Consider the following 110,483-nt stretch of genomic DNA (forward strand, 5'->3'; position numbering starts at 1 on the left):
CGCCCCCCAGCTCCCACCAGTCCCTGGGGGTGAAGAGCTTGAGCGGCAGGTCGAAGTAGGGGATGTAGTGGTTGGCCAGCAGGGACCAGACCAGCACACAGGCCAGGAAGGAGATCACCGCTCCGCCGAGCAGTGACCGGTCCTCGACGGGCTCCGCGCGCTCGCCGCGCCGCGGCACGTACCCGGAGCGCCAGACGCCCGGTTCCGCCTGTGGCCGGGGTGCGCGGACCCACTCCGCCAGGGAGGGGCCGGCTGTCGGGGCGTGGGACGGTTTCGGGGGGAGCGGGGGGGCGGGGAGGGCCGGAGGCGGGAGTGGTGGGGGGGAGGGGCGGGGGATGTGGCCGGTGCGGGCCGGGTCCTTCTCGTACGTGCCGTCGGTGTCCATGAAACCCCTGCCCCCTGACCGTGCCTGCGCTGCGCCGCTCAATGTAGTTGTCCGGGGGCGGCCGTGGGCCTGTTGCGGCGCACCGTGTCACGGGTCCGGGGCGATCGAGGGGGACGGCCGCCGGGCCGCCCGCGCCCGCCCCGCTCCCCCGCGCCTATGTCCGTGGCGGACAAGGACACGCGGGGACCACTCCCGAACGGCGCATGCCGTACCCCCGCCCCCGGGCCTAGCCTGCGGACAAAGAGACACGTGCGTCCGAAAACACCCCCCAGGAGCCCCCTATGACCGCTGTCCCGCAGGAGCGTCGCCTCGTCACCGCGATCCCCGGCCCCAAGTCGCGGGAGTTGCAGGCCCGCCGCCTGGAGACGGTGGCCGGTGGCGTGGGCTCCGTGCTCCCCGTCTTCACGGCCCGCGCGGGCGGCGGCATCATCGAGGACGTCGACGGCAACCGTCTGATCGACTTCGGTTCCGGCATCGCCGTGACCTCGGTCGGCGCCTCCGCCGAGGCCGTGGTCCGCCGCGCCGCCGCGCAGCTCGCCGACTTCACGCACACCTGTTTCATGGTCACGCCGTACGAGGGTTACGTCGAGGTCTGCGAGGCCCTGGCCGAGCTGACCCCGGGCGACCACGCCAAGAAGTCGGCCCTGTTCAACTCCGGCGCCGAGGCCGTCGAGAACGCCGTCAAGATCGCCCGTTCGTACACCAAGCGCCAGGCGGTCGTCGTCTTCGACCACGGCTACCACGGCCGCACCAACCTGACGATGGCGCTGACCTCGAAGAACATGCCCTACAAGCAGGGCTTCGGGCCGTTCGCCCCCGAGGTGTACCGCGTGCCGGTGGCCTACGGCTACCGCTGGCCGACCGGCGCCGAGAACTGCGGCCCCGAGGCCGCCGCCCAGGCGATCGACCAGATCACCAAGCAGATCGGCGCCGAGAACGTCGCCGCGATCATCATCGAGCCGGTCCTCGGCGAGGGCGGCTTCATCGAGCCGGCCAAGGGGTTCCTGCCCGCGATCGCGCGGTTCGCCGGTGACCACGGCATCGTCTTCGTCGCCGACGAGATCCAGTCCGGCTTCTGCCGCACCGGCCAGTGGTTCGCGTGCGAGGACGAGGGCATCGTCCCGGACCTGATCACCACCGCCAAGGGCATCGCGGGCGGCCTGCCGCTCGCCGCGGTGACCGGCCGCGCCGAGATCATGGACGCCGCCCACGCGGGCGGCCTGGGCGGTACGTACGGCGGCAACCCGGTGGCCTGCGCGGGCGCGCTCGGTTCGATCGAGACGATGAAGGAGCTGGACCTCAACGCCGCGGCGAAGAGGATCGAGTCCGTCATGAAGGCCCGTCTGGCAGTCATGCAGGAGAAGTACGACATCATCGGTGACATCCGCGGTCGCGGTGCGATGATCGCCGTCGAGCTGGTGAAGGACCCGGTCTCGAAGACCCCGTTCCCCGAGGCGGCCTCCGCGCTCGCCAAGGCGTGCCACGCCGAGGGTCTGCTCGTCCTCACCTGTGGCACCTACGGCAACGTGCTCCGTTTCCTCCCGCCGCTCGTCATCGGCGAGGACCTCCTGAACGAGGGCCTGGACATCATCGAGGCCGCGTTCGCGGGCATCTGAGCGAATTCCGAACATACGGCCTGATCGCTACCGACGGTAACGGGCGGGCGCTGTGAAGAAGGTGTGGGGGGCCGATGGCGGGAGCACGTTCCCGCTGTCGGTCCCCCTTCCGCTGGCGTACGGTTTCTGCAGATGAGTGAGACACCCCGCTCCCGGGAAACCGTGGGCGACACCGGTACCGGGCTTCCCCAGCGCCGCACCGGGCGTGCGTTCGCGCACACTCCTCACCGATCGGACGGCCGTCCGCCCCAGACCCCCCGGGGCGTACGGCGACCCGGTCCGGCCGGCCGCCCCGGAACCATCCCCCCTGTTCCGGGGCGGCCGGCCCTTCGCTCCCCCCTCGTACGGGGGTTCCTGCCGGCGGGGCTCTGCCTGGTGGCACTCGCCCTGATCACCTGGCAGGTCCTGACCGCCGGTCCGCTGCTCTCCCCGGACGTCCGGCTCGGCCGGGCCCTGGTCCGTACGGTCCCCGACGCGGTCACCGAACCCCTCGCCGACCTCGGCGGCCTTCCGGTCGCGCTGCCCGTCCTGCTCCTGGCCATGGCGTACGCCGCGTGGCGCGGCGACCGGCGCGGGGCCCTGGCCGCGGGGCTGGCCATGGCGCTGGTCCCGGCCCTGGTCGTCCCGCTGAAGGAGTGGACGGCCCGCCCGGGGCCGCTGGAACCCTGGGCCGCGGGGTACTTCCCCTCGGGGCACACGGCCACCTCGGCCGTCGCCTACCTCGGCGCGGCCCTGCTCGTACGCCCGTACACCCGGCGGGCCTGGCCGGTGCCCGTCGCCCTCGTGCTGACGGGGGCGACGGGCGCCGGGCTGGTCCTGCGCGGTTTCCACTGGCCCCTGGACGTGCTGGCCAGCTGGCTGCTCTGCGTACCGCTCCTGCTGGTGGCGGGGTGGTTCAGCGGCCGAAGTAGGCGTCGAAGTTCCGGCTGAACTCCCCTCCGCCGAAGCGGTCCCAGTTGATCGACCAGGTCATCAGGCCGCGCAGGTCGGGCCAGGTGCCGTGGGTCTGGTAGCTGCCGCAGTTGGTCTTCGTCCGCAGGCAGTCCAGCGCCTTGTTCACCTCGGCGGGCGTGGTGTGGCCGTTGCCCGCGTTCGGGGTGGCCGGGAGGCCGATGGCGATCTGCTGGGCGCGCAGCGGCGGGAAGAAGCGGGCGGCGTTGCCCGCGACCGGGAAGCCGGTGAGCAGCATGTCGTTCATGGCGATGTGGAAGTCCGCGCCGCCCATGGAGTGGTACTGGTTGTCGAGGCCCATGATCGGGCCGGAGTTGTAGTCCTGGACGTGGAGCAGGGTGAGGTCGTCGCGCAGGGCGTGGATGACCGGGAGGTAGGACCCGGCGCGCGGGTCCTGGCCGCCCCAGGGGCCGGAGCCGTAGAACTGGTAGCCGAGCTGGACGAAGAAGGTCTCCGGGGCCATGGTCAGGACGAAGGCCGGGCCGTAGCGGGCCTTGAGGGTCTTGACGGCCGTGATCAGGTTGACGATCACCGGGGTGGTGGGGGCGCGGAAGTCGGTGTCGCCGGTGGCCAGGGAGAGGGAGTGGCCCTCGAAGTCGATGTCCAGGCCGTTGAGACCGTACTCGTCGATGATCTTGCTGACGGAGGAGACGAAGGCGTCACGGGCGGCCGTGGTCCCGAGCTGGACCTGGCCGTTCTGGCCGCCGATCGAGATCAGGACCTTCTTGCCCGCCGCCTGCTTGGCCTTGATCGCCGCCTTGAACTCGGCGGGCGACTCCACGTTGGGGCACTGGCTCACCGGGCAGAGCGAGAAGCGGATGTCGCCCGAGGTGACCGAGGTCGGTTCGCCGAAGGCGAGGTTGATGACGTCCCAGGAGGCGGGCACGTCGGCCATCCGCAGGTAGCCGGAGCCGTTGGCGAAGCTCGCGTGCAGGTAGCCGACGAGCGCGCGGGAGGGGATGCCCGGGTTGCCGGGGTTGCCGTCGCTCGTCGTGGTGACGGAGACGGGGGCGCTGCGCGGGGACTCGCCCGCCGCGTTCACGGCGGTGACCTGGAAGGCGTACGTCGTGGACGCGGCGAGTCCGGTGACCGCGGCCGAGGCGGTGGTCACGGCCAGGGGCAGGGCTCCGTCGCGGTGGACCTGGTACGAGGTCGCGCCCGGCACGGCCGCCCAGGAGAGGGCGACCGAGGTCGGGGAGGCCGCGGACCCGGTCAGGCCGGTGGGGGCGGCCGGGATCTGGGGCCCGCCGGGGCCGCCGGGGTCGGGGCCGACGACCGTCACGTCGTCCGTGAAGTGGGCGGGCTGGCCGAACCAGCCGTGGGTGTAGACGGTCACCGAGGTGGTCGCCGGGCCGGTGCGGAAGGTGGTGCTCAGCTGCTTCCAGGCGCCCGGGGTCTGCGTCCAGGCCGACACGTCGGTGGTGCCGGTCCCGGCCGCGCCGAGGTAGACGTACGCGCCCTGCACCCAGGCGGCGAGAGTGTACGTCGAGTCGGGCTTGACCGTGACGCTCTGGGAGCAGCGGGCGTTGTCCTGCCCGGCCGGGGTGGCCCTGAGGGCGGAGGCGCCGCCGTGGACGGGCGTGGTGACGGTGGCCGCGGTACCCGGGGAGCAGCTCCAGCCGGTGAGGCCGGCTTCGAAACCGCCGTTGCGGGCGAGGTCGGCGTCCGCGGCCGTGGCCGGCGGGCCCGCGGCGAGGAGACCGGCCACCGCGAGGGCGGCGGCCGTGAGGAGGGACATGGCTCTGCGCACAACTGCCTCCGGAACATGGGGGGATGGAGGGTTCCAGCGGCGCCCAAGATGGTCCAGACCAATGGCCCTGTCAAGGCTTCCGGCCCTCCTCCGTCCGCTCGGTCCGCCCGGGGGGTTCCGGATCACGTGACGGTTCACGTGACGGATCGTGTGACGGTTCACGTGTCACCCCCCATGCCCCGGTCCGCGCCGGGCCCTGGGTGGCACCCCGCGTCGCCTCACCCTGGGTGACCGCCGTCGCCGTCGTCGCCGCCGACGCCGCGGCCTCGTGCAGCGCGAGCTCCAGCACGGCCGGGTCGGTCAGCGTCCCCCGGCCGTCCGGGAGGACCAGCCAGCGCACCCCGCCCGTCGCCCGGCCGGGGTACGGGACCACGATCCAGGTCCCGGTCCCGGCTCCCCGTACGCCCGTACCGACCCAGCGGGACGCCGTGCCCGGGGGGACGAAGAAGCCCAGCCGGGCGCCGCCGAAGTCGGCGAGGACCGGGCCGGGCCGGTCCACGAGCCGGCTGAGCACGTCGAGGGCGGGCCACCCCAGCTCCCCCGGCACGATCAGTACGTCCCAGCCCCGGCCGGCGGGCAGCAGGGCGACCCCGAGGGGGTTGCGCTCCCACTCCCACCGGCAGGCGCCCGGGTCCGGCGCCACCGATACCAGCCATTCCACTGCCGCCCTGGCCTCCGGGATCGTCATCGCCCGGCCTCCGTTCGCTGTCGGGGTGAAGGGTTCTCACCCGCAGAGAGCGGGGCCGGGCGTGGCTATGACGCGGGTTGTGCCGTCCCGTGGTGGTGAAGCCGGTCACACCCCGGCGGCGGGAGCCGCCGGAGAGCCGGTCCGGTGCCGGGGCCGGTGCCGGGGCTCAGCTGTCGAAGCCGAGGCCGAAGCGGTCCAGCGTCCTGAGCCACAGGTTCCGGTGGCCGCCGCGGCGGTCCGCGCGGGCCAGCGACCACTTGGTGAGCGCGATCCCGGTCCAGGCGAGGGGCTCCGGCGGGAACGGCAGGGGCTTGGAGCGGACCATCTCCAGCTCCGTGCGCGCGGTCCGCTCCCCGGAGAGGAGGTCCAGCATCACGTCCGCGCCGAACCGGGTGGCGCCGACGCCGAGCCCGGTGTACCCGGCCGCGTAGGCCACCTTCCCGGCGTACGCGGTGCCGAAGAAGGCCGAGAAGCGCGAGCAGGTGTCGATCGCCCCGCCCCACGCATGGCTGAAACTCACCCCCTCCAGCTGGGGGAAGCAGGTGAAGAAGTGCTCCGCGAGCGTCAGGTACGTCTCGGGGCGGTGGTCGTGGGCGGAGTCGAGCCTGCCGCCGTACGGGTAGACCGCGTCGTAGCCGCCCCACAGGATGCGGCGCTCGGGGGTGATCCGGAAGTAGTGGAACTGGTTGGCGCTGTCGCCGAGCCCCTGGCGGCCCCGCCAGCCGACGGAGTCGAGCTGGGCCTCGGTGAGCGGCTCGGTCATCAGCGCGTAGTCGTAGACCGGGACGGTCAGCGGGCGCACCCGCTTGACCAGCGAGGGGAAGATGTTGGTGCCCAGGGCCACCCGGCGGGCGAAGACCCGGCCGTAGGGGGTGCGGACGGCCGTGCCGGCCCCGGACGCGGCCAGTTCCAGGCCGCGCGTGTGCTCGTAGATCCGCACCCCGAGGCCGAGGCAGGCCCGCTTGAGGCCCCAGGCGAGCTTCGCCGGGTGGAGCATGGCGACGCCCTCGCGGTCCCAGAGGCCGCCGAGGAAGGTGGGTGAGTCGACCTCGGCGCGCAGGGCGTCGCGATCCAGCCATTCGGTGCCGCCGGCCAGGCCGAGCCGGGTGGCCTCGGCGTGGAGTGCGCGCAACTCCCCGACCTGGTGGGGTGCGGTGGCCACGTCGATCTCGCCGGTGCGTTCGAAGTCGCAGTCGATGCCGTAGCGGGCGACGGCCGCCTCGATGGCGTCGAGGTTGCGCGCGCCGAGCTCCTCCAGCGCGGCCAGTTCACCGGGCCAGCGGGCGAGGCCGTTGGCGAGGCCGTGGGTGAGGGAGGCGGCGCAGAAGCCGCCGTTGCGGCCCGAGGCGGCCCAGCCCACCTCGTGGCCCTCGATCAGGACGACGTCCCGGGCGGGGTCGCGCTCCTTGGCGAGCAGCGCGGTCCACAGGCCGCTGTAGCCGCCGCCGACGACGAGCAGGTCGCACCGCTCGTCACCGGTGAGGGCCGGCCGCGGGGCGGGCTTGCCGGGGTCGTCCAGCCAGTACGGGACCGGCAGTGCTTCGGAAAGGGATCGTGCGGCGGTGCGCATGGCGACTGGGGCCATGTCTTCCAACTCCCTACGGGAAAGACGGTCAACGGTTATGCGGGTCGTGCCTTCTTGCGACGGTTGCCGACGAACTGGCCGGCGAGGACCACCAGGACCGCGATGACGAACATCGCCGTACCGATGACGTTGATCTGGACGGGTGTACCGCGCTGGGCCGATCCCCAGACGAACATGGGGAAGGTCACGGTGTTGCCCGAGTTGAAGTTGGTGATGATGAAGTCGTCGAAGGAGAGCGCGAAGGAGAGCAGCGCGCCCGCCGCGATCCCGGGGGCCGCGATCGGCAGCGTCACCCGGACGAAGGTCTGCACCGGGCCCGCGTAGAGGTCGCGGGCGGCCTCCTCCAGCCGGGGGTCCATGGACAGGACCCTCGCCTTGACGGCGGCGACGACGAAGCTGAGGCAGAACATGATGTGGGCGATCAGGATCGTCCAGAAGCCCAGCCGGACGCCCATGTTGAGGAAGAGGGCGAGCAGCGAGGCGGCCATCACGATCTCGGGCATGGCCATCGGCAGGAAGATCAGCGAGTTGACCGCGCCACGCGCCCGGAAGCGGTAGCGCACCAGCGCGAAGGCGATGGCCGTGCCGAGGGCGGTCGCGGCGAGCGTGGCCCACAGGGCGATCTGGAGCGAGAGGGCGAGCGAGGAGCACAGGTCGGCGACGCCGCAGGGGTCCTTCCACGCGTCGAGCGAGAACTCCCGCCAGGCGTAGTTGAAGCGCCCGGCGGGGTCGTTGAAGGAGAAGACGGTCACGACGACGTTGGGCAGGATCAGGTACGCGAGGGTGGCGAGGCCGGCGAGCACGACCAGGTTGCGCCGCAGCCAGGCGAGGGGTGTACGCATCAGACCAGGTCCTCCGTCCCCGCGCGGCGGATGTAGAAGGTGACCATGACCAGGACGACGGCCATGAGGATGAAGGAGAGCGCGGCGGCCGTCGGGTAGTCCAGGACGCGCAGGTACTGCGACTGGATGACGTTGCCGATCATGCGGGTGTCGGTGGAGCCGAGCAGTTCGGCGTTGACGTAGTCGCCGCTGGCCGGGATGAAGGTGAGCAGGGTCCCGGAGACCACGCCCGGCAGGGAGAGCGGGAAGGTCACCTTCCGGAAGACCGTGGCGGGGCGGGCGTACAGGTCCCCTGCGGCCTCGTGCAGGCGGGTGTCGACGCGCTCCAGCGAGGTGTAGAGCGGCAGGATCATGAAGGGGAGGAAGTTGTACGTCAGGCCGCAGACCACCGCGAGCGGCGTGGCCAGGACCCGGTCCCCCTCGGTCATGCCGAGCCAGCTGGTGACGTCGAGGACGTGCAAGGTGTTCAGGGCGCCGACCACCGGCCCGCCGTCCGCCAGGATCGTCTTCCAGGCCAGGGTGCGGATGAGGAAGCTGGTGAAGAACGGGGCGATGACCAGGACCAGCAGGACGTGGCGCCAGCGGCCCGCCCGGAAGGCGATCAGGTAGGCCAGCGGGTAGCCGAGCAGCAGGCACAGCGCGGTCGCGGTGCCCGCGTAGAGCAGGGAGCGCAGGAACTGCGGGAGGTAGCCGGTCAGGGCGTCCCAGTAGGTCGCGAAGTGCCAGGTGACCGTGAACCCCTCTTCGAGGGAGCCGGTCTGGACCGAGGTGGACGCCTGGTAGGCCATCGGCAGGACGAAGAAGACCAGCAGCCACAGGATGCCGGGGAGCAGCAGCCAGTACGGGACCAGCCGCTTGCGGGCCGAGGCCCGGTGGACCGGGGGCCCGGCGGGGGCGGGTGCGGGTGCCTGGGCCGGCGGCGCGGTGGTGCTCACGCGCCCTCCCCGGCCGTCCCGGCGTCCGTCCCGGTGCCCGCGCCCGCCTGGTGGCCCGCGTCGAGGCCGAAGGTGTGTGCGGGGTTCCAGTGCAGGACGACCTCGGCGCCGGGGGTGAGGCGGGTGTCGCGTTCGATGTTCTGGGCGTAGACCTCCAGCCCGGGGCAGGCCGGGCCGTCGACGACGTACTGGGTGCAGACCCCGGTGAAGGAGGAGGAGGTGATCCGGCCGGTGATCTTGTTCCGGCCCTCCGCGACGGTGTGCCCTTCCGCCGCCGGGAGCAGGGATATCTTCTCCGGGCGCACCCCGACCAGCAGTGTCCCGCCGGCCTGGGGGGTGCCCGGACATCGGGCCGCGGGCAGCCTCAGCCGCGTTCCGCGGGCGCGGACGAGGACCTCCGTCCCGGCCGACTCCACCGCTGCCTCGATGAGGTTGGAGGTGCCGAGGAAGTTGGCGACGAAGGTGGTGCGCGGGTTCTCGTACAGCTCGGCCGGGTCGCCCAGCTGCTCGACCCGGCCCCCGTTCATCACGGCGACCGTGTCGGCCATGGTCATGGCCTCCTCCTGGTCGTGGGTGACGTGGACGAAGGTGATGCCGACCTCGGTCTGGATGCGCTTGAGCTCCAGCTGCATCCGGCGGCGGAGCTTGAGGTCGAGGGCGCCGAGCGGCTCGTCGAGGAGGAGCACCTGCGGGCGGTTGATCAGGGCCCGGGCGACGGCGACGCGCTGTTGCTGGCCGCCGGAGAGCTGGTGCGGCTTGCGCCGGGCGAAGGCGCCGAGCTGGACCAGCTCCAGCATCTCCTCGACCTGCTTGCGGACGGACGTGACGCCCCGGCGGCGGAGCCCGAAGGCGATGTTCTCGAAGATGTCCAGGTGCGGGAAGAGGGCGTAGCTCTGGAAGACCGTGTTGACCGGGCGCTTGTACGGCGGCAGGTGGGTGACCTCCCGTTCGCCGAGGTGGACCGTGCCGGTGGAAGGGTCCTCCAGACCGGCGATCATGCGCAGGGTGGTGGTCTTCCCGCAGCCCGAGGCGCCGAGCAGGGCGAAGAAGGAGCCCTGGGGGACGGTGAGGTCCAGCGGGTGCACGGCGGTGAAGGAGCCGTAGTGCTTGCTGATCCCGGTGAGGCGGACATCGCCGCCCGCGGTCTTGTCAGTCATGGATGGGTCCCGGGGTTGGGTGGGGAAGGGTCGGTGGCCCGCCGGAGCCGTCCGGCCGGGACGCGCCGCCGCCGGAGCCGTCCGGCCGGGCGGTGCCCGGGTCCTCCGGGGCCCGCCGTGAGGCGCGGGGTGCGGGGGTTGCGGGTGTGCCGTACGGGGCGGGGCACGGGACGGTGGGAAGGTGACAGGGGCCCGGCGTGGCAGGGGGGTCAGGCGCCGATGAGTCCGGCGAACTTCTCCTCGTACGCCGTCTCCTCCTCGCCGCTCAGGGAGCGGAAGGCGTGGGACGTGGCGGTCATCGCCTTGTCCGGGACGATCAGGGTGTTGCCCGCCAGCGCGGGGTCGATCTTGGCGAGTTCCTCCGCGACGCCCTCGACCGGGCAGACGTAGCTGATGTACGCGGCCAGCCGGGCGGCGACCGGCAGCTCGTAGTAGTAGTCCACGAGCCTCTCGGCGTTGGCCTTGTGCCGGGCCCCGGCGGGGACCAGCAGGTTGTCGCTGGAGGTGATGTACCCGGCGGCGGGGATCGCGTACTTGATGTCCGGGTTCCCGGCCTGGAGCTGGATGACGTCCCCGGCCCAGGCGAGACAGGCGGCGAGGTCGCCCTTGTCGAGGTCCGCGGTGTAGTCGTTGCCGGTGAAGCGGCGGATCTGCTTCTTGTCCACGCCCTTCTGGAGGCGCCCGACGGCCTCGTCGAAATCGGCGGTGGTGAAGGACGCCGGGTCCTTGCCCTGGTCGAGCAGGGTCATGCCGACGGTGTCGCGCATCTCGGTGAGGAGACCGACCCGGCCCTTGAGGGTGGGATCGTCGAGCAGCTGGGTGACGGAGTCGACCCGCCGGCCTTCGGTGGCCCTGGCGTTGTAGGCGATGACGGTCGATATCCCGGTCCAGGGGTAGCTGTACGCGCGGCCCGGGTCCCAGTCGGGGCTGCGGAACTGCGGGGAGAGGTGGGCGAAGGCGTGCGGGAGGCGGGAGGCGTCCAGCTTCTGCGCCCAGCCGAGCCGGATCATGCGGGCGGCGAGCCAGTCGGTGACGACGATCAGGTCACGGCCGGTCTCCTGGCCGGCCGCGAGCTGCGGGCGGATCTTGCCGAAGAACTCGACGTTGTCGTTGACGTCCTCGGTGTACGTGACCCCGATCCCGGTCCGGCGGGTGAACTCCTCCAGGGTCGGACGGGACTTCTCGTCCTCACCGGTGTCCATGTACTCGGTCCAGTTGGAGAAGACGACCTCCTTCTCCTGTTCCGAGCGGTCGTCGGAGGCCGCCGCCGTGGACTCGCGCCGGGCGGGCGGGATGCCGCAGGCGGTGAGGACGGACAGGCCGCCGAGGGTGAGTGCCCCGGCCCCGCCGGCCCGCAGCAGCGAGCGGCGGGTGAGGGCGCCCCGGCCGCCGGTGAGGCTGCGCCGCATCGCGGCGCGTCGCGCCCCCGAGAGGCGGTCGGGCTCGAACTGCTCCATGCGCTGTGCCCTTTCGGAGATGGGTGCGCCACCGGTGAGGCGGCCTGATGCCACGCGGCAGAGGCCGCGCGCCGTCAGGCGCGGTCCCCGAAGACCGTGCGGTGCCAGTCCTTCGCGGCGACTGCGGTGTTGTCGAACATCACATGCTTGACCTGCGTGTATTCCTCGAAGGAATAGGTGCTCATGTCCTTGCCGAAGCCGCTCGCCTTGTAGCCCCCGTGGGGCATCTCGCTGATGATCGGGACGTGGTCGTTGACCCAGACGCAGCCCGCCTTCAGCTCGCGGGTGGCGCGGTTCGCCCGGTAGACGTCACGGCTCCAGGCGGAGGCGGCGAGTCCGTACGGGGTGTCGTTGGCCAGCGCGATGCCCTCGTCGTCGGTGTCGAAGGGCAGGACGGCGAGGACCGGGCCGAAGATCTCGCACTGGACGACCTCGCTGTCCTGGGCCGCCCCGGTGATGAGGGTGGGCCGGTAGTAGGCGCCCGCCTCCAGCTCGCCGCCGGGGGCCTCGCCGCCGGTGACGACGGTGGCGTACGCGCGGGCCCGCTCGACGAAGGCGGCGACCCGGTCGCGGTGGGCGTGGGAGACGAGCGGGCCGAGGTCGGTGCCGGGGGCGAAGGGGTCGCCCACGCGGACGGTCTCCATCAGCTCGGCGACGCGGGCGACGAAGGCGTCGTGCAGGGGCCGCTGGACGTAGGCGCGGGTGGCGGCGGTGCAGTCCTGGCCGCTGTTGATGAGGCAGGCGGCGACGGCCCCGTGCGCGGCGGCCTCCAGGTCGGCGTCGTCGAAGACGAGGAAGGGCGCCTTGCCGCCGAGCTCCAGGTGGAGCCGTTTGACGGTGGCGGTGGCGATCTCGGCGACCCGCCTGCCGACGGCGGTGGAGCCGGTGAAGGAGGTCATCACCACGTCCGGGTGGCCCACCAGGTGCTCGCCCGCGTCCCGCCCGGCGCCGGTGACGATGTTGACCACGCCGTCGGGCAGCCCCGCCTCCGTGGCCGCCCGCGCGAACATCAGGGAGGTCAGCGGGGTGAGTTCGGCGGGCTTGAGGACGATCGTGTTGCCCGCGGCGATCGCCGGGAGGATCTTCCAGGCGGCCATCTGGAGCGGATAGTTCCAGGGTGCGATCGAGCCGATCACCCCGATGGCCTCGCGGCGTACGTAGGAGGTGTGGTCGCCGGAGTACTCGGCCGCCGCCTGCCCCTGGAGGTGGCGCGCGGCCCCGGCGAAGAAGGCGGTGTTGTCGACGGTCCCCGGCACGTCGAACTCCGTGGACAGTTTCAGCGGCTTCCCGCACTGGAGGGACTCGGCGTACGCGAAGTCCCCGGCCTGCCCGGCCAGTACGGCGGCCAGCCGGTGCAGGGCGTCCGACCGCTCCCCGGGGGTGGCGGCCGACCAGGCCGGGAAGGCGCGGACGGCGGCGGCGACGGCTTCGTCGACGTCCGCGGTGCCCGCGAGTTCGTAGGTGAGCACCTCGCGGCCGGTCGCGGGATCGACGACGGTGTGCGACCGCCCCGAGGTGCCGGACCGGAGCCGGCCGTCGATGTACTGCGCGCCGTCCGCGAAGCGGTCCCTGACCTGGAAGCGGTTGCCCATCACGCTCTCACGTTCTCCGTAGCCACAGTTCGAGCTACCGCTCGAATTGAGTGCCGATCCTGACAGAGGTGTCCTCCCCCGCCAAGGGATTCCGTTGTTGCCTTTTGATTACGCGACGAAATCGGTCGACCATATGTCGAGGCACATGCGAAATCCCGTACGAAGTGTCCGTGGCGACTGCCAGACTCGCGTGCATGGAGACGATCGACGAGCTGATCAAGCAGGTCAACCGGGGTGAGCGAGTGAAGTTCCTGCCGTTCTGGGGTCACCGTCCACGGGCGGACGGCGCGCTGGGCACGGGCTGTCTGAGCCAGTGGTGGCCATCCGCCTTCACTGTGGGTGAGGTGCGTTATGCCACGGCGGAGCACTGGATGATGGCCGCCAAGGCCCGGCTGTTCGGGGACGCCGAGGCGGAGCGCGCGGCGCTGGGGGCGGGGAATCCGGGGGCGGCGAAGGCTGCCGGGCGGCGGGTGCGCGGCTTCGACGAGGCGATATGGGTGCGGGAGCGGTCCGCGATCGTGGTGGCGGGCAGTGTCCACAAGTTCGGCTCCGACCCGGCGCTGCGCGCCTACCTGCTGGCCACCGGGGACCGGGTGCTGGTCGAGGCGAGCCCGCTGGACCGCGTCTGGGGCATCGGCCTGGCGGCCGACGACGAGCGCGTCCGGGACCCGGCCCGCTGGCGCGGGCCGAACCTGCTGGGCTTCGCGCTGATGGAGGCCCGCGCACGGCTGCGGGCGGACCCCGCCTGAGCCTGCGGCGGGCACACGGGCACACGGGCACGCTGGACACCGGCACGGGCGCGGGCGCGGACCCGGCGTCACGTCACGGGCGCGGTCCGGCCACCGCTCCCCGGGCCCTTGCCCGCCGCGCCCGCTCCCCCGCCGGTGTCAGCGTCCCGTCACCTCACGTCCCGGAGGGTATCTGCAGGACCGAGGACGGGGCGTCGTACCCGGAGTCGTCCAGCGGGCCGCGGTCCATGAGACCGATGAGGACGACCACGGTCATCAGGGCGCCCAGCACGATGCCGACCGCACCCAGGATGATGCCGGCCAGCGCCATCCCGCCGTTGGTGGACTCGCCCCGGTTCGCCTTGCCCTTGCCGAGCGCCCCGAAGACCACCGCCCCGATGCCGAGCGCCGTCGCGAAGACGGCGGCGGAGCACCCGACGACGGCGAGGATGCCGAGGACGAGCGAGGTGACCCCGAAGCCGTTGCTCGGCCGGTCGTGGACCGGATAGGGGGCCTGGCCCGGGTACCCCGGATATCCGTACCCCTGCGGGACGGACGGCCCGCCCGGATGCCCGTACGCGGTCACGGGCGGCGGCGGTACGGGCCCGGGGGGCGCCGGGTGCGGCAGCGGCGCGGGCGGGACCGGGGCCCCACCGGGCCCGGGTACCGGCGGCGGCCCGGACACCGGCGGGACGCCTCCCGCCGGCCCCGGAGCGGGCACGGGCGGCCCGTAACCCGGCGGCGGGGACGGAACGGCGGGTATGCCCGGCGCACCCGGGGTGCCCGGCGCGCCCTGCTGTTTGCCCTGATCCACCGGCGGCGCCCACGGATCGGTCGGCTCGGGGCTGTGATCGGTCATGAGGCGCCCCCCTCTCGTACAGCCATGCTATGCGCTGCCACCGACCGTCACGGGGCTGCCTACGATGAGGCCCCGACCGACCGCACCCGCGCCCCCCGGAGGCACTGACATGACCGACCTGCACCCCTTCATCGCGGGGCTGCCCAAGGCCGAACTCCACGTCCACCACGTCGGCTCGGCCTCCCCGCGCATCGTGGCCGAACTGGCCTCCCGCCACCCCGACTCGAAGGTCCCCACCGACCCCGAGGCGCTCGCCGACTACTTCACCTTCACCGACTTCGCGCACTTCATCGAGGTCTACCTCTCCGTCGTGGACCTGGTCCGCACCCCCGACGACGTCCGCCACCTCACCTTCGAGGTGGCCCGCGACATGGCCCGGCAGAACATCCGCTACGCCGAGCTGACCGTCACCCCGTACTCCTCCACCAGCCGCGGGATCGAGGAGAAGGCGTTCATGGCGGCCATCGAGGACGCCCGCAAGGCCGCCGAGAGCGAGCTCGGCGTCATCCTGCGCTGGTGCTTCGACATCCCGGGCGAGGCCGGTCTGGAGGCCGCCGCCGAGACGGCCCGGCTCGCCGTCGACCTGCGCCCCGAGGGCCTGGTCTCCTTCGGTCTCGGCGGCCCCGAGATCGGGGTCCCGCGCCCGCAGTTCAAGCCGTACTTCGACCGGGCGCGCGCCGCCGGACTGCACAGCGTCCCGCACGCCGGGGAGACCACCGGCCCGGAGACCGTCTGGGACGCCGTCCGCGAGCTGGGCGCCGAGCGCATCGGCCACGGCACCAGCGCCGTACGCGACCCGGAGCTGCTGGCGTACCTGGCCGAGCACCGCATCGCGCTGGAGGTCTGCCCGACCTCCAACCTCGCCACCCGCGCGGTCGCCGACCTCGACGAGCACCCGGTCAAGGAGATGGTCGCGGCGGGCGTGCTCGTCACCATCAACAGCGACGACCCGCCGATGTTCGGCTCCGACCTCAACAACGAGTACGCGGTCGCCGCCCGTCTCCTCGGCCTGGACGAGCGCGGTCTCGCGCGGCTCGCGAAGAACGCCGTCGAGGCGTCCTTCCTGGACCCGGCGGGCAAGGCGGCGCTCGCCGCGGAGATCGACGCGTACACCGACACGTGGCTCGCGCGCTGAATTCCCTTGATCCCTCCGGCCCCTGAGAATGGGGGCCATGCGCACCCTGACTGCCGTCGGCCACCGCGGCGATCCCTACCGTGTCCGTGAGAACACCCTGCCCTCGATCCGCTCCGCCTTCGCCCGGGGGGCGGACGCGGTCGAGATCGACGTCCGGCTGACCCGGGACGGGGTGCCGGTCCTCCTCCACGACGAGACGCTCCAGCGGCTGTGGGGCCATGACGTGCGGCTCGACGCCGTCACTGCCCCGCAGCTCAGGGAGATGACGGGCGGCGGGGTCCCGGAGCTGCGCGAGGCGCTGGCGGCGGGCGGCGGGGGCCGGCTGATGATCGACCTGCCGGGCGCCACGCCCGGGGCGGTGCGGGCCGTCGTCGGCGTGGTCCGCGAGTGCGGGGCGCGCGAGCGCGTGTACTACTGCGCGGGCCCCGCCACCGTGCTGGCGGTCCGCGCCGCCGATCCGGGCGCGGAGATCGCGCTGACCTGGACCACGCTGTCGCCGCCGCGCCGGGTGCTGACCGACGCGGTGGCCCCGCGCTGGCTCAACTACCGCTTCGGCCTGGTCGGCCGGGAGCTGACGGACGCCCTGCACCGGGACGGCCTGCTGGTCTCGGCCTGGACGGCGGACACCAAGCGGACGATGCGGGCCCTCGTCGCGGCCGGGGTGGACTCGATCACCACGAACCGGGTGGACGCGCTGATCGCCGTCCGGTCCCGGCCCGCCAGGTGATACGCGCCCTCGGGGCCGCCCCGGGGGGCTCCCTGAGGGCCTCCCTGGGGGAGCGGTTCCGGCGGGCCCGGCCGCGGGCCGTGGACCTGGGGCTCACGGCGCTCGTCCAGGCCGCCTCCACCATGCCTTTCGTGCTCCCCCGGGCGGCGGGCGCGTCGGACCCGAGCTGGACGGCGTACGGGGTGACCGCGCTCGGGGTGCTGCCGCTGCTGTGGCGCACGCGGGCACCGGTCGCGGTGCTGACGGCGGTCGTACTGGCGGGCTTCGCCTACAACCTGGGGCTCGACGGGCCGGGGCAGCCGCTGCCGTACGCGGCACTGGTCGCCTTCTACACGGTGGCGGTGCGGTGCCCGGGCCGGGTGCGGGCGGTGGTGTCGGTGTGCGGGAGCGTGGCCGCCGTGCCGGCCGTCGTCTGGAACACCGGGACGGCGCGGGAGCTGTTCTTCACGCTCTTCGTCCTGGGCGCGGCGTACGTGTTCGGGCGGTTGCAGTACACCCGGCAGGCGTACACGGCGGCGGTGGAGGACCGGGCGGCGCAGCTGGAGCGCGCCAACCGGGTCGAGGCGGAGCAGGCGGCGGCGCGGGAACGGGCCCGGATCGCGCGGGAGATGCACGACATCCTCTCGCACGCGGTCAGCCTCATGATCGTGCAGGCCGAGGCCGGTCCGGTGGCGGTGCGGCGGGCACCGGACCGGGCCGAGGCGGCCTTCGAGGCCATCTCGGAGACCGGCCGGGACGCGATGGCCCAGTTGCGCACGATGCTCGGGGTGCTGCGGGACGACGGCCCGGCCCCGGGCGGCGGCGCGGGAACGGGCCCGGCGGATACGGGCGCGGGTCCGGCGGACGCGGGGGCGGCGGGCGCGGGTCCGGGTCCGGCGGCGCCTGGGCGGCCGGGCTCCGCGCCGCGCGCGCCGCAGCCGGGCGTGGCGGCGCTGCCCGCGCTCCTGGACCGGGTGCGGCGGGGCGGGCCCGGGGTCTCGTACGAGCGGCGGGGCACGGTGCGTCCGCTGGCGGCGACGGCCGACACGACGGCCTACCGGGTGGTGCAGGAGGCCCTGACCAATGTGGTCCGGCACGCGCGGGCCCGGGAGGTCGCGGTGGTGCTCGACTACGGGCCGGACACGCTCACGGTGACGGTCACGGACGACGGAAGGGGACCTTCCGCGCACGACGGCGCCACGGGCGGACGCCGGGGCGGGGGCGGGGGACACGGGCTGGCCGGCATCCGGGAACGGGCCGCCGCGCACGGCGGTACGGCGGAGGCCGGACCGGGGCCGGACGGCCGCGGCTTCCGGGTGCGGGCGGTCCTTGTAACCTCGCCGCTGGAGGTGGGCAATTGACGATCCGTGTGGTGGTCGCCGACGACCAGGAGCTGGTCCGCAGCGGCTTCGCGATGATCCTGGACGCGCAGGAGGACATCGAGGTCGTGGCGGAGGCCGGGGACGGCGCGGCGGCCGTGGCGGCGGTCCGCCGCCTCGCGCCCGATGTGGCCCTGCTGGACATCCGGATGCCGGTCCTGGACGGGATCGAGGCGTGCCGGACGATCTTCGGCCGGGAGCGCGTGCCGCACGGTCATGCTGACCACCTTCGACTCGGACGCGTACGTGTACGAGGCGCTGCACGCGGGCGCGAGCGGGTTCCTGCTGAAGGACGTGCGGCGCGACGACCTGGTCCACGCGGTACGGGTGGTGGCGGCGGGCGAGTCGCTGCTGGCGCCCTCGGTGGCGCGACGGCTGATCGAGGAGTACACGGCGGCGACGGCGCGGCCCCCGGCGGGGGAGGCAGCGGCGACGGCGGCGCGGGCGGAGGCGGAGGCAGCGGCGGCGCGGCGGCTGGGGTCGCTGACCGCGCGGGAGCGGGAGACGCTGCTGCACCTGGGCCGGGGGCTGTCGAACGCGGAGATCGCCGCCGCGCTGGTGGTGAGCGGGCACACGGTCAAGTCGCATGTGGGCCAGGTGCTGGCGAAGCTGGGGCTGCGGGACCGGGTCCAGGCGGTGATCTGCGCGTACGAGACGGGTCTGATCGCGGCCGGGGTGGGGCCGGGTGCGGTAGTGGGGGCGGGTACTCCCTCCCGGGAGTGAGGTGCGGCGTGTCGCCTCCCTCGCGGGAGGGAGTTGTCGTACCGCTGAAGACCCCTCTTCCCGGGGATTCGCGAGTACCCCGGCGCCCAGCAGCATGGAGATCACCGGGCGGTGGTCGTCCGGAGCTCGCACAGGGGGTCCCGTCATGAACGCTCGCACGCGCACGCTGATCGCCGCCGCTCTGGTCCTGGGCCTCGTGTCCGGGCCGGCCGCGGCGGCCCGCGCCGCCCCGTCGTCCGGGCCGGGCCCGGCGGGCGCCACGGCCGGTACCGCCCCGCCTGTCTTCTCCTCCCCGCCCGACGCGCAGGCCCTGGGGGCGGCGATCGCGGGGCTCGGCGCGGGGCACCGGGACGCGACGGCCGCCCTGGTCCGGGTGGGGGGCACGAGCGGCGGCTGGCAGGGCCGTTCCGGTGTCGCGGACGTGCGTACCGGGCGCGGGGCCGTCGCGGACGCCCGGTTCCGGGCGGGTTCGGTGACCAAGACCTTCACCTCGGCGGTGGTGCTCCAGCTGGCGGCCGAGGGCAAGGTCGCTCTGGACCGGCCGGTGCAGGAGTACCTGCCGGGGCTGCTGCCGGGCGGCCCTGCGGGGTTCGGACCCGTCAGTGTCCGGCAGCTGCTGAACTACACGAGCGGCATCCGGCCGGCCGACGGCCTGGGCCCCACCTTCGCGGACGAGTACGCGCACCGGTTCGAGGCGGTCGACCCGCACGCGCTGATCGCCTCGGCCGTCGCCAAGGGGCCCGCGTTCCGGCCGGGCGAGAAGCAGCGCTACCAGAACATCGACTACACGATCCTGGGCGTGCTGATCGAGAAGGTGACGGGCACGACGTACGACAGGGCCGTGACCGAACGGATCATCAGGCCGCTGGGCCTGTGCGACACCTCGTTGCCGTCCCGTACGCAGACCCGGATACCGGGGCCGCACCACCGCGGCTACCAGACGGTGGAGAAGCCCGGCGGAGGCACCGCGCTGGTCGATGTGACCGAGTGGAACTCCTCGCCCAGCTGGGCCGCCGGGGACCTCATATCGACCACGGCGGACCTGGAGCGCTTCACCGTGGCCCTGTTCGGCGGCCGGGTCGTGCCGCGGCCGCAGCTGGAGGAGATGTTCACGGTGCCCGCGGTCGCCGACTTCGAGACCGGGAAGGCGGCCGAGCACACGGCGGGGATGAAGCGGTTCGTCCTGCCGGGCGGCGCCGTGGCCTACGGCAAGACGGGCGCCCGGCACGGCTACAGCACCGTGATCGGCTCCACCCGCGACCTCTCCCGCACCCTGGTCCACTCGGTCAACGCCACGGACGCGAAGGGCCGGGAGGCGAACCCGGTGACGTCCGGCATCCTCATGGCGGCCTTCACCAGGTGACCACTCCGGCCGGGGTGGCGGGTCCGGGGCGGGCCGGGGGTGGGGCCGGGGGGGTCAGAGCCCGACGAGGGTGTTCCAGCGCCCGGCGAAGGAACGGCGTTCGGCCGAGGAGATGTCCCGGGCGACGGCGAGCCGTTCGCGCATCGCGTCGTCGGGGAAGATCAGCGGGTTCTCGGCGAGGGCGGCGGTCTCCGCGTCGCCGGAGCCGGCCAGGATCTCGCGGGCGGCCGGTACGGGGCAGACGTAGTTGACGGAGGCGGCGAGCTGCGCGGCCACCTCCGGGGCGTAGTAGTGGTCGATCAGTGCCTCGGCGTTGCTCTTGTGCCGGGCCAGGTTGGGGACGAGGAGGCTCTCGGCCCAGAGTTCGGCCCCTTCCTCGGGGACCACGAACCGGATGCCGGGGTTGTCGGCCTGGAGCTGGACGACGTCGCCGGAGTACGCCTGGCAGGCCAGGACGTCGCCCTTGCTGAGATCGGAGGTGTAGTCGTTGCCGGTGAAGCGGCGGATGTGCTTCCTGCGCACCAGGTCCTCGACCTGGTCGCACATCCGGTGGAAGTCGGACCCGGTCCACCGGGTGACGTCCACGCCGTTGCCCTGCATCAGCAGGGCGAAGGACTCGTCGAGGCCGGAGAAGAGGGTGACCCTGCCCGCCAGGTCCGGTTGCCACAGGTCCTGGACGGATCTGATCTCCCGGCCCAGGGCGTCGTGGTCGTAGGCGATGCCGGTGATCCCGCACTGCCAGGGGACGGTGTGCAGCCGTCCCTCGTCGAAGGCGGGGGAGCGCAGTTGCGGATCGAGGTGTCTGGCGACGTTGGACTGCGCCGAGCGGTCCATCCGCTGGGCCCAGCCCAGGTGCACGAAGCGGGCGGCCATCCAGTCGCTGACCACCACCAGGTCGTGGCCGGTCTCCTGGCCGTTCATCAGGGCCGGGCTGATCTTGCCGAAGAACTCGTCGTTGTCGTTGATCTCCTCGGTGTAGCGGACCCGGATGCCGGTCGCCTCCGAGAAGGCGTCCAGCGTCGGCCTGCGCTCCTCGCCGTCGTCCCCGTCGTCGGTGCTGGTGTCGATGTACAGCGGCCAGTTGGAGAAGGAGACGGTCCGGTCCCGGCCGGAGTGGTCGGGGCCTTCCCTCCGGTCCTCGGGGACGTAGGCGGCGGGCACGCCACAGCCGGCGAGGGCGGCCGTCAGGCCTGCGGCACCGAGGCCGCGCAGCGCCGCACGGCGGGAGAGGGCGAGTTCAGGCATGGGCACAGCCTCGGGGAACGCGAGGGGGCGGGCAATAGACATGTTGTCTACTGCCCGCCCCTTCGGCACCCTGCTGTGAACGGTCGGCGGCCGGGCGCCGTCAACCGTCGGACGCCGTAAGCCGTCAGCCGTCAGCCGTCAGCCGTCAGCCGTCAGCCGTCGAGCGAGGTCATCACGTGCTTGATGCGCGTGTAGTCCTCGAAGCCGTACGCGGAGAGGTCCTTGCCGTAGCCGGACTTCTTGAAGCCGCCGTGCGGCATCTCGGCGACGAGCGGGATGTGGGTGTTGATCCACACGCAGCCGAAGTCGAGGTTCTTGGACATCCGCATCGCGCGGCCGTGGTCCTTGGTCCACACGGAGGAGGCCAGGGCGAAGTCGACGCCGTTCGCGTACTCCAGGGCCTGGGCCTCGTCGGTGAAGGACTGGACGGTGATGACGGGGCCGAAGACCTCGTTCTGGATGATCTCGTCGTCCTGCTTGAGGCCGGAGACCACGGTCGGGGCGTAGAAGTAGCCCTTCTCGCCGACCCGGTGGCCGCCCGCCTCGACCTTGGCGTGGGCGGGGAGCCGCTCGATGAAGCCCGCGACCTGCTGGAGCTGGTTCGGGTTGTTCAGCGGGCCGTAGAGCACGTCCTCGTCGTCCGGCTGCCCGGTCTTCGTGTCGGCGGCGGCCTTGGCGAGGGCGGTCACGAACTCGTCGTGGACCGACTCGTGGACGAGCACGCGGGTGGCGGCGGTGCAGTCCTGTCCGGCGTTGAAGTACCCGGCGACCGCGATGTCCTCCACGGCCTTGGCCAGGTCGGCGTCCTCGAAGACCACGACCGGGGCCTTGCCGCCGAGCTCCAGGTGGACGCGCTTGACGTCCTTCGACGCGCTCTCGGCGACCTGCATGCCCGCGCGGACCGAGCCGGTGATGGAGGCCATCGCCGGGGTGGGGTGCTCGACCATGGCCCGGCCGGTCTCGCGGTCACCGCAGAGGACGTTGAAGACGCCCTTGGGCAGGACCGAGTCGATGATCTCCGCCATCAGGACGGTGGAGGCGGGGGTGGTGTCCGAGGGCTTGAGGACGACGGTGTTGCCCGCGGCGATGGCGGGCGCGAACTTCCACACGGCCATCATCATCGGGTAGTTCCACGGCGCGACCTGGGCGCAGACGCCGACCGGCTCGCGGCGGACGATGGAGGTCATGCCCTCCATGTACTCGCCGGCCGAGCGGCCCTCCAGCAGCCGGGCGGCGCCCGCGAAGAACCGGATCTGGTCCACCATCGGCGGCAGCTCCTCGCTGGCCGTGAGGCCCAGCGGCTTGCCGGTGTTCTGCGACTCGGTGGCGACGAGTTCGTCGGCGCGCGCCTCGAAGGCGTCCGCGATCTTCAGCAGGGCCCGCTGCCGCTCGGCGGGGGTGGTGTCGCGCCAGCCCGGGAAGGCGGCAGCGGCGGCGGCCATGGCGGCGTCGACGTCCGCCTGGCCGGACAGCGGGGCGGTGGCGTACGCCTCGCCGGTGGCCGGGTTGACCACCTCGGTGGTCCGCCCGTCGGCGGCGTCCTTGAACTCCCCGCCGATGTAGTTGCGCAGACGACGCAGTTCGGTGGTCACTACAGCCACTCTCCTGATCACATGTCCAAGGGTTGAGACAATTCCCCACCCTATCGCCTCGGCAGAGGCTTTCGGCAGAGCCATGACCCACGAACTACGAAATCAGTGAGATCAGAGTCCCCAGACAACGGATTTCATCGATTCAGCCTTGCGGAACAGACGACTCCTCGTGCACAGTGAGGGTGTGGTCAGTCGAAGCGCAGATTCCAGGAACAGACAACCGTCCCCTCCGGTCGACGCCGTGTCCCTGGCGATCATCGAACAACTGCAGGAGGACGGCCGCCGCCCCTACGCGGCGATCGGCAAGGCCGTCGGCCTCTCCGAAGCAGCGGTGCGCCAGCGGGTGCAGAAACTGCTCGACCAGGGCGTCATGCAGATCGTCGCCGTCACCGACCCCCTCACCGTGGGGCTGCGGCGCCAGGCGATGGTCGGGATCAACGTCGAGGGAGACCTCGACCCCGTGGCCGACGCGCTGACCGCGATGGCCGAGTGCGAGTACGTGGTGATGACCGCGGGCTCGTTCGACCTGATGGTGGAGATCGTCTGCGAGGACGACGACCACCTGCTCGAAACGATCAACAAGAAGATCCGCGCGCTCCCCGGCGTGCGATCAACCGAAAGCTTCGTCTACCTGAAGCTGAAGAAACAGACCTACATGTGGGGAACTCGATAGCCCGTGAGCCAGGACCTCTCCAAGACCGCGTACGACCACCTGTGGATGCACTTCACCCGCATGTCCTCGTACGAGAACTCCCCCGTCCCCACCATCGTCCGGGGTGAGGGCACCTACATCTGGGACGACAAGGGCAAGCGCTACCTGGACGGTCTCGCCGGACTGTTCGTGGTCAACGCGGGTCACGGCCGCAAGGAACTGGCCGAGGTCGCCTACAAGCAGGCCCAGGAACTCGCGTTCTTCCCCATCTGGTCGTACGCCCACCCCAAGGCCGTCGAGCTCGCCGAGCGCCTGGCCGGCTACGCCCCGGGCGACCTGAACAAGGTCTTCTTCACCACCGGCGGCGGCGAGGCCGTCGAGACCGCCTGGAAGCTCGCCAAGCAGTACTTCAAGCTCCAGGGCAAGCACACCAAGTACAAGGTCATCTCGCGTGCGGTCGCCTACCACGGCACCCCGCAGGGCGCCCTGTCCATCACCGGCCTGCCCGCCCTCAAGGCCCCCTTCGAGCCGCTGGTCCCCGGCGCGCGCAAGGTGGTGAACACCAACATCTACCGCGCCCCGATCTACGGCGACGACCCCGAGGCGTTCGGCCGCTGGTGCGCCGACCAGATCGAGCAGGAGATCCTCTTCGAGGGCGCCGACACCGTCGCCGCCGTCTTCCTGGAGCCGGTGCAGAACGCGGGCGGCTGCTTCCCGCCGCCGCCCGGGTACTTCCGGCGCGTCCGCGAGATCTGCGACCAGTACGACGTCCTGCTCGTCTCCGACGAGACGATCTGCGCCTTCGGCCGCCTCGGCACGATGTTCGCCTGCGACAAGTTCGACTACGTGCCGGACATGATCACCTGCGCCAAGGGCATGACCTCGGGCTACTCCCCGATCGGCGCCTGCATCATCTCGGACCGTCTCGCGGAGCCCTTCTACAAGGGCGACAACACCTTCCTGCACGGCTACACCTTCGGCGGCCACCCGGTCTCCTCGGCCGTCGCGCTGGCCAACCTCGACCTCTTCGACAAGGAGGGCCTCAACCAGCACGTGCTGGACCACGAGGACGCCTTCTTCTCGACGCTGAAGAAGCTGCACGACCTGCCGATCGTCGGCGACGTCCGCGGCAACGGCTTCTTCTACGGCATCGAGCTCGTCAAGGACAAGACCACCAAGGAGTCCTTCACGGACGAGGAGACCGAGCGCGTCCTGTACGGCTTCCTGTCCAAGGCGCTCTTCGACAACGGCCTGTACTGCCGGGCCGACGACCGCGGCGACCCGGTCATCCAGCTCGCGCCCCCGCTCATCGCGGACCAGGGCACCTTCGACGAGATCGAGGGCATCCTGCGCTCGGTGCTCACCGAGGCGTGGACCAAGCTCTGACCCCGCCCGGCCCCGCCTGATCCCGCCAGGCCCGGCCCCGTCCGGCCCCGTCGCACGGCCCGTGTCCCCCCGTTCGAGTGAGAACGCGGGGGCACGGGCCGTGTGCTGTCGGCAGACAAGACGTTCATCTCTTTTCATCTCTTTACGACACCAGTGACCGATCGGCCTCCGCCTTCGTTCCCCCGCACGGGGGAGCCGGGCTGGTCGAGTCGCGATCCGCAGTCGAACCGAAGAGGTGTACGCCATGGTGGCCCCGCCGGACAACGATGTGCTCCGGGCACGCTCCCTGCACTACTCCCACAGCGGCTCGCCCGGCCTCATCGGCGTCTGCGTCGAAGTCCGCGAGGGCGAGATCCTGGCGCTGACCGGCCCGCGCGGCAGCGGCAAGACCACCCTGCTGCGCTGCCTGTCCGGGCGGCTGCTGCCCGAGCAGGGCGAGGTCTGGTTCGACGGCGTGCCCGTCCACACCCTGGGCGCCGCCGCCCGCGAACGGCTGCGCCGCGACCGGTTCGGCTGGCTCGGCCCCGATCCGCAGCTCCTGCCCGAGCTCAAGGTCTGGGAGAACGCGGCCCTGCCGATGCTCCTCGCCGGCGCCCCGCACCGCAGCGCCAAGCGCGCCGCCTGCGCCTGGCTGGACCGCCTCGACATCGGCGCCTTCGCCCGCAAACGCCCCCGCGCCCTCAACCGGGCCGAGTGCCAGCGGGTCGCCCTGGCCCGCGCCCTGGTCAACGAGCCCGCCGTGATCTTCGCCGACGAGCCCACCGCCCCGCTGCACCGCGCCGAGCGGAGCCTGCTGCTGCGCACCCTGACCACCGCGGCCCGCTCCCACGGGATCACCGTGCTGCTCGCCACCCACGACGAGGAGACCGCCGCCGCGGCCGACCGCCGGGTCGCCCTGCTCGACGGACGGCCCGACCCGGCCGCCTCCTCCCCCGCTCCCTCCCCCGCCTCCGAGACCCAGGAGGGCCAGGCCGCGTGCTCGCTCTCCGCCTAGCCCGCGGCTCCCGGCCGCTGGTCCAGCTGCGCCGGCTGCTGGTCGCCGTCGCCGCGGCCGGCACCGGGTTCCTGCTGCTGTACGTGCTCCTGGAGGCCGTGGACCGGCCCGCCGGATCGTTCCCGAGACTGCTGTGGGCCCTGGTCCCGCTGGCCGTCACCGTCCAGTTCGCCGTCGCCGTCGCCCGGTCCGACCCCGCGACCCGGCCCCGCGAGGGGCTCGACGCCGCCGGGCTGGGACCCGTACGCCTCGCCCTGGCCGCGGCGGTCTCCACCGCCGTCGCCTGCGCCCTCGGCAGCGCCCTGGCCCTGGCCGTCTTCCTCCACCTGCGCGGAGACCTCAGCGGCCTGCCCTTCGACGGGGCCGGGGCCGCCCTGCTCCACGCGGGCCGGCCGCTGCCGGTGGCCGCCGCCCTCACCCTGCTGGCCCTGGTCCCGCTGACGGCCGCCACCGCCACCGCCCTCGCGCTGCGCCCGCGCGCACCCCTGGCCCCGCAGACCGGCCTGCCCTGGGGCATCGCGCTCACCGCGTCCGGGCTGGCCGTCGAGGCGTCCGCGGGCCGGGGCGGCGCCGGGATGCCGGCCGGCTGGGCGCTGACCGCGGTCGGACTCGCCCTCGCCGGACCGAGCCTGGCCTACGCGTGCGGAGCACTGGTCCAGGCCGTACGGCCGGGCGCGCTGCGGCTGCTGGCCGGACGGGCCCTCCAGGAGGAGGCGCCCCGGCTCGGCCCGCCGCTCGGCGTGCTGTGCGCCGTCGGCGCCGGGACCCTGGCCGCCGTGCTCCTGGGCGACCGGGACGGCCTGCGCGTCCCGCTGGGCCCGCTGACCGGGATGGCCGTCGCCCTGGTGGCGCTCTGCGCCGCCGCGACCCTGCTCGTCTCCTCCTCCGGGGTGCACCCGGCCCGCTCCGCCGCCCGCCGGGCCCTGCTCGACCTGGGCGCCCCGGCCAGGACCCTGCGGTCCGCGGCGGGTCTGCGGATCACCGCCCTGACGGCCGTGTGCGTCCCCCTCAGCTGGGCCGTGGCGCAGCTGACCTCGCTCGCGCTGACCCGCTGACCCCGCCGGCCCCGGCCCGGCCGGAAGCCTCCCGGCGACGGCGGCGACGGATCGGGCTCCGGAGGCAACTTCGCGGCCGGTTCACACGTCTGGCAGAGGTACGCACACCTGCCGGACGTGAACGGAGCCCTTGGTGCTCATTGGCCTGCTGACCGCTGTCGCGGCATCCATCTGCTACGGGACGGGGTCCGTGCTGCAAGCCGTGGGCTCGCGCCGCGCGGCCCGGATGTCCCCACCCTCCGCCGGGGTGACCGCGCACGGCGGCCCCAACCTGTCGTCCACCGCCAAGGCGGCGATGACCTGGGAGTTCATCGTCGGCACGATCCTGGACTTCGTGGGCTTCGGGCTGGGCGCGCTGGCCGCCCGGATGCTGCCGCTCTTCCTCTCCCAGACCGTGATCAGCGCCAACCTGGTGGTCACCGCCGTGCTGAGCGTGAAGATGCTGGGCATCCGGCTGACGCGCAAGGAGTGGACCTCGATCGGGGTCGTCTGCGCGGCTCTGGTGCTGCTGGCGACGGCCGCGGGCCACGAGGGCGGCCACCACGCCCCGATGTCCACGCACTGGTGGCTGCTGGGCATCACCGTCCTGCTGATCGTGGGCGGCACCGTGGCCGTCCGTCTCCTCGGCGGCCGGGCCGCGATCCTGGCGGGCCTGCTCTCGGGCCTGGGCTTCGGCGCGCTGGGTGTCGGCGTCCGCATCCTGGACGGCGTCGAACCCTTCCACCTCCCCACCCTCCTCGCCGACCCGGCGCTCTACGCCATCCTGCTGGCCGGGAGCGGCGGCATGTACCTCCACACCGTCGCCCTCCAGATCGGCTCGGTGAACGGCGCGACCGCCGCCCTGGTCGTCGGCGAGACGGTCCTGCCGGGCGCGATCGGTGTCCTGCTGCTGGGCGACGCCTCCCGCCCGGGGCTGGCCTGGCTGGCGGTGCTGGGCTTCGTCCTGGCGGTGGCGGGCGCCGTCGCCGTGGCCTGGTACGGCAAGCACGAGGCCGCCGGACCACCCGGACCCGACCCCGGCCCGGACCCCGACCCGGTTCCGGCGGACGGGGCGGCCCTGTCCTCGACGTAGGCCCGGCCGGGCCCGGTGCTGACACCGGTGCCGGTGCCACGACCGGAAAGGTCCACCGGCCGCGGCACCGGGCGGCTCAGGCCGCCGGGAGGACGACCACCTCGGCCGGGGCGAAGGCCACCGCGACGCGGTCCCCCCGGGAGGGGGCCCCGGCCGGGGCGCACTCCGCCTCCAGCACCGGCCCCGACTCCGGGCGCAGCCGCAGCGCGACATGGCTGCCGCGGAAGGTGCGGGCCACCACCTCGCAGGCCAGGCCGGCCGTCCCGAGCACCACCCCGGCGGGCCGGATCAGGACCCGCTGCTCCCCCTCGGGGGAGCCGGCCGGCACCGGGACCCCGCCCCACGGGGTGACCGCGACGCCCCTCGACACCCGCGCCGGGACCACGTTCTCGAAGCCCAGGAACCGCGCCACGAACTCCGAGGCCGGCCGCTGCCACACCTCCAGCGGGGTGCCGGCCTGCGCGATCCGCCCGCCGCGCATCACCACCACCCGGTCGGCCAGCGCGAACGCCTCGCCCTGGTCGTGGGTGACGGCCAGCACCGTGGTGCCCAGCCGGGAGAACAGCTCCCGCAACTCCACCACCAGCCGCTCCCGCAGCCTCCGGTCCAGTTGCCCCAGCGGTTCGTCCAGCATCAGCAGCCGCGGCGAGGGCGCCAGCGCCCGGGCCAGCGCCACCCGCTGCTGCTCGCCGCCGGAGAGCGAGGCCACCGCCCGGCCCCCGGCCCCGGGAAGCCCGACCAGCTCCAGCAGCTCCGCGACCCGGTCCCTGTACGACGCCCGCGCGGAGCCCCGCATCCGCAGTCCGAAGGCGACGTTCCCGGCCACGTCCCCGTGCGGGAAGAGCTGGTGGTCCTGGAACATCAGGCCCACCCCGCGCCGGTGCACGGGCACGCGCGCCTGGTCCACGCCGTCCAGCAGCACCCGGCCGTCCGAGACGGGCTGGAGCCCGGCGACGACCCGCAGCAGCGTGGACTTCCCGCTGCCGCTCGGCCCCAGGACGCACACGGTCTCGTGCGCGGCGACCGTGAGGTCCACACGGTCCAGGACGTCCACGCCCTCGCCCGCGCGCCCGCCGAAGCGGACCGAGACCCCTTCCAGCCGGAGCAGTGTCATCAGAATTCTCCCGAGGTCTTGTCGGGTCGCAGCCGCTCCAGCACCAGCAGGGACACCGCGCACACCAGCATCAGAATCGTGCTCAGGGCCATCGCCTGCCCGTAGTTCAGCTCACCGGCCCGCCCCAGCAGCCGTGCCACGGCCACCGGCAGCGTCGGCTCGTCCGGCCGCGCGATGAAGACGGTCGCGCCGAACTCCCCCAGCGAGACCGCGAAGGCGAACCCGGCCGCGACCAGCAGGGCCCGCCGCACCAGCGGCAGGTCCACCTCCCGCCACGCCCGCAGCGGGGACGCGCCGAGCACGGCCGCCGCCTCCCGCAGCCGCCCGTCCACGGCCCGCAGCACCGGCAGCATGGTCCGGACGACGAACGGCACGCCCACCAGCGCCTGCGCCAGCGGGACCAGGACCCACGAGGTCCGCAGGTCCAGCGGCGGCTCGTCCAGGGTGATCAGGAAGCCGAAGCCCACGGTGACGGCGGACACCCCGAGCGGGAGCATCAGCAGCGCGTCGAACCCGCGCGCGAAGCGGCCCCCGCGCCGGGTCAGCGCCGCCGCCGCGAGCCCTCCGATCACCAGGGCGAGGGCGGTCGCGACCAGCGCGTACCGCAGGGAGTTCCCGATCGCCTCCAGCGGCGGCACCAGGAACGTCCCGCCGCCGGCGCCCGCGTCCTGCAGTGCCCGGTAGAAGCCGAGGCCGTATCCGCCGGGGGCGTCGAAGGACCGTTCCACCAGCACCCCCAGCGGCAGGACGATCAGCAGCGCCACCGACAGCAGCACCGCGCCGAGCAGCGTGCGCTGTCCGGCGCCGCGCGGCGCGTGCGCCGTGCGCGCCGGGTCCACGAGCCGTAGCGCGGTCTCCCGTTTGCGCACGGTCCAGGCGTGCACGCCGAGGATCGCGCCGACCGCCGCGAACTGCACCATCGTCAGCACGGCGGCCGTCGGCAGGTCCAGGAACTGCGCGGTCTGCCGGTAGACCTCCACCTCCAGGGTGGAGTACGCCGGTCCGCCCAGGATCTGCACGACGCCGAAGGAGGTGAAGGTGAAGAGGAAGACCATCAGGGTGGCGGCGGCCACCGCCGGGGCCAGCGCGGGCAGCGTCACCCGGCGCCAGGCCGCGAACCGCCCCGCGCCCAGGACCCGGGCGGCCTCCTCCTGGCGCGGGTCCAGCTGTGCCCACAGCCCGCCGACCGTCCGTACGACGACCGCGTAGTTGAAGAAGACGTGCGCGAGCAGGATCGCCCAGACGGTGGTGTCCAGCCGGACCCCCCACAGGTCGTCCAGCAGCCCGCCCCGCCCGACCAGGGCCAGGAAGGCCGTGCCGACGACCACGGTGGGCAGGACGAACGGGACGGTCACCACCGCCCGCAGCACCTGTCTGCCGGGGAACTCCAAGCGCGCGAAGACGTACGCGCCGGGGAGTGCGACCAGGAGCGTGAGCGCCGTGGAGGCGAGCGCCTGCCAGGTGGTGAACCAGAGCACGCCGGCGATGTCGGGCCGGGCCAGCACCTCGCCGATCCGGCCGAACCGCCAGCCGCTCTCCGTCGTGAGCCCGCGGCCGACGATCGCGGCGACGGGGTAGGCGAAGAACAGCCCGAAGAAGGCGAGGGGCACGGCCATCAGGGCGAGCCGCACCGCGGTCGCCCGCCGCCCGCCGCCCGCCGCACCAAAACCTCCGCCGAAGCCGAAGCCGAAACCGGACCGGGAGCCGGGGCCGGGGCGGGAGCCGGGGCAGGCGCGGGGCCGGGGACCGGACGCGGGGCCCTCCGCCGCCGCGTCCGGTCCCCCCGTACCGCTCACTTCACGACGAGCGAGGTCCATGCCTTGACCCACTGCTCGCGGTTCTCGGCGATGGTCTGCGGAGCGACGTTCTCCGGCTTCTCCACGACCACGCCGTGCTGGGTGAAGAGTTCCGGCAGGACGGCGTTCTTGACCACCGGGTTCACGAACATCTTGAGCGGCAGGTCCTCCTGGAACTTCTTGCCGATCAGGAAGTCGAGGAGCGCCTTGCCGCCCTCCTCGTTCTTCGCGCCCTTCAGCAGGCCCGCGAACTCGATCTGGCGGAAGCAGGTGCCGGTGGCGACCCCGGTCGGCGCCTCGGCCGGCTGCGGGTCCGCGTACAGCACCTCGACCGGCGGGCTGGAGGCGTAGGAGACGACCAGCGGACGGTCCCCCTTGGCCTTCTTGCCGCCCGCGGAACCGGAGAAGCGCCCGTTGTACGCCTGCTCCCAGCCGTCGACGACCTCGACGCCGTTGGCCCTGAGCTTGCCCCAGTACTCCTTCCATCCCTCCTCGCCGTACTTGCCGACCGAGGCGAGCAGGAAGCCGAGGCCGGGCGAGGAGGTCGCCGGGTTCTCGGTGACCAGCAGGTTCTTGTACTCGGGCTTGATCAGGTCGTCCAGCGTCTGCGGCGGGGCGAGCTTCTTGTCGGCGAAGTACTGCTTGTCGTAGTTGACGCAGACGTCACCGGAGTCGACCGGGGTGACGCGGTGCTGCTGGTCGAGCACGTACTCCGGCTTCACCTCGCCCAGGCCCTTGGCCTCGTAGGGGACGAAGACACCGTTGTCGAGGGCGCGCGAGAGCAGCGTGTTGTCCACGCCGAAGAAGACGTCGCCGCGCGGGGAGCCCTTGGTGAGGATCTCCTGGTTCAGCGCCGTGCCGGCGTCACCGGACTTCAGCACCTTCACGGTGTAGCCGCTCTGCTGCTCGAACTCCTTGAGGACCGTGTCGCTCACGTCGAAGGAGTCGTGGGAGACGAGCGTGACGGCCTCGGGCTTCGCCGCCCCGCCGGTCTCCGCGGCCTTCTTCTCCCCGCTCCCGCAGGCGCCGAGCGTGGTGACACCCAGCGCGGTCGCGAGCAGCGCGCCCGTGAACTTCTTGGTGGTGCTCACTGTGAATTCCTCCTGGGCTGACCAGGAGAAGACGCGGCCCCGCCCCGCGCTCCGCGCGAACGGAGGCAGGGCAGGGCGCAACAACAGCTTGAGTGGTGACCGAACTTCCTACCCCGCATGACCGGGGCGAGGTTCAGAGGGTCTGCGGATGACTTACCGCACTCTCAGCGCTGTGGCGCTCCCCTGTCGGAATATGAAATTTGTTCGGGCACAGCGTACCGTGCGGCCGAATCCGATCGGTCCGGACCGGAATTACCGCTCAGACGCCGCCAGCTGACCGCAAGCGCCGTCGATCTCCTGCCCCCGGGTGTCACGGACGGTCACCGGCACGCCGTGGCGGGCGATGGCCTCGACGAACGCCTTCTCGTCCTCGGGCCGCGAGGCGGTCCACTTCGAGCCGGGCGTCGGGTTCAGCGGGATCAGGTTGACGTGCACCCGCTTGCCCTTGAGGAGCTTGCCGAGCAGGTCGCCGCGCCACGCCTGGTCGTTGATGTCGCGGATCAGGGCGTACTCGATGGAGATCCGGCGGCCGGACTTCTCGGCGTACTCCCAGGCCGCGTCGAGGACCTCGCGGACGTTCCAGCGGGTGTTGACGGGCACGAGGGTGTCGCGCAGCTCGTCGTCCGGGGCGTGCAGGGAGACGGCGAGACGGCACTTGAAGCCCTCGTCCGCGAAGCGGAGCATGGCCGGGACCAGGCCGACGGTGGAGACGGTGATGCCGCGCTGGGAGAGGCCCAGGCCGTCGGGGGCCGGGTCGGTCAGCCGGCGGATGGCGCCGACGACCCGCTTGTAGTTGGCCAGCGGCTCGCCCATGCCCATGAAGACGATGTTGGAGAGCCGGGCCGGGCCGCCGGGGACCTCGCCGTCGCGCAGCGCGCGCATGCCGTCGACGATCTGGTGCACGATCTCGGCGGTGGACAGGTTGCGGTCCAGACCCGCCTGGCCGGTGGCGCAGAAGGGACAGTTCATCCCGCAGCCCGCCTGCGAGGAGATGCACATGGTGACCCGGTCGGGGTAGCGCATCAGCACGGACTCGACGAGCGTGCCGTCGTGCAGCTTCCACAGGGTCTTGCGCGTGGTGTCGTTGTCGCAGCTGATGTGCCGCAGGACGTTCATCAGGTCCGGCAGCAGCTCCTGCTGGAGCTTCTCCCGGGAACCTGCGGGGATGTCGGTCCACTCGGCCGGGTCGTGCGTGTACCGGGCGAAGTAGTGCTGCGAGAGCTGCTTGGCCCGGAACGGCTTCTCACCGATCGCCGCGACGGCCTCACGGCGCTCCTCGGGGGTGAGGTCGGCGAGGTGCCGCGGGGGCTTCTTGGCTCCGCGGGGGGCGACGAAGGTGAGCTCTCCCGGAACGGGGGCCATGAGCGGTACTCCTCAGTATTACGAGCCCGGTGCGGGCGGGCTCCGCATCGGCGGAGCGTTGTCGACGGCACGAGCGGTGCCGGGAGACCTCACGGGTCCACCCCGAAACACGGGAAAAGCGCGCCACCGACGGGTGACGCGCTTTTCAGGATAACCCGCCCGGGTCAACCGGTGCCGACGAAGGCCGCCAGCAGCAGCCACACCACGGGCGCCGTCGGCAGCAGGGAGTCCAGCCGGTCCATGATGCCGCCGTGGCCCGGCAGCAGGGTGCCCATGTCCTTGATCCCCAGGTCCCGCTTGATCATCGACTCGCCGAGGTCGCCCAGCGTGGCGCTGACCGCGACCGCGAGCCCCAGCAGCAGGCCCTGCCACCAGGAGCCGCCGTCGATCAGGAACTCCATGCACAGCGCGCCGGCCACCATCGCGAAGGCGATCGCCCCGAACAGCCCCTCACGGGTCTTGCCGGGGCTGATGCGCGGCGCGAGCTTGTGCTTGCCGAAGCGCCAGCCGACCGCGTACGCCCCGGTGTCGCTGACCACGGTCAGGACCAGGAAGGTGATGACCCGCTGCGCACCGTCGTCCGCGGTGAGCAGCAGGGTGACGAAGGTGGCCAGGAACGGCACGTAAAAGGCGGCGAAGACGCCCGCCGTGACGTCCTTGAGGTAGTCCTCCGGCGGTTCGGTCATCCGCCAGACCAGGACCGCCAGCGCGGTCAGGGCCATGGCGACCCAGGCGCCCTCGGCCCCCTGGACGTACCCGGCGACGACCATGGCCGCGCCGCCGACGGCGAGGGGTACCAGTGGCGCCTTGATGCCCTTGCGTTCCTGGAGCCGGGAGGTCAGCTCCCACAGGCCCACGACGACCGCGACGACGACGACGCCGACGAAGACCGCCTTGACGACGAAGAGCGAGGCGAAGATCACCACGCCGAGGCCGACTCCGACCCCTATGGCGGCACGCAGATCGCGCCCCGCCCGCTTCTTCTGCGGCGGGGGCGAGGCGTCCTGCGGGGCCGGTGAGGGCGGGGGGCTGGGCATGGGCTCCTGCGGCGGCGTCTCGGCGCGGAACGGGGGGCCGCCGGCAGCGGCGGCCCCCCGATCGCGTGCGTCCCGGTCGTCGAAATCACGGCCGGCGGCATCGGGCACGATGGGCATGGGCCGAGTGTGCGGGCCCACCAGCGCATCGTATGCGGGACCCGCCGCAACCGGCTCCACGGCCCAGGAAGAGTCGTTCATCAGACCTCGAGGAGCTCGGCTTCCTTGTGCTTCAGCAGCTCGTCCACCTGCGCGACGTACTTCGTGGTGGTGTCGTCGAGCTCCTTCTCCGCGCGGCGCACCTCGTCCTCGCCCGCCTCCTTGTCCTTGACGAGCTTGTCAAGGGCGTCCTTCGCCTTGCGGCGGACGGCGCGGAGCGAGATCTTGGAGTCCTCGGCCTTGGTGCGGGCGACCTTGATGTACTCCTTGCGGCGGTCCTGCGTCAGCTCGGGGAAGTTCACCCGGATGATGCTGCCGTCGTTGCTCGGGTTGACACCGAGGTCGGAGTCGCGGATGGCCTGTTCGATGTTGCGCAGGGCGCTCTTGTCGAACGGGGTCACGATCGCCATGCGCGGCTCGGGCACCGAGAAGGAGGCGAGCTGGTTGATGGGCGTGATGGCGCCGTAGTAGTCCGCCACGATCTTGTTGAACATCGCCGGGTGCGCACGACCGGTGCGAATCGCGGCGAAGTCTTCCTTGGCGACGACGACGGCCTTTTCCATCTTCTCCTCGGCCTCGAGGAGGATCTCTTCGGTCACCACGTGCTCCTGCATGTCTTGAGTGGATGGTTCAGGCTGGCGGGGCGGGCTCGGCCGCGAGGGTCCGGCCCGGCAACGGCGTGCTCAGTCCCGGGTTCCCTGGTCGCTGACGAGCGTGCCGATCTTCTCACCCTTGACGGCGCGGGCGATGTTGCCCTCGGCGAGCAGCTCGAAGACGAGGATCGGCAGCTTGTTGTCGCGGCACAGCGTGATGGCGGTGGCGTCGGCGACCTTGAGGTCGCGGGAGAGCACCTCGCTGTACTCCAGCGCGTCGAACTTCACCGCGTCCGGGTTCTTCTTCGGGTCGGAGTCGTAGACCCCGTCGACACCGTTCTTGCCCATGAGCAGGGCCTCGGCGTCGATCTCCAGGGCACGCTGGGCGGCCGTGGTGTCGGTGGAGAAGTACGGCATGCCCATACCGGCGCCGAAGATGACGACGCGTCCCTTCTCCAGGTGGCGCACGGCACGCAGCGGGATGTACGGCTCCGCGACCTGGCCCATGGTGATGGCGGTCTGGACGCGGGAGTCGATGCCCTCCTTCTCCAGGAAGTCCTGGAGGGCGAGGCAGTTCATGACGGTGCCGAGCATGCCCATGTAGTCGGACCGGGCCCGGTCCATGCCGCGCTGCTGGAGCTCGGCGCCGCGGAAGAAGTTGCCGCCGCCGATCACGACGGCGATCTCCGCGCCGTCGCGGACCACCGCGGCGATCTCACGCGCGATGGCGTGGACGACATCGGGATCGACGCCCAGTCCTCCGCCGCCGGAGAAGGCTTCGCCCGACAGCTTCAGCATGAAGCGGCGGCCCTTCTCCTGCTGGTCGCTCTTGTCGTCGGATGCGGTGTGGGGGGCCACGCCCTGATTCATGGAGATCTCCTCGTGCACATACGAAGAAGGCCATTGCCGGTGGGTCCTCGCGGTTCCCTCTACGGCAATGGCCTCCTCGTCAGATCTGCGGTCGTCCTGCGCGAGCGCGGACGACTGCCTCAGACCCTACCGGGGTCCGGTGTCCGTCGTGTACGGACGGACTTCAGATGCCGACCTTGATGCGGCTGAAGCGCACCAGGGTGACACCGGCCTCGTCCAGAACCTTCTGGACGGACTTCTTGTTGTCCAGCGCGTACGGCTGGCCCAGGAGCGTGACGTCCTTGAAGAAGCCGTTGATGCGGCCTTCGACGATCTTCGGGAGGGCGGCCTCGGGCTTGCCCTCGGCGCGGGTGACCTCCTCGGCGATGCGACGCTCGGACTCGACCTTCTCGGCCGGGACGTCTTCCTTGGACAGCCACTGCGGGGCGAACGCGGCGATGTGCTGCGCGACGCCGCGGGCGACCTCGGCGTTCTCCTTGTCGAGCTCGACGAGGACACCGATCTGGAACGGCAGGTCGGGCATCGTGCGGTGCATGTACGACGCGACGTAACCGCCGGTGAACTGCGCGAAGCGGTCCAGGACGATCTTCTCGCCGAGGTTGGCGTTGGCCTCGTCCACGAACGCCTGGACGGTCTTGCCGGCCTCGATCTCGGACGCCAGCAGCGCCTCGATGTCCGCCGGGGAGGTGGCGGCGACGTGGGCGGCCAGCTGGTTGGCGACGTCCAGGAACTTGTCACCCTTGGCGACGAAGTCCGTCTCGCACTTCAGCTCGACGATGACACCGGTGGTGTGGTCATCGGAGATGAGGGAGACGACGGCGCCGTTCTCGGCAGAACGGCCCTCGCGCTTGGCGACGCCCTTCTGACCCTTGATACGGAGCGCTTCCATGGCCTTGTCGACGTCACCGTCGGCCTCGACCAGCGCGTTCTTGCAGTCCATCATGCCGGCGCCGGTGAGCTCGCGGAGCTTCTTGACGTCAGCGGCGGTGTAGTTCGCCATGAGTCTGTGATTCTCTCTCGAAGTCGTAGATCTACGGGTCAACGGCGGGGGAGGCGCGCTCGTGGCGCGGCTCCCCCGCCGTCATCGTCCGTGCTGGGAGTGCCCGGCGGGTGAACGCCGGGCACTCTCAGTGGGTCAGGCCTGCTCGGCGTCGGCGGCCGGGGCCTCGACGACAGCCTCGGCGTCGGCGGCCGGAGCCTCGACCGCGGGGGTCTCGACAGCCTCGGCCTCGACGGCGGGGGTCTCGACGGCGGGGGTCTCGACGACAGCCTCGGCGTCGTCGGCCTTCTTCTCGCCCTCGAGCAGGTCGCGCTCCCACTCGGCGAGCGGCTCGGCGACGGCCTTCTCGCCCGGCTTCGAGTCACCGGTCGCGGCACCGGAACGGGCGATGAGGCCCTCGGCGACGGCGTCGGCGATCACGCGGGTGAGCAGGGTGACGGAGCGGATCGCGTCGTCGTTGCCCGGAATCTTGTAGTCGACCTCGTCGGGGTCGCAGTTGGTGTCGAGGATCGCGACGACCGGGATGTGGAGCTTGCGCGCCTCACCGACGGCGATGTGCTCCTTCTTGGTGTCGACGATCCAGACGGCGCTGGGGACCTTCGACATCTCGCGGATACCACCGAGGGTCTTCTCCAGCTTGGTCTTCTCGCGGGAGAGGACCAGGAGCTCCTTCTTGGTGAGACCCGAGGCGGCGACGTCCTCGAAGTCGATCGCCTCAAGCTCCTTCAGACGCTGGAGGCGCTTGTAGACGGTGGAGAAGTTGGTGAGCATGCCACCCAGCCAGCGCTGGTTGACGTACGGCATGCCGACGCGCGTCGCCTGCTCGGCGATGGCCTCCTGGGCCTGCTTCTTCGTACCGACGAACATGATGGAGCCGCCGTGGGCGACGGTCTCCTTGACGAACTCGTAGGCGCGGTCGATGTACGACAGCGACTGGAGCAGGTCGATGATGTAGATGCCGTTGCGCTCGGTGAAGATGAAGCGCTTCATCTTCGGGTTCCAGCGACGGGTCTGGTGACCGAAGTGGACGCCGCTTTCCAGCAGCTCCCGCATCGTGACGACGGCCATGGCCATCTCCTTGGTTTCTCGGTTTGGTTCCTGACGCCCCGCCGCGTCCTGCCCCTTGAGGGACCGAGAAACGCTTCCACCTGGCCGTTTCGGGCTGGTGCCGGGGCGTGCGAAGTCGACCCGGTGACCCGGATCGCCACAAGAAGTGTACGGGACCCGGCGGTGTGCCGGGTGACGCGTTTGTCCACAGTCCGCCCGCTGTCCACAGGCTCCGGCGCGCTCCGCGCACGGGCGGGACCCTGTGGTCCATGACGACACTGCTGCTCACCCTGTTGCTGGCCCTGGCCCAGGCGGCCGTCCCCGGGTTCCGTCCGCTGCCCCCGCCCCTGTCGGTGGCGCGCTGGTGGGACCCGCCCCCGACCCCTTACGCGGCGGGGCACCGCGGTGTGGACCTGCGGGCCCCGGTGGGCGCGGAGATCCGGGCGGTCGCCGACGGCCGGGTCCACCACGCCGGCCCGGTCGCGGGGCGCGGGGTCCTCTCCCTCACCCTGGCGAACGGCCTGCGCACCACGTACGAGCCGGTCCGCCCGCTGGTCGCGGAGGGCGAGCCGGTCACGGCGGGCCAGGTGGTCGCGGTCCTGACGGAGGGCTCCCACTGTCCGGGCCCCTGCCTCCACTGGGGGCTCCTGGCGGGCACCACCTACCTGAACCCGCTGACCCTCCTCCCCCGCCCGGTCCCCCGCCTGCTGCCCCTCTCCGAACCGGAGCCGTGACACCAACCAGCACCACCCCGCACGGGAAGGCGGAGGGGAGGGCGGCGGGGGCGGGGGCGGGGGGGGCGGGGGGCGGGGGGGGAGAGAACACCGGCGGAACCGACAACGGAACCGGAGCCAGGATTCTGGGTCCGGATTCCGGATTCCGGATTCGGGCGGCTCAGCCCTGGACGCCGCGCAGGGCCATGGCGACGGCGGCGTCCGTCACGACCGCCGGGTCCTCGGCCGTCCCCAGCTCGATGCGCCGGACGGCCGCGTCCACCACACCCTGCAACAGCATCGCGGCGAGCCTCGGCTCGCTCTGCCCCAGTGCGCTCAGCGCCTCGACGATCATCGCCACCAGGCCGCCGTGGGCGGCGCGGATCTTCTCCCGCGCCCCGGCGTCGAGCTCGCCGGCCGAGATGGCCACCACCGCCCGGTGCCGCCGGTCCCCCACCAGCCCGAGCTGGCTGCGCACGTACGCCTCGATCTTCGCCTCCGGCGACGGCGCCTGCTCCATCGCCACCTCGATCTCGGCCGCCCACACGGGGAAGTCCACCGCGCACAGCTCCTCGACCACCGCCGCGCGGGACCGGAAGTACTCGTAGACGGAGGACCGGGCGAGCCCGGTCCGCTCCGCGAGGGCGGGGAAGGTCAGCGCTTCCGTCCCGCCTTCGGACAGCAGGGAACGCGCGGCGTCCAAGAGGGCGCCGCGCTGCATCGACCGGTGCTCGGCCACGGAGGCCGCTCGAATCCTGGGCACGCGTCCACTCTACGGAGGTTCCGCAAGTCCCTGGCAGCCCTGTGGGCCTACCGTCCGACGTCCGCCAGTTTCGCCCGCAACTGGAGCACCGACTTGGTGTGGATCTGGCTCACCCGGCTCTCGGTGACGCCCAGGACGTTGCCGATCTCGGCCAGGGTCAGGCCCTCGTAGTAGTAGAGGGTCACCACCGTCTTCTCCCGCTCGGGCAGGGTGTTGATGGCCCGGGCCAGCAGCCTTCGCAGCTCGCGGTCCTCGGCCACCTCCACCGGGTCGTCGGCGGCGGTGTCCTCCAGGGTGTCCATCAGCGAGAGCCGGTCGCCGCCCTCCCCGCCGACGTGCAGCAGCTCTTCCAGGGCGACCACATTGGCCAGCGACAACTGGCTGAAGACCGTGTGGAGATCCTCCACGGCGATCCCCATCTCTCCGGCCACCTCTCCCTCGGTCGGGGTGCGCCGCAGTTGCGCTTCCAGCGTGGCGTAGGCCCGCTCCACCGCTCGCGCCTTCTGCCGGACGGAGCGGGGAATCCAGTCCAGCGCCCGCAGTTCGTCGATCATCGCCCCGCGGATGCGGGTGATCGCGTAGGTCTCGAACTTGATGGACCGTTCGATGTCGAACTTCTCGATGGCGTCGATCAGTCCGAAGACCCCGGAGGAGACGAAGTCGGCCTGCTCCACATTGGGCGGCAGCCCCACACTGACCCGGCCGGCGACGTACTTCACCAACGGCGAGTAGTGCAGGATCAACTGCTCCCGCAGCCGCTCGTCACCCGAGTCCTTGTACGAGCGCCACAGCACCTCCAGCGACGAGGGCTCGGGGGGCCGCGCACTGCCACGGGCAGCGGGGGGCAGCGCGGCGCGGTCGGACCCTGAGGTGTGCTGGGGCATGCTTCGCCTTTGCCGGAGCCGGATTCCTTGGGAGCGTAGCGTGACGGAAGTGTCGCGGTGCGCGAAGAGTACGGGATGGCACGGGGCCCCGAGGGCGTCCCGACCCGCGTGTGCGGCCCGGGACCGGCGCCTGGCGCACGGTCCCGGCGACTGCCACCGGGAAGACCGCGTCTCTCATCGGCTTCACTCTTTCACCGGAACGCCCCAGGTCAATGACCGCCTCGCCGGGCGGCGCCGGTTTACCTGCCCCCTTCCGGCGTTTGTCTGCTCAACTGCCAGCCGTCGCCCTGCCGTTCGACGAACCCCAGAGAGTGAAGTTCGTACAGTCTGCCGATGACTTCATCGGTGCTGGTGCCGGAGGCAAGTGCCACCGCCTCCGGGTCCGCGGGCCGGCCCGCCGGGAGTGCTTCGAGGACTCGGGCCGCCTCCGGGTCGAGGAGGTCCCGGGCGAGCACCGGACCGTGCCGCTCGGGGGCCAGCTCTCCCATGGCGCCGACCAGTTCGACCACCTCGGCCGCGTCGGTGACCAGCTCCGCCCCGCTCCGCAGCAGTTCGTGCACCCCGGCCGAGAGTCCGCTGGTGGCGGGTCCGGGGACGCCCATGGTGAACCGCCCGAGCCGCTGGGCCCGCCGGGCGGTGACCAGCGAGCCGCTGCGGTGGGCCGCCTCCACCACCACCGTGCCCCGGGTGAGTGCGGCGATGACCCGGTTGCGCAGGACGAACCTGCTGGCGGTCGGGTGACCGCCGGGCGGCAGCTCGCCCAGGACCAGGCCCTGTCCGGCGATCCGGCCGAGGAGCCCGGCGTGTCCGCGCGGGTACGCCACGTCCACACCGCAGGCCAGCACCGCGACCGTGGCGCCGCCGGACGCGAGGGCTCCCCGGTGCGCGGCGCCGTCGATCCCGTAGGCCGCCCCGGAGACCACGACCCAGCCCCGCTCGGCGAGTCCGGCGGCCAGGGTCTGGGCCATGTGCGCGCCGTACGGGGTGCAGGCCCGGGCCCCGACCACGGCGACCGAGCGCAGGGCCCAGCTCCGCAGGTTCGGCCGGCCCCGCACCCACAGCCCGACCGGCCGGGCGTCGCCGAGGTCGTCCAGCTGGGTCGGCCACTCCGCCGATCCGGGGCAGACGAACCGTGCGCCCGAGGCGGCGGCTGCCGCCAGGTCCCGCCGGGGGTCGGCCAGCGCCGCCCGCCTGCGGTACCCGTCGAGCCGCCGCACCCCCACCCCGCCGGACCCCACCGCTCCCGGACCGGCACCGGGGCCGGGACGGGCACCGGGGCCGTCCACCGGATCAGGACCGGGGCCGGAGTCACCCCCGGCGCCGAAACCGGTCCCGGGCCCGGGGTCGGCACCGGGGTCCCGGCCGGTCAGCAGCCGTATCAGCCCGACGGCACCGAGCTCGCGCAGCCAGCGCCCGCCCTGCTCGTCCCCCGGCTCCAGCACCCGGGTCAACGCGGCCCTCGCCAGCAGCTCCGGTTCCTCGCCGCCGGTCATGACCACGGCCTCGTGGCGAGCGTCGTGGTGAGCGCCGTCCCGCGGGCGATCCCGGTCCGCAGTTCCAGCGCGACGGCCACGTCCGACGCCCCGGGCCGGTCTCCGCCCCGCAGGTCGGTCACGGTCCAGGCGACCCGCAGGACCCGGTCCAGGCCGCGCGCGGTGAGCAGCCCCCGTTCCAGGTCCCGCTCGGCCTGCGCGAGGGCCCCGGGGGCGGCCTGCCAGCGGGTGCGCAGCTCGTGCCCGGGTACTTCGGAGTTGAGCCGCCAGGGGGTGCCGGTGAGCCGGGCCCCGGCGCGGTCCCTGGCCTCCCGGACCCGGTCCGCGACCACGGCCGTGGACTCCCCCCGGTCGCCGTGGCCGAGCAGGTCGGACCGGGTGACCGGTTCGGCCTCCACCCTCAGGTCCACCCGGTCGAGCAGCGGCCCGGACAGCCGGGCCTGGTAGCGCCGGATCACCGAGGCCGGGCATTCGCAGCCCGCCCCGTGGAGCGTGTGCCGGCCGCAGGGGCACGGGTTGGCCGCGAGCTTGTGGCTATGGTTTGGAGCTGACCGTTGACCGCTGGCAGTGCCGGATGCGACTACCGGCTCTGGGCAGCATCGATGAGGATCTGCGCGATCTCCCGAAGGGGATCCCAGCGCTCGTCCAGTGGCACCTGTCCAGCTTCCGCAGCGTCAAGCAGGGCATCGATCCTCTCTTCGACGTAGCGCTTGTTCTGCAGCTCTCCCTGCCATGTGTTCACCGATTTGTTCAGCGATGTCCACTGGATGGGGACGGGATTTCCGTCAGGGCCGATGAGGCACTCCAGGCCGAAGTAGAACTCGACAGAGCATGCTCGGCCGTTGACGTCGTCCTGGCCTGGGCCCGAAGGTCCGTGGGTTGGATAAGCGCGCGCGTAGTCCAGATCGGGCAGATTGCGAGCGATGTAGTTCTTGGGAAGAGCCGGGTTGGCCAAGGTCTTCAGTGCAGCCAGTCCAGCCGCATCGTTGTCGACGAGGGCGATGACACGGTTCATCACACCTGCGGCTGCGAAGCTCCTGAGGTTGGCGACCACCCGGTCCGTCCCGCCGGCTGCCTTGGTCTCCTCAAGGTCCCAGAAGGCGAAGTAGCCAGCGATGTCGGGCCTGACGATAGGTAGCGCCCGGCCCAGGACACGGGAGTCGTACTTCCCCTCGGTGATGACGATGATGGGTCCACTGCTCGCCGTCTCATCTCGCAGCTGCTGGAGGGCCTCGGTCGAGACCGCCTCGCTGCTCTCAAAGTAGCCGGCCATGAGGAGTTGGCTCAGGTCGAGCTGTAGTACCTCATTAGGCTCCTGAGAGCTAAGGATCAGGGCAAGGAAAAGCCTCGGATCAACTGCAAGGTCATCAAAGAAGAAGTCCAGCTGCGAAACGCAAATTTCATCCAGCTCGGCCAGCTCTATGAGACCGTCCCCTACTTTCCAGTTCCCGAAGGCCTCCGCTCGCTTGAGGTAGGCCGCGATCCCCGTGTTCAGGACCTCGGCGGCAGAGACCCGATGGCAGATCTCCTGCTTGCGCTCGCGTGTGGGACGGCTGCTGAGCACCAGAAGACCGTCCTCGATGTCATCCTCGTTGACGCCTTCGAGATCCTTGATCATCTCTTGGCTGCATCGATCGGGATCGAAGCCCATCAGCTTGAGGCGAGTCATGATCGTCTGGACTGTGGTCCGGTAACCGAAGAGCTCGCGATGGTTGAAGCCCTCGAACTCGACAAGCTCGTCCCACGCTGTCTCACCACGCGCGTTGACCTCGTCGACGCGCTGAGCCCATTCGAGGTGCAGGTACTTGTCTTCCTCACGGAAGACCGTCATCAGCTTGGCGGGCGTCTCGTTCTTCCCCATCCTGATCTGTCTGTCGCCCAACATCAGGCCCCAGGTGTCCCCCATGCGCCTCTCCGATCGGTGTGCTGCGAGATCATTTGGTGCTCATAGTTTCAAACGTTGACCTTTCAGGGTCGTGGTTGCCGAGCTGGGCCGATGCGGGTGACCTTGGCGGACGCTTCCAGTGCTTGCCGTAGCTGTGCGTTCTCAGAAGCGAGGCGTTGGATCTGGGCCGCAGCAAGCTTCAGATGTCCTTTGAGCGTTCGGTTGGTGATCTTGAGCTTGGCGTTTCTCGCGACGACCATGTCGAGCCGGCTTTGACGCTCCTCGCCGGAGGAGCCGCCTGACGAGGATCGGCTCTCGGTCACCTCGCGAGCGATGTGGGGGAAGTGCCGGCGGAACGTCGTGTTGCTCAAGCCGAGCTTCCTGGCCAGGGCGAGGACGCTGGGGGCCTTGCCTTCGTCGGCGGCCTGTCGTCGGAGCTCTTCGAGGACGGCGCGGACCCTGAGTTCTGAGGGGACTGCGAGTTGGCGGGTCATGCGGTCGCCTCCAGGTGCGGGGTGTTGCGGGCGAGGAAGGCGACGATCTCGTCCCGTCGTTCGATGAGCCGGTGTCGCAGGAGGGGCGGCATGATGCGCCGGGTCTTGAGGCGGCGTTCGATGCGGTGGATCTCCCTCTGCCAGGCGGCAATGTTCGCGGGCGTGAGAGCAACGTTGCGGCAGGAGAGTGGGCGGCATGCGCCGTGGTCAGGAAGTCCTTCTGACCGGCCTCGGCGAGCCTTTTCGCAGAGAGCCTTGGTGTGGTCATGGACGCAGGTGACGTACTTCCCGGGATAGATCGCGGGCTCGTGCCGCTCCATGATCCGCTGGAGTCGGCGCTCGTCGAGGGCGACCTGCCCCTGGAAGCGAGCCCGGTGGCCGAACGCTTCCAGCCTCTCGGCGGCCTCTTCTGCGGCCGGTCCGCTCAGCGCGGTGTGCTCGTGAGCGTCGATCATGGCCATGAGGTGCTCGCCTCGGGCGAGGGCCTGTTCGCTTTCGACCTCCGCCCGGAATCCGGCCTCGCTGGTTCCTGCATAGCCTTCGAAGACTTGAACGCTGTGGTGGCGGTAGGCAAGTGCGCCGGCGATCGTGCCGCCTGGGCGGCGGGCGATGAACCAGGCCAGCGTTCGCCTGAACTGCGAGGTCACGAGCCGGAAAGTTCGCCGGTTAACCTGAGGGACGGCGTCGGCTCGCTCGTGCTGCGAGCAGTAGTCGTTCACCCAGGCCACGAATTCGTTGAGCTGGGTGTTGGTGGAGGAGTTGGTCAGGGCTCGTTCGGTGGCCTTGCGGTCAAGGCTGCCGGGACTGAAGTCCGTGCAGGACATCAGGACGTGGACGTCCGGGCGGTGCAGCAGTTCCAGAGCGGTGACGGCTCGGGCAACGGGTTCGCCGACGCTCCAGGTCGCCGGGACTCCGGCGTCGTCGTCCTCGCCCTTGAAGGCAAGGCTGTTGATCTTCCAGCGGTAGGGGATCTGGTCTTCGTCGCGCTCGATGGTGAGACAGCCTCGGCGGAGGTGCTTGATCTCGCTGTCGCGCATGCCGGAGAGGTAGGCGATGACGATGTAGCAGGCGATATGCAGGTGCCGTGCCAGTGCGGCAAGGCTGTTGCGGTGGGTGTGGTGGGTGGCGATGCCCTCGACCCATGGTTTGCCGTCCGCATCCAGGGTGATGGGGATGGCGAAGAACGTGGTCGCGGAGATGCCGACGGCCGCGGCTGCCTCGTCGATCAAGTCACGGTGGTGGTCCAGTGAGGCCCGTGAACATCCGAGGGTCCGCGCGAGGTGCAGCTTGTTCAGTTTGCCGTCCAGTCCGGGCAGCGCCCGGCCGGCGGCAACGTGCTCGTTCAGCAGTGCGCCAAGGGCCTGCCGCAGGTTTCTGCTCTGGTGGAAGCCGGGGCCTGCCCTGTCCCCGCGGCGTTGGCGCCAGGCATCGACGGCGGTCAGGATGTCCGGCGAGAACTCGTCGATGAACCGCAGGGCCCAGGCGAACAGCGGACCGAGGACCTGTTCGGGGATCCGGGAGGTGGAGTTCTCCCCCGCCCTCGACTGGGATTTGGACTCGCCCCAGCCGTCGACGTGCCGCGGGTCAAAGCGGAGACGGTCGGCCGTGAGCACGGTCCGCCACCGCCAGAACTGGCGGACCGCTGCCCGCGCCCGCGTCCGGCCGCCCTCCTTCTTCAGGACGGTGGTCAGAAACCGCTGGTAGTCCAGCAGGTCGTCTCCGGTCAGGTCGCGAAGGACGGTGGGACGGGCCTCCATCCAGTCCAGGAAACGGATGATCTCCCCGAACCACGCGTAGACACTCTCGGGCGCCGGCCAGTCCTCGCCCGGCGGCAGCGGGCCGGACAACATGCCGTAGCAGATTTCCTTGATCACGACCCGGAAGCGGGCAGGGATGCGTACGAATCTCAGGCTCATCTGCCGGCTCTGGTTCTTCAGCAGCACCGGCGTCAGCGGCCAGACGTCGGCGTCGAAGCGTGCGGTGTCCTCAAGCCGGAATTCGGGACGCAACTGCCGTGCGTGCAGGACGAACGGGTTGGCGTCCAACGAGGTCCGGTCCGGCTCGGCGCCGGCGAAGGTCAGCAAGGACATCACAGCTCCCACGGGTTCTCGGTCAGGTCCAGCAGGTCGTCGGTGGCCTTGGCTGCCGCCGCCTTCTTCACCTCGGCCGGGGTGAATTTGGCGAGGATGTCGCGGCGGATCGCCGCCCAGGCGGGCCCGTAACGTTTCCACCAGTCGTCGACGGACAGATGCCTGCGGCGAGCCACGAGGGCGTCCAGCAGACCAAGCAGGTGAGGCAGGTGGTCGCTGGTGATCAAGCAGTTGCCGCAGTGGAAGCAGTCCAGGAAGGTGACCTGGCAGGGGGCGTCGGTCGCCGGGTGGTGATCGTGGTCCGTGCAGGCCGTCCAACCGGTGTCCAGCTGGCCGGCCGCTGCTTGTTCGGCGGTCTCCGGATCCAGACCCGCAGCCGTCAGGCTCTCCGGGCTGACCGGCCCCGAGACGACTTTCAACGTGTTCCCGGCGATCTTGAGGGCCTGCTGGTGGGCCTGCAGAGCGGCCTGTTCGGCATCGACCAGTGCCTCGCCGAGGACTTCCTCAGCCCATTCGGTGATCACGGGATCACCGCTGAGGTAGTGGCGGAACAGGACCGCCATGGTGTTGCTCTTCGCTGCTGACGGCAGATGGCCGCCCATCCGCTTGGTCCGCCGCACTTCCATGCTGGTCTTGAGCCGGTTGAAGGTCACCTGGAGCGGGACCCGTTCGCCGCCGGGCCTGGGGTCGGCCAGCAGCGGACGTGGTCTGTCAGCGGCCCAGCGCGGCATCAGCAGGGTTGCTCCTTGCAGCGACCGCTCGAACGGGGCGAAATGTTCCTCCCGGCCCTGGACTCCGGCTTTCGCACCGTGGCGCCAGACGCAGACCGCGAGTTCCGACTCGCAGAACTGCCTGCTGCGGGCGGCGAGTTGAAGCAGCAGCAGGTAGACGCCCCCGGCGGTGTGCAGCTGCCGGTTCGCCGGACCGATCTCCCAGGTGACCGTCTCGAACCACCGCTTCGGACCACGGCGTCGCTTGACCACCCGGACCTCCACCGCCTTCTCCTCCAGGACGCGGTGATGGGCCGGAAGCTCCTTGACGGTCTCGCCGTTGCGCTCGGCCAGGGCAGCCATCAGCAGCAGGAGAGGCACCAAGTCATCCAGCGTCAGAAACAGCCGACCCGCCCAGGACCGCCGTTCGGGCAGCACTTCATTGACCGGCCCGGGGAACGAGGGGACCTCGCCGGTGGCAGCCATGTGCGCCAGCTGCTGGCCCTCATCCCGTTGCTCTTCGCTGAGCGTCTGCGGTTCCTCCTGAAAGCGCCGCAGCAGCTCCTCACCAGCGGCGATGCGATTGCGGATGCGTGCGCAGTCCGCTCGCAGAGCGGCCATGAGCCGGGCCAGTTCGCCGTCGGAGTAGCCCACCGTGTCGGTCTTTGGCCGCTTCTCGGACGTCGCTTGGCGGGCCTTCTTCTTGATCCTCGTGTCCGGCAGGCGTCGCTTCAGGCAGTCCGTGGCGTCCGGGCTGATCAGAGGGGCGATCCCGGGAAGGACGAACAGCGAGTGGATCTCGCGGAGGTCGGTCGTGACGGTCGTCGGTGCAGACTCGGCGCGAGCGTCAAGGAAGGCGTCCAGGTGCTTGCTGGTCAGATCCTGCGGCCTCGCCGGCGGGACGGGTAGCTTCGCCAGGAAGCGCATCAGTCGGCCCAGGCTCTGCCAGGCGCTGGTGGCCGAAGACAGCGTGCGTCGACCGCCGTCGGGCCCGGTCCGCTCGGCGAAGGCCGCGGCCAGCGCGGGGCGCCAGTCGGGCAACGGCCGGGTGCCGCAGTCGAACCGGCCCTTCCGGCCGTCGTCGCCGTGGAAGTCGACAACCACCAGGTCCGGATTCCCCGCCGGGGTGGCCGGGACGGCGTAGTCCCCCTGGGGCAGGGCGGCCCGCCGGCCAGGTCCTGTACTTCCGCGTCCCGCGCGCCTCATTCCTCGACTCCCGGGGCGAGGACGTCGTCCCCGAGCTGGGCCAGCGGGGTGTCGCGCGGGTCCTCCCAGACGTCGGGGACCAACGCCATGCGGGTCTCCATCTCCAACTCCTGCAAGGCGTGCAGGTAGATCAGAGTGGTGAGGATCGACCGGTGCCCGAGTCTGCGGCGGACCCAGTCCAGCGGGTCCCCGAAGATCCTCACGTAGTGGCCGCGCTGGTACTGGTTCATCGCGCCGAGCTGGGCGATGTGGGCGCGCTGAAGTTGTTCGAGGGTGACGACCGCGAACGTGTGACGCAATAGGTGGGCGTGGGCCGCGAGGTCAAGACCGGCCGCGCGGCAGCGTTCGTTGGCCGTGGTGAACATGGCCTTCCAGCCCGAGACCGACATCGGCATGCCGTGCTCGGTCAGCCAGAGCATCGCCGGTTCCAGGCCGTTGTCCGTCTCCCGCAGCAGCCGGTAGCGCTCGGCCGGGGTCAGGTCGCTCAGCCGCATCCGTGTGATCCCGCTGGCAGACAGCGCGTGGACGACCTCCGGCCGGTCCGGGTCGCTGATCACCAAGGGACGGCGGATGCGCCGGTAGCGGCCCGCCGCCTGGGCCCGCTCCACGGCGTCCGCGCGGTCCCACTGCACGTAGTCGGCGATGTCCAGCACCAGGCTGTGCGGGACGTAGACCCAGCGGGCAGAGAAGTTCTTCGCGATGGGCCCCGGCAGCCAAAAGCGCTGGTAGCCAGTCACATCGGTGCGGGAGGGAACCTCGAAGACGGAGAGGCAGGACTGTTCGGTCAGGCGCTCTCCCGTGCGCACCATCAGGTCGGAGAAGGCCGTGTTGCGAGAGGCCCACCGGCCCCGGAAGTGACCGGACGGCAGACCGTCCGGACCATAGCCGCGGAGTCCGACGTCCCGCCAGAGCCGGTAGGTCCGCGGCGGCATCCACTCAATGCGCTCGCCGTTCTCGTCGTGCGCATAGGTGGCAGGCACCGTCGCCGACGCGCGAGGGCCCAGCACCGTGCCCGGCGGACCGGGCTTGGCCAAGCGCTGTGGAATGGGGTTCTCCGTCACGTGTCCTTTGCGGACCGCCCACTCGAAGAACTGGTTCACGAGAGCGACTTCCTGGTTCCAGGTATCGCCCTCGACCCGCGGCCCGGCCTCGTCGCGCCGCCGCCACTGGTGGAATGCGATGTGATCAGCCTCCGTGGCCTGCCGCCACGACTTCCCTCCGCGCGCAACGTGCAGGAAGCCGCAGAAGCGGGCCAGCGCTCGCGCTCGGTTCGCGTTGCTGTTCCACGGAGCAGTCAAAAGATTCGCCTGAAAGAAGTACGAGTTGAGCACCACGTCGTACTCGAAACGCGGCGAGAGCAGGTACGGCAGCCCGTCAGGAACCCCTGCCTCATCCAGCCACGAAACGCACCCCTCCCGGGCTTCGTACAGGTAGGGAGGCACGTCCTCAAGCTCGGGTAAGTCCCGGCTGGCGAAGTGCACTGTCCACGTCGATTCGATCCGCACCGGCGGAAGCTACACCGGTCAGTGACCGCCTATGCACAACCGAGGACCATCAGGAACCTGGCCGGCAGCCGGACCACCCCCGCGGCGCGGGCGATGACCACGTATCCCGATTCCAGGGGCTGCCGCAGTGAGTCCAGCGCGCGGCTGTGGAACTCGGCCGCCTCGTCCAGGAAGAGCACCCCTCGGTGGGCCAGTGAGACCGCCCCGGGCCTGGGTACCCCCTGGCCTCCGCCGACCAGGGACTGCATGGTCGCCGAGTGGTGGGGCGCGCAGTACGGCGCCCTGGTCACCAGGGGTTCGCCGGGCGGGAGGGTTCCGGCGACCGAGTGGACGGCCGTGGCCTCCAGGGAGTCCTGCCGGGTGAGTGGCGGCAGGAGCCAGGGCAGCCTCTCGGCGAGCATCGTCTTGCCCGCTCCGGGAGGGCCGTTGAGGAAGAGGTGGTGGCCCCCGGCGGCGGCCACTTCCAGGGCCCGGCGGGCGCCGTGCTGTCCGGCGACCTCGGCGAGGTCGGGGAAGTCCGTGCGCCCGGCGAGGTCGCCTTCCCCGGCACGGCTCCGGGTGAACCCGGCGCCCAGCCCCGTGCCCGGGAGGGTCAGCCCCGCCGGCATCGGGCCGGGCCCGGCCGGTGGGTGGGGCGGTTCCTCCTCGGGGACCTCCTCGCCGGTCAGGACGGCGATCAGCTGCCGCAGGCTGTGTACGCCGAGCACCGAGACCTCGGGGACGAGCGCGGCCTCGGCCGCGCACTGCTGCGGCACCACCACGTGCCGGTACCCGGCCTCCGCGGCGGCGAGGACCGCGGGCAGGATTCCCCGGACCGGACGCACCCGGCCGTCCAGGCCCAGTTCTCCGATGAGGACGAGGTCGGCGATCTCTGCGGGGTCCACCACCTCGGCCGCGCCGAGGACCGCGGCGGCCACCGCGAGGTCGAAGCCCGATCCCGATTTCGGTACGGAGGCCGGGCTGAGCCCGACCGTGAGTTTCTTCTGCGGCCACGCCGACCCCGAGTTCACGACGGCCGCGCGCACCCGGTCGCGGCTCTCGACCAGGGTCTTGTCCGGCAGTCCCACCAGGGTGAAGGCCGCGACCCCGGGCTCCAGATCGGCCTGGACCTCCACCACCACGCCCTCGACACCGACCAGGGCCACCGAACAGGCCCGCGCGAACCCCATCAGGCCACCCCCCTGACGTGTTCCACCACGGGCGCCCCGCGCCGTGGCAGGACGACGGCGACGAGGTCGATGCGGACCCCGCCGGGCGGTGGGCCTCCGTGGTCGGCGAGCCATCGCCCGGCGAGCCTGCGCAACCGCTCGGCCTTGCCGGGCCGGACGGCGGCCATGGGGTGCTCGAACTCCCCCGTCCGGCGGGTCTTGACCTCGCACACGACGAGGGCGTCCCCGTCCCGCGCGACGATGTCGATCTCCCCGCCGCGGCACCGCCAGTTGCGCGCGATCACGCTCATCCCGGCCTCGGTCAGCCGCCGCGCCGCGAGTTCCTCGCCGTACCGCCCCAATGCCTGCTGTGCCACGCCCTTCGCGTTCATCCGGCACCACCTCCGGCACCGACTGTCCCGCGTCCCCGCCCACCTTGTGGATCTTGGTGGACAACCGGGGCGTTGTGGATAACTCCGTCACCCTCACGGTGGACGGGAAGGGGGTTCCGGGGCGGGCCGGGGTCAGCTGCCCGGCAGTTCGAGATCGCTCTTGTTGAGCTCCTCGATGTTCACGTCCTTGAAGGTCAGCACCCGTACCTGCTTCACGAACCGGGCCGGCCGGTACATGTCCCAGACCCAGGCGTCGGCCATCGAGACCTCGAAGAAGACCTCCCCCTGGACCGAGTGCACCTGCATCTCGTAGTCGTTGGTGAGGTAGAAACGGCGTTCGGTCTCGATCACGTACTTGAACAGCCCGACGACGTCGCGGTACTCCCGATAGAGCTTCAGCTCCATCTCGGTCTCGTACTTTTCGAGGTCCTCGGCACTCATGGCATGTTCCCCTTCAGCCGTGCGTCCCCCTATTGTGCGTCAGCCCCGTACGCCCCTGGACGATTTCCGGAGGCAGGACCACCGGCGCACCCGGAGGACCCTCGGCGAGCAGCTTCCGCAGCAGCTCGGCGAGTGTGGTCGGGTACACCGTCTCACGCGCCGCGAGGAGTTCCCCGGAGGTCCACCATCTCACCCCGCTGACGCTGCGCCGTTCCAGCTCGGTGAGTCCGGCCGACGTGGTCCCGGTGCGGGCGGTACGGGCCAGGAAGTACCACTCGTCCTGTTCCCAGCGCCGCCCGTCGAAGGGGAAGGAGCAGTACCGGTGCCACAGCACCGGCCCCAGCTCCACCTCGGTGATCCCCGTCTCCTCGGCGAGTTCCCGCAGTGCGGCCTGCGCCCGGCTCTCGGTCCCCTCCAGCCCGCCGCCCGGGGTGAACCACCAGCGTCGCGCCGGGTCCGCCGGCTCGAAGCCGTGCAGCAGCAGAATCCGGTCCTCGGGGTCCAGCAGGATCACCCGTGACACCTTCCGGGGGCCGCCCGTGGCGGCCGGGTCAGCGGGCACCGGCCCGCTCCCGTCGCCGTCCGCGCGCGAGCACCCGGACGAACGGTCCGTACGCGGCCCCCAGCACCACCAGGGCGGCTCCGGCCGCGGCGGCCGTCGCCTGGAGGAGCAGGGGGCCCGGCCGCGAGAGCCCGCCGGGCAGGGCCGCGTGGCTCCGGGGCCGTTCCAGCATCGTCATGGAGGGCCAGACCAGGGCGTCGACGCGGGCGTGGACGGCGGACCGGGGCACCGTCCCCTGTCCGGTCTCCCGCAGGTGTGCCCGGGAGTCCAGCGACGCGGCCCGCCGGTCGCCGAGCAGGAAGAGGGTGTCGGGGGGGACCGTCACCTCGAACGAGGTCCCGGGGGCCGCCGGGACTCCGCCGGAGGGTGTGCCGTCGAGGTAGGGCTCGTCCAGCGCTTTGCCGTTCACCGTCAGTCTGCCGTCCGCGCCGCAGCACGCGACGGTGTCACCGCCGACGCCGACGACCCGTTTGAGGAGGGGCGTACCGCTCCACTGCGCGTCGGTGAAGACGACGACGTCCCCGCGCCGCACCTCGGCGCCGTCGATCCGCTGTGCCAGGACCCGGTCGCCGGGCCGCACGGTCGGCGTCATCGAGTCGGTCGGCACCAGGTACGGCCGGTAGAGCAGCGCCCCCCACCCGAAGCCGCCCAGGAAGAGCGCAAAGCCGACGGCCACGGCGAGTCCCGACAACACATTGCCGAGACCGCCGTGGCCGTCCTTTCCCCCGTGTCCTGTCCGTGTCCCGCCCATCGCAGCGCCCCCAGCACCTCGGAGATCGTCGGCCTGGGCGGCACCCTACCGGGCGGTAAGCCCGCGGGTCAGCCTCCTGCGCCGCCACATGACGAGCGGGACCGCGCCGACGAGGCCGAGCGCGGCCGGGCCGACCCCGACGGGCGCCAGTCCGGCGGCTCCGAGGCCGAGCGCGGTGGCGGCGGCCTGGTTGCCGATGCCCGGCTGGTCGAAGGTGTCCGGGACCGGCATGGTGGCCCAGCGGTTGATGGGCCACGCGATCACCACGGCCCGCCCGACGACCTGGTCGACCGGCACGAAGCCGTGGGTGGAGTCCTGCATGTGGTAGCGGGAGTCCTGGGAGTTCTGCCGGTGGTCACCCATCACCCAGATGCTGTCCTTGGGGACGGTGAGGGGCCCGAAGGGCTTGTCGTCGCAGGGGGTGTTGCCGGGGAAGATGTACGGCTCGTCCAGCGCCTTGCCGTTGACGACGACCGGTCCCCCCTCCTTGCACTCGATCGTGTCCCCGCCGACGGCGATGGTCCGCTTGATCAGGTCCTTCTCCTCGGCGGACGGCATCAGGCCGATCCAGCTGAGGGCCTTCTGCGCGATGTTGGGCTCCGGGGTGGGCTCCCCGGACAGCCAGTTCGCGGGATCGTGGAAGACCACGACCTCACCGCGCTCGGGCTCCGAGCCGAACCACGGGGTCAGCTTGTCCACGAGCACCCGGTCGCCGCGCTGCAGGGTGTTCTGCATCGAGTCGGACGGGATCGAGAACGCCTGGACCAGGAAGGTCTTGATCAGCAGGGCCAGCAGCAGGGCGATACCGACGAGGAGCGGAAGCTCCTTCCAGAACGAACGCTGCGGGTGCTCGGCCTCACCGCTGTCCTCGGCATCGTGCCCGGCGGCATCCTCCGGCCGCTCATCGCCCTCGTCGCGTCCGGACCGTGCGCCTACCGCCACATCCCCCACATCCACTCCCTCACTCGGAAATCGCCACCCGCACCGGATCGGAGACGGGCCCTCCCCTCCCTTAACGACCGGGAGTTCCCTAAGGCGCGGGAGACCGAGGACACACTATGCGAACGGCGTGCCCCCACGGCGCCGCCGACCGCCCCGGCGTCCTTCTCTCACCTGGTCCGGCACCATGAGGAAGGTCGCGGGCTGTTCCAGCCGGTGCCAGTGGCCGAAGGGCCAGGCGATCACCACGGCCTCCCCCACGACGCCCTTCTCGTCGACGGTGCCCTGGAAGTCCTCGTCGAGGTGGTAGCGGGAATCGGCCGAATTCGCCCGGTGGTCGCCCATGACGAAGATCCGTCCCAGCGGGACCAGCACCTCGAAGCGGATCGCCGAGGGGGCGTTGCCGGGGTACACGTACGGCTCATCGAGCGGCGCGCCGTTGACGGTGACCCGTCCTCTGGTGTCGCAGCAGGCGACGGTGTCCCCGCCGATCCCGATGACGCGCTTGATCAGGTCCTGCTCGTCCGCCGAGGGCAGCAGGCCGATGAAGGTCAGGGCCTGCCTGACCTGTTCCACCCCGGCCGGGCCCGGGGCCTGCCGGGCCGCCTCGTGGGTGAGCCAGCCGCCGGGGTCCTCGAAGACGACGACGTCACCGCGCTCGATCTCGGAGCCGAACCACGGGGTCAGCTTGTCCACCAGGACCCGGTCCCCGATCCGGATCGTCTGCTCCATCGAGCCCGACGGGATGAAGAACGCCTGGACCAGGAAGGTCTTGAGGACCAGGGCGACGCACACGGCGACCGCCACGAGCAGCGGCAGTTCCCCGGCCCGGCGGGTGCGGCGCAGCCGCCGGGACCGGCGCTCCTGGCGCCGCCGGTCGGCCCGGCCGCCCTCCGCCGCCGGGTCCGTCCCGGTCACCGGGGCGGGTCCGGGTCCCGCGGGTCCGGGTCCCGCGGGTCCGGGTTCCGGCTCTCCCGCGCCGCGTGGCCGGCCCCGGCTACCCATGTCCGCCGCCGGACGCGGCGCCCCGGTCCGTCGCGCCCCGGTCCGTCGCGCCCCAGCGCGGGAACGGCCAGCCGATCCAGTCGGCCCGCCCGATCACCTTCCCGACCGGCACCATGCCCCCGCCCGGGTCCCCGAGGTGGTCCCGGGAGTCCCGGGACTGGGAACGGTGGTCGCCCATGACCCACAGGGTCCCCGGGGGCACGGCGATCCGGAAGGGCACCTTCGAGGGTGCGTCGCCGGGGTACAGGTACGGCTCCTCCAGCGGGACGCCGTTGACCGAGATCCGCCCGTCGGCGTCGCAGCAGACCACGTCGTCGCCGCCGACGCCCACGACCCGTTTGACGAAGTCCTCGCCGGACGGCTCCGCGAGCCCGAGCGCCGAGGTGGCGCCGTGCAGGGCCTCGCCGACCGGGTTCCCGCCGCTGTCCGCGTACTCCCGTACGAAGGACCCGGCGCCGTCGAAGACCACCAGGTCGCCGCGGCGGGGCCGGTCGCCGAAACGGTACGCCAGCTTGTTGACCAGCACCCGGTCACCGATCTCGAACACCGGTTCCATCGAGCGGCTCGGGATCAGGAAGGGCTGGAGGACGAAGTTGCTGAACACCAGCAGGAAGACGGCGCAGGCCGCACCCAGCAGGCCGGCCCGGCGCCATGTCGGCGAGAACGCGGAACGCGGCCGTTCCTCCCCCTCGTCGGGGGTGGAACGGCCGCGCTGCGGGTGAGGTGCTTCGGTGTCCATCGGGGGCGAGCCTATCCGGCCACGCCCGGACCCCGGAGGTGGCCTCAGCGGTCGCGCTTCTCCTTGATCTTCGCGGCCTTGCCGCGGAGCTCACGGAGGTAGTACAGCTTGGCGCGACGCACGTCACCGCGGGTGACGAGCTCGATCTTCTCGAAGATCGGGGAGTTGACCGGGAAGGTGCGCTCCACGCCGACGCTGAAGGAGACCTTGCGGACCGTGAAGGTCTCCGAGACACCGGCGCCCTGGCGGCGGATGACGACGCCCTTGAACTGCTGGATACGGGAGCGGTTGCCCTCGATCACGCGGACGTGCACGTTGACGGTGTCACCCGGGCGGAAGGCCGGGAGGTCCGAGCGGAGCGCGGCGGCGTTGACGCCATCGAGCAGGTGAGACATGTGATTCGTCTGCTTTCTTCGCACGACGCCACAGGCCGCCGGGCGGGTTTCCGTAGAGAATTCGGGAGCCGTACCACCCGGCGTGCGACGATCCCCCTGTGGCAGGGGCGCTCGCGGACGTACAGCAGCCGCCTATTCTTCCACGGTCTGCGGCCTGCGCCAAAATCGGCCGTCCGCGGTCGGCTTCCAGCCGAGGGCGGCGAGCATCTCGCGGTCCTTCTTGTCGAAGGCGGACGCCTCGCACCGCTCGATCAGGTCGGGCCGGCTCCGCGCGGTCCGGCGGAAGGCCTCGTCCCGGCGCCAGCGGGCGATCTTCCCGTGGTGGCCGCTGAGCAGCACCTCGGGGATGCCGCGACCGCGCCACTGCGGGGGCTTGGTGTAGACGGGCCCCTCCAGCAGGTTGGCCATCTCACCGGGCGCGAAGGAGTCGTCGCGGTGCGATTCGGCGTTGCCGAGGACCCCGGGCAGCAGCCGGGCCACGGCCTCGGTGACGACCAGGACGGCCGCCTCGCCGCCCGCCAGGACGTAGTCGCCGATGGAGACCTCGTACACCGGCATCCGTGTGGCGTACTCGGCCATGACCCGGCTGTCGATGCCCTCGTAGCGGGCCGGGGCGAAGACCAGCCACGGGCGGGCGGAGAGCTCGACGGCCAGTTCCTGGGTGAAGGGCCGGCCGCTGGGCGTGGGGACGACCATGACCGGGCCGTGCGCGCCCGCCTCGTAGCCGTCGGCCAGCACCGCGTCCAGGGCCTCGCCCCACGGCTCGGTCTTCATGACCATGCCGGGACCGCCGCCGTACGGGGTGTCGTCGACCGTGTTGTGCCGGTCGTACGTCCATTCCCGCAGGTCGTGCACGTGCACGTCGAGCTGGCCGCGGGCCCGCGCCTTGCCGACGAGGGAGACGTTCAGCGGCTCCAGGTACTCGGGGAAGATCGTGACGACGTCGAGACGCATCAGGACGCGTCCTCGGCGTCCCGTGCGGAGGCGGTCTCGGACCGGTCGTCGATCAGGCCGGGCGGCGGGGTGATGACACAGCGCTGCTCCTCCAGGTCGATCCCGGCGACGATCTCCTCCACGAAGGGGATCATCACCTCGGAGCCGTCCGGGCGCTCGACGATGAAGAGGTCCTGGGAGGGCAGGTGCGAGATCTCGGTGATCCGGCCGATCTCCGTGCCGTCCTCCAGCACCACGTCCAGGTCCATCAGCTGGTGGTCGTAGTACTCGTCGGGCTCCTCCGGCACCTCTGCCGGGTCCACGTCGGCGATCAGCAGGGTGTTGCGCAGCGCCTCGGCGCCGGTCCGGTCCTTGACGCCCGCGAAGCGGAGCAGGAGCCGTCCGCTGTGCACGCGGCCCGTCTCGATGGCCAGCGGTCCCGCCGATGCCGGTTCGGTCCGCAGGACGGCGCCGGGGGCGAGCCGCTGCTCGGGCTCGTCGGTCCGTACTTCTACGGTGACCTCGCCCTTGATGCCGTGGGCGCGGCCGATCCGCGCGACTACCAGCTCCACTGTGTCTCTCCTGTTCAGACGACGACGGGCCGGGGCGGGCACAATCGCCCTCCCCGGCCCGTGCCGGTGATTCAACTTCTCAGCGGACCTGGTCCACGTCGACGAGGTCGACACGGATACCGCGGCCACCGATGGCGCCCACGACGGTACGCAGAGCGCGCGCGGTGCGGCCGTTGCGGCCGATCACCTTGCCGAGGTCGTCGGGGTGGACCCGGACCTCCAGCACCTGCCCGCGGCGCAGGTCGCGCGAGGCGACCCGCACCTCGTCGGGGTTGTCCACAATGCCCTTCACGAGGTGCTCAAGAGCCTCCTCGAGCATGATCAGGCCTCGGTCGACTCGGCGGAGGCCTCGGCCTCGTCCGCCTTCTTGTCGGCCTTCTTCGCCTTCTGGGTGATGGCCTCGCCCTTGGCGTCGCCACCCTCAAGGGTCTTGGCGAACTCGTCGAAGGTGCGACGCTTGTCTTCCTTCGTCGCCGGCTGCAGCAGCGGCGCGGGGGCCGGGAGGCCCTTGTGCGCCTGCCAGTCACCGGTCAGCTTCAGGATGGCGAGCACAGCCTCGGTGGGCTGGGCGCCGACCGACAGCCAGTACTGCGCACGCTCGGCGTTGACCTCGATGCGCGACGGGTTGTACGTCGGGTGGTAGATACCGATCTCTTCGATCGCGCGACCGTCCCGGCGGGTGCGGGCGTCGGCGACGACGATGCGGTAGTGCGGCTGGCGAATCTTGCCGAGGCGCTTGAGCTTGATCTTGACTGCCACTGGAGTGGTGTCTCCTGAACTTGACGTGGTTGGGCACATGAGATGCCACGTGGGGTTGCGGTACTCGGGTGCCCGACGGACGCGTCAGCCGGAGGAGAGAGGGGTCCTATGCGACTGTCGAGTACAGCTGTCCATTGTGCCATACGCCTGCGGCACCGCCGAGCGGGGACCGGCGCGGGCGGGCACGGCCGCCGGGCCGCCTGGTCCCGGGGCGGCGCGACGGAGTGACGGGGTGACGGCCGTCCGGGCCGGTCAGGAGGCCGCCGCTACGGCCACCTCGGGGATGCGGAAGGGCTTCATGCAGCCTCCGCACACGATCGGCGCCTGGGCCAGCACGGAGGGGACCACCCGCACGTTGCGCCCGCAGTCGCAGACCGCCTTGACGCGCACCCCTCCACCGGAGGAGCCGTGGCGGGCGGCGGGGCCGCGGAAGCTGCGCTTGGTGTCGGCGGCCGTGGCGACCGTGTGCGCCCTCAGGGCGCGCTGGAGCCGCTCCATGGTCGGGCGGTAGCGCTTCTTCGCCTCCGGGTTGAGGGAGACCAGCGAGAAGCCGCTGCTCGCGTGGGGCTCTTCGGAGTGGTCCAGCCCCATCTCCTCGGCGATCGCGAGGAATCTGCGGTTGTGGTAGCGGCCGGCGCGCGAGGTGTCGCGGACTCCGCGGGCGGCGGCGATGCCGTGGACTGCCTCGTGCAGCAGTCGCTCGAAGGAGAGCTCGGCGCCGCAGGCGGACGAGGACTCTCCGATCAGGGACTCGGGCGCGGCAAGGTCAGGCAGCTCGGGGTGGTACCGCTGAATATCGGCCCACGCCTGCGCCAGCTCTGCGGCGAGAACAGGTGGTGTCGTGCTCACGTCGTGACAACGAGCCGGGGTGCCCGGGTGTTCCGATTCCGGGCCATTCCAAATTTTTTGCACGTACCAGTCAGTTCACTCTCATGCGTCGCGACGAGGACGGGTGCGCAGATCCCCGGAGGAGTCGGTACGTAACGACGACCTGCGCCCCGGCGTGCGGCAGGGGCCGCACGCCGGGGCGCAGGTCGGAGATGTCAGGCGGTGCCAGGCGGCGTATCAGTACGAGCGCGCGACGATGGCGAGGGTGCCGGGGGCGTCGTCCGTCTCCGGGACCGAGCCGTCGGGGGCGATCAGGCAGCGCACCGAGACGGCCTGTTCGGCCAGCTTGGCCTCGCCCGCCGGACCGAGGTCCGCCCACGGGATGCGCGCCCAGCCACCGGCGACGGCGGCCTCGGCGGCCTCCCCGATGGTGGAGACGTCGCAGGTGCGGGACTCGCGGCGCTCGCGGGACTCGCGCAGCAGCTGCGCCTGGTCCTCCTCCAGCACCTTGGGCAGCAGGTCGGCGAGGGCGTCGATCTGGACGGGGGTCTTCCCGCCGGGGATGCGGCGGGCGAGCATCGCCGTGCCGTTCTCCAGGTCGCGCGGGCCGATCTCGACGCGCACCGGTACGCCCTTGAGCTCCCAGTCCACGGCGCGGCGGCCGAAGGGGGTGTCCACCCGGTCGTCGACGTGCACGCGGATGCCGGCGGCCTTGAGCTGGGCACCCAGCTCGCGGACCTTGGTGACGGCCTCGTCGCCCTTGATCGCCATGACGACGACCTGGACGTGCGCGAGGCGCGGCGGGACCCGCAGGCCGTTGTCGTCGCCGTGCGACATGATCAGGCCGCCGACCATGCGGGTCGAGACGCCCCACGAGGTCTGCCAGACCAGCTCCTGCTTGCCTTCCTTCGACAGGTACTGGGTGTTGAACGCCTTGGCGAAGTTGGTGCCCAGCTCGTGGCTGGTGCCCAGCTGGAGGGCCTTGCCGTCACCCATCATGCCTTCGAGGGTGAGCGTGTTGATGGCCCCGGCGAACCGCTCCTTGGCGGTCTTGCGGCCGAGCACGACGTCGATGCCGAGCACGTTCGTCATGAAGTCGCCGTAGACGTCGCGGTGGATGCGGGCGGCGTAGTCGCGGGCCTCCTCGTAGGTGGCGTGGGCCGTGTGCCCCTCCTGCCACAGGAACTCGCTCGTACGGAGGAACACGCGCGGGCGCATCTCCCAGCGGACCACGTTGGCCCACTGATTGATCAGCAGGGGCAGGTCGCGGTAGCTCTGGACCCACTTGGAGAAGTAGTCGTTGATGATCGTCTCGGAGGTGGGCCGGACGACGATCGGCTCGTCCAGCTCCTTGCCTCCGCCGTGCGTGACGACCGCGAGCTCCGGGGCGAAGCCCTCGACGTGCTCCGCCTCCCTCGTCAGGTACGACTGCGGGATGAACAGCGGGAAGTACGCGTTCTGGGCGCCCGCGTCCTTGATGCGCGCGTCCATCTCCTGCTGCATCCGCTCCCACAGGCCGTAGCCGTACGGCCGGATGACCATGGTGCCGCGTACCGGACCGTTGTCGGCCAGCTCGGCCTTGTTGATCAGATCCTGGTACCAGCGGGGGAAATCCTCCGCCTGGGGGGTGAGAACGGGTGCCTTTGCCATGGCGCGAATGGTACGGCGCCGGACACGTCGAGCGTGAATCGGGTGGCGCGCTCCTCTGGACGCCGGGGCGAATGGGGAGTTCCCTGGCATCGGGGGCTTAGGGGGCGACATGGAATCAGGAGCGCTCTTTCGATGACATCGACGCCGACGGCGACGCTCGCCGCCCGGGACTGGGCAGAGATCCAGGAACGGATGCTGGTACCGCTGTACGAGGCGGTCTACGACCGTCTGGAGGTCGGGCCGGGTGACCGGCTGCTGGGCCTCGACTGCGGGGCCGGGCTGGCCCTGCTGCTGGCCGCCGGGCGGGGGGCGGCGGCCACGGGTGTGGAGAGCGACCCCGCGCGCCGGGCGCTGGCCCGTGAGCGGCTGCTGGAGGTGCTGACGGCGCCGCCGCCCGAGCCTTGCCGCTACGACGTGCTGCTGGTGCTCTCCCCGGACCCGGGGGCCCTGGCCTCGGCGCTTCCCTCGGTGCGGCGGGGCGGTGCGGTGGTGCTGGCCGACTGGGGTCCGGCGGAGCGGTGCACCGTACCGGCGGTGCTGGGCGGCGGGCCCGCGCCGTGCGACCTGGACGCGGTGGTGGAGGGGGCCGGGCTGCGGCCGGACGGCTCGGGGCGGGTGTTCTGCCCCTTCGGGTACGCGGACCTGGACAGTGCGGTGCGCGGGCTGCTGTCGACGGGGCTGTACCCCGTCGCGGGCACCGGCTGCGCCGGGGCGGCCGACGGCGCGCCCGGTGAGCCGGCCGATCTCGCGCGGGCGGAGAAGGAGCTGGCGGCGGCGGTTCATCCGTACGAGCGGCCCGACGGCGCGGTGTGGCTGCCGAACATCTTCCGGTACGTGATCGCGCGGGCGGTGTGACCGCGGCGGCCGGGGTCCTGGTACGCGGGAGGGCCCCGGCCGGGTGATCACGGCCGGGGCCCTCGCCCCGTGCCTCCCGCGGGCCGCGGGCCCTGCGGGAGGCTTCTCTTCACGCGTCGGTCGTCACGCGCCGGTCGTCACGCGCTTCTCTTCACATGCTGCTCGTCACGCGTTACTTCATGAACTTCTTGAACTCGTCCGGGAGGTCGAAGTCCTGGCCGTCCTGGCCGCCGGCCGGGAGGCCGAAGGGGTTGCCCGCGGCGGCGGGCTCGATCGCCTGCGGGCCCTGCTCGCGGCGGGCCGCGGCTGCCGCCTCTTCTTCCTTGCGCTTCATCGGGTTGCCGCTCTTGCGCTTGCCCTTGGCCTGCTTGATCTGCTTCTTCTGGCGGCCGGGGCCGCCGCCCATGCCCGGGATGCCCGGCATTCCGGGCATCCCGCCGCCCTGGGCCATGCGGGACATCATCTTGCGGGCGTCGAAGAACCGCTCGACGAGCGACTTGACGGCGCTGACCTCGGTGCCGGAGCCCTTGGCGATGCGGGCGCGGCGCGAGCCGTTGATGATCGTCGGGTCCTGGCGCTCGGCCGGGGTCATCGACTTGATGATCGCGGCGGTGCGGTCCACGTCGCGCTCGTCGATGTTGTTGATCTGGTCCTTGATCTGGCCCATGCCGGGGAGCATGCCGAGCAGCTTGCTGATGCTGCCCATCTTGCGGACCTGTTCCATCTGGGCCAGGAAGTCGTCGAGCGTGAATTCCTTGGGGCCCTTGGCGAGCTTGGCCGCCATCTTCTCGGCCTCGGCCTGCGAGAAGGTCTTCTCGGCCTGCTCGATGAGGGTGAGCATGTCACCCATGTCGAGGATGCGGCCCGCCATGCGGTCCGGGTGGAAGGCGTCGAACTCGTCGAGCTTCTCGCCGTTCGAGGCGAACATGATCTGCTTGCCGGTGACGTGCGCGATGGAGAGCGCGGCGCCGCCTCGGGCGTCGCCGTCGAGCTTGGAGAGCACGACGCCGTCGAAGCCGACGCCGTCGCGGAACGCCTCGGCGGTGTTGACCGCGTCCTGGCCGATCATGGCGTCGACGACGAAGAGGATCTCGTCGGGCGAGACGGCGTCGCGGATGTCGGCGGCCTGCCGCATCAGCTCGGTGTCGATGCCGAGGCGGCCGGCGGTGTCGACGACGACGACGTCGTACTGCTTGGTGCGCGCGTACTCGACGGAGTCCTTGGCGACCTGGACCGGGTCGCCGACGCCGTTGCCGGGCTGCGGCGCGTAGACGGCGACGCCGGCGCGCTCGGCCACCACGGAGAGCTGGTTGACGGCGTTGGGGCGCTGGAGGTCGCAGGCGACCAGGAGCGGGGTGTGGCCCTGCGCCTTGAGCCAGCGGCCGAGCTTTCCGGCGAGGGTGGTCTTACCGGCGCCCTGGAGGCCCGCGAGCATGATCACGGTGGGGGCGGTCTTGGCGAAGCGCAGCCGCCGGGTCTCGCCGCCGAGGATCGTGACGAGCTCGTCGTTGACGATCTTCAGGACCTGCTGGCCGGGGTTGAGCGACTTGCTGACCTCTTCGCCGCGGGCCCGTTCCTTGACGTTCGCGATGAAGGAGCGGACGACCGGGAGGGCGACGTCCGCCTCAAGGAGGGCGATACGGATTTCCCGGGCCGCTGCGTCGATGTCAGCCTCGGAGAGCCGGCCTTTGCCGCGCAGGCCCTTGAAGGTATTCGCCAGGCGGTCGGAGAGCGTATCGAACACGGTGGTCGCGATTCCTCGGGTCGGGGGCGTTGTGGTCGCACCCAGGGTATCGGGCCCCGCAACGGATGGACCCCCGCCCGCCGGGAAGAGCGGGCGGGGGCTGCGTCAGGGGGTGCCGAGCGCGGTGCGGACCGCTTCGGCCAGGGCGGTGGCGTCCGGCGGGTCCAGGGGTTTGCCGTCGGGGGTGGTGACGTAGAGGGTGTCCACGGCGTTGGCGCCCAGGGTCGAGACGTGGGCGCTGCGGACGCGGACCCCCGCGGTCTCCAGGGCCCGGCCGACGCGGTGGAGCAGGCCCACCGCGTCGGGGGCGCGGACCTCCAGGACGGTGGCCAGGGAGGAGGCGTCGGGGACCACCCCGACCCGGGGTGGCGGGGGGACGGCCCCGCGCCTGCGGGGGTGGGCGGCCTCGCGTTCGGCGAGTTTCGCCGGGACGTCCAGGGAGCCGTCCAGGGCGCGGAGCAGGTCGGTGCGGAGCCGGGCGGCCTCGGGGAGGGAGCCGTACTCGGCCGCGACCCGCCAGCGGAGCACCAGGGCTTCGCCGAGGCCGTCGGGGAGGTCCAGGGCGCGCAGTTCGGCCGCCCGGACGGTGAGGCGGTGCAGGGCCAGTACGCCGGCGACGGCGGGCAGGATGCCCGGCTGGTCGGGGACGGCGACGACGAGTTCCACGCCGACGGTGTCCTGTTCCTGGCGGGCGTGGAGCGCGAGGGCGGGTTCCCGGGTGCGCAGGGCCTCCATGGCGAGGCGTTCCTGTTCGGCCGTCGGGATCTGCGGTTCGGGTACGGGTGGGGCGGTGCCGGCCAGGACGGCGGCGACCCGTGCGACCAGGTCGGTGACGAGACAGGCGCGCCAGGTGCTCCAGGCCGCCGGGCCGGTGGCCAGGGCGTCGGCCTCGGTCAGGGCGTGCAGCAGTTCCAGGGTGGTGGCCGAGCCGACGGCTTCGGCGACCGTGTGGACGGTGGCGGGGTCGGCCAGGTCGCGGCGGGTCGCGGTGTCGACGAGGAGCAGGTGGTGGCGGACGAGGGCGGCGAGGACGGCGGTGTCCTCGGGGCCGAAGCCGACGCGGGCCGCGATGTCGCGGGCGATGGTCTCGCCGGCCAGTGCGTGGTCCCCCGGCCAGCCCTTGCCGAGGTCGTGCAGGAGGGCGGCCATCAGGAGCAGGTCGGGGCGGCCGACGCGGCGGGTGAGGGCCGAGGCGCGGACGGCCGTCTCGATCAGGTGCCGGTCCACCGTCCAGGTGTGGACGGGGTTGCGCTGCGGGCGGCAGCGGACCCGTTCCCAGTCGGGCAGGAGCCGGGTGATCAGTCCTTCCGCCTCCAGGGCCTCCCAGACGGGGACCAGGGGTTCGCCCGCGCCCAGCAGGGTGATCAGTTGTTCCCGGGCCGGGGCGGGCCAGGGCACGGGCAGGGGCGCGGTCCGTGCGGCGAGCCGGCGTACGGCGTGCGGGGAGACGGGGAGGCCCGCCTGGGCGGCTGCGGCGGCCAGGCGCAGGGGCAGGACCGGGTCGCGGTCGGGCCGGGCGGCGAGGGCCAGGACGGCCTCGCCGTCGGATTCCACGACGCCTTCGGCCAGGGGGGCCCGTTCGGCCGCCGGGGTGCCCCGGGTGCCGAGCAGGCCGCGCAGCCGGGGGCGGGTGGCGCGGGAGCGCAGGACCCGGCCGACCTCGCGCCAGGTCACGTCCCCGGCGTAGGCGACGACGCGGGCGGCCTCGTAGACCTCGCGCAGCAGTGCGTCCACGCCGGGCAGGCCGAGGCGGGCGGCGACCTGGTCCTGTTCCTGGAGGGCGAGCCGGTCGGTGGCCCGGCCCGTGACCAGGTGGAGGGCGTCGCGGGTGTCCAGCAGCTTTCGGCGGGCGTCGGCGAGGCCCTGGTGGGGGGCGTCGGCCAGCCAGGACGCGGCGACGGCCCGGAGCGCGGTGAGGTCGCGGAGTCCGCCGCGGGCCTCCTTGAGGTCGGGTTCCAGGAGGAAGCGGAGTTCTCCGGCGCGTTCGGCCCGTTCCCGGCAGAGGGAGTGCAGTCGGGGCAGGCGGGTGGGGGCCTGGTTGCGCCAGTCGGTGAGGACGGAGGTGCGCAGCCCCGCGAGGAGTCCGGCGTCGCCGGCGACGGGGCGGGCGTCGAGGAGTCCGAGGTGGGCCCTGAGGTCGTCGGCGGCGGTCCTGCGGGCCTCGCCGGGGGTGCGGACGGAGTGGTCGAGGGCGAGGCCCAGGTCCCAGACGGGGTACCAGAGGCGGTCGGCGAGGGTGGCGAGGTCGCGTGGTGGGGCCTTGCCGTCGTGGAGGAGGAGCAGGTCGAGGTCGCTGCGGGGGGAGAGTTCGGCCCGGCCGTAGCCGCCGACGGCGACGAGGGCGGTGCCGCGGACGCCAGTCTCCCGTACGGCGGCGGTGAACAGGGCGTGCAGCCAGTCGTCGGTGAGGCGGGCGAGTGCGGAGCGGCGGGTGGGCCCGGACCGCGTCTCCTGTCCCAGGAGGCGCAGCCGGGCCGCGGCGTAGCCGCCGGGTCCCTGGTCGCCGGTGTGGTCCGTGCTCTCTTCGACGCTCGTCACCAGGGACTCCCGCTCGTCTCGTGCTGTGGCCGGGGCCGGGAAGGGTGGGCGGTGGCGCTCAGAGCGCGTCGGTGCCGTGCTCGCCGGTGCGGACCCGGACGACGGAGTCCACGGGGATGCTCCACACCTTGCCGTCGCCGATCTTGCCGGTCCTGGCGGCTTCGACGACGACCCTGATCACGTCGTCGGCGTCGGCGTCGTCGACGACGATCTCGACGCGGATCTTCGGTACGAGGTCGACGACGTACTCGGCGCCCCGGTAGACCTCGGTGTGTCCGCGCTGGCGGCCGTACCCGCTGGCCTCGGAGACGGTGAGGCCGTGGACGCCGAAGAGCTGGAGGGCTTCCTTGACCTCGTCGAGGCGGTGGGGTTTGACGATCGCGGTGATGAGCTTCATGCGTCCACCTTCTTGCCCGTGGCGGCGACGGGGAGGGGGGCGGGGGTGCTGCGCGAAGTGGCGCCGCCGCCCGCTCCGCTGAAGTCGTAGGCGGTCTCGGCGTGCTCGACCCGGTCGATGCCGGAGACCTCCTCGTCCTCGGTGACCCGCATTCCCATGGTCTTGTCGACGAGGAGGGCGAGCAGCGCGGACACGACGAGAGAGTAGAGCAGGACGGCGAGGACCCCGACGGTCTGCTTGCCGAGTTGTCCGAGGCCGCCGCCGTAGAAGAGGCCGGCCGCGTCGGACTGGACCCCGCCGGTGGCGAAGAGGCCGACGAGGAGGGAGCCGGCGATGCCGCCGACGAGGTGGACGCCGACGACGTCGAGGGAGTCGTCGTAGCCGAAGCGGTACTTGAGGCCGACCGCCATCACGCAGAGCAGCCCGGAGACGGCGCCGACGGCGAGGGCGCCGAGCGGGCTGACGGAGCCGCCGGCGGGGGTGATGGCGACGAGGCCGGCGACCGCGCCGGAGGCGGCGCCGAGGGTGGTGCAGGAGCCGTGGCGCAGTTTCTCGTAGGCGAGCCAGGCGAGCATGGCGGAGGCGGCGGCGACCTGGGTGTTGAGGAACATGACCGCGCCGACGCCGTCGTCGTTGCCGAGCCAGGAGCCTGCGTTGAAGCCGAACCAGCCGAACCAGAGCAGTGCTGCGCCGAGCATCACGAGCGGGAGGCTGTGCGGGCGCATCGGGTCCTTCTTGAAGCCGACGCGCTTGCCGATGACGAGGATCACGCCGAGGGCGGCGGCGCCGGCGTTGATGTGGACGGCGGTGCCGCCCGCGAAGTCGATGACGCCGAGTTCGAGGAGCCAGCCGCCGGGGCCCCAGACCCAGTGGGCGACGGGGAAGTAGACGACGGTGGCCCAGAGGGTGATGAAGAGGGCCCAGGCGGTGAACTTGACGCGGTCGGCGAGGGCGCCGCTGATCAGGGCGGGGGTGATGACGGCGAACATGAGCTGGAAGACGGCGAAGACGTAGACGGGGACGGTGGAGACGTCCCAGAGTTCGGTGATGCCGATGCCGCTGAGGCCCGCGTAGGCGGAGGACCAGCCGATGACGGAGCCGGAGTCGGTGCCGAAGGCGAGGCTGAAGCCGAAGAGGACCCACAGGACCGTGACGATCCCGAGGCTGATGAAGCTCATCATCAGCATGTTGAGGCTGCTCTTGACGCGGACCATGCCTCCGTAGAAGAAGGCGAGGCCCGGGGTCATCAGCATGACCAGGGCGGAGCAGATGAGCATGAATCCGGTGTTCGCGGCGGACAGCGTAGGGGCGTCTGCCGCGAGGGCCGTGACGGCTGGTGCCATCGGCGTCTCCTCGTCGTCGGTGCCGTCGCGCGCGGGTGGCGGGTGAGACCTGCGCGGCGCGAGGGACGGGGCCTGGGGTGGGCCGGTTACTGGCCCTGAGATTCGCGCAGGCCGGTTTCCGGCGCCACCGCCGGGTGTTTCGCGCCCGTGACGAAGAGGCCGGGCGTGTTACGCGTCCATGAACGGGCGTACGGCGGGTCCGGGCGGGGTACGGCGGCCGGGCGGGCCGTCAGACGGCTTCGGCCGCTTCGGGGAGGCGGGAGGCGAGGTGGTCGGTGAGCCGGACGACCTCGGCGACGTCGCCGTACTCGCGGGCGGCGGTGTCGACGGTCTTGCGCAGCCGGTTGTTCACCCGTTCGGAGCGCACCCGGGCGGCCACGTCCAGGGCGCGGCCGACGAGGGCGGCGGCCTGTTCGGGTTCGCGCTGGAGCAGGTGGACGGTGGCCATGCCGATGAGGTTGAGGGCGTAGGAGCGCTGGTGCTCCTCGTCCTTCTCGAAGAGTTCGACGGCCCGTTCCATGACGGGTTCGGCCAGGGAGGCGTAGGTGGGGCTGCGGCCGGCGACGTAGGCGAGGTCGCGGTAGGAGTGGGAGTTCTCGCCGTTGAGTTCGGCTTCGGAGAAGAAGCGGACCCAGTCGGGTTCGGGCCCGGCGGCGAAGGCGATGTCGGAGAAGGTGTCCTCGGCCATGCGGACGGCCCGCTTGCAGCGGCTGGGCTGGCCCATGTTGGCGTAGGCGCGGGCCTCCATCGCATACAGCATGGCCTGGGTGCGCGGGCCGGCGCAGTCGCGGCTGCCGTACTGGGCGAGGTGGACGAGTTCGAGGGCGTCCTCGGGCCGGCCGAGGTGGATCATCTGGCGGCTCATGCTGGAGAGGATGTAGGAGCCGAGCGGTTTGTCGCCGCCCTCCTTCGCGGCGTGCAGGGCGAGGACGAAGTACTTCTGCGCGGTGGGGTGGAGCCCTATGTCGTAGCTCATCCAGCCGGCGAGTTCGGCGAGCTCGGCGGCGATCTTGAAGAGGCGTTTCATGACCGGGGCCGGGTGGTTCTCCTGGAGCAGGTCGGTGACCTCGTGGAGCTGGCCCACGACGGCCTTGCGGCGCAGGCCGCCTCCGCACTGGGCGTCCCACTGGCGGAACATGACGGTGGTGGCGTCGAGGAGGTCGAGTTCGGGTCCGGAGAGCCGGGAGGGCCGGTGGCCGCCGGTGGCCGCGGGGCGGGCGCCCGGGTCGGCGGCGGGGCCGGGGACGAGCCAGCGCTGCATGGGTTCGATGAGGGCGGGGCCCGCGGAGAGGGTGAGGGAGGTCCCGAGGAAGCCGCGGCGGGCGAGCATCAGGTCGCTGCGGGAGAACTCGCCGAGCAGTTCGACGGTCTGCGGCCCGGCCCAGGGCAGGTCGACGCCGGAGACCGAGGGGGTCTGGTGGGCGGTGCGCAGGCCGAGCTGTTCGATGGCGACGACGGAGCCGAAGCGCTCGGAGAAGAGTTCGGAGAGGATGCGCGGGACGGGTTCGCGGGGTTGTTCGCCGTCGAGCCAGCGGCGGACCCGGGAGGTGTCCGTGCTGATGTGGTGGGCGCCCATCTGGCGGGCCCGGCGGTTGACCTGGCGGGCGAGTTCGCCCTTGGACCAGCCGCTGCGGACGAACCACGAGGTCAGCTGGTCGTTGCGGCCAGCGGGTGGCGCGGCCTCCGCGCCCGCCGTGCCTGCGCCGTTGCCGCTCACTGGAACGCCCCCATCCGTTCAGCCTCTTCCGCACGAAACCCTGGCCGGTCCGGAAAGTCCCACCGCGGACTTTCACAGATCCTTCACCCGCCGCCTCCGGCATGACCACGGGTGGCCGGTTCCTGGTTCTCGCGCACCGAAAGTAATCCTACGATCACCCTCGCGACGAGGCCGATTCCCCAAACGCCACCATTCGCCACCCCTTCGAATGAACGCGTCGGCCGCCCGGCGCGATTCACTTGACACCGAGGCGGAGCCGAACGGTCGGACGGGAGTGCACCCGGGGCGCGCGCGGCGGGCAGTGCGCCGGGCGGTATCCGGAAGCAGCCTCCCACAGACCACCGGCGGCAGGTCCCGCCGACGTCGTAACCACCGGCGCGTCCGACCCGTTGGAGGGGGCATGGGCATGGGCTTCACGATCGGCGGCAGCCGCAGCACCAGGGAATTCCGTTCCGGCGCCCGGCGCCGCGGCCGGACGTCGGAATGTACGGCGGTGGCCGAGTACACCGGGTTGTGGGGCTGGGCCGTGGTCCCCGGCGCCCGGGCCGGGGCCCCGGCCCGCGACTGCTCCTGCGGCACGGCAAAGTGCCGCGCTCCGGGGGCCCATCCCCTGCCGTTGGCCCCCACCGTCCCCGCCGGGGCCACCCTGGACGAGGTCACCGAGGTCTGGGGCGGGTACCCGGGCGCGGCGGTGCTGCTGCCGGCGGGCCGCTCCTTCGACGTGATCGAGGTGTCCGAGGAGGCCGGGCGGCGCGCCCTGGTCCGGCTGGAGCGGATGGGTCTGCCGCTGGGCCCGGTCACCGTGACCCCGGACGGGCGGGCCCAGTTCTTCGTGGCCCCGGGGGCCGCCGCCGGGCTGCCGCAGCTGCTGTACCGGATGGGCTGGGACGACGCCGATCTCGACCTGCGGGCCCTGGGCGCGGGGGCCTTCGTCACCGCCCCGCCCTCGGACCACGCCGGTCTGGGGCCGGTGGGGTGGCTGCGTCCGCCCGCGCTGGACTCCGCGGGGGGGCCGCCGCAGGCCCGGCTCCTGCTGGGCACGCTCGCGTACATCTGCCACCGCTCGCGCCGCTGACCCCGGTGTTCATGACGGTGCCCCGTGTTCCGGCCGGAACACGGGGCACCGTCATGGAGGCGGAACGGCTCAGTCGCCGATCAGGGCGTCCACGAACGCCTCCGGCTCGAAGGGGGCCAGGTCGTCGGGGCCCTCGCCGAGGCCGACGAGCTTGACGGGGACGCCCAGCTCGCGCTGGACGGCGATGACGATGCCGCCCTTGGCGGTGCCGTCGAGCTTGGTGAGCACGATGCCGGTGATGTCCACGACCTCGGCGAAGACACGGGCCTGGGTCAGGCCGTTCTGTCCGGTGGTGGCGTCCAGGACGAGGAGGATCTCGTCCAGCGGGCCGTGCTTCTCCACGACCCGCTTGACCTTGCCGAGCTCGTCCATGAGGCCGGTCTTGGTGTGCAGGCGGCCGGCGGTGTCGATGAGCACCACGTCGGCGCCCTCGGCGATGCCCTCCTTGACCGCGTCGTAGGCGATCGAGGCCGGGTCGCCGCCCTCGGGGCCGCGCACGGTGCGCGCGCCGACCCGCTCGCCCCAGGTCTGGAGCTGGTCGGCGGCGGCGGCGCGGAAGGTGTCGGCCGCGCCGAGCACCACGCTGCGGCCGTCGGCGACGAGCACCCGGGCGAGCTTGCCGGTGGTGGTGGTCTTGCCGGTGCCGTTGACGCCGACGACCATCACGACGGCCGGGGTGTCGACCCCGCTCTCGGTCTTCACGGCGCGGTCGAAGTCGGTGCCGAGCAGGGCCAGCAGCTCCTCCTTGAGGAGGGTGCGCAGGTCGGCGGGGGTGCGGGTGCCGAGGACCTTGACCCGCTCGCGGAGCCGGTCCACCAGCTCCTGGGTGGGTGCGACACCGACGTCGGCGATGAGGAGGGTCTCCTCGATCTCCTCCCAGGTGTCCTCGTCGAGGTGCTCGCGGGAGAGCAGCGTGAGCAGCCCCTTGCCGAGCGAGTTCTGCGACCGGGCGAGGCGGGCGCGGAGGCGGACCAGGCGGCCCGCGCTGGGCTCGGGCACCTCGATCGCGGGCGCGGCCGGCTCGGCCGGCTCCTGCTCGGCGGCCGGCTCCTGCTCGGCGGCCGGCGGTTCGGCGGCGGTCTCCGGGGAGGGGAGGCCGACCTCCTCGATCGTGCGGCGCGGCTCTTGCGCCGTCGGTGCGGCGTCCTCCCCCACACGGGGTTCGGCGGGCGGGGCAGTGATGGTCGGCGTACTCGACGGTGCCGGGGGCGGCAGCTGCTTCTTCTTGCGGCTGACGACCACGAGTCCGCTGATCGCGCCGACCGCGACCAGGGCGATGACTACAGCGAGGATAAGGATTTCCATAACCCACCCAGTATCGGCCACGGCGGCACCGGAACCCGGAACCCGGCACTTGGAGCTTCCCACAAGGACGTAAGTCTCTATTTGTAGATTTCATGACGAACATACGATGATGGATGACTTACCTCCTTTGTCCCGTCTCCTCCCCGCACGGAGTACTGCATGCCTGCCGAGCCCGCCGACGGCGCGATAGAGACCCGCGGCCTTGAACCCGTCCCCGACAGCGAGCGGAGCGGCCGGGTCCGCGAACTCGTCCCCACCTGGGTCGCCGCCAACATCAGCGTGCTGCTGCTGACCATGGGCGCCGGACTGGTCATCTTCAACGGGCTGAACATCTGGCAGGTGCTCGTCGTCGCCGCCGTCGCGCCCGTCCTCTCGTACGGGATCGTGGGCCTGATCTCGATCGCCGGGAAGCGCGGCGGGTCCCCCGGCATGGCGCTCTCCCGGGCCGTCTTCGGGCAGCGCGGCAACCTCTTCCCCGGTGCGCTGATCTGGATCGCCCGGTGGGGCTGGGAGACCATCAACGCGGTCAGCGGCGCCTACGCCGTCCTGACCGTCCTCGACCTGCTCTTCGGCATCAAGAGCAACACCACGCTCATCGTCGTCACCCTGCTCTTCTTCGTCGGCTGCACCTTCGTGGTCTCCGGGCTCGGCATCAACGCGCTGCGCGTCTGCTCCAAGTGGTCCACGTACCTCTTCGGCGGCTTCAGCGTGCTCGTCCTCGGCTACCTGGTCCTCACCACCGACTGGTCCGCCGTCTTCGGCAAGCCGGCCGGTTCCACCGCGATGATGATCGCGGGCATCGGCACCATCGCGGCCGGTGGCATCAGCTGGGTGCCCTCGGGCCCCGACTTCACCCGCTACCTGCCCCGCACCGCCTCCTCCAAGGGCATGGTCGGCGCGACGATCGGCGGCGCGGGGGTCGTCGTCCTGCCCATGGTCCTGATGGGCGCGGTCATGGCCGTCGGCACCCCCGGCCTGGCCACCGCCCAGGACCCGGTCTCCTTCATCGGCGAGCTGCTGCCGATCTGGCTCGCGGTCCCGTACCTGCTCGTCGCGCTGGTCGGCATGCTGCTGATCAACTCGATGTCCATGTACTCGGCGGGCTTCACCGCGCAGACCCTCGGCATCAAGGTCCCGCGCGCCTGGGCGGTCAGCGTCAACGCCGTGATCAGCCTGGTCTTCGGCTTCCTGCTGATGGTGGTCGCCACCAGCTTCTTCGGCTCCTTCATCTCCTTCCTGACCCTGCTGGCCGTGGCCTTCTCCGCGTGGATCGGCGTCTTCGGCGTGGACATGCTGCGCCGCAAGAGCTACGACGGGGCCGCGCTCCTGGACACCACCCGGACCAGCGCCTACTGGTACAAGGGCGGCTACGCCTGGCAGGCGATGACGGCATGGGCGCTCGCCCTGGCCGTGGGGCTGCTGTTCACCAAGGTGGACTGGTTCAGCGGGCCGCTCGCCACCACCTGGATCGGGCAGAACGGCCTCGGCTGGGCGGCGGGCATCGTGACCTCGGCCGTGCTCTACGCCGTCCTGCCGCGCTCGGCGCCGACCACCCCGGCCGCGGCCCCCGCCGGGGAGGAGCCCGTGCTCACCGGTTCCGCGACGGGCTGACCCCATAACGGCCGACGGCCCCCTCACCGGCAATACGGGTGAGGGGGCCGTCGGCCGTCCGGGAGGGCTACCCCATCTCCTCCAGCGCCTTGCCCTTGGTCTCCGGCACCCACCTGAGGACGAAGGGGATCGAGAGCACGGCGAAGCACGCGTAGATCACGTACGCGCCGGAGAGGTTCCAGTCCGACAGCGTCGGGAACGTGACGGTGATGAGCCAGTTCGCGATCCACTGGGCGGCGGCGGCGACACCGAGCGCCGCGGCCCGGATGCGGTTCGGGAACATCTCGCCCAGCAGCACCCAGACCACCACGCCCCAGGAGAGCGCGAAGAAGAGCACGAAGACGTGCGCGGCGACCAGCGCGACCGTGCCCTGCGTGTCGGGGATGGTGATGTGACCGCCGCTGCCCTCCTTGTACGAGAACGCCCACGCGGCGACCCCGAGAGCGACGGCCATGCCGGTCGAGCCGATGAGGGCGAGCGGTTTGCGGCCGATCCGGTCGACGAAGATCATCGCGATCACGGTGCCGATGATGTTGACGATCGACGTGGTGAAGGAGTAGAGGAACGAGCTGGTCGGGTCGATGCCCACGGACTGCCACAGCGAGGAGCTGTAGTAGAAGATCACGTTGATGCCGACCAGCTGCTGGAAGACCGAGAGGCCGATGCCGATCCAGACGATGGGCAGCAGGCCGAACCGGCCGCCGCGCAGGTCCTTGAAGGTGGACTTGTGCTCGGAGCGCACGGCGTGGTCGATCTCGGCGACCCGGGCGTCGAGATCGACGTTCGAGCCCTCGACCTCGCGCAGCACCTCCTTGGCCCGCTCGGTACGGCCCACGGAGACCAGGAAGCGCGGGGACTCCGGGATGACGAAGGACAGCAGCCCGTAGAGCGCGGCCGGGACGACCATGACCCCGAGCATCCACTGCCAGGCCTCCAGGCCGCCGATCCTGCCGCGCTGGTCGCCTCCGGCGAGGTTGAGGATGCCCCAGTTGACGAGCTGGGAGATCGCGATGCCGATGACGATGGCCGCCTGCTGGAAGGAGGCGAGCCGACCCCGGTAGGCGGGCGGGGAGACCTCGGCGATGTAGGCGGGGCCGATGACGGAGGCCATGCCGATGCCGAAGCCGCCGATGACCCGCCACATGGCGAGGTCCCAGAGGGCGAAGGGCAGGGCCGACCCGACGGCGCTCACCGTGAAGAGGGCCGAGGCGATCTGCATGCAGCGAATCCGGCCGATCCGGTCGGCGAGGCGGCCCGCGGTGGCGGCGCCGAACGCACAGCCGATCAGCGCGGCGGCGATCACCTGGGCCAGGACCCCGGCGCCGACGTCGAACCGTTCGCGGATCGCGACGACGGCGCCGTTGATGACCGAACTGTCGTAGCCGAAGAGGAAACCGCCCATGGCGGCGGCGGCGGTGATGAAGATGACGTGCCCGAGATGGTCGGGTACCGCCGGGCCACCGCCCGCCGCGGGTGCGTTCGCTGTGCTGGTCAAGGTGTGCTCCTCGTGCTGTGACCGGAAAGGTGTGCCGATGAGCCCGCGGCGTCCGGTGCGGCGCATCGCAAGGCGGAGGGGCGCCCGTCGTACCGGACGTACGCGGGCGCCCCGACAGCTCGGCGAGGTGCCGTGCCGGGCGTCGCGGGCCGGTGAACCTTTCCGGTCACAGCACTGGGTCGAAGACACTCCCGGGGTCCCGCGTCGACGGCGGGCGGCGTGGGGACCGTCTGTGCTCGTCTTCCGTGTGCACGTATTCCTCTCGGCGCCGCACACCAAACCGCGCGTCACCACCTGCACTCCGGACGGCACAGGGGGGAGGCTCAGCGTCGGCGCAGCCGCTGGCTGATGACCTTGGAGACCCCGTCGCCCTGCATCGAGACGCCGTAGAGCGCGTCGGCGACCTCCATCGTCCGCTTCTGGTGCGTGATCACGATCAGCTGCGAACTCTCCTGGAGCTCCTCCATGAGCCGGATCAGCCGCTGGAGGTTGGTGTCGTCGAGCGCGGCCTCGACCTCGTCCATCACGTAGAAGGGACTGGGCCGGGCCTTGAAGATCGCCACCAGCAGGGCCACGGCGGTCAGCGACCGCTCTCCCCCGGACAGCAGCGACAGCCGCTTGACCTTCTTGCCGGGCGGACGCGCCTCGACGTCGATCCCGGTGGCGAGCATGTCACCCGGGTCGGTGAGGACCAGCCGGCCCTCCCCGCCGGGGAACAGCCGCGAGAAGACGCCCTCGAACTCCCGTGCCGTGTCCCGGTACGCCTCGGTGAAGACCTGTTCGACGCGCGCGTCCACCTCCTTCACCACCTGGAGGAGGTCGGTGCGGGTCCGGCGCAGGTCGCCGAGTTGTTCGGCGAGGAACCGGTGGCGCTCCTCCAGCGCCGCGAACTCCTCCAGCGCGAGCGGGTTGACCTTCCCGAGCTGCTGGTACGCGCGCTCGGCCGCCCTGAGCCGCTCCTCCTGCCGGGCCCGGACGAAGGGGGCGGACGGGGCGCCCGGACCGTCCGGGTCCTGCGGCGCTCCCCCGCCCTCCGCGCCCCCCGGACCCGCCGGACCCGCCGTGCCGTCCTCGGGCGGGCCGGACGGGACCGGGCGGTCGGGCCCGTACTCGGCCACCAGCCCGGCGGGCTCCAGGCCGAACTCCTCCAGCGCCCGGGCCTCCAGCGCCTCGATCCGCAGCCGCTTCTCCGCCCCGAGCACCTCGCCCCGGTGGACGTGGCCGGTGAGCTCCTCCAGCTCGCCCGCGAGCTCCCGGCCCCGGGCCCGGGCCTCCCCGAGCTCCCGCTCGCGGACCCCCCGGGCCTCCTCGGCGCCGGTGCGCTCCGCCGCCGCCCGCTCCAGTGACACCTCCACGTGCGCGAGGAGCTGCCGGGCACCGTCCGCGACCGCCGCGGCCACCTCGGCCTCGTGCCGGAGTCCGGCCCGGCGCCGCTCGGCGCGGGAGCGGGCCTCCCGCTCCGCCCTGGCGGCGCGGTCGAGGGAATCGGCCCGTCCGGCCAGCGCCCTGACCCGCTCCTCGTCCGTCCTGAGCTGTAGCCGGGCCTCCATCTCGGCCTGCCGCGCCGCGGCCCCGGCCGCGGCGAGCCGGTCCCTGCGGGAGGTGTCCGGCTCCTCCTCGACGGGCATCTCCTCGGCCGTGGCCAGCCGCCCGGCGCACTCCTCCACCTCGGTCACCGCCCGCTCCAGCGCCTCCTGCGCCCGGACGGCGGCGGCGGCCCCGCGCTCGGCCTCACCGGCCGCGCCCTTCGCCTGCCCGGCGAGCGCTCCGAGCCGCTGCGCGGCCCCGGCGCGGGCCCGTTCCCCGGCCCGGCGGCGCTCGGCCAGCTCCTCGACCCGGGCCGCCAGCTCCCGGTGCGCCGCCAGGGCGCTCTCCTGGGCCCGCGTCAGCTCCCGGCACTCCCCGTCGAGGCGGGCCAGTTCGCCCGCCGCCTCGTCCACGGCGGCCCGCACCTCGATCAGGCTGGGTGCCCCGGCGGAGCCGCCCTGGGCGAGGTGCGCCCCGAACACGTCCCCCAGGAGGGTCACGGCCACCGTCCCGGGCCGCTCGGCCACCAGCGCCTCGGCCTCGTCGAGCGTCCCGACGACGACGTGGTCCCGCAGCAGCCACGCCACGGCCCTGAGCACGGCCGCGTCCCCCTGGACGAACCGGACGACGGGCGCGGCGGGGGCCGGGGCGGTGGTCCCGCACGGGACGGCCGCACGCGCGACGGCCGGGCCCGGGCCCGGTCCCGGCCCCTGACCCGCCGGAACCGGGGCGGTGGGGTGCGCGGCATCCGGGTGCGGGGCGGCGCCCTGGGCCGGGAGTCCGCCTGGCGGCGGAGCGACCGGCTGCGGGGGCACGGGCGGCGGGGTGATCAGCAGGGTGGCCCGTCCCCCGTCCGTCTCCCGCAGGTGCCGGACGGCCTCCAGCGCGGCGGCCGGCGAGGCCACCGTCACCGCGTCCGCCGCCGAGCCCAGCGCCGCCGCCACGGCGGCCTCGTACCCCGGGGTCACCGACAGCCGCAGCGCCGCCGGGCCCAGCACTCCGGCACTCCGGTCCCGTGCGGCGAGCAGCGCGCCCGTGCCGTCCTTGCGGCGCAGCCCCGGCGCCAGCGCCTCCCGCCGGGCCGAGACCGCCGCCCGGGACCGCTCCGCCGCCACCACCGCGTCCCGGGCCGCCGTCAGCGCGGACTCCGCCGCCGCCAGGCCGGTCCGGGCCTCCTCCCACCGCGCGCTGCGCGCCGCGTCCTCGTCCCCGTCCCCGTCCAGCGGACCGACCTCCGCCGCCAGGGCCTCGTACTCCTCCCGCGCCCGCGCCGCCCGGGACCGGGACTCGTCCCGCGCCGCCGCCAGCCGGCCGGTCTCCGCCTGCGCCGCGCCCGCGCGGGACCGGGCCGCGCCCAGCGCTCCCGTCAGCCGGGCCAGTTCCTCGCGCCGGTCCGCGACGGCCCGCGCCGCGTCGCGCAGCCGCCGTTCCTCCTCGTCGAGCGAGCGTTCCCGCTCCGCCCGGTGGCCGACGGCCTCCTCCAGCGTCCCCGCCGCCGTCTCCCGCGCCGCCGTCAGAGCGGCCTCCTGCTCACGGACCTGGGCGGCCTCCTGCTCCAGTTCCTGCGGGTCCCGGCCCCGCCGCTCCTCCTGCGCCGGGGCCGAGGCGCTGCGGACCCGTTCCCGTGCCAGGGACTCCGTCCCGCGGACCCGTTCGGCCAGCTGCGACAGCTCGTACCAGCTCTGCTGGGCCCGCTGGAGCCGGGGCGCGAGGTCCCGTACCGTCTCCTCCAGCCGTTCCTCCCGGTGCAGCGCCCGGGCGAGCCGGGCCTCGGCGCTCTCCTTGCGTTCCCGGAGCGCCGCCTCGTCCGCGAGCTCCGCCCCCAGGGCGGCCCGCAGGGTGACCAGGTCGTCGGCGAGGAGCCGCAGCCGCGCGTCCCGCAGCTCGGCCTGGATCACGGCCGCCCGCCGGGCCACCGCCGCCTGCCGGCCGAGCGGTTTGAGCTGCCGCCGCAGCTCGTCGGTGAGGTCCTGCACGCGCGCGAGGTTGGCCCGCATCGCGTCCAGTTTCCGCAGCGCCTTCTCCTTGCGCTTGCGGTGCTTGAGCACCCCCGCCGCCTCCTCGACGAAGGCGCGGCGCCCCATCGGGTCGGCGTGCAGGACCGAGTCCAGCCGGCCCTGGCCGACGATGACGTGCATCTCGCGGCCGATGCCGGAGTCGGAGAGCAGCTCCTGGAAGTCGAGCAGGCGGCAGGTGTCACCGTTGATCTGGTACTCGCTGCTGCCTCCGCGGAACATGATCCGGGTGAGGGTGACCTCGGCGTAGTCGATGGGCAGCGCGCCGTCGGAGTTGTCGATCGTGAGGGAGACCTCGGCGCGCCCGAGCGGCGGACGCCCGGTGGTCCCGGCGAAGATGACGTCCTCCATCTTCCCGCCGCGCAGGGACTTGGCGCCCTGTTCGCCCATGACCCAGGAGAGCGCGTCCACCACGTTCGACTTGCCCGAGCCGTTCGGGCCGACGACACAGGTGATCCCCGGCTCGAAGCGCAGGGTGGTGGTGGAGGCGAAGGACTTGAAGCCGCGCAGGGTCAGGGACTTGAGGTGCACGCGGCCGGACTCTACCGCTCGTGTCCGGTTTCACCCGTGAAGGTGCGGTATCCGGCCCGGACGGGGAGAGCCCCGCCCCCCACCTGGCCCAATGCCCCGCACCCGGACCGCCGGGAAGGGCGGGCGGGGACGTCACGGGGAGGCGGGCAGGCCGGAAAGCGGGGCAGGCGCGGGGAGGCGCGGGAAGAAAGAAGGGACGCCGAAGCGTCCCTTGCAGATCATGCGGGGCCGAGTAGAGCGACGAGTGAGCGCGGATCAGGTGAGCGCAGGCTCCGCCTGGGGTACGTCGATGTCGATGCTGTCGAGCAGCGAGTCTCCGTGCTGAGCGGCGGCAGCGTTCAGCGCGTCGTTCTCGGACTGAATCCGTCCGAGCTCGGACTCAAGGTCCTGGACGCGCTGCTGAAGCCGTCGCATCTCGGCGAGGAGTCGCGGATCGGAACCGCCGACGTAACCGAGAAGCGCCTTTGCCATGATGGATGGTCCTCCACACTGAGTGACCGACCGAAGCGGTGTGGGTCGTGAGGGAATCGCACCCGCGGCGTCCGGCAACGACTGTCAGTCACTGCGCTTACTACTGCCAACACTGCCAAACAGCTCAGGTGCGCGGGGCTTCCAGCGTCTCACCAAAAAGTTTGACGGTCAACACGATCACGCCCCGTATCCGCGGGCGGCCCGGTCCTCGCACGGGGCGCGGAGATCATCCTCATCTCCGAGCCTTCCACGGATCGACGGCTCCGGCAACGCGTCGGTGACGAATGCCCAGTTCCGGCGGTGTGCGGACGGCCGCGCGATGTGATCAGTGCATGATCGGCCGATCCGTCACCGGATCGCGAACCCGTCGTATCCGCCGCGCGGTGTGCTCCAGATCTCGGTGACCCCGTCCACCCGGCCGGGCGTGTCGGCGGAGCGCAGCCAGTCGAGCAGCCGGTGGCAATTCTCACGCGGCCCCTCGGCCACCACCTGCACCCGGCCGTCGTCCAGGTTGAGCGCGAAGCCGACGACCGCGCCGATCTCCAGGGCATTGGCCCTGGTGAACCAGCGGAAGCCCACTCCCTGTACACGACCGCGCACCCAGGCGGTCAGACGGACGTCTTCGTTCATGCGTGAACGCTAACCGGGCGGACACCTGCGGACCGCATCGCCCCCTGTACGCCATGGCGTACAGTCGCGCACCGATGAACTCACCCATTTGGGTGAGTAAAGGATGATCTTGATCGTACCGGACCCGGTCTCCGCGGGTCCGGTCCCGCAGGAAGGGCACGCCGCCGATGGGACGCCACCGACTCCATGCCGCGCCGCGCCGCAGCGGCGGCAGGCGCCGCACCGCCGTGCGCACCGGCCTGCTGGGCGCCTCCGTGGCCGTGGCCCTCGGCGCGGCGGCCGTCACGACGGGCATGGTGGCGGTCGGCGGCTCCTTCCCCTACCTCGGTACGGGTACGGCCGCCAGGACCGAGGCCCGCGCCACTCCCGCGCCGGACCCCGGAAGCACCCCCGGGGGCGGCCCGGCCGACCTCACCGGCCGCGCCCCCGCGAGCCCCGGTACGAGTCCCGGGGCGGGCACCGGCCCGGCGAGCCCGGCCGCCTCCCCCTCCCCGGCCGCATCGCCGTCCGCGTCGGCGTCACCGAGCCCGTCCGCCTCACCGGACGCCCCCACCGCTGCGGCCTCCTCCGCCCCGGCTCCCACCAGGACCCGGCCGCAGGCACCGTCCCCGCAGCGGAGCACCGCCCCCGTCCGTCCGGCCGACCCGGCGCCGTCCCGGCCCGCGTCCCCGCCGGCCGGGAACGGGCACTCGGCCGAGGAGGCCGCCGTACTGGCCCTGGTGAACCAGGCGCGCGCACAGGCCGGGTGCGGGCCGGTCCGGGCCAACCCGCCGCTCGCGGGGCTGGCCGGGGCCTTCAGCAAGGACATGGCCGTCCGCGGCTTCTTCGACCACACCGACCCCGACGGCAACACCCCGTGGGACCGGGCGGTCAAGGCCGGCATCGCGGGCCTGGGCGGCGAGAACATCGCCCGCGGCCAGGGCGACGCGGCCTCGGTGATGACGGCGTGGATGGGCAGCCCGGACCACAGGGCGAACATCCTCAACTGCGAGTTCCGCACCCTGGGCGTCGGCGCCCACTTCGCCGGCGGCGGCCCCTGGTGGACCCAGGACTTCGGCTACTAGTGCTGTGACCGGAAAGGTTTGCCGGTAGGCCCGCGGCGTCCGGTGCGACTGCGTTCGCTGCGCTCACTTCGTCTCGGCTCTTGCCTTGATCCTTCGGATGCCGAGCGCATCGCAAGGCGGAGGGCCACGGCTTGTACTGGACGTACTTGCGTGGTCCGACAACGCGGCGAGGCGCCGTGCCGGGCGTCGAGGGCCGGTGAACCTTTCCGGTCACAGCACTAGCCGCAGCCGCAGGTCACGGGCCCGGAACCCGGAGCCGCAGGTCCAGGGCCGCAGGGGCCCGGCCTGCGGGTCCCCGGTCACGGGTCCCGGCCGCCCGGGAGTCCTACGACGGGTCGCGCGGCGGCCTCTGGCAGCGCGGGCAGAAGTAGCTGGACCGGTTCATCCACGGCCTGCGCCGCATCGGGGTGCCGCAGCGGCGGCAGGGCTCGTCCTCACGCCCGTAGGCGTCCAGCGAGCGGTCGAAGTACCCCGACTCGCCGTTCACGTTGACGTAGAGGCTGTCGAAGCTGGTGCCGCCGGCGGCGAGTGCGGCGTTCATCACGTCCCGGACATGGCCGAGGAGTTCCGCGCTCCGGGGGCGCGTGAGGGTGGCGGTGGGGCGCTCGTAGTGCAGCCTGGCGCGCCAGAGCGCCTCGTCGGCGTAGATGTTGCCGACCCCGCTGATCAGCGACTGGTCCAGCAGCGCCCGCTTCACGGTGGTCCGCCGGGCGCGCAGGGCGAGGTGGTAGGCGTCCTCGTCGAAGAGCGGGTCCAGGGGGTCGCGGGCGATGTGCGCGATGACGTCGGGCAGCCCGTCGGTGCTGCCCGCGGCGCTCTCGTGGAGCGAGAGTCCGCCGAAGGTCCGCTGGTCGACGAAGCGCAGCTCCGTCCCCTCGCGGTCGCCGAACCGCACCCGGACGCGCAGGTGCTTCTCGTCCGGGGCCTCCTCGGGCCGCACGAGCAGCTGCCCGCTCATCCCGAGGTGCCCGAGCACGGAGAGGTCCTGCCCCTCCAGGGGCAGCCACAGGTACTTGCCCCGACGGTGCGCCGCCCCGATGGTTCCTCCGTCGAGCCGCGCCGCGAAATCGGCCCCGCCCGCCGGATGCCGGCGCACGGCCCTCGGGTGCAGCACCTCCACCCCGGCCACGGTCCGCCCGGCGACCCACCGCTCCAGCCCCCGGCGCACCACTTCCACCTCGGGCAGCTCGGGCACGGCGTTCCTCCGGAGGAGATGGGGGCCTGCGGATCTGCGGATCGGCAGGTCTGCGGATCTACGGGGCTGCGGATCTACGGGGCTGGGCGCTCCGGGCGAGCGTACCGGCCCGGCCCGGGGCCCGGGAAACGGGTCCGCCCCGCCACCTGACGAGCAGGTGGCGGGGCGGGGAGAACCGGAAAGAAAAGCAGGTCAGGCGCTCGGACCGGCAGGCGTCGGCGACCCGCCGTCCTCGGCCGGAGCCTCGGCCCCCGCATCGGTACCGGCCGGGGCCGGGTCCGTTGCCGGGTCCACTGCCGCAGGCGCCCGGGCAGCCGCGGCCTCCGCCGCGATCCGCTCGTCCGCGGCGGCGCGGATACCGCGCCACGCGGACTCCGCCGCCTGCTGTTCCGCTTCCTTCTTGCTGCGGCCGGTGCCGGTGCCGTACGAGACACCACCGACGCGGGCGGCAGCAGTGAAGATCTTCTCGTGGTCCGGACCGGTCTCGGTGACCAGATATTCCGGTACGCCAAGACCTTCGGCCGCCGTCAGCTCCTGGAGACTGGTCTTCCAGTCCAGGCCGGCCCCGAGGTTGGAGGACTTCTCGATGAGCGGGTCGAAGAGCCGGTGAACCAGCTCCGCGGCCGCTCCGAGGCCCTGGTCGAGGTAGACCGCGCCGATCACCGCTTCAAGGGTGTCGGCGAGGATGGATGCCTTGTCCCGGCCACCCGTGCCTTCTTCGCCCCGGCCGAGCCGGACGAAGAGACCGAGTTCGAGGCCACGCCCGACCTCCGCCAGTGCACGCGAGTTGACCACCGCGGCCCGCAACTTGGCCAGCTGGCCTTCGGGCAGGTCGGGGTGGGTCGTGTACAGCGTGTCCGTGACCACCAGGCCGAGCACGGAGTCCCCGAGGAACTCCAGCCGCTCGTTGGTGGGCAGACCGCCGTTCTCGTACGCGTACGAACGGTGGGTCAGCGCACGCACCAGAAGGGCGGACTCGAGTCGATACCCGAGCCGCCCTTCCAGAAGCGTGTGGGACGAGGCCGCGTTGTTACTGTCTGCCTGCTTCTCAGCGTTGGACAGCTCAGACATTGCGCCTCTCACCAGCCGCTCAGACCTCGAGGACCTGGCGCTTGTTGTAGGTGCCGCAGCTCGGGCACGCGATGTGCTGGAGCTTCGGCTCCTGGCAGCGCTCACACGAAACCAGGTTGGGGACCGCAGCCTTCCACTGCGACCGGCGGTGGCGCGTGTTGCTGCGCGACATCTTCCGCTTCGGAACAGCCACGGCTACTTCTCCTGCTTCTCGGCGGCGCTCTGAACTCCGTCAGATGCAGTGCCGCTCATGTTGTCCTTCTCGTCGCCCTGATCGGCGACGAGTCCCTGCAGTGCCGCCCAACGGATGTCGACGGCGTCATGGTGGTGGTCCGGGTCGTCGTTCAGGCTGAGCCCGCAATCGGGGCACAGTCCGAGACAGTCCTCCCGGCACACCGGCTGCAGTGGCAGTGCGAGCACCACCACGTCACGCAGCACGGGTTCGAGGTCGAACAAACCGTCCTCGAGGAAGAGCGTGTCCTCGTCGTCCTCGGCGTCGTCGGCCGGTTCCGCCTTGGAGCGGCTCCGGTCGTCGGCGTCAGGGTACGAGAACATCTCCTGGAAGTCCGCCTTGAGCTCGCGCTCGACGGTCTCCAGACACCTTACGCACTCCCCCACGGCCGATGCACGGGCGGTGCCTGTGACAAGCACCCCTTCCATGACCGATTCCAGTCGGAGACGGAGCTTCAGCGGGGTGCCCTGCGGCACTCCGATGACGCCGGCCAGACCGAGGTCCGCCGGAGCTTCGATCTCCAGGGAGAGCCGCTGCATGGCACCAGGACGCCGACCCAGCTCGTGCGTGTCGAACACGAGGGGGTTGCGGTGGTCGAGGCGGGTATTCAGGGCCGTTCCTGCTTTCACAGATCGCTGAAGATCAAAGATTCCGCCACGTGAGGGCAGCATGGATCGCGGTGCATACGCGCGACCGAACAGCCAGGATACCCGGCACCGCGCTCAGCGCCCAATCCGGGATCAGTGACCCTCTTCGTACCGGCGGAGGTGGTCCAGGTCGATCATGCCGGTGTCGAAGAAGCTGGTCTCGTCCAGTGCGGGCTGCGCGAGCTGGGGCTGCTGGGGCTGGGGCTGCCGGTAGGCGGCGTACGGGTCCTGCTGCGGCGGCGCGTAGTGCGCGGGGTAGGCCGCCGCGGCGGGGCCGGCGCCCGCGCCGGGGTACGGGTCGGAGTACGGGCCGGGCTGCGGCGGCTGCCCCGGGCCGTACGGGTCCGGGTAGCCGTAGGGGTCCGGCCGCGGATGGGCGTACGCGGGCTCCGGCCGCTCCGGCGCCGGGGGCTGCGGTTCGGCCAGGCCCGCCAGGAATTCGGCGTCGCTCGCCGAGCGGGCGGACGGCGGGGTGCCCGCCGCGTCCTGGGCGGCGATGTGCGCGCCGAGGTCGTCCGACGGGACCCGGCCCAGCAGTTTCTGGCGGCCCCGGCCCACCGCCTCCAGGGTCTTGGAGAGCACCGCCTCGAAGGTGGCCAGCTTGGTGTCCACGTACGCGTCCGCCTGCCGCCGCTGGGTCTCGGGGTCGTGGCTGCGCTCGGGCGCCTCCGGGTCCGGGCGGCCGTGTTCGTCCAGGGCCGGGCCGCGGCCCAGCAGCTTCTCCCGGCCGCGGTCCACCGAGCCGATGGTCTTGGACAGGACGACCTCGAAGTTGGCGAGCTTGCTGTCCACGTAGTCGTCGGCCTCGGCCCGGATCTCCTCGGCCTCCCGCCGGGCCTCCTCCAGGATGCGGTCCGCCTCGGCCCGGGAGCGGCGCGCCACCTCGGTGCCGGAGACCAGCGAACCGCGCCGGCTGTGCGCGGACTCGATGATCCGCAGCGCCTCCTGGCGGGCCTCCTCGACCAGTTGTTCCCGGCCGCCGATGACCTCCCGCGCCCGGGCGAGCGAGCCGGGGAGGGCCTGGCGCACCTCTTCCAGCGCGGCGAGCAGCTCGGCCCGGTTGACCACGCAGGAGGCGGACATGGGCAGGGAGCGGGCGCCGCCGACGGCCGCGACGATCCCGTCGAGCTTCTTCTGCACGTCCATGGGGGCTCGCACCTCTCTCGGCCTCGGGTGGTTCCTGAGACGGACGGCACGACTGTAAGGCCACCGGGTGGAGGGCCGGCCCGGTCTGCGGGAGGGGCGGGCGGGCGCCGCTGGGGTCAGCGGTCGGCCAGTCGTGCCATGAGTGCGGTGTGCACGTGCGCGGGGAGCAGGTGGGCGACGTCGCCGCCCCATGCCGCGACCTCCTTGACCAGGGAGGAGGAGAGGAAGCTGTAGGTCGGGTTGGTCGGCACGAACAGGGTTTCGACGCCCGACAGGCCCATGTTCATCTGGGCCATCTGGAGTTCGTAGTCGAAGTCGCTGACGGCGCGCAGGCCCTTGACGATGGCGGGGATGTCCCGCTGCTTGCAGAAGTCGACGAGCAGGCCGTGGAAGGACTCGACCTGGATGTTCCCGTAGTCGGCCGTCGCCTCGCGGATCAGCTCGATCCGCTCCTCGACGGTGAACAGTCCCTTCTTGGACTGGTTGATCATCACGGCGACGTGGACGACGTCGTAGAGCCGGGAGGCCCGGCCGATGATGTCGAGGTGTCCGTTGGTGATGGGGTCGAACGACCCCGGACAGACGGCGCGGCGCAACTGGGGTTCCTCGCTCTCCGGTGCGGGCTTCATGAGTCTTCGCCGGTGAAGGCGGCGCGACCGTACCAGAGCGTGCCTTCCCCGTACTTCCGTGACCGGAGCGGCTCGAACTCCCCGGGCCACGGGAAGGCGCCGCTCCTGGTGCTGCGCTCCACGGTGACGAGCGCGTCGCCGGTGAGCCAGCCGTTGGACCGGAGTGTGAGGAGGATCTCCCGGAGATCCTCGTGCCCGACCGCGTAGGGCGGGTCCAGGAAGACGATGTCGTACGGGTCCCCGTGCGCCGGGACGGCCACGATCTGCTCGGCCCGGCCCGACCGGAACTCGGCCCCGGGCAGGGCCAGGTTCTTGATGTTCTCGCGGACGGCCTGCGCGGCCTTGGTGTCGGTCTCGACGAGCAGGGCGTGGGCCGCGCCGCGGGAGAGGGCTTCCAGGCCCACGGCGCCGGAGCCCGCGTAGAGGTCGAGGACGCGGGCTCCGGCGAGGCCGTGGAGCGATTCCCAGGTGGAGAAGAGCCCTTCGCGCATCCGGTCCGAGGTCGGCCGGGTGCCGGTGCCGGGGGGCACGGCCAGCCGTCGCCCGCCGGCGCTGCCGGCGATCACGCGGGTCATCTGGGGTCCTTCGGGGAGGGAGGGGACAGTGGTGCGGGGCTTCCACGATAGGCCGTGCCGTTCACCCCTTCTCCAGGTACTGCTCCCGTTCGGTGTCGAGCAGGGCGTCCAGCGCGGTCCGCAGGCCCGGCAGCCGCTCCAGGGCCGGGTCGTCGGCGACGACGCGGGTGGCCTCCTCCCGGGCCTGGGCGATGACCTCCTCGTCCTCGATGACGGCGAGCATGCGCAGCGAGGAGCGGACCCCCGACTGGGCCTGGCCCAGGACGTCGCCCTCGCGGCGCTGTTCCAGGTCGATCCGGGAGAGTGCGAAGCCGTCGAGGGTGGCGGCGACGGCGGCCAGCCGGGCCCGGGCGGGGCTCGCCTCGTGTGCCTCGCTGACCAGCAGGCACAGGCCGGGGGCGGAGCCGCGGCCGACCCGGCCGCGCAGCTGGTGGAGCTGGGAGACGCCGAACCGGTCCGCGTCCATGATCACCATGACGGTGGCGTTCGGGACGTTCACCCCGACCTCGATGACGGTGGTGGCGACCAGCACCTTGATCTCGCCCGCCGTGAACCGGCGCATGACGTCGTCCTTGTCGGCCGGGTCCATCCGGCCGTGCAGCACCGCGACGCCCACTGCGGCGAGCGGGCCGCGGGTGAGCTGTTCGGCGAGGTCCAGTACGGCGAGCGGGGGCCGTTTGTCGCCGTCCTCCTCGGCCGCCTTCTTCCCGGCGGCCTTCTTGCCCGCCGCCTTCTTCCTGGGGTCGGCGGCCTCGTCGTCGTCGCCGATGCGCGGGCAGACCACGTACGCCTGGTGGCCGTTCTCCACCTCCTCGCGGACCCGTTCCCAGGCGCGGGCCAGGAAGTGCGGTTTGTCCTTGGCGGGGACGACGTGGGTGGCGATCGGGGAGCGGCCGGCCGGGAGCTGGTCGAGGACGGAGGTCTCCAGGTCGCCGAAGACGGTCATGGCGACGGTGCGCGGGATCGGGGTGGCGGTCATGACGAGCAGGTGCGGGGGTTGCTTGCCCTTGGAGCGCAGGGCGTCGCGCTGTTCCACGCCGAAGCGGTGCTGTTCGTCGACGACGACCAGGCCGAGGTCGTGGAACTGCACCTTGTCCTCGATCAGGGCGTGGGTGCCGATGACGATCCCGGCCTCACCGGTGACGAGGTCGAGCAGGGCCCGGCGCCGGGCGGGCATCCCCATGGAGCCGGTGAGGAGGACCACCTTGGTGCCCTGGCCGGAGCCGCCGAGCGTGCCCGCCCGTCGGTCGTCGCCACCCTTCCGGGGAGGCGCTTCGCGCCACAGCCCCCAGTTCTCGGCCAGCTCGCCCATCATCTCGGTGATGGACCGGTGGTGCTGCTGGGCGAGGACCTCGGTGGGGGCGAGCAGCGCGGCCTGGCCGCCGGAGTCGACCACGGCGAGCATCGCGCGCAGTGCGACCAGTGTCTTGCCGCTGCCCACCTCGCCCTGGAGGAGGCGGTGCATGGGGTGGTCGGTGGCGAGGTCGTCGAAGATCTCCTTGGAGACGGTCCGCTGGCCTTCGGTGAGGGTGAAGGGGAGCTTGTCGTCGAGGGAGTCGAGGAGGCCGCCGGGGACGGGGCGGCGGGGGACGGCCGGGAGCTGGGAGTCGGCGTGGCGGCGGCGGGCCAGGGCGACCTGGAGGACGAACGCCTCGTCCCACTTCAGCCGCTGGCGGGCGTCGTCGATGTCGGCCTTGGTGGCCGGCCGGTGGATCTTCAGGAGGGCCTCGGTGAGCGGGACCAGGCCGCGGCCCTCGCGCAGGGCGGCCGGGAGCGGGTCCACGACCTCCTGGGCGCGGGGCAGCACCGCGTCGACGGCTTTGGCGATCTTCCAGGACTCCAGTTTGGCGCAGGCCGGGTAGATCGGGATGAGCCGGCCCGCGAAGGCGGCTGCCGCGTCGCGCTCCCCGGCGTCCTCGCCGAGCGGCTCGTACGCGGGGTGGGCGAGCTGGAACTTGTGGTTGAACATGGAGACCTTGCCGGCGAACATCGCGCGGCTGCCGGGGAGCAGCTCCTTGTGCGGTTTGTGGACGCCGGAGCCGAAGAAGACGAGCTGGAGCCGGCCGCTGCCGTCGGTGATGGTGACTTCGAGGCGTCTGCCGCGGCCCCCGTTGAAGGTGAGGACCCGGGCGTCGGCGACCTGGGCGACGACGGTCACGTGTTCGTCGATCTGGTCGGCGAGCCCGGCCAGCGAGGTCAGCTCGCCCCGCTCGGCGTACCGGCGGGGGTAGTGGTGGAGCAGGTCCAGGGCCGTGTGCAGGCCGAGCTGCTCGGCCAGCACCTTCGCGGTGGCGGGTCCGAGTGTCTTCTTGAGGTCTTCGTCGAGCGCGGGCACGTGTTCCATTGCACACCATGCCTGTGACAGGACCGCTCCGCGGCCCCGGGACGGGCGGTGCGGGTCGGTGGCGGGCCGGGTGGGCCCGGGGTCACTCGACGCCGATGAGGAGGGGTCCCGAGTAGCGGCCGCCCCGGTAGGTGACGGTGTCCACGGCCAGGTGTCCGTGCTGGACGTAGGCCTCCAGGCGCTCGGCGAGGGAGTCGGGGACCTCGGGGCCCAGGACCAGGGTGACGAGTTCGCCGCCGGAGCCGAGCATCCGTTCGAGGACGGCTTCGGCGGTCTCGGGGAGCCCGGTGCCGATGACGGCGACGTCGCCGTCGATGAGGCCCAGTACGTCCCCGGCCTGGCAGATGCCGGCGGAGGTGAAGGACTGCCGTTCGGCGACGGCGAGTTCCCCGTACCGGGTGGCGCCGGCCGCCGCGGTCATGGCGACCACGTCCTCGTCGAAGCTGGCGCCCGCGTCGTGCACGGCGAGGGCGGCCAGCCCCTGGACGGCCGACCGGGTGGGGACGACGGCGACCCGTACGCCGTCCGCGCGCGCCCGCGCCGCGGCGGCGCCCGCGACGGCGCGCAGTTCGGGGCCGCCGGGCAGCAGCACCACCTCGCGGGCGTGGGCGCGGCGGATGGCCGCGGCCAGCTCGTCGACGGCCGGTGGCTCGCCGGGGCGGGCGAGCACGGCGGTCGCGCCGGCCTCCTCGCAGAGCCCGGCCAGTCCCTCGCCGGGGACGACGGCGACCACGGCGCGCTGGGCGCGCTCGCCGCGGGCCCGGCGGCGTTCGTCGCCGAAGTGGGTGATGCGGATGCGGTGCGGGCGGCCGGCGACGACGCCCGCCTCCACGGCGGCGCCGGGGTCGTCGACGTGGACGTGGACGTTCCACAGCTCGTCGCCGCCGACGACGACCAGGCAGTCGCCGAGCCCGTCGAGCCGGGCCCGTAGGTCCTCGACGGCGTCCCGCGCCGCCTCCAGCAGGTAGACCACCTCGTACGCGGGCCCGTCCTGCTCCTGTGCGCAGGGCTGCGGCGGCTGCGGGACGGGCACGGCCCGCCCGGGGACGGGTTCGGCGGTGGGTTCCCGGCCGGACAGGGTCTGCCAGAGGGCTCCGAGGACGGCGACCAGTCCGCAGCCCCCGGCGTCGACGACTCCGGCCCGGCCCAGTACGGCCAGTTGTCCGGGGGTCTCGGCCAGGGCCGCGCGGGCGCCGTCGTAGGCCGCGCGGGCCACGTCCTCGGCGCTCCCGGCGGCGGCCCCGGCCGCCTCACCGGCCCGCGCGGCGGCGGTGGCGACGGTGAGCATGGTGCCTTCCACCGGGTGCGCGACCGCCTCGTAGGCCGATTCCGCGGCCCGGGTCAGGGCCCGGGCCAGCAGCGGGCCCGGTGCTCCGGCCCCGCGGGGCGGCTCCGGCTCGTCGCCCAGGACGTCGGCGATCCCGCGCAGGAGCTGCGCCAGGATGGTTCCCGAGTTTCCCCGGGCGCCGGTCAGGGCGCCGTGCGCGTAGGCCCGTACGGCCAGGGAGAGGGAGGGCCGGGGTGTGCCCGGGGTCACGTTCCCGAGGGCGGCGTCCAGTGCGAGGCCGGCCGATTCGGCGGTGAGGTAGAGGTTGGTGCCGGTGTCCGCGTCCGCGACGGGGTAGACGTTGATCGCGTCGATGTCCTCGCGGGCCCGGCCGAGTGCGGCCAGGGCCAGGGAGCTCCAGGTGCGCACCGCTTCGGCGTCGAGCTCGTCAGGGGGCTGCGGCTGCGGCTCGTGCGGCACCGGGTGTTCCTCCTCAGTACGGGCCAGGGTTCACCGCAGGGTAACCAAGGGCGGCCGGAGGGCCGGGGCCCCGGGGCGGGGGGCGGCGGCGGCCGTGGTAGTTTTCTTGGGCGGGAGCAGTCGTTGTATGCTGCTCCGGTTGCCCGATGAGAGTCGGGCCATTCCCCCGGCAAGCCACTTCAGATCTCTGATTCCGGTGCGCCGGATTCACTGTAATTGCATCTGAAGTCTTTGGAGTGACCTGTGGCTGCCAACTGCGACGTTTGCGCCAAGGGGCCGAGCTTCGGCAACAGCATCTCCCACTCGCACCGCCGCACGTCCCGTCGCTGGAACCCGAACATCCAGCGCGTCCGTGCCGTGGTCAATGGGACGCCGAAGCGCCTCAACGCCTGCACCTCGTGCATCAAGGCCGGCAAGGTCTCGCGCTGACGCCTCCCGTCGTAGCGCAGCCCTTTCCGGTTGCCAAGAAGGCCGGTCCACCTCGTGGACCGGCCTTTTGCCTTTCCTGACGGCTCCTGCGCCGTGCTCTCTCGCGCCGTCCTCCGGGGCCGGCACCTCAGCGGTGCCAGCGCCAGGCGTGGGCGACCGGGCCGATGCCCCCGCCGAGCGCGAAGCCGGCGGCGATGGCGCCGCTCACGTACTCCTTGGCCGCCGTGACGGCCTCCGGCACCGTCAGGCCTTGCGCGAGGCCCGCCGCGACGGCGCTCGCCAGGGTGCAGCCGGTGCCGTGCGTGTGCCGGTTGTCGTGGCGCGGGGCCCGTAGCCAGTGCTCCTCGGTCCCGTCCGACAGCAGGTCCACGGCCTCGTCCCCGGAGGCCGTCAGGTGCCCACCCTTGATCAGCGCCCACCGCGCGCCGTGGCCGAGGATCGCGTCGGCGGCCCGCCGCATGTCGTCCTCGGTCCGCACCACCACGCCCGTGAGCTGCGCCACCTCGTCCAGGTTCGGGGTCGCCACGGTGGCCCGGGGCAGCAGTTCCTGGCGCACGGCGTCCAGCGCGGTGACGGCGAGGAGCGCGTCCCCGTGCTTGGAGACCCCGACGGGGTCCACGACGGCCGGGGCGCGGGTGTCGGCGAGGAGCGCGGCCACCGTCTCGACCAGCACGGCGGAGGAGAGCATCCCGGTCTTCACGGCCTGGACGCCGATGTCGTCCACGACGGCCCGGTACTGGGCCGTCACCGCCTCGGCGGGCAGTTCCCAGGCTCCGCTGACCCCGAGGGAGTTCTGCGCGGTCACGGCGGTCACCACGCTCATCCCGTGCACGCCGAGCGCCAGCATGGTCTTCAGGTCGGCCTGGATGCCCGCGCCGCCGCCGGAGTCGGAGCCGGCGACGGTCAGGCAGAGCGGCGGGGCGGCGTTCACCGCGGGCTCTCCTCGGGGGCCGGGTCGGCGCCGAAGTGGTCCCAGCCGCCGGTGCTGGTCCAGGGCGCGCCGTCCACGGTCACCTGGGGCAGCGCGGAGCGGCTGAGCACCTCCCCGATGACCTTCCAGCGGGCCGGGAGCTTCACCTCGGGCGGGAAGGTCGCCACGATCGCGTGGTCCTCCCCGCCGGTGAGCACCCACTGGAGCGGGTCCACGCCGACGGCCTGCCCGATGTCGTACATCTGGGTGGGGATGTCCACGGCCGCCGAGCGCAGGTCGATCCGTACCTTGCTGGCCTCGGCGATGTGGCCGAGGTCGGCGATCAGGCCGTCGCTGACGTCGGTCATGGCGGTGGCGCCGAGTCCGGCGGCGGCGGGGCCCGCGTGGTAGGGCGGCTCGGGCCGCCGGTGCGCCTCGACGAAGGCGCGCGGGGAGCGGAAGCCGCGGGAGAGGACGGCGAACCCGGCGGCGGACCAGCCGAGCCAGCCGGTGACGGCGACGACGTCGCCGGGCCGGGCACCGGAGCGCAGCACGGGTTCGTGGTTGCGCAGGTCGCCGAGGGCGGTGATCGCGACGGTGATGGTGTCGCCGCGGACGACGTCCCCGCCGACCACGGCCGCGCCCGCGACCTGACATTCGTCGCGGATTCCGTCCATGAGTTCGGTGGGCCAGGTGACCGGGAGTTCGGCCGGGACGACGAGGCCGAGGAGGAGGGCGGTCGGGACCGCGCCCATGGCGGCGATGTCGGCGAGGTTCTGGGCGGCGGCCTTGCGGCCGACGTCGTAGGCGGTGGACCAGTCGCGCCGGAAGTGCCGGCCTTCCAGCAGGATGTCCGTGCTGGCCACGACGCGCCGGTCGGGGGCCGAGACCACCGCGGCGTCGTCGCCCGGTCCCAGCCGGACCGCCGGCGTGGTGGTGAGCCGTGAGGTGAGCTCTCTGATGAGCCCGAACTCCCCCAGCTCGCCCACAGTGCCCTTCATCGCTGTGCCCCTTCTTGCCCAGTCCGCTTGCGGTCGCGAGCCGTCACAGCTCTGGGTACCGTCAACAGATACGTCAACTTCTGCTCCCCGCGCGCTCCGCCGTGCGTGGCGCCGGGTCCGTGGAGTGTGTCCACGGCACGTTGGGGAAGGGTCTCCCCGGGACGCTCGGCGACGCGGTACCGTGGCGTCCCTTCTTCCCCGGGCCCGTCCGTTTTCCCCGGGCCCATCCGAAGGTTAGGGGACATGATCCTCGTGGCCGTCCTGGAGGTTCCGTGGTACAGGCGTACATCCTCATCCAGACCGAGGTGGGCAAGGCGTCGTCCGTCGCCGAGTCCATCGGCCGCATCCCGGGGGTGATCCAGGCCGAGGACGTGACGGGGCCGTACGACGTGATCGTGCGCGCCCAGGCCGAGACCGTGGACGAGCTCGGCCGTATGGTCGTCGCCAAGGTCCAGCAGGTGGAGGGCATCACCCGCACCTTGACCTGCCCGGTGGTCCATCTGTAGCCCCCGTCTACTCTTGGCCGGTGATGTCCCTCCACCGCCGGCCCCTCCGTCTGCCGACCCTGCCCGCCGTGATCGCCGTACTGGCCCTCGCGGGGTGTGTCCCGGGTGGTGCCGGGGTCCGGGTGGACCCGCCGCCACCGCCGCCCGCCGCGGTCGCGGGGTTGTGTGCCGCTCTGCACGAGGCGCTCCCGGAGACGGTGGCCGGCCTGGCGCGGACCACGGCCACACCGGAGTCCGTCCTGACCGCCGCGTGGGGCGGCTCGGCGATCGTACTGCGGTGCGGGGTCCCCAAGCCCGCCGAGATGGCCGATCCGAAGCAGGAGGGCGTCCATGTGAACGGGGTCGCCTGGCTGCTGGACGAGCGGCCCGACGGCGGGTTCCGGTTCGTCACCGGGATGCGGCTGGCGTACACGGAGGTCCTGGTCGACAAGGAGCACGTGACGGACGCCGGGATGCTGGTCGGGCTCTCCGGAGCCGTCGCGCGGGCCGTGCCCGAGGGCATCTCCTCGTACTGACACCGACCGCCCGCCGGGAGTCCCGGCGGGCGGTCGGCCGTACGGAACCGCTCAGCGCAGCCCGGTGGGGCGGCGCAGGGCCGCCTGGATCAGGCGGTCCACCAGCTCCGGGTAGGCGACGCCCGACTCCTGCCACATCCGCGGGTACATGGAGATCGGGGTGAAGCCCGGCATGGTGTTGATCTCGTTGATGACGAAGGTGCCGTCCTCGGTGAGGAAGAAGTCGGCGCGCACCAGGCCCTCGCAGGACGCGGCCTCGAACGCCTCGACCGCGAGCCGCCGCACCTCGGCGGTCTGCTCCTCGGTGAGCGGGGCGGGCACGATCCCGGAGGCGGAGTCGATGTACTTGGCCTCGAAGTCGTAGAAGTCGTGGCTGGAGACCGGCGGGATCTCGGCGGGCACGCTGGCGCGCGGGCCGTCCTCGAACTCCAGCACTCCGCACTCGATCTCGCGGCCCCGCAGCAGCGCCTCCACGATGATCTTCGGGTCGTGGCGGCGGGCCTCCTCGACGGCGGCGTCGAGGCCGGAGGCGTCGTCGACCTTGGTGATGCCGATGGAGGAGCCGGCGCGGGCGGGCTTGACGAACAGCGGCCAGCCGTGTTCTCCGGCGAAGTCGAGGATGCGGGCGCGGGCGGCGTCCTTGTCGGCCGTCCACTCGCGGGGGCGGACGGTCAGGTACGGGCCGACGCGCAGCCCGAAGGAGGTGAACACCCGCTTCATGTAGTCCTTGTCCTGGCCCACGGCCGAGGCCAGGACGCCGGAGCCGACGTACGGGATGCCCGCGAGCTCCAGGAGGCCCTGGAGGGTGCCGTCCTCGCCGTACGGGCCGTGCAGGACGGGGAAGACGACGTCGACCTCGCCCAGGGCCTTGGGGACCGCGCCGGGCTCGGTGTAGACCACTTCGCGGCTGGCCGGGTCGACCGAGAGGACGACGCTGCCGTCCTCGGAGTCGGTGAGCTCCTCGACGTTCGGGAGGCGGCGGTCGGCGATGGCCATCCGCTCGGGCTCGTCGGCGGTCAGCGCCCACCGGCCGGCCGTGGTGATGCCGATGGGCAGCACCTCGTACCGGGAACGGTCGATGGAGCGCAGCACGGCGCCCGCCGTGACGACCGAGATGGCGTGTTCCGAGCTCCGGCCGCCGAACACGACGGCGACGCGGGGCTTGCGGCCCTGCTGCTCAGGGGTCTGGGGGAGGTTCTCGCTGCTCATATCGCCACGAGAGTACCCGCTCAGACGTCCGTACCGGAGTCAGTGACGTTCCGGTTTGGCGCTGCGGCCCATCAGTTCCTTCAGCGCGACCAGTGTGGGCTTGCCGTGGTGGACGATGTCGACGACGGTGTCGGTGATCGGCATGTCCACCCCGTGGCGGCGGGCCAGATCGGCCACGGACTGGCAGGACTTGACGCCCTCGGCGGTCTGCCGGGTGACCGCGATGGTCTCCTCCAGGGTCATCCCGCGGCCGAGGTTGGTGCCGAAGGTGTGGTTGCGGGAGAGCGGCGAGGAGCAGGTGGCGACCAGGTCGCCGAGGCCCGCGAGGCCGGAGAAGGTGAGCGGGTCGGCGCCCATCGCCACGCCCAGCCGGGTCGCCTCGGCGAGTCCGCGGGTGATGAGGGAGCCCTTGGTGTTGTCGCCCAGGCCCATGCCGTCCGCGATGCCGACGGCGAGGCCGATGACGTTCTTGACGGCGCCGCCGAGCTCGCAGCCGATGACGTCGGTGCTGGTGTACGGGCGGAAGTACGGGGTGTGGCAGGCGGCCTGGAGGCGCCTGGCCACGGCCTCGTCCTCGCAGGCGACGACCGAGGCGGCGGGCTGGCGGGCGACGATCTCCCGGGCCAGGTTGGGGCCGGTGACGACGGCGACCCGTCCCCTGATCCCGTCGGGGGTCGCCGCGCCCTCGGCCACCATGACCTCCTCGATGACCTCGCTCATCCGCTTGGCGGTGCCGAGTTCGATGCCCTTCATCAGGGAGACGAGGACGGCGTCGGCCGGGAGGAACGGGGCCCAGGCGGCCAGGTTGCCGCGCAGGGTCTGGGAGGGGATGGCGAGGACCACGAGGTCGGCGTCGTGGGCGGCCTCGGCGGCGTCGGTGGTGGCCCGCAGGCCGGCGGGGAGTTCGACGCCGGGGAAGTAGTCGGGGTTGGTCCGGCCGGTGTTGACCGCGTCGGCCAGCTCCTTGCGGCGGCCCCACAGGGTCACCTCGCAGCCGGCGTCGGCGAGCACCATCCCGAAGGCCGTGCCCCAGGAGCCGGTTCCGTAGACGGCCGCCTTCACGGGACGTGTCACTTGTCGCCCTCTCCCGCGGCCTGACGCCGCTGCTGTGCTCTGGCCCTGCGATGGTCGTACGGCTGCGCGGGCGCGCTCTCGCCCCGCACCTCCTCCAGCAGCCCGGTGACGGCCGCCATGATGGTCTCGGTGGCCTGCCGCAGGACCTCCGGGGTGGGTTCCCGGTCGTAGAACGCGGTCAGGTCGACGGGCGGGCCGGCGCGTACCTGGAGGGTCTTGCGGGGGAAGAGCCGGAGCTTGTTCCTGCCCGCGTAGGGGGGCATCGCGAGATTCGCGCCCCATTGGGCCACCGGAATGACGGGGGCCCTGGTGATGAGTGCCACACGCGCGGCCCCGGTCTTGCCGGCCATGGGCCACATGTCGGGGTCGCGGGTGAGGGTGCCTTCCGGGTAAAAGGCCACGCATTCACCGCGTTCGATCGCGGTCACCGCCGCCCGGAATGCGTCGAGTGCGTTGGTGCTCTCCCGGTAGACCGGGATCTGTCCCGATCCGCGCAGGATCGAGCCGACAATGGGGACCTGGAAGAGGGCGGCCTTCGCGAGCAATCGGGGCACCCGGCCGGTGTTGTACTGGAAGTGCGCGTAGGAGAGCGGGTCCAGATACGAGTTGTGATTGACGGCGGTGATGAATCCGCCCTCGGCCGGAATGTTCTCCATTCCCCGCCAGTCCCGCTTGAAGAGCACTACCAGCGGCGGTTTCGCGATGACCGCCGCCAGGCGGTACCAGAAGCCGATTCTGCGGCGGGACACTCGGACACCTTCCTCTAGGACCGGTGCGCGGCTCGGGCACCTCTTCGGCCGGACAAGTGTCGCCCCAGGTCCGGTCTCTGTCGAGAACACCGTACGCCCCGCCCGTGCCGCCGGGGCCCCGGGCTGCCCGGGGGAGGCGACAATGGGCCGACGCATGACCCGGCCATGACCTGACCATGGTCCGGGAATGTGCCGGAGCGCGCCGCGGGAAGGGGTCGGTCACGAACGCCGTCTGGAGTCTGGTGGTGCCGTTGAAGCCCCTGGCGGCGGCCAAGAGCCGGCTCGCGGGGGCGGTGGGCGGGGACCGGCCGGGGCTGGCGCTGGCCTTCGCGCAGGACACCGTGGCGGGGGCGCTGGCCTGCGCGGCGGTCGCGGATGTGGTGGTGGTCACGGACGACGCGGTGGCGGGGCCGGAGCTGGCCCGGCTGGGGGCGCGGATCGTGCCGGACGCGCCGGGCGCGGGGCTGAACGCGGCGCTGGTCCACGGGGCGCGCGCGGTGCGCGCGGGCCGGCCGGGGGCGGCGGTGGCCGCGATGAACGCGGACCTGCCGGCGCTCCGGCCGCGCGAATTGCTACGCGTGCTCGAAACGGCTTCGGTATTTCCCCGGGCATTTCTGGCGGATGCGGCCGGAATCGGGACGACCTTGCTTTCCGCTGCTCCGGACGTGGAATTGACCCCCTCGTTCGGCGGCCTGTCGCGGGCTCGGCATTCGGCTTCGGGCGCGAGGGAAATCGCCCTGGCGGACGTCGACAGCGTGCGCCGGGACGTGGACACGGCGGCCGATCTGCGGACGGCCCTCGACCTTGGTGTGGGATGTCACACGGCCCGATACAGTGCCCGTATGCAGGCGACCGCGTACACGTACGATTCCCAGACCCGCAGCGGCAGCGTGCTGCTGGACGACGGCACCCCGGTGCCCTTCGGGGCCCCGGCCTTCGACGCGGGCGGCCTGAGGCTGCTGCGCCCCGGGCAGCGGGTCCGGATCGAGACCGCGGGCGAGGGCGCGGGGCTGAGCATCACCCTGGTCACCTTGCAGACGTTCTGAGCAGACGCTCGGCAGACCGTTCCGACCTGCGAGAACAGCACCGCGGGCCGGCCTCCCCGGAGGGGAAACCGGCCCGGCGTGTGTGACTCCTGCCCTACTTCTTGCGGGCCGTGGTCTTCTTCGCGGTGACCTTGCGCGTCGCCGTCTTCTTGGCGGGCGCCTTCGTCGCGGTGGCCTTCTTGGCCGCCGGGGCGGTCTTCTTCGCGGTGGCGGTGGTCTTCTTCGCCGTCGTCGTGGCCTTCTTGGCCGGGGCGGCCTTCTTCGCCGTGGCCGTCGCCTTCTTCGTGGTGGCCGTGGTCTTCACCGCCGCCTTCTTGGCGGTCGCGGTGGCCTTCTTCGCCGTGGCCTTCTTGGCGACCGCGGTCTTCGCCGCGGCCTTCTTGGCGGGGGCGGCCTTCTTGGCCGCGGCCTTCTTGACCGTGGCGGAAGCGCCTCCGGTGAGGCTGCCCTTGGGCGCCTTCTTCACCGAGACCTCGCCGCCCTTGGGCAGCTTCTTGGTGCCGCTGACCAGGTCCTTGAAGCCCTGGCCCGCGCGGAAGCGGGGGACCGAGGTCTTCTTGACCCGTACGCGTTCACCCGTCTGCGGGTTGCGGGCGTAACGGGCCGGGCGGTCGACCTTCTCGAACGAGCCGAAGCCCGTGACCGAGACCCGGTCGCCCGCGACGGTAGCGCGGACGATCGCGTCCAGTACCGCGTCGACGGCGTCCGCGGCCTGCTGACGGCCGCCCAGCTTGTCGGCAATCGCTTCTACGAGCTGCGCCTTGTTCAACGTCTTCCCCTTCGGAGACTTCGCCAGAACGAATGTGTTCAAGCTTATTTCGCACGTTAGGCGGATATATACCGCAAATCAAACACGAAACGGGCTAATCACCCTAGTGCCGCAACGGTGCGGACCGTTACGGAGTTCCTTCGCATCAGTCGCCTTCAGGGAATCGACCCTCGTCGAGGTCCTTCATCAACCTGTCCAGGCGCCTTGCCGCATCAGCGAGATCGTGCTTCGCGGCGGCCGTGGCGACCAACAGCTTCCGGGACAGCGCCATCCTTACGCCCTCCGGGACTTGCAGTGAGCGCACCCTTGCGTGTGCTTCTTTCAACCGGTCCGCGACGAGTTCGTAGAGCTCTAGTTGACTGTCGCGTTCCATGCACAGATTGTGCCATCTGGGGCGAGTTGTCGCCTCACGGGGCCTCAACAAACGACGATGCCCCCCGCCGGAAGGCGGAGGGCATCGTCGGGTGGATGTGATCATCCACGGGCGAATAAGCGCTGATCAGGCCGGAATCAGCTCCGAATCGTGCGCGGCTTGAAGCTCGGCCGGACACTTTCGTACACCGAGATGTCCGTTTCGTTCTGAAGGGTGAGCGAGATGTCGTCCAGCCCCTCCAGCAGCCGCCAGCGGGCGTTGTCGTCGAGTTCGAACGCGGCCACGACACCCTCCGCGCGCACCTGGCGGTCGACCAGGTCGACGGTGACCTCCGCGGTCGGGTCGGCCTCGGTCAGCTGCCACAGCCGCTCGACGGTCTCCTGCGGGAGCACGACCGTCAGCAGACCGTTCTTCAGCGAGTTCCCGCGGAAGATGTCGGCGAAGCGGGAGGAGATGACCGTCTTGAAGCCGAAGTTCTGCAGCGCCCAGACGGCGTGCTCGCGCGAGGAGCCGGTGCCGAAGTCGGGACCGGCGACCAGGACGGTCGCCCCGGCGCGCTCGGGCCGGTTCGTGACGAACTCCGGGTCCTTGCGCCACGCCTCGAAGAGCCCGTCCTCGAACCCGTCGCGGGTGATCTTCTTCAGCCAGTGGGCGGGGATGATCTGGTCGGTGTCGACGTTGCCGCGGCGCAGCGGGACGGCCCGTCCGGTGTGGGTGGTGAAGGCTTCCATGGTGCTCAGACTCCGGCGGTCGCGGTGGCGTCGGACAGGTCGGCGGGCGAGGCCAGACGGCCCAGCACGGCGGTGGCGGCGGCCACCTGGGGGGAGACCAGGTGGGTGCGCCCGCCCTTGCCCTGGCGGCCCTCGAAGTTGCGGTTGGAGGTGGACGCGGAGCGCTCACCGGGCGCCAGTTGGTCGGGGTTCATGCCCAGGCACATGGAACAGCCCGCGTGCCGCCATTCGGCGCCGGCCTCCTTGAAGACCTTGTCCAGCCCCTCCTCCACGGCCTGGAGCGCGACCCGGACCGAGCCCGGGACGACCAGCATCCGTACCCCGTCGGCGACTTTGCGGCCCTCGATGATCCCGGCGACGGCGCGCAGGTCCTCGATGCGGCCGTTGGTGCAGGAACCTACGAAGACGGTGTCGACCTTGATGTCGCGCAGCGGCTGCCCGGCGGTCAACCCCATGTACTCCAGGGCCTTCTCGGCGGCCAGGCGCTCCGAAGCGTCCTCGTACGAAGCCGGGTCGGGGACCTCGGCGGAGAGCGGCGCGCCCTGGCCCGGGTTGGTGCCCCAGGTGACGAACGGGGACAGCGTGGTGGCGTCGATGACGACCTCGGCGTCGAAGACCGCGTCGTCGTCGGTGCGCAGGGTCTCCCAGTAGGCGACCGCCGCGTCCCAGTCGGCCCCCTCGGGCGCGTGGTCGCGGCCCCGGAGGTACTCGAAGGTGGTCCGGTCGGGGGCGATCATGCCCGCGCGGGCGCCGGCCTCGATCGACATGTTGCAGATGGTCATGCGGGCTTCCATCGACAGCTGCTCGACGGCCTCGCCCCGGTACTCCAGGATGTAGCCCTGGCCGCCGCCGGTGCCGATCCTGGCGATGATCGCGAGGATCAGGTCCTTGGCGGTGACCCCTTCGGCCAGCGCCCCGGTGACGGTGATCGCCATCGTCCTGGGCCGGGCCAGCGGCAGCGTCTGGGTGGCGAGCACGTGCTCGACCTGGCTGGTGCCGATGCCGAAGGCCAGCGCGCCGAAGGCGCCGTGCGTGGAGGTGTGCGAGTCGCCGCAGACCACGGTGGTGCCGGGCTGGGTCAGGCCGAGCTGCGGTCCCACGACGTGGACGACGCCCTGCTCGATGTCGCCCAGCGAGTGCAGCCGGACGCCGAACTCGGCGCAGTTCTTGCGCAGCGTCTCCAGCTGGGCCCGGGAGACCGGGTCCGCGATCGGCTTGTCGATGTCGAGGGTGGGGGTGTTGTGGTCCTCGGTCGCGATGGTGAGGTCGAGGCGCCGGACCGGGCGGCCGGCCTGGCGCAGGCCCTCGAACGCCTGCGGGCTGGTCACCTCGTGCAGCAGGTGCAGATCGATGTAGAGGAGGTCGGGCTCGCCCTCGGCGCGCCGGACGACATGGTCGTCCCAGACCTTCTCCGCGAGTGTCCTACCCATCGCTTTCCCTCCGGCCGGCCGGTCGTGCCGGCGCTTGATAGAGATCCCGGTGCGCCTGATCGCCCGTACCCCACGTGCCGGACGACGGCTCGGACCCATGTGGTTCGTGGACCCGCGGCTACAGCCTCGCTGTTTCTCCGGAAAATTGAACTTGCGTTTCACAGTGTGAGACGCGAATATCGTTTCATGGACAACTCTAGCGGCGTCGGCGTTCTCGACAAGGCAGCTCTGGTACTGAGCGCACTGGAGTCCGGTCCGGCCACCCTCGCCGGGCTGGTCGCGGCGACAGGGCTCGCACGACCCACGGCACATCGCCTGGCCGTGGCACTGGAACACCACCGGATGGTGGCGCGGGACATGCAGGGCCGGTTCATTCTCGGCCCGCGGCTGGCGGAGCTCGCCGCCGCGGCCGGCGAGGACCGTCTGCTGGCCACGGCGGGACCGGTCCTCACCCACCTGCGGGACGTGACGGGAGAGAGCGCGCAGCTCTACCGCCGCCAGGGGGACATGCGCATCTGCGTGGCGGCGGCGGAGCGGCTGTCGGGCCTGCGGGACACCGTTCCCGTCGGCTCCACGCTGCCGATGAAGGCGGGCTCGGCCGCGCAGATCCTGATGGCCTGGGAGGAGCCCGAGCGGCTCCACCGGGGCCTGCAGGGCGCGCGGTTCACGGCGACGGCGCTCTCGGGCGTACGGCGCCGCGGCTGGGCCCAGTCGATCGGTGAGCGGGAGCCGGGCGTGGCCTCGGTCTCGGCGCCGGTGCGGGGGCCGTCGAACCGTGTGGTGGCCTCCGTGTCGGTCTCCGGGCCGATCGAGCGCCTGACCCGCCACCCGGGCCGGATGCACGCCCAGGCCGTCATCGACGCGGCGGCCCGCCTCTCGGAGGCCCTGCGCCGCTCCGGCTGACCCGCCCCCGCCCACCCGCCACTCCCCCGGGCCCGGGGGCGCGTACGACGCCGCGGACGTCCGAACACGCGCCTCCGGGCCCGCACTTGTGCCGGTCCGCGGCGGCGGACGGCAGCGGGGGCGACGGGGTCCGGAAAGGCGAGGTCCGGGAACGCGGAAGAGGCCCTCCGCGATGATCGCGGAGGGCCTCTCCTGTACGTACCCCCGACCGGATTCGAACCGGCGCTACCGCCTTGAGAGGGCGGCGTGCTAGGCCGCTACACAACGGGGGCTAGCTGGTGTTGCTGTCACTGCGCTGGGCTACCAGGACTCGAACCTAGAATAAGGGAACCAGAAACCCTCGTGTTGCCAATTACACTATAGCCCAAAGTGGTCTAGACCAGACCAACCGTACCCCCGACCGGATTCGAACCGGCGCTACCGCCTTGAGAGGGCGGCGTGCTAGGCCGCTACACAACGGGGGCCCTAGCGATCCTGCGTCAAAACATCCGGGTGCGACCCAAGAGATCTCGCGGGAAGGATCTGTACCCCCGACCGGATTCGAACCGGCGCTACCGCCTTGAGAGGGCGGCGTGCTAGGCCGCTACACAACGGGGGCTAAGCACTGCTACTGCACTGCGCTGGGGTACCAGGACTCGAACCTAGAATAAGGGAACCAGAAACCCTCGTGTTGCCAATTACACTATACCCCACCAAAAGTCAACCCCTTCTCAGGGGTTTTCCTTCGGGTGGCGCCTCCGTCCGGCCTTTCGGCCCGCTCCGGCGGCGCAGAAAGAACATTACCGGATGGCTGACCGTGCTCCAAAACGGGTATCCCCGGCAACCGGCTCCCGTACGGCGGCGGCCGGACCCGGCGGCGCGTCGGCGCCCGGCAGGGCCTCCGCGCGCCCCGGAGCCGCCCCGTACCGGCCTCCCGAGCCCCCGGAACGCCCCAGGGGCGGCAGCGGGTGCGGGCTGCCGTCCCTGGGGGACGTACGGGGCGTACGGGCGTACGCGGGGGTGGCTACGCGGCGAGCTTGGCCAGGGCCGCGTCGATGCGGGACAGGGAGCGGTCCTTGCCCAGGATCTCCAGCGACTCGAAGAGCGGCAGGCCGACCGTGCGGCCGGTCACGGCCACGCGGACCGGGGCCTGGGCCTTGCCGAGCTTGAGCCCGTGCGCCTCGCCCGCGGTCAGGACGGCCTGCTTGAGGGAGTCCGGGTCGCTCCAGTCGGCGCCGGCGAGGTTCTCCCGCGCCGTGGTGAGCAGCGCCGCCGGGTCGCCCTTCATCGCCTTGTCCCAGGACGCCTGGTCGGAGACCGGCTCCTTCAGGAAGAGGAAGTCGACGTTGGCGGTGATGTCCGACAGGACGGTCACCCGGGTCTGGGCGTGCGGCGCGATGGCGGCCCACGCCCGGGCGTCGAAGTCCTCGGGCGCCCAGTTGGCGTGCGGGGCCCGCAGCCAGGGGGCGCAGGCGTCCGCGAACGCCTTCGGCTCCAGCATCCGGATGTGGTCGCCGTTGATCGACTCGGCCTTCTTGAGGTCGAAGCGCGCCGGGTTGGCGTTCACGCCGTCGATGTCGAACTTCGCCACCATCTCCTCGATCGAGAAGACGTCCTGGTCCTTGGAGAAGGACCAGCCGAGGAGCGAGAGGTAGTTCAGCAGGCCCTCGGGGAGGAAGCCACGCTCGCGGTACAGGTTGAGCGAGGACTCCGGGTCGCGCTTGGAGAGCTTCTTGTTGCCCTCGCCCATCACGTACGGCAGGTGGCCGAAGGCGGGTGTCGCCTTGGCGATGCCCAGCTCCGTCAGCGCCTTGTACAGGGCGATCTGGCGGGGGGTGGAGGAGAGCAGGTCCTCGCCGCGCAGGACGTGCGTGATCTCCATCAGCGCGTCGTCGACCGGGTTGACCAGCGTGTACAGCGGGGCGCCGTTGGCCCGGACGATGCCGAAGTCGGGCACGTTCTCGGGGGTGAAGGAGAGCTCGCCGCGGACCAGGTCCGTGAAGGTGATCGTCTCGTCGGGCATCCGGAACCGGACGATCGAGGTGCGGCCCTCGGCCTCGTAGGCGCCGCGCCGCTCCTCGGTGAGGTCGCGGCAGTGGCCGTCGTAGCCGGAGGGGCGGCCGGCGGCGCGGGCGGCGTCGCGGCGCGCGTCCAGCTCCTCGGTGGTGCAGTAGCAGCGGTAGGCGTAGCCGCCGTCCTGGAGCTTCTTCGCGACGTCCGCGTAGATGTCCATGCGCTGGGACTGGCGGTACGGGGCGTGCGGGCCGCCGATCCCGGGGCCCTCGTCCCAGGTGAAGCCGAGCCAGCGCAGCGAGTCGAGGAGCTGCTCGTACGACTCCTCGGAGTCGCGGGCCGCGTCGGTGTCCTCGATGCGGAAGACGAACGTGCCGCCGTGGTGGCGGGCGAACGCCCAGTTGAAGAGGGCGGTGCGGACCAGGCCCACGTGGGGGTTGCCGGTCGGGGAGGGACAGAAACGTACGCGGGGGGTCGCGTTAGCCACGCTTGATCACCTTGTTGGTGAGAGTGCCGATGCCTTCGATGGTGACGGCGACCTCGTCGCCGACGTTGAGGGGGCCGACTCCGGCCGGGGTCCCCGTGAGGATGACGTCGCCGGGGAGGAGCGTCATGGCCTCGGTGACGTGGACGATCAGCTCCTCGACGGAACGGACCATGTCGCTGGTGCGGCCGAGCTGGCGCTGTTCGCCGTTGACCGTGCAGCCGACGGCCAGGTCGGCCGGGTCGAGCTCGGTCTCGATCCAGGGGCCGAGGGGGCAGGAGCCGTCGAAGCCCTTGGCGCGGGCCCACTGCTTCTCGCTCAGCTGGATGTCGCGGGCGGTGACGTCGTTGGCGCAGGTGTAGCCGAGGATGACGTCCTTGACGCGCTCCCGGGGGACCTCGCGGCACATCCGGCCGATCACCACGGCCAGCTCCGCCTCGTAGTGGACCTCCTGCGAGAAGGAGGGGTACGGGATGGGGTCGCCGGGACCGCTCACCGAGGTGGAGGGCTTGAAGAAGACGACGGGGGCGTCGGGGCGGCCCTGGTCGTCGACGATGGAGTGCCCGAGCTCCGCCGCGTGCTCCGCGTAGTTGCGGCCGATGGCCACGACCTTGCTGGGGAGCACCGGCGGCAGCAGCCGGACCTTGCTGAGCGGGACCTTCGTGCCGGACAGCTCGAAGTCCGCGAACGGGATGCCCTTGATGATGTCGAGGACGAGCGCGTCGGGGGCAGTGCCCTCGACCGCTCCGAACGCGACATTGCCGTCGATCGAGAACCTGGCGATACGCACGTGCTGCGTCTGCCCCTCTGTCATTTCCGCTGGCTGGAGTCTGCGGACCCCAGGCTAACGCGGCGGGCGGACGCGCTTCGCCCCGTTTGTACGGGGCACGCGCCGCTACAGCGCGGCGACGGGCGCGTCCATCAGGACCGTGCGGCGCGGGTTCGCGGTCTGGGCCGGCAGCTCGACGGACTGCTCCGGGGCCGGGGCCGCCTGCTGCAGCTCCTCGGCGTCCTTGAGGTGCGCGAGGGTGGTGCGGCGGGGGTTGGCTATGTTGCGGACCATCATCGTCGTCTTCATCGGAGTCTCGGGCCTCGGCTCGGTCGCGGGTGGTCGGTCGCGCGGTCTTCGGTTGTCGGTCGCGTCAACCCTGTAAAGGGAAAGGCTAAACATCTGAATCCCCGGCCGAACCGGGAAGTAATGGCCACACCTCTGTGAGTTTGCTCACCAATGACCCGGCATTACGGGCATAACCGACAGTCAATTCCACTCACAGAAACGGACATTGCACCACTGAATGCACCATTCCGCTCCTGATCATCGCGACTGGGACACCTTGCCAGCCATAGCGTTTGGTCAGCGTAAGTCCGATTCCTTACGAAAAAGGTCCTACGTCGCGTAGCTCACCTGTCACAAGAAGTCACCGACTCTCCGGGACGGCCCGCGCACCTTGTTGGAGATCCGCCTCTGTGCTGGAATTCGCGGGACCGCCGCGGGAATCAGCCGGCGCGCAGGTGGCGCGACCCAGCGCCGAGCGCGGTGGCAAGGAGAGGGAGACGCGCCGGTCACCGACGACCACCATGGGGCCGAACGCGCCCCACGACTCGACACCGTCCCACCGGTCGCCCGGCGGGACGCCTGGTCCAGAGGTTGCGACGCTAGTGCAGGGACGATTCAAGAGGGATGGCAAGGGGTCTCCCCAGGCCCCTCAGGGCCGAGGGGACGCCGCGGCGGAGCAGGAGCCGCGCGGCGGGACCGAACGCGGCGCCTCGCCCCAGCACGCCCAGGACCGCGGGCCCGGCGCCGACGGCGCGGGCCGCCCGGACCCCTCCGCCACGGTGAAGGCGAAGGGCCGCGGGAAGCCCGGCAAGGCCAAGGCGAAGGCCGGGTCCAAGGCCGGAGCGAAGAACGGGCCGGCGGCCGGACCGCAGATCGGTGCCGTCGAGCAGGACACGGCGATACCGAAGGGCTCCGGTGCGACCGGTTCCCGGCTGGCCATGCAGAACTGGCGCATCAGCACGCGACTGGTGTCGCTGCTGACCCTGCCGGTCGTCGCCGCCACCACGCTCGGTGGCTTCCGTATCAACGACTCCCTCAACGACATCACGCAGCTGGAGCACATGCAGCTGCTGACCACGATGACCCGGCAGGCCACCCACCTGGCCGCCATGCTCCAGGAGGAGCGGGACAAGTCCGCGGGTCCGCTGTCGATCCTGGCCCAGCAGGAGCGGGACAAGCCCGCGGGTGCGCCGGCGCCCGACAAGGCGGCCAAGCCCAACAGCCTGGTCTCGGGCGTCCGTGAGCAGTCCGACATCGCCGCCAAGGCGTTCGCCGACGCGACCGACAAGCTCGACAGCACGCAGAACAAGGACGAGACCCTCAAGTCCATCCGCAACAACATTCTGCAGATCGGCCGCCAGCTCACCGCCATCGAGGACATCCGCAAGGACGCGTACTCGAACGGCGCCCAGCAGACCGTCACCGAGTACAACTCGCTGATCGTCTCGCTGCTCTCGCTCTCCCAGGACATGGCGCAGGCCACCTCCAGCCCGGAGATGATCAAGCGCACGCGCGCCCTGGCGGCCTTCTCCTCCGCCAAGGAGTACGCCTCCATCCAGCGTGCCGTCATCGCCGCCTCGCTCCCCGAGAGCGGTGACAAGCAGGGCAAGCTGCTGGAGAACGACCGTCTGTACGCCCTCTCCGCGCTGCGCGGGGAGAGCCAGTCGAAGAAGACCTTCGAACTCGTCTACCAGGGCCGGCCCGATGAACTCCTCGCGTCGCTCGGCGACGGCAACACGGAGATCGGCAGCGCCGACCACTACGCCCGCCGCGTCCTGAGCAGCGAGGGTCAGTTCACCAAGGAGAAGAACCGGTCCTGGATGGACTGGTACGACGCCGACGACACCAAGCTCCAGGCGATGAAGGTCATCGAGCTCACCCTCCTGGAGGAGATGGAGCAGAAGGCCCGCGAGCTCAAGAACGAGTCGCAGCAGGACGCCGTCATCAACGGTGCCCTGATCCTCCTCGTCCTCGGTGTCTCCCTCGTCGGCGCCTTCGTCATGGCCCGGTCGATGATCCGCTCGCTGCGCCGCCTCCAGGACACCGCGACGCGCGTAGCGCAGGACCGGCTGCCCGAGCTCGTCAAACAGCTCTCCGAGTCCGACCCGCAGGACGTGGACACGTCCGTGGAGTCGGTCGGCCTGCACACCCGTGACGAGATCGGCCAGGTGGCCGCGGCCTTCGACGACGTGCACCGCGAGGCCGTCCGCCTCGCCGCCGAGCAGGCCCTCCTGCGAGGCAACGTCAACGCGATGTTCACCAACCTCTCGCGCCGTTCGCAGGGCCTCATCCAGCGCCAGCTCTCGCTCATCTCCGAGCTGGAGTCGCGCGAGGCCGACCCGGACCAGCTGTCCTCGCTCTTCAAGCTCGACCACCTCGCGACCCGCATGCGCCGTAACGGCGAGAACCTCCTCGTCCTCGCGGGCGAGGAGCCGGGCCGCCGGTGGACCCGTCCGGTCCCGCTGGTCGACGTGCTGCGCGCCGCCGCGTCCGAGGTGGAGCAGTACGAGCGCATCGAGCTGGCCTCGGTGCCCGGCACCGATGTGGCCGGCCGTGTCGTCAACGACCTCGTGCACCTCCTCGCCGAGCTGCTGGAGAACGCCACCTCGTTCTCCTCCCCGCAGACCAAGGTCAAGGTCACCGGCCACGCGCTGCCCGACGGCCGCGTCCTGGTCGAGATCCACGACACCGGTATCGGCCTCTCCCCCGAGGACCTCGCCGCGATCAACGAGCGGCTCGCCGCGCCGCCGATCGTGGACGTCTCCGTCTCCCGCCGCATGGGCCTGTTCGTGGTCGGCCGCCTGTCCCTGCGACACGGCATCCGCATCCAGCTGCGCCCCTCCGACTCGGGCGGCACCACCGCGCTCGTCATGCTGCCGGTGGACGTCGCCCAGGGCGGCAAGAAGCCGGCGCCGATGCCCGGCCAGGGCGGCCCGGCCGGCCTCCAGGGCGGTCCCTCCGGACAGGGTTCCGTGCCCGGTGCGGGCGGACGTCCGCCCGTGGGCGCGGCCCCGCAGCGCGGCCAGGTCTCCGGTCCGGGCCAGCGCGCGGCCCTGCCGGGGCGGGACGGCGGCGCCGGTCCGCAGCGTCCGCAGGCGGGCCGGGGGCAGCAGCCGGGCGGCTTCGGCGCTCCCGGTGGCCGTCCGCAGCAGGACGCCTTCGGCGGCGGTAGCCCGCTGCCGGGCCGTGGGCTGACCGGTGGCCCGCAGGCCCGCCCGGCCACCGCCCCCGGTGGTTACGGCGCGCCCTCCGGCCCCGCCGGTTTCCCGCAGGACAACGGCTTCGAGCGACCGCAGCAGGGTGCTCCCGCCGCCCCGGCCCCCGCCGATCCGGCGCAGCGCGGCTCCCGGCCGCAGCTGCCGCCGCGCGGTGGCGCGCCCCGGCCGGAGCTCCCGGGTCCGCAGACCGCCAGCTGGGGCGCCGGTCAGGCGGCCCACGGCGGCCAGGAGGTGCCGCGCGGCCACGACGAGCTCTCGGGTCCCGGTTCGACGGCGGAGTTCGCCCGTCCGGACTTCGGTGCCCCGCTCCCCCAGGGGGACGGCGGCGCGTACCCGGCCGACCCGTTCGAGCGCCAGGACGTACGCGGCCCGGCGAACGGGTCGACGACCGGCCAGTTCGAGCGGCCCGACGTACGGGGTTCCCTGGACCCGGCCACGACCGGGCAGTTCGAGCGATCGTTCGAGCAGCCGTTCGATCGTGCGGAGCCGCGCGGACCGGTGGACCCGGTCGTCGCCGACCCGTTCGCCCGTCCCGTGCCGCAGGCTCCCGAGGAGCTGCCCGGCTCCCGGGGGTTCTCCGCCGATCCCTTCGCCACCGGCCAGTTCGAGCGGCCGGAGTTCCCGGCCGGCCGTTCCGGCGGCCCGGGCGCCGGGGGCTACCAGCCCCAGGCCCCGCAGCCGCAGGCAGGGCAGCCCCGGCCGGGGCAGTCCGGCGGCGGCCACCAGGGTCTCCCGGTGCGCCCCGAGCCTTCCCGGCCGCCGCAGGAGCACCGGCCGGAGGCGCTGCCCCCGGTCGGCGCGCCCGGCCAGGGCCGCAGCCCGATCTTCGACACGCTGGAGTCGAACTGGTTCCGCCAGGAGGGCGAGCAGTCCTCCGCGCAGGGACCGGCCGGACCCCAGCAGCCGCAGGCCGACCCGGCTCCGCAGCAGCAGCGGCTCGCGCAGCGCGGCCAGGAGCAGGCGGCGGCCGAGCCCGCCGCGGCGGCGACCGGCGCCCCGCCGACCGTCAGCTGGCGCTCCTCGCCCAACGACGAGCTGATGCGGCAGGCCGAACGGGTGCGCCAGCCCGCCGCCGGTGGCATCACCACCTCGGGACTGCCCCGCCGGGTCCCGCGGGCGAACCTCGTGGCCGGCACCGCCCAGCAGCAGGCCGAGGCGCAGGCCGGTCCGCAGGTCTCGCGCGCTCCGGACGACGTCCGGGGCCGTCTGACCAACCTCCGACGCGGTATCCAGCAGGGCCGTCAGGCCGGCAACAGCGGTCCGGCGACCGGCAGTCACCACATCGACCCCACTTACCAGCAGGAGCGTTAGTTGAGTTCGATGAGCCAGGCGGCACAGAACCTGAACTGGTTGATCACCAACTTCGTGGACAACACCCCCGGGGTGTCCCACACCGTGGTGGTCTCCGCCGAC

At 72.1% G+C, this 110,483-nt stretch carries 95 protein-coding genes, 5 tRNA genes, 6 pseudogenes and 1 riboswitch (1 of these 107 only partly in view); of the genes and pseudogenes, 25 read left to right on the forward strand and 81 right to left on the reverse strand.

The window, feature by feature from the left end; translation table 11 throughout:
• Positions 1-385: the start of an ATP/GTP-binding protein gene (locus ACIA5F_RS17515; RefSeq protein ID WP_399353802.1), read on the reverse strand. The gene continues 1,994 nt to the left of window position 1, outside the view; 385 of the gene's 2,379 nt are visible here — the first part of the coding sequence; the start codon lies at positions 383-385; the stop codon falls past the left edge of the window.
• A gap of 281 nt (positions 386-666) precedes the next feature.
• Here ACIA5F_RS17515 and gabT point away from each other — a divergent pair, with 281 nt between their 5' ends.
• Together gabT and ACIA5F_RS17525 are read left to right on the forward strand one after the other, a co-directional pair.
• Positions 667-2,001 carry a 4-aminobutyrate--2-oxoglutarate transaminase gene (gene gabT, locus ACIA5F_RS17520; protein ID WP_399353804.1) on the forward strand — a complete coding sequence of 445 codons (1,335 nt, stop codon included), beginning with the start codon at positions 667-669 and terminating at the stop codon, positions 1,999-2,001.
• Between the two features lie 132 nt (positions 2,002-2,133).
• Positions 2,134-2,931: a phosphatase PAP2 family protein gene (locus ACIA5F_RS17525; protein WP_399353806.1), complete on the forward strand. Its 798-nt coding sequence runs from the start codon at positions 2,134-2,136 to the stop codon at positions 2,929-2,931.
• Here the strand turns inward: ACIA5F_RS17525 and ACIA5F_RS17530 are convergent.
• The 8 genes and pseudogenes from ACIA5F_RS17530 to ACIA5F_RS17565 all read right to left on the reverse strand — a co-directional run bounded on the left by ACIA5F_RS17530 (position 2,897) and on the right by ACIA5F_RS17565 (position 12,958).
• Positions 2,897-4,690, reverse strand: coding sequence for a chitinase (locus ACIA5F_RS17530; RefSeq protein ID WP_399353808.1), 1,794 nt, complete (start codon positions 4,688-4,690; stop codon positions 2,897-2,899). The genes ACIA5F_RS17525 and ACIA5F_RS17530 overlap by 35 nt on opposite strands.
• Positions 4,691-4,949: 259 nt before the next feature.
• A pseudogene (locus ACIA5F_RS17535) lies at positions 4,950-5,390 on the reverse strand (hypothetical protein); the annotation flags it as partial.
• Between the two features lie 166 nt (positions 5,391-5,556).
• Complete coding sequence (locus ACIA5F_RS17540; RefSeq protein ID WP_399353809.1) at positions 5,557-6,975, reverse strand: NAD(P)/FAD-dependent oxidoreductase; 1,419 nt, start codon at positions 6,973-6,975, stop codon at positions 5,557-5,559.
• Between the two features lie 35 nt (positions 6,976-7,010).
• Positions 7,011-7,817, reverse strand: coding sequence for an ABC transporter permease (locus ACIA5F_RS17545; RefSeq protein WP_399353811.1), 807 nt, complete (start codon positions 7,815-7,817; stop codon positions 7,011-7,013).
• A complete protein-coding gene (locus ACIA5F_RS17550) occupies positions 7,817-8,752 on the reverse strand; it encodes an ABC transporter permease (RefSeq protein WP_399353813.1) in 936 nt (311 codons plus the stop codon). The genes ACIA5F_RS17545 and ACIA5F_RS17550 overlap by 1 nt, the downstream gene beginning before the upstream one ends.
• A complete protein-coding gene (locus ACIA5F_RS17555; RefSeq protein ID WP_399353815.1) occupies positions 8,749-9,909 on the reverse strand; it encodes an ABC transporter ATP-binding protein in 1,161 nt (386 codons plus the stop codon). Before ACIA5F_RS17555 ends, ACIA5F_RS17550 begins: the two co-directional genes overlap by 4 nt.
• 209 nt (positions 9,910-10,118) lie before the next feature.
• Positions 10,119-11,366, reverse strand: coding sequence for a spermidine/putrescine ABC transporter substrate-binding protein (locus ACIA5F_RS17560; RefSeq protein WP_399353817.1), 1,248 nt, complete (start codon positions 11,364-11,366; stop codon positions 10,119-10,121).
• Between the two features lie 74 nt (positions 11,367-11,440).
• Positions 11,441-12,958 (reverse strand): gamma-aminobutyraldehyde dehydrogenase, encoded by a 1,518-nt coding sequence (locus ACIA5F_RS17565; protein ID WP_399353970.1) that lies wholly within the window; start codon positions 12,956-12,958, stop codon positions 11,441-11,443.
• A 194-nt stretch (positions 12,959-13,152) separates the two neighbouring features.
• Here ACIA5F_RS17565 and ACIA5F_RS17570 point away from each other — a divergent pair, with 194 nt between their 5' ends.
• Complete coding sequence (locus ACIA5F_RS17570; RefSeq protein ID WP_399353819.1) at positions 13,153-13,707, forward strand: NADAR family protein; 555 nt, start codon at positions 13,153-13,155, stop codon at positions 13,705-13,707.
• 154 nt (positions 13,708-13,861) lie between these two features.
• Here the strand turns inward: ACIA5F_RS17570 and ACIA5F_RS17575 are convergent, their stop codons facing one another.
• Positions 13,862-14,272, reverse strand: a complete 411-nt coding sequence (locus ACIA5F_RS17575; RefSeq protein WP_399353821.1) for a DUF4190 domain-containing protein — start codon at positions 14,270-14,272, stop codon at positions 13,862-13,864.
• A gap of 382 nt (positions 14,273-14,654) precedes the next feature.
• Between ACIA5F_RS17575 and ACIA5F_RS17580 the strand changes: the two genes are divergently transcribed.
• The 5 genes and pseudogenes from ACIA5F_RS17580 (at position 14,655) to ACIA5F_RS17600 (ending at position 19,851) form a co-directional block, all read left to right on the forward strand.
• Positions 14,655-15,680 carry an adenosine deaminase gene (locus ACIA5F_RS17580; RefSeq protein WP_399353823.1) on the forward strand — a complete coding sequence of 342 codons (1,026 nt, stop codon included), beginning with the start codon at positions 14,655-14,657 and terminating at the stop codon, positions 15,678-15,680.
• Positions 15,681-15,717: 37 nt separating this feature from the next.
• Positions 15,718-16,407 (forward strand): glycerophosphodiester phosphodiesterase, encoded by a 690-nt coding sequence (locus tag ACIA5F_RS17585; RefSeq protein WP_399353825.1) that lies wholly within the window; start codon positions 15,718-15,720, stop codon positions 16,405-16,407.
• A gap of 122 nt (positions 16,408-16,529) precedes the next feature.
• Complete coding sequence (locus ACIA5F_RS17590; protein ID WP_399353972.1) at positions 16,530-17,747, forward strand: sensor histidine kinase; 1,218 nt, start codon at positions 16,530-16,532, stop codon at positions 17,745-17,747.
• A pseudogene (locus ACIA5F_RS17595) lies at positions 17,744-18,488 on the forward strand (response regulator). The gene ACIA5F_RS17590 and the pseudogene ACIA5F_RS17595 overlap by 4 nt, the downstream one beginning before the upstream one ends.
• A 145-nt stretch (positions 18,489-18,633) precedes the next feature.
• Positions 18,634-19,851, forward strand: coding sequence for a serine hydrolase domain-containing protein (locus ACIA5F_RS17600; RefSeq protein ID WP_399353827.1), 1,218 nt, complete (start codon positions 18,634-18,636; stop codon positions 19,849-19,851).
• Between the two features lie 54 nt (positions 19,852-19,905).
• Here ACIA5F_RS17600 and ACIA5F_RS17605 read toward each other — a convergent pair whose 3' ends face one another.
• Positions 19,906-21,096 (reverse strand): spermidine/putrescine ABC transporter substrate-binding protein, encoded by a 1,191-nt coding sequence (locus tag ACIA5F_RS17605; RefSeq protein ID WP_399353829.1) that lies wholly within the window; start codon positions 21,094-21,096, stop codon positions 19,906-19,908.
• A gap of 152 nt (positions 21,097-21,248) precedes the next feature.
• Positions 21,249-22,688, reverse strand: a complete 1,440-nt coding sequence (locus tag ACIA5F_RS17610) for a gamma-aminobutyraldehyde dehydrogenase (protein WP_399353831.1) — start codon at positions 22,686-22,688, stop codon at positions 21,249-21,251.
• A 169-nt stretch (positions 22,689-22,857) separates the two neighbouring features.
• Here ACIA5F_RS17610 and ACIA5F_RS17615 point away from each other — a divergent pair, with 169 nt between their 5' ends.
• The 5 genes from ACIA5F_RS17615 to ACIA5F_RS17635 all read left to right on the forward strand — a co-directional run bounded on the left by ACIA5F_RS17615 (position 22,858) and on the right by ACIA5F_RS17635 (position 27,847).
• Positions 22,858-23,361, forward strand: coding sequence for an Lrp/AsnC family transcriptional regulator (locus ACIA5F_RS17615; protein ID WP_399353974.1), 504 nt, complete (start codon positions 22,858-22,860; stop codon positions 23,359-23,361).
• Positions 23,362-23,364: 3 nt separating this feature from the next.
• A complete protein-coding gene (locus tag ACIA5F_RS17620; protein ID WP_399353833.1) occupies positions 23,365-24,726 on the forward strand; it encodes an aspartate aminotransferase family protein in 1,362 nt (453 codons plus the stop codon).
• Positions 24,727-24,970: 244 nt separating this feature from the next.
• A complete protein-coding gene (locus tag ACIA5F_RS17625; RefSeq protein WP_399353835.1) occupies positions 24,971-25,720 on the forward strand; it encodes an ABC transporter ATP-binding protein in 750 nt (249 codons plus the stop codon).
• Positions 25,702-26,775 (forward strand): hypothetical protein, encoded by a 1,074-nt coding sequence (locus ACIA5F_RS17630; protein WP_399353837.1) that lies wholly within the window; start codon positions 25,702-25,704, stop codon positions 26,773-26,775. Before ACIA5F_RS17625 ends, ACIA5F_RS17630 begins: the two co-directional genes overlap by 19 nt.
• Positions 26,776-26,908: 133 nt before the next feature.
• On the forward strand, positions 26,909-27,847 hold the full coding sequence (locus ACIA5F_RS17635; protein ID WP_399353839.1) for a hypothetical protein: 939 nt from the start codon (positions 26,909-26,911) through the stop codon (positions 27,845-27,847).
• Positions 27,848-27,923: 76 nt separating this feature from the next.
• Here ACIA5F_RS17635 and ACIA5F_RS17640 read toward each other — a convergent pair whose 3' ends face one another.
• From ACIA5F_RS17640 to rpsB, 9 genes are all read right to left on the reverse strand, one after another.
• Positions 27,924-28,961, reverse strand: a complete 1,038-nt coding sequence (locus ACIA5F_RS17640) for an ABC transporter ATP-binding protein (RefSeq protein WP_399353841.1) — start codon at positions 28,959-28,961, stop codon at positions 27,924-27,926.
• Positions 28,961-30,577 carry an ABC transporter permease gene (locus ACIA5F_RS17645; RefSeq protein ID WP_399353976.1) on the reverse strand — a complete coding sequence of 539 codons (1,617 nt, stop codon included), beginning with the start codon at positions 30,575-30,577 and terminating at the stop codon, positions 28,961-28,963. The genes ACIA5F_RS17640 and ACIA5F_RS17645 overlap by 1 nt, the downstream gene beginning before the upstream one ends.
• Before the next feature lie 176 nt (positions 30,578-30,753).
• The gene (locus ACIA5F_RS17650; protein ID WP_399353843.1) at positions 30,754-31,848 is read right to left on the reverse strand and encodes a thiamine ABC transporter substrate binding subunit; all 1,095 of its coding nucleotides are present in this window, start codon (positions 31,846-31,848) and stop codon (positions 30,754-30,756) included.
• Positions 31,849-31,935: 87 nt separating this feature from the next.
• A riboswitch (TPP riboswitch) is annotated at positions 31,936-32,043 on the reverse strand.
• Between the two features lie 57 nt (positions 32,044-32,100).
• On the reverse strand, positions 32,101-33,210 hold the full coding sequence (gene rlmN, locus ACIA5F_RS17655) for a 23S rRNA (adenine(2503)-C(2))-methyltransferase RlmN (RefSeq protein WP_399353845.1): 1,110 nt from the start codon (positions 33,208-33,210) through the stop codon (positions 32,101-32,103).
• A gap of 164 nt (positions 33,211-33,374) precedes the next feature.
• On the reverse strand, positions 33,375-34,445 hold the full coding sequence (locus ACIA5F_RS17660) for a phosphatidate cytidylyltransferase (RefSeq protein WP_399353847.1): 1,071 nt from the start codon (positions 34,443-34,445) through the stop codon (positions 33,375-33,377).
• A complete protein-coding gene (frr, locus tag ACIA5F_RS17665; RefSeq protein WP_399353978.1) occupies positions 34,445-35,002 on the reverse strand; it encodes a ribosome recycling factor in 558 nt (185 codons plus the stop codon). Before frr ends, ACIA5F_RS17660 begins: the two co-directional genes overlap by 1 nt.
• Positions 35,003-35,086: 84 nt before the next feature.
• The gene (gene pyrH, locus ACIA5F_RS17670; RefSeq protein WP_399353849.1) at positions 35,087-35,866 is read right to left on the reverse strand and encodes a UMP kinase; all 780 of its coding nucleotides are present in this window, start codon (positions 35,864-35,866) and stop codon (positions 35,087-35,089) included.
• Between the two features lie 163 nt (positions 35,867-36,029).
• Positions 36,030-36,866 (reverse strand): translation elongation factor Ts, encoded by an 837-nt coding sequence (tsf, locus tag ACIA5F_RS17675; protein WP_399353851.1) that lies wholly within the window; start codon positions 36,864-36,866, stop codon positions 36,030-36,032.
• A gap of 135 nt (positions 36,867-37,001) precedes the next feature.
• Complete coding sequence (gene rpsB / locus ACIA5F_RS17680; RefSeq protein ID WP_399353853.1) at positions 37,002-37,934, reverse strand: 30S ribosomal protein S2; 933 nt, start codon at positions 37,932-37,934, stop codon at positions 37,002-37,004.
• A 248-nt stretch (positions 37,935-38,182) separates the two neighbouring features.
• Between rpsB and ACIA5F_RS17685 the strand changes: the two genes are divergently transcribed.
• The gene (locus ACIA5F_RS17685) at positions 38,183-38,647 is read left to right on the forward strand and encodes a M23 family metallopeptidase (RefSeq protein WP_399353855.1); all 465 of its coding nucleotides are present in this window, start codon (positions 38,183-38,185) and stop codon (positions 38,645-38,647) included.
• Between the two features lie 160 nt (positions 38,648-38,807).
• On the opposite strand, the gene ACIA5F_RS17690 is transcribed toward ACIA5F_RS17685, so the two are convergent.
• The 24 genes and pseudogenes from ACIA5F_RS17690 to proS form a co-directional block, all read right to left on the reverse strand.
• Entirely contained in the window at positions 38,808-39,365 is a 558-nt protein-coding gene (locus ACIA5F_RS17690) for a TetR/AcrR family transcriptional regulator (protein ID WP_399353980.1), read from the reverse strand.
• A gap of 71 nt (positions 39,366-39,436) precedes the next feature.
• Positions 39,437-40,273 (reverse strand): RNA polymerase sigma factor WhiG, encoded by an 837-nt coding sequence (whiG, locus tag ACIA5F_RS17695; RefSeq protein WP_399353857.1) that lies wholly within the window; start codon positions 40,271-40,273, stop codon positions 39,437-39,439.
• 239 nt (positions 40,274-40,512) lie between these two features.
• Positions 40,513-41,766, reverse strand: coding sequence for a DNA-processing protein DprA (gene dprA, locus ACIA5F_RS17700; RefSeq protein WP_399353859.1), 1,254 nt, complete (start codon positions 41,764-41,766; stop codon positions 40,513-40,515).
• A pseudogene (locus ACIA5F_RS17705) lies at positions 41,763-42,293 on the reverse strand (ATP-binding protein); the annotation flags it as partial. The gene dprA and the pseudogene ACIA5F_RS17705, both read right to left, overlap by 4 nt.
• Positions 42,294-42,346: 53 nt before the next feature.
• Positions 42,347-43,672, reverse strand: coding sequence for a hypothetical protein (locus tag ACIA5F_RS17710; protein ID WP_399353861.1), 1,326 nt, complete (start codon positions 43,670-43,672; stop codon positions 42,347-42,349).
• Positions 43,673-43,734: 62 nt separating this feature from the next.
• Entirely contained in the window at positions 43,735-44,145 is a 411-nt protein-coding gene (locus tag ACIA5F_RS17715) for a hypothetical protein (RefSeq protein WP_399353863.1), read from the reverse strand.
• Entirely contained in the window at positions 44,142-46,235 is a 2,094-nt protein-coding gene (locus tag ACIA5F_RS17720; protein ID WP_399353865.1) for a hypothetical protein, read from the reverse strand. The genes ACIA5F_RS17715 and ACIA5F_RS17720 overlap by 4 nt, the downstream gene beginning before the upstream one ends.
• On the reverse strand, positions 46,235-48,049 hold the full coding sequence (locus ACIA5F_RS17725; protein ID WP_399353867.1) for a hypothetical protein: 1,815 nt from the start codon (positions 48,047-48,049) through the stop codon (positions 46,235-46,237). The genes ACIA5F_RS17720 and ACIA5F_RS17725 overlap by 1 nt, the downstream gene beginning before the upstream one ends.
• Positions 48,050-48,147: 98 nt before the next feature.
• Positions 48,148-49,656 (reverse strand): site-specific integrase, encoded by a 1,509-nt coding sequence (locus ACIA5F_RS17730; RefSeq protein ID WP_399353869.1) that lies wholly within the window; start codon positions 49,654-49,656, stop codon positions 48,148-48,150.
• Positions 49,657-49,697: 41 nt separating this feature from the next.
• Positions 49,698-50,825, reverse strand: a pseudogene (locus tag ACIA5F_RS17735) (YifB family Mg chelatase-like AAA ATPase); the annotation flags it as partial.
• Positions 50,825-51,196, reverse strand: a complete 372-nt coding sequence (locus ACIA5F_RS17740; protein WP_399353871.1) for a YraN family protein — start codon at positions 51,194-51,196, stop codon at positions 50,825-50,827. The gene ACIA5F_RS17740 and the pseudogene ACIA5F_RS17735, both read right to left, overlap by 1 nt.
• Positions 51,197-51,328: 132 nt before the next feature.
• Positions 51,329-51,637: a DUF2469 domain-containing protein gene (locus tag ACIA5F_RS17745; RefSeq protein ID WP_005311352.1), complete on the reverse strand. Its 309-nt coding sequence runs from the start codon at positions 51,635-51,637 to the stop codon at positions 51,329-51,331.
• Positions 51,638-51,650: 13 nt separating this feature from the next.
• Positions 51,651-52,199 carry an NUDIX hydrolase gene (locus ACIA5F_RS17750; protein WP_399353872.1) on the reverse strand — a complete coding sequence of 183 codons (549 nt, stop codon included), beginning with the start codon at positions 52,197-52,199 and terminating at the stop codon, positions 51,651-51,653.
• Positions 52,189-52,950, reverse strand: coding sequence for a signal peptidase I (gene lepB / locus ACIA5F_RS17755; protein WP_399353875.1), 762 nt, complete (start codon positions 52,948-52,950; stop codon positions 52,189-52,191). The genes ACIA5F_RS17750 and lepB (ACIA5F_RS17755) overlap by 11 nt, the downstream gene beginning before the upstream one ends.
• 45 nt (positions 52,951-52,995) lie before the next feature.
• Positions 52,996-53,892, reverse strand: coding sequence for a signal peptidase I (gene lepB / locus ACIA5F_RS17760; protein ID WP_399353877.1), 897 nt, complete (start codon positions 53,890-53,892; stop codon positions 52,996-52,998).
• Between the two features lie 114 nt (positions 53,893-54,006).
• Positions 54,007-54,807: a signal peptidase I gene (gene lepB, locus ACIA5F_RS17765; protein ID WP_399353879.1), complete on the reverse strand. Its 801-nt coding sequence runs from the start codon at positions 54,805-54,807 to the stop codon at positions 54,007-54,009.
• Positions 54,808-54,886: 79 nt separating this feature from the next.
• Complete coding sequence (lepB, locus tag ACIA5F_RS17770; protein WP_399353881.1) at positions 54,887-55,633, reverse strand: signal peptidase I; 747 nt, start codon at positions 55,631-55,633, stop codon at positions 54,887-54,889.
• 44 nt (positions 55,634-55,677) lie between these two features.
• On the reverse strand, positions 55,678-56,028 hold the full coding sequence (gene rplS, locus ACIA5F_RS17775; RefSeq protein ID WP_399353883.1) for a 50S ribosomal protein L19: 351 nt from the start codon (positions 56,026-56,028) through the stop codon (positions 55,678-55,680).
• Positions 56,029-56,160: 132 nt separating this feature from the next.
• Positions 56,161-56,982 carry a tRNA (guanosine(37)-N1)-methyltransferase TrmD gene (gene trmD, locus ACIA5F_RS17780; RefSeq protein ID WP_399353885.1) on the reverse strand — a complete coding sequence of 274 codons (822 nt, stop codon included), beginning with the start codon at positions 56,980-56,982 and terminating at the stop codon, positions 56,161-56,163.
• Positions 56,982-57,533 (reverse strand): ribosome maturation factor RimM, encoded by a 552-nt coding sequence (gene rimM / locus ACIA5F_RS17785; RefSeq protein WP_399353887.1) that lies wholly within the window; start codon positions 57,531-57,533, stop codon positions 56,982-56,984. The genes trmD and rimM overlap by 1 nt, the downstream gene beginning before the upstream one ends.
• 79 nt (positions 57,534-57,612) lie before the next feature.
• The gene (locus ACIA5F_RS17790; RefSeq protein ID WP_215031517.1) at positions 57,613-57,852 is read right to left on the reverse strand and encodes an RNA-binding protein; all 240 of its coding nucleotides are present in this window, start codon (positions 57,850-57,852) and stop codon (positions 57,613-57,615) included.
• A 2-nt stretch (positions 57,853-57,854) separates the two neighbouring features.
• Positions 57,855-58,292, reverse strand: a complete 438-nt coding sequence (gene rpsP / locus ACIA5F_RS17795) for a 30S ribosomal protein S16 (protein WP_399353889.1) — start codon at positions 58,290-58,292, stop codon at positions 57,855-57,857.
• A gap of 252 nt (positions 58,293-58,544) precedes the next feature.
• The gene (locus tag ACIA5F_RS17800) at positions 58,545-59,141 is read right to left on the reverse strand and encodes a hypothetical protein (protein WP_399353891.1); all 597 of its coding nucleotides are present in this window, start codon (positions 59,139-59,141) and stop codon (positions 58,545-58,547) included.
• 216 nt (positions 59,142-59,357) lie between these two features.
• Complete coding sequence (proS, locus tag ACIA5F_RS17805; RefSeq protein WP_399353893.1) at positions 59,358-60,770, reverse strand: proline--tRNA ligase; 1,413 nt, start codon at positions 60,768-60,770, stop codon at positions 59,358-59,360.
• Between the two features lie 132 nt (positions 60,771-60,902).
• Here proS and ACIA5F_RS17810 point away from each other — a divergent pair, with 132 nt between their 5' ends.
• The gene (locus ACIA5F_RS17810; protein ID WP_399353896.1) at positions 60,903-61,625 is read left to right on the forward strand and encodes a methyltransferase type 11; all 723 of its coding nucleotides are present in this window, start codon (positions 60,903-60,905) and stop codon (positions 61,623-61,625) included.
• Positions 61,626-61,797: 172 nt separating this feature from the next.
• Here ACIA5F_RS17810 and ffh read toward each other — a convergent pair whose 3' ends face one another.
• From ffh to ACIA5F_RS17835, 5 genes are all read right to left on the reverse strand, one after another.
• Positions 61,798-63,369, reverse strand: coding sequence for a signal recognition particle protein (ffh, locus tag ACIA5F_RS17815; protein WP_399353898.1), 1,572 nt, complete (start codon positions 63,367-63,369; stop codon positions 61,798-61,800).
• 105 nt (positions 63,370-63,474) lie between these two features.
• Positions 63,475-65,907: a [protein-PII] uridylyltransferase gene (locus ACIA5F_RS17820; RefSeq protein ID WP_399353900.1), complete on the reverse strand. Its 2,433-nt coding sequence runs from the start codon at positions 65,905-65,907 to the stop codon at positions 63,475-63,477.
• Positions 65,908-65,965: 58 nt separating this feature from the next.
• Positions 65,966-66,304 (reverse strand): P-II family nitrogen regulator, encoded by a 339-nt coding sequence (locus tag ACIA5F_RS17825; RefSeq protein WP_399353902.1) that lies wholly within the window; start codon positions 66,302-66,304, stop codon positions 65,966-65,968.
• On the reverse strand, positions 66,301-67,647 hold the full coding sequence (locus tag ACIA5F_RS17830; protein WP_399353904.1) for an ammonium transporter: 1,347 nt from the start codon (positions 67,645-67,647) through the stop codon (positions 66,301-66,303). Before ACIA5F_RS17830 ends, ACIA5F_RS17825 begins: the two co-directional genes overlap by 4 nt.
• 229 nt (positions 67,648-67,876) lie before the next feature.
• Entirely contained in the window at positions 67,877-69,364 is a 1,488-nt protein-coding gene (locus ACIA5F_RS17835; protein WP_399353906.1) for a hypothetical protein, read from the reverse strand.
• Positions 69,365-69,770: 406 nt separating this feature from the next.
• Here ACIA5F_RS17835 and ACIA5F_RS17840 point away from each other — a divergent pair, with 406 nt between their 5' ends.
• On the forward strand, positions 69,771-70,439 hold the full coding sequence (locus ACIA5F_RS17840; protein ID WP_399353908.1) for a bifunctional DNA primase/polymerase: 669 nt from the start codon (positions 69,771-69,773) through the stop codon (positions 70,437-70,439).
• Between the two features lie 69 nt (positions 70,440-70,508).
• Here the strand turns inward: ACIA5F_RS17840 and ftsY are convergent, their stop codons facing one another.
• Positions 70,509-71,744: a signal recognition particle-docking protein FtsY gene (gene ftsY, locus ACIA5F_RS17845; RefSeq protein WP_399353910.1), complete on the reverse strand. Its 1,236-nt coding sequence runs from the start codon at positions 71,742-71,744 to the stop codon at positions 70,509-70,511.
• A 159-nt stretch (positions 71,745-71,903) separates the two neighbouring features.
• On the opposite strand from ftsY, the gene ACIA5F_RS17850 reads away from it, so the two are divergent.
• A complete protein-coding gene (locus ACIA5F_RS17850; protein ID WP_399353912.1) occupies positions 71,904-73,355 on the forward strand; it encodes a cytosine permease in 1,452 nt (483 codons plus the stop codon).
• A 67-nt stretch (positions 73,356-73,422) separates the two neighbouring features.
• Here the strand turns inward: ACIA5F_RS17850 and ACIA5F_RS17855 are convergent, their stop codons facing one another.
• The 4 genes from ACIA5F_RS17855 to ACIA5F_RS17870 form a co-directional block, all read right to left on the reverse strand.
• Complete coding sequence (locus tag ACIA5F_RS17855; RefSeq protein ID WP_399353914.1) at positions 73,423-74,850, reverse strand: sugar porter family MFS transporter; 1,428 nt, start codon at positions 74,848-74,850, stop codon at positions 73,423-73,425.
• Between the two features lie 323 nt (positions 74,851-75,173).
• Positions 75,174-78,923 (reverse strand): AAA family ATPase, encoded by a 3,750-nt coding sequence (locus ACIA5F_RS17860; protein ID WP_399353916.1) that lies wholly within the window; start codon positions 78,921-78,923, stop codon positions 75,174-75,176.
• Between the two features lie 255 nt (positions 78,924-79,178).
• Complete coding sequence (locus tag ACIA5F_RS17865) at positions 79,179-79,394, reverse strand: hypothetical protein (protein ID WP_399353918.1); 216 nt, start codon at positions 79,392-79,394, stop codon at positions 79,179-79,181.
• Positions 79,395-79,742: 348 nt separating this feature from the next.
• Complete coding sequence (locus ACIA5F_RS17870) at positions 79,743-80,024, reverse strand: acylphosphatase (protein WP_399353920.1); 282 nt, start codon at positions 80,022-80,024, stop codon at positions 79,743-79,745.
• A gap of 167 nt (positions 80,025-80,191) precedes the next feature.
• Between ACIA5F_RS17870 and ACIA5F_RS17875 the strand changes: the two genes are divergently transcribed.
• Entirely contained in the window at positions 80,192-81,088 is an 897-nt protein-coding gene (locus tag ACIA5F_RS17875) for a CAP domain-containing protein (RefSeq protein WP_399353921.1), read from the forward strand.
• A 325-nt stretch (positions 81,089-81,413) separates the two neighbouring features.
• Here ACIA5F_RS17875 and mutM read toward each other — a convergent pair whose 3' ends face one another.
• The 9 genes from mutM to ACIA5F_RS17920 form a co-directional block, all read right to left on the reverse strand.
• On the reverse strand, positions 81,414-82,283 hold the full coding sequence (gene mutM, locus ACIA5F_RS17880) for a bifunctional DNA-formamidopyrimidine glycosylase/DNA-(apurinic or apyrimidinic site) lyase (protein ID WP_399353922.1): 870 nt from the start codon (positions 82,281-82,283) through the stop codon (positions 81,414-81,416).
• A 192-nt stretch (positions 82,284-82,475) separates the two neighbouring features.
• Positions 82,476-83,354, reverse strand: coding sequence for a ribonuclease III (gene rnc / locus ACIA5F_RS17885; RefSeq protein WP_399353924.1), 879 nt, complete (start codon positions 83,352-83,354; stop codon positions 82,476-82,478).
• Between the two features lie 19 nt (positions 83,355-83,373).
• Complete coding sequence (gene rpmF / locus ACIA5F_RS17890; RefSeq protein ID WP_053675094.1) at positions 83,374-83,547, reverse strand: 50S ribosomal protein L32; 174 nt, start codon at positions 83,545-83,547, stop codon at positions 83,374-83,376.
• Between the two features lie 2 nt (positions 83,548-83,549).
• Positions 83,550-84,257 carry a YceD family protein gene (locus tag ACIA5F_RS17895; protein WP_399353926.1) on the reverse strand — a complete coding sequence of 236 codons (708 nt, stop codon included), beginning with the start codon at positions 84,255-84,257 and terminating at the stop codon, positions 83,550-83,552.
• A 69-nt stretch (positions 84,258-84,326) separates the two neighbouring features.
• Entirely contained in the window at positions 84,327-85,379 is a 1,053-nt protein-coding gene (locus ACIA5F_RS17900; RefSeq protein WP_399353929.1) for a cell division initiation protein, read from the reverse strand.
• Between the two features lie 116 nt (positions 85,380-85,495).
• A complete protein-coding gene (gene coaD, locus ACIA5F_RS17905) occupies positions 85,496-85,975 on the reverse strand; it encodes a pantetheine-phosphate adenylyltransferase (RefSeq protein ID WP_399353982.1) in 480 nt (159 codons plus the stop codon).
• Between the two features lie 29 nt (positions 85,976-86,004).
• The gene (gene rsmD / locus ACIA5F_RS17910) at positions 86,005-86,583 is read right to left on the reverse strand and encodes a 16S rRNA (guanine(966)-N(2))-methyltransferase RsmD (RefSeq protein ID WP_399353931.1); all 579 of its coding nucleotides are present in this window, start codon (positions 86,581-86,583) and stop codon (positions 86,005-86,007) included.
• A 61-nt stretch (positions 86,584-86,644) separates the two neighbouring features.
• The gene (recG, locus tag ACIA5F_RS17915; protein ID WP_399353933.1) at positions 86,645-88,927 is read right to left on the reverse strand and encodes an ATP-dependent DNA helicase RecG; all 2,283 of its coding nucleotides are present in this window, start codon (positions 88,925-88,927) and stop codon (positions 86,645-86,647) included.
• An 82-nt stretch (positions 88,928-89,009) separates the two neighbouring features.
• Entirely contained in the window at positions 89,010-90,674 is a 1,665-nt protein-coding gene (locus ACIA5F_RS17920; protein ID WP_399353935.1) for a DAK2 domain-containing protein, read from the reverse strand.
• A 243-nt stretch (positions 90,675-90,917) separates the two neighbouring features.
• Between ACIA5F_RS17920 and rpmB the strand changes: the two genes are divergently transcribed.
• Positions 90,918-91,103: a 50S ribosomal protein L28 gene (gene rpmB, locus ACIA5F_RS17925; RefSeq protein ID WP_073911113.1), complete on the forward strand. Its 186-nt coding sequence runs from the start codon at positions 90,918-90,920 to the stop codon at positions 91,101-91,103.
• 127 nt (positions 91,104-91,230) lie between these two features.
• Here rpmB and thiD read toward each other — a convergent pair whose 3' ends face one another.
• Positions 91,231-92,034: a bifunctional hydroxymethylpyrimidine kinase/phosphomethylpyrimidine kinase gene (thiD, locus tag ACIA5F_RS17930; protein ID WP_399353937.1), complete on the reverse strand. Its 804-nt coding sequence runs from the start codon at positions 92,032-92,034 to the stop codon at positions 91,231-91,233.
• Complete coding sequence (locus ACIA5F_RS17935; protein ID WP_399353939.1) at positions 92,031-93,014, reverse strand: thiamine-phosphate kinase; 984 nt, start codon at positions 93,012-93,014, stop codon at positions 92,031-92,033. Before ACIA5F_RS17935 ends, thiD begins: the two co-directional genes overlap by 4 nt.
• 272 nt (positions 93,015-93,286) lie before the next feature.
• Here ACIA5F_RS17935 and ACIA5F_RS17940 point away from each other — a divergent pair, with 272 nt between their 5' ends.
• Both ACIA5F_RS17940 and ACIA5F_RS17945 read left to right on the forward strand, forming a co-directional pair.
• A complete protein-coding gene (locus tag ACIA5F_RS17940; RefSeq protein WP_399353941.1) occupies positions 93,287-93,520 on the forward strand; it encodes an Lrp/AsnC family transcriptional regulator in 234 nt (77 codons plus the stop codon).
• A gap of 23 nt (positions 93,521-93,543) precedes the next feature.
• The gene (locus ACIA5F_RS17945; protein ID WP_399353943.1) at positions 93,544-94,035 is read left to right on the forward strand and encodes a DUF3515 domain-containing protein; all 492 of its coding nucleotides are present in this window, start codon (positions 93,544-93,546) and stop codon (positions 94,033-94,035) included.
• Between the two features lie 51 nt (positions 94,036-94,086).
• Here the strand turns inward: ACIA5F_RS17945 and ACIA5F_RS17950 are convergent, their stop codons facing one another.
• The 3 genes from ACIA5F_RS17950 to ACIA5F_RS17960 are packed head-to-tail and all read right to left on the reverse strand — an operon-like array spanning position 94,087 to position 97,067.
• Entirely contained in the window at positions 94,087-95,244 is a 1,158-nt protein-coding gene (locus tag ACIA5F_RS17950; protein ID WP_399353945.1) for a D-alanine--D-alanine ligase family protein, read from the reverse strand.
• A gap of 39 nt (positions 95,245-95,283) precedes the next feature.
• The gene (locus ACIA5F_RS17955) at positions 95,284-96,318 is read right to left on the reverse strand and encodes an NAD(P)H-dependent glycerol-3-phosphate dehydrogenase (RefSeq protein WP_399353947.1); all 1,035 of its coding nucleotides are present in this window, start codon (positions 96,316-96,318) and stop codon (positions 95,284-95,286) included.
• A complete protein-coding gene (locus ACIA5F_RS17960) occupies positions 96,315-97,067 on the reverse strand; it encodes a lysophospholipid acyltransferase family protein (RefSeq protein ID WP_399353949.1) in 753 nt (250 codons plus the stop codon). Before ACIA5F_RS17960 ends, ACIA5F_RS17955 begins: the two co-directional genes overlap by 4 nt.
• Before the next feature lie 176 nt (positions 97,068-97,243).
• Here ACIA5F_RS17960 and cofC point away from each other — a divergent pair.
• Positions 97,244-97,906: pseudogene (gene cofC, locus ACIA5F_RS17965) on the forward strand (2-phospho-L-lactate guanylyltransferase); the annotation flags it as partial.
• Positions 97,907-98,207: 301 nt separating this feature from the next.
• Here cofC and ACIA5F_RS17970 read toward each other — a convergent pair.
• From ACIA5F_RS17970 to leuC, 4 genes are all read right to left on the reverse strand, one after another.
• Positions 98,208-98,882 carry an HU family DNA-binding protein gene (locus ACIA5F_RS17970; protein ID WP_399353951.1) on the reverse strand — a complete coding sequence of 225 codons (675 nt, stop codon included), beginning with the start codon at positions 98,880-98,882 and terminating at the stop codon, positions 98,208-98,210.
• Between the two features lie 145 nt (positions 98,883-99,027).
• The gene (locus tag ACIA5F_RS17975) at positions 99,028-99,255 is read right to left on the reverse strand and encodes a hypothetical protein (RefSeq protein WP_399353953.1); all 228 of its coding nucleotides are present in this window, start codon (positions 99,253-99,255) and stop codon (positions 99,028-99,030) included.
• Between the two features lie 137 nt (positions 99,256-99,392).
• Positions 99,393-99,986, reverse strand: a complete 594-nt coding sequence (leuD, locus tag ACIA5F_RS17980) for a 3-isopropylmalate dehydratase small subunit (RefSeq protein ID WP_399353955.1) — start codon at positions 99,984-99,986, stop codon at positions 99,393-99,395.
• 5 nt (positions 99,987-99,991) lie between these two features.
• A complete protein-coding gene (gene leuC, locus ACIA5F_RS17985) occupies positions 99,992-101,416 on the reverse strand; it encodes a 3-isopropylmalate dehydratase large subunit (protein ID WP_399353957.1) in 1,425 nt (474 codons plus the stop codon).
• A gap of 186 nt (positions 101,417-101,602) precedes the next feature.
• Here leuC and ndgR point away from each other — a divergent pair, with 186 nt between their 5' ends.
• Positions 101,603-102,319 carry an IclR family transcriptional regulator NdgR gene (gene ndgR, locus ACIA5F_RS17990; protein WP_073911130.1) on the forward strand — a complete coding sequence of 239 codons (717 nt, stop codon included), beginning with the start codon at positions 101,603-101,605 and terminating at the stop codon, positions 102,317-102,319.
• 199 nt (positions 102,320-102,518) lie between these two features.
• Here ndgR and ACIA5F_RS17995 read toward each other — a convergent pair.
• From ACIA5F_RS17995 to ACIA5F_RS18030, 8 genes are all read right to left on the reverse strand, one after another.
• Positions 102,519-102,591: transfer RNA gene (locus ACIA5F_RS17995), tRNA-Glu, on the reverse strand.
• A 23-nt stretch (positions 102,592-102,614) separates the two neighbouring features.
• A tRNA-Gln gene (locus tag ACIA5F_RS18000) sits at positions 102,615-102,686 on the reverse strand.
• A 24-nt stretch (positions 102,687-102,710) separates the two neighbouring features.
• Positions 102,711-102,783, reverse strand: a tRNA-Glu gene (locus ACIA5F_RS18005).
• Positions 102,784-102,844: 61 nt separating this feature from the next.
• A tRNA-Glu gene (locus ACIA5F_RS18010) sits at positions 102,845-102,917 on the reverse strand.
• A 22-nt stretch (positions 102,918-102,939) separates the two neighbouring features.
• Positions 102,940-103,011, reverse strand: a tRNA-Gln gene (locus ACIA5F_RS18015).
• 311 nt (positions 103,012-103,322) lie between these two features.
• Positions 103,323-104,798 carry a glutamate--tRNA ligase gene (gene gltX / locus ACIA5F_RS18020; protein WP_399353959.1) on the reverse strand — a complete coding sequence of 492 codons (1,476 nt, stop codon included), beginning with the start codon at positions 104,796-104,798 and terminating at the stop codon, positions 103,323-103,325.
• A complete protein-coding gene (locus tag ACIA5F_RS18025; protein WP_399353960.1) occupies positions 104,791-105,585 on the reverse strand; it encodes a fumarylacetoacetate hydrolase family protein in 795 nt (264 codons plus the stop codon). Before ACIA5F_RS18025 ends, gltX begins: the two co-directional genes overlap by 8 nt.
• Before the next feature lie 105 nt (positions 105,586-105,690).
• A complete protein-coding gene (locus ACIA5F_RS18030; RefSeq protein ID WP_399353962.1) occupies positions 105,691-105,873 on the reverse strand; it encodes a hypothetical protein in 183 nt (60 codons plus the stop codon).
• 581 nt (positions 105,874-106,454) lie between these two features.
• Here ACIA5F_RS18030 and ACIA5F_RS18035 point away from each other — a divergent pair.
• Together ACIA5F_RS18035 and ACIA5F_RS18040 are read left to right on the forward strand one after the other, a co-directional pair.
• Positions 106,455-110,381, forward strand: coding sequence for a nitrate- and nitrite sensing domain-containing protein (locus ACIA5F_RS18035; RefSeq protein WP_399353964.1), 3,927 nt, complete (start codon positions 106,455-106,457; stop codon positions 110,379-110,381).
• Positions 110,382-110,483 (forward strand): annotated as a pseudogene (locus ACIA5F_RS18040) (roadblock/LC7 domain-containing protein); the annotation flags it as partial.

Origin of the sequence: Streptomyces sp. NPDC051567 (assembly GCF_044454165.1) — a bacterium.
Taxonomy (GTDB): Bacteria; Actinomycetota; Actinomycetes; order Streptomycetales; family Streptomycetaceae; genus Streptomyces.

Coding starts and splice junctions, on each gene's coding strand:
- ACIA5F_RS17825 (WP_399353902.1), bottom strand. CDS start 66,304: ATGAAGCTCATCACCGCGATCGTCAAACCCCACCGCCTCGACGAGGTC.
- ACIA5F_RS17945 (WP_399353943.1), top strand. CDS start 93,544: ATGTCCCTCCACCGCCGGCCCCTCCGTCTGCCGACCCTGCCCGCCGTG.
- ACIA5F_RS17545 (WP_399353811.1), bottom strand. CDS start 7,817: ATGCGTACACCCCTCGCCTGGCTGCGGCGCAACCTGGTCGTGCTCGCC.
- lepB (WP_399353875.1), bottom strand. CDS start 52,950: ATGGGCGGGACACGGACAGGACACGGGGGAAAGGACGGCCACGGCGGT.
- ACIA5F_RS17745 (WP_005311352.1), bottom strand. CDS start 51,637: ATGAGTGCCGAGGACCTCGAAAAGTACGAGACCGAGATGGAGCTGAAG.
- trmD (WP_399353885.1), bottom strand. CDS start 56,982: ATGCGTCTCGACGTCGTCACGATCTTCCCCGAGTACCTGGAGCCGCTG.
- lepB (WP_399353881.1), bottom strand. CDS start 55,633: ATGGACACCGAAGCACCTCACCCGCAGCGCGGCCGTTCCACCCCCGAC.
- ACIA5F_RS17710 (WP_399353861.1), bottom strand. CDS start 43,672: ATGGGGGACACCTGGGGCCTGATGTTGGGCGACAGACAGATCAGGATG.
- ACIA5F_RS17935 (WP_399353939.1), bottom strand. CDS start 93,014: ATGAAGGGCACTGTGGGCGAGCTGGGGGAGTTCGGGCTCATCAGAGAG.
- ACIA5F_RS17900 (WP_399353929.1), bottom strand. CDS start 85,379: ATGGACGTGCAGAAGAAGCTCGACGGGATCGTCGCGGCCGTCGGCGGC.
- proS (WP_399353893.1), bottom strand. CDS start 60,770: ATGGCAAAGGCACCCGTTCTCACCCCCCAGGCGGAGGATTTCCCCCGC.
- ACIA5F_RS17605 (WP_399353829.1), bottom strand. CDS start 21,096: ATGCCTGAACTCGCCCTCTCCCGCCGTGCGGCGCTGCGCGGCCTCGGT.
- ACIA5F_RS17600 (WP_399353827.1), top strand. CDS start 18,634: ATGAACGCTCGCACGCGCACGCTGATCGCCGCCGCTCTGGTCCTGGGC.
- ftsY (WP_399353910.1), bottom strand. CDS start 71,744: ATGGAAATCCTTATCCTCGCTGTAGTCATCGCCCTGGTCGCGGTCGGC.
- ACIA5F_RS17740 (WP_399353871.1), bottom strand. CDS start 51,196: ATGAACGCGAAGGGCGTGGCACAGCAGGCATTGGGGCGGTACGGCGAG.
- ACIA5F_RS17540 (WP_399353809.1), bottom strand. CDS start 6,975: ATGGCCCCAGTCGCCATGCGCACCGCCGCACGATCCCTTTCCGAAGCA.
- ACIA5F_RS17560 (WP_399353817.1), bottom strand. CDS start 11,366: ATGGAGCAGTTCGAGCCCGACCGCCTCTCGGGGGCGCGACGCGCCGCG.
- tsf (WP_399353851.1), bottom strand. CDS start 36,866: ATGGCGAACTACACCGCCGCTGACGTCAAGAAGCTCCGCGAGCTCACC.
- rlmN (WP_399353845.1), bottom strand. CDS start 33,210: ATGGCCCCCGTTCCGGGAGAGCTCACCTTCGTCGCCCCCCGCGGAGCC.
- ACIA5F_RS17810 (WP_399353896.1), top strand. CDS start 60,903: ATGACATCGACGCCGACGGCGACGCTCGCCGCCCGGGACTGGGCAGAG.
- ACIA5F_RS17840 (WP_399353908.1), top strand. CDS start 69,771: ATGGGCTTCACGATCGGCGGCAGCCGCAGCACCAGGGAATTCCGTTCC.
- ACIA5F_RS17870 (WP_399353920.1), bottom strand. CDS start 80,024: ATGAACGAAGACGTCCGTCTGACCGCCTGGGTGCGCGGTCGTGTACAG.
- ACIA5F_RS17660 (WP_399353847.1), bottom strand. CDS start 34,445: ATGAACGACTCTTCCTGGGCCGTGGAGCCGGTTGCGGCGGGTCCCGCA.
- ACIA5F_RS17895 (WP_399353926.1), bottom strand. CDS start 84,257: ATGCTGCCCTCACGTGGCGGAATCTTTGATCTTCAGCGATCTGTGAAA.
- ACIA5F_RS17865 (WP_399353918.1), bottom strand. CDS start 79,394: ATGGCAAAGGCGCTTCTCGGTTACGTCGGCGGTTCCGATCCGCGACTC.
- ACIA5F_RS17790 (WP_215031517.1), bottom strand. CDS start 57,852: ATGCTCGAGGAGGCTCTTGAGCACCTCGTGAAGGGCATTGTGGACAAC.
- recG (WP_399353933.1), bottom strand. CDS start 88,927: ATGGAACACGTGCCCGCGCTCGACGAAGACCTCAAGAAGACACTCGGA.
- ACIA5F_RS17580 (WP_399353823.1), top strand. CDS start 14,655: ATGACCGACCTGCACCCCTTCATCGCGGGGCTGCCCAAGGCCGAACTC.
- leuC (WP_399353957.1), bottom strand. CDS start 101,416: ATGGGTAGGACACTCGCGGAGAAGGTCTGGGACGACCATGTCGTCCGG.
- ACIA5F_RS17640 (WP_399353841.1), bottom strand. CDS start 28,961: ATGACACTGCTCCGGCTGGAAGGGGTCTCGGTCCGCTTCGGCGGGCGC.
- ACIA5F_RS17525 (WP_399353806.1), top strand. CDS start 2,134: ATGAGTGAGACACCCCGCTCCCGGGAAACCGTGGGCGACACCGGTACC.
- rnc (WP_399353924.1), bottom strand. CDS start 83,354: ATGTCTGAGCTGTCCAACGCTGAGAAGCAGGCAGACAGTAACAACGCG.
- leuD (WP_399353955.1), bottom strand. CDS start 99,986: ATGGAAGCCTTCACCACCCACACCGGACGGGCCGTCCCGCTGCGCCGC.
- dprA (WP_399353859.1), bottom strand. CDS start 41,766: ATGACCGGCGGCGAGGAACCGGAGCTGCTGGCGAGGGCCGCGTTGACC.
- pyrH (WP_399353849.1), bottom strand. CDS start 35,866: ATGAATCAGGGCGTGGCCCCCCACACCGCATCCGACGACAAGAGCGAC.
- whiG (WP_399353857.1), bottom strand. CDS start 40,273: ATGCCCCAGCACACCTCAGGGTCCGACCGCGCCGCGCTGCCCCCCGCT.
- ACIA5F_RS17555 (WP_399353815.1), bottom strand. CDS start 9,909: ATGACTGACAAGACCGCGGGCGGCGATGTCCGCCTCACCGGGATCAGC.
- ACIA5F_RS17625 (WP_399353835.1), top strand. CDS start 24,971: ATGGTGGCCCCGCCGGACAACGATGTGCTCCGGGCACGCTCCCTGCAC.
- ACIA5F_RS17830 (WP_399353904.1), bottom strand. CDS start 67,647: ATGGCACCAGCCGTCACGGCCCTCGCGGCAGACGCCCCTACGCTGTCC.
- ndgR (WP_073911130.1), top strand. CDS start 101,603: ATGGACAACTCTAGCGGCGTCGGCGTTCTCGACAAGGCAGCTCTGGTA.
- ACIA5F_RS17645 (WP_399353976.1), bottom strand. CDS start 30,577: ATGGCCGTGCCCCTCGCCTTCTTCGGGCTGTTCTTCGCCTACCCCGTC.
- rsmD (WP_399353931.1), bottom strand. CDS start 86,583: ATGACCCGCGTGATCGCCGGCAGCGCCGGCGGGCGACGGCTGGCCGTG.
- ACIA5F_RS17850 (WP_399353912.1), top strand. CDS start 71,904: ATGCCTGCCGAGCCCGCCGACGGCGCGATAGAGACCCGCGGCCTTGAA.
- ACIA5F_RS17565 (WP_399353970.1), bottom strand. CDS start 12,958: ATGGGCAACCGCTTCCAGGTCAGGGACCGCTTCGCGGACGGCGCGCAG.
- ACIA5F_RS17715 (WP_399353863.1), bottom strand. CDS start 44,145: ATGACCCGCCAACTCGCAGTCCCCTCAGAACTCAGGGTCCGCGCCGTC.
- ACIA5F_RS17975 (WP_399353953.1), bottom strand. CDS start 99,255: ATGGAACGCGACAGTCAACTAGAGCTCTACGAACTCGTCGCGGACCGG.
- ACIA5F_RS17685 (WP_399353855.1), top strand. CDS start 38,183: ATGACGACACTGCTGCTCACCCTGTTGCTGGCCCTGGCCCAGGCGGCC.
- gabT (WP_399353804.1), top strand. CDS start 667: ATGACCGCTGTCCCGCAGGAGCGTCGCCTCGTCACCGCGATCCCCGGC.
- ACIA5F_RS17570 (WP_399353819.1), top strand. CDS start 13,153: ATGGAGACGATCGACGAGCTGATCAAGCAGGTCAACCGGGGTGAGCGA.
- ACIA5F_RS18030 (WP_399353962.1), bottom strand. CDS start 105,873: ATGAAGACGACGATGATGGTCCGCAACATAGCCAACCCCCGCCGCACC.
- rplS (WP_399353883.1), bottom strand. CDS start 56,028: ATGTCTCACCTGCTCGATGGCGTCAACGCCGCCGCGCTCCGCTCGGAC.
- ACIA5F_RS17720 (WP_399353865.1), bottom strand. CDS start 46,235: ATGTCCTTGCTGACCTTCGCCGGCGCCGAGCCGGACCGGACCTCGTTG.
- ACIA5F_RS17530 (WP_399353808.1), bottom strand. CDS start 4,690: ATGTCCCTCCTCACGGCCGCCGCCCTCGCGGTGGCCGGTCTCCTCGCC.
- ACIA5F_RS17950 (WP_399353945.1), bottom strand. CDS start 95,244: ATGAGCAGCGAGAACCTCCCCCAGACCCCTGAGCAGCAGGGCCGCAAG.
- ACIA5F_RS17875 (WP_399353921.1), top strand. CDS start 80,192: ATGGGACGCCACCGACTCCATGCCGCGCCGCGCCGCAGCGGCGGCAGG.
- rpsB (WP_399353853.1), bottom strand. CDS start 37,934: ATGGCCGTCGTCACGATGCGGGAGCTGCTGGAAAGCGGCGTCCACTTC.
- ACIA5F_RS17585 (WP_399353825.1), top strand. CDS start 15,718: ATGCGCACCCTGACTGCCGTCGGCCACCGCGGCGATCCCTACCGTGTC.
- ACIA5F_RS17590 (WP_399353972.1), top strand. CDS start 16,530: ATGCCTTTCGTGCTCCCCCGGGCGGCGGGCGCGTCGGACCCGAGCTGG.